This window comes from Aeromonas sp. 602200 (assembly GCF_049173895.1).
Classification (GTDB): domain Bacteria; phylum Pseudomonadota; class Gammaproteobacteria; order Enterobacterales; family Aeromonadaceae; genus Aeromonas; species Aeromonas veronii_A.
In genome coordinates, this window is record NZ_JAAKSL010000006.1 from 112,151 (window position 1) to 211,483 (window position 99,333).

The 99,333-nt window shown below is 58.1% G+C and carries 94 protein-coding genes, 1 tRNA gene and 1 rRNA gene (1 of these 96 running past the window's edge); 64 read left to right on the top strand and 32 right to left on the bottom strand.

Features of this window, described 5'->3' with window-relative positions:
- Both nhaR and G5221_RS09725 read left to right on the top strand, forming a co-directional pair.
- Positions 1–843 carry the 3' portion of a transcriptional activator NhaR gene (nhaR, locus tag G5221_RS09720; protein WP_005340434.1) on the top strand. The gene continues 90 nt to the left of window position 1, outside the view, so 843 of the gene's 933 nt are visible here — the last part of the coding sequence; its start codon lies off the left edge, out of view; the stop codon is at positions 841–843.
- Between the two features lie 51 nt (positions 844–894).
- The gene (locus G5221_RS09725; RefSeq protein ID WP_100646798.1) at positions 895–1,197 is read left to right on the top strand and encodes an ArsR/SmtB family transcription factor; all 303 of its coding nucleotides are present in this window, start codon (positions 895–897) and stop codon (positions 1,195–1,197) included.
- A gap of 49 nt (positions 1,198–1,246) precedes the next feature.
- On the opposite strand, the gene rpsT is transcribed toward G5221_RS09725, so the two are convergent.
- Complete coding sequence (gene rpsT, locus G5221_RS09730; protein ID WP_005308808.1) at positions 1,247–1,510, bottom strand: 30S ribosomal protein S20; 264 nt, start codon at positions 1,508–1,510, stop codon at positions 1,247–1,249.
- Positions 1,511–1,701: 191 nt separating this feature from the next.
- Here rpsT and murJ point away from each other — a divergent pair, with 191 nt between their 5' ends.
- The 12 genes from murJ to tppA all read left to right on the top strand — a co-directional run bounded on the left by murJ (position 1,702) and on the right by tppA (position 15,643).
- Positions 1,702–3,264 carry a murein biosynthesis integral membrane protein MurJ gene (gene murJ, locus G5221_RS09735; RefSeq protein WP_005348927.1) on the top strand — a complete coding sequence of 521 codons (1,563 nt, stop codon included), beginning with the start codon at positions 1,702–1,704 and terminating at the stop codon, positions 3,262–3,264.
- 154 nt (positions 3,265–3,418) lie between these two features.
- Positions 3,419–4,393 (top strand): bifunctional riboflavin kinase/FAD synthetase, encoded by a 975-nt coding sequence (gene ribF / locus G5221_RS09740; protein ID WP_266134785.1) that lies wholly within the window; start codon positions 3,419–3,421, stop codon positions 4,391–4,393.
- Complete coding sequence (gene ileS, locus G5221_RS09745) at positions 4,393–7,254, top strand: isoleucine--tRNA ligase (RefSeq protein ID WP_421263169.1); 2,862 nt, start codon at positions 4,393–4,395, stop codon at positions 7,252–7,254. The genes ribF and ileS overlap by 1 nt, the downstream gene beginning before the upstream one ends.
- Positions 7,254–7,751, top strand: coding sequence for a signal peptidase II (gene lspA, locus G5221_RS09750; RefSeq protein WP_005340447.1), 498 nt, complete (start codon positions 7,254–7,256; stop codon positions 7,749–7,751). Before ileS ends, lspA begins: the two co-directional genes overlap by 1 nt.
- The gene (fkpB, locus tag G5221_RS09755; RefSeq protein ID WP_005341354.1) at positions 7,748–8,200 is read left to right on the top strand and encodes an FKBP-type peptidyl-prolyl cis-trans isomerase; all 453 of its coding nucleotides are present in this window, start codon (positions 7,748–7,750) and stop codon (positions 8,198–8,200) included. Before lspA ends, fkpB begins: the two co-directional genes overlap by 4 nt.
- Positions 8,200–9,135: a 4-hydroxy-3-methylbut-2-enyl diphosphate reductase gene (gene ispH / locus G5221_RS09760; protein WP_227341909.1), complete on the top strand. Its 936-nt coding sequence runs from the start codon at positions 8,200–8,202 to the stop codon at positions 9,133–9,135. Before fkpB ends, ispH begins: the two co-directional genes overlap by 1 nt.
- 253 nt (positions 9,136–9,388) lie before the next feature.
- Positions 9,389–9,892 (top strand): type IVa pilus pseudopilin TppE, encoded by a 504-nt coding sequence (gene tppE / locus G5221_RS09765; RefSeq protein WP_100646794.1) that lies wholly within the window; start codon positions 9,389–9,391, stop codon positions 9,890–9,892.
- Complete coding sequence (gene pilV, locus G5221_RS09770; RefSeq protein WP_100654571.1) at positions 9,889–10,302, top strand: type IV pilus modification protein PilV; 414 nt, start codon at positions 9,889–9,891, stop codon at positions 10,300–10,302. The genes tppE and pilV overlap by 4 nt, the downstream gene beginning before the upstream one ends.
- Entirely contained in the window at positions 10,299–11,399 is a 1,101-nt protein-coding gene (locus G5221_RS09775) for a PilW family protein (RefSeq protein WP_123173791.1), read from the top strand. The genes pilV and G5221_RS09775 overlap by 4 nt, the downstream gene beginning before the upstream one ends.
- An 11-nt stretch (positions 11,400–11,410) precedes the next feature.
- A complete protein-coding gene (locus G5221_RS09780) occupies positions 11,411–11,887 on the top strand; it encodes a pilus assembly PilX family protein (protein ID WP_123173790.1) in 477 nt (158 codons plus the stop codon).
- Between the two features lie 10 nt (positions 11,888–11,897).
- Positions 11,898–15,233: a pilus assembly protein gene (locus G5221_RS09785; RefSeq protein WP_421263170.1), complete on the top strand. Its 3,336-nt coding sequence runs from the start codon at positions 11,898–11,900 to the stop codon at positions 15,231–15,233.
- Positions 15,234–15,241: 8 nt separating this feature from the next.
- Positions 15,242–15,643: a type IVa pilus pseudopilin TppA gene (gene tppA / locus G5221_RS09790; RefSeq protein WP_421263171.1), complete on the top strand. Its 402-nt coding sequence runs from the start codon at positions 15,242–15,244 to the stop codon at positions 15,641–15,643.
- A 3-nt stretch (positions 15,644–15,646) separates the two neighbouring features.
- Here tppA and G5221_RS09795 read toward each other — a convergent pair whose 3' ends face one another.
- A complete protein-coding gene (locus G5221_RS09795; RefSeq protein ID WP_100654566.1) occupies positions 15,647–16,036 on the bottom strand; it encodes a type IV pilin protein in 390 nt (129 codons plus the stop codon).
- Positions 16,037–16,131: 95 nt separating this feature from the next.
- On the opposite strand from G5221_RS09795, the gene G5221_RS09800 reads away from it, so the two are divergent.
- The 8 genes from G5221_RS09800 to luxS all read left to right on the top strand — a co-directional run bounded on the left by G5221_RS09800 (position 16,132) and on the right by luxS (position 23,744).
- Positions 16,132–16,683, top strand: a complete 552-nt coding sequence (locus G5221_RS09800; protein WP_421263172.1) for a pilus assembly FimT family protein — start codon at positions 16,132–16,134, stop codon at positions 16,681–16,683.
- Between the two features lie 20 nt (positions 16,684–16,703).
- The gene (locus G5221_RS09805; protein ID WP_216954532.1) at positions 16,704–17,291 is read left to right on the top strand and encodes a PilW family protein; all 588 of its coding nucleotides are present in this window, start codon (positions 16,704–16,706) and stop codon (positions 17,289–17,291) included.
- A 4-nt stretch (positions 17,292–17,295) separates the two neighbouring features.
- Positions 17,296–18,402, top strand: a complete 1,107-nt coding sequence (locus G5221_RS09810; RefSeq protein ID WP_216952861.1) for a PilX N-terminal domain-containing pilus assembly protein — start codon at positions 17,296–17,298, stop codon at positions 18,400–18,402.
- 8 nt (positions 18,403–18,410) lie between these two features.
- Entirely contained in the window at positions 18,411–20,519 is a 2,109-nt protein-coding gene (locus G5221_RS09815) for a type IV pilus modification PilV family protein (RefSeq protein ID WP_216952862.1), read from the top strand.
- 73 nt (positions 20,520–20,592) lie between these two features.
- A complete protein-coding gene (locus tag G5221_RS09820; RefSeq protein ID WP_421263173.1) occupies positions 20,593–22,215 on the top strand; it encodes an NAD+ synthase in 1,623 nt (540 codons plus the stop codon).
- Between the two features lie 9 nt (positions 22,216–22,224).
- Positions 22,225–22,563 carry a nitrogen regulatory protein P-II gene (gene glnB, locus G5221_RS09825; protein WP_005308848.1) on the top strand — a complete coding sequence of 113 codons (339 nt, stop codon included), beginning with the start codon at positions 22,225–22,227 and terminating at the stop codon, positions 22,561–22,563.
- Positions 22,564–22,613: 50 nt separating this feature from the next.
- A complete protein-coding gene (locus G5221_RS09830) occupies positions 22,614–23,216 on the top strand; it encodes a hypothetical protein (RefSeq protein ID WP_216980094.1) in 603 nt (200 codons plus the stop codon).
- A gap of 18 nt (positions 23,217–23,234) precedes the next feature.
- Entirely contained in the window at positions 23,235–23,744 is a 510-nt protein-coding gene (luxS, locus tag G5221_RS09835; protein ID WP_266134754.1) for an S-ribosylhomocysteine lyase, read from the top strand.
- Between the two features lie 327 nt (positions 23,745–24,071).
- Here the strand turns inward: luxS and G5221_RS09840 are convergent, their stop codons facing one another.
- Positions 24,072–24,704 carry a type II secretion system protein gene (locus G5221_RS09840; protein ID WP_266134755.1) on the bottom strand — a complete coding sequence of 211 codons (633 nt, stop codon included), beginning with the start codon at positions 24,702–24,704 and terminating at the stop codon, positions 24,072–24,074.
- A gap of 41 nt (positions 24,705–24,745) precedes the next feature.
- On the opposite strand from G5221_RS09840, the gene G5221_RS09845 reads away from it, so the two are divergent.
- The 7 genes from G5221_RS09845 (at position 24,746) to deoD (ending at position 31,967) form a co-directional block, all read left to right on the top strand.
- A complete protein-coding gene (locus G5221_RS09845; protein ID WP_421263174.1) occupies positions 24,746–25,519 on the top strand; it encodes a TatD family hydrolase in 774 nt (257 codons plus the stop codon).
- 222 nt (positions 25,520–25,741) lie between these two features.
- Positions 25,742–27,016, top strand: a complete 1,275-nt coding sequence (locus tag G5221_RS09850) for a NupC/NupG family nucleoside CNT transporter (protein ID WP_019445565.1) — start codon at positions 25,742–25,744, stop codon at positions 27,014–27,016.
- 125 nt (positions 27,017–27,141) lie between these two features.
- Complete coding sequence (locus G5221_RS09855) at positions 27,142–27,312, top strand: XapX domain-containing protein (RefSeq protein ID WP_005340467.1); 171 nt, start codon at positions 27,142–27,144, stop codon at positions 27,310–27,312.
- 424 nt (positions 27,313–27,736) lie between these two features.
- Positions 27,737–28,510 (top strand): deoxyribose-phosphate aldolase, encoded by a 774-nt coding sequence (gene deoC / locus G5221_RS09860; RefSeq protein WP_005340468.1) that lies wholly within the window; start codon positions 27,737–27,739, stop codon positions 28,508–28,510.
- Between the two features lie 109 nt (positions 28,511–28,619).
- Positions 28,620–29,951, top strand: coding sequence for a thymidine phosphorylase (deoA, locus tag G5221_RS09865; RefSeq protein ID WP_005358033.1), 1,332 nt, complete (start codon positions 28,620–28,622; stop codon positions 29,949–29,951).
- Positions 29,952–29,965: 14 nt separating this feature from the next.
- Positions 29,966–31,174, top strand: a complete 1,209-nt coding sequence (locus G5221_RS09870) for a phosphopentomutase (RefSeq protein ID WP_021230981.1) — start codon at positions 29,966–29,968, stop codon at positions 31,172–31,174.
- 76 nt (positions 31,175–31,250) lie between these two features.
- Positions 31,251–31,967, top strand: a complete 717-nt coding sequence (gene deoD, locus G5221_RS09875) for a purine-nucleoside phosphorylase (RefSeq protein WP_040096807.1) — start codon at positions 31,251–31,253, stop codon at positions 31,965–31,967.
- 60 nt (positions 31,968–32,027) lie between these two features.
- Here deoD and G5221_RS09880 read toward each other — a convergent pair whose 3' ends face one another.
- Entirely contained in the window at positions 32,028–32,663 is a 636-nt protein-coding gene (locus G5221_RS09880) for an AhpA/YtjB family protein (RefSeq protein WP_266134757.1), read from the bottom strand.
- Between the two features lie 119 nt (positions 32,664–32,782).
- Between G5221_RS09880 and serB the strand changes: the two genes are divergently transcribed.
- Positions 32,783–33,793 carry a phosphoserine phosphatase SerB gene (serB, locus tag G5221_RS09885; protein ID WP_266134758.1) on the top strand — a complete coding sequence of 337 codons (1,011 nt, stop codon included), beginning with the start codon at positions 32,783–32,785 and terminating at the stop codon, positions 33,791–33,793.
- A gap of 28 nt (positions 33,794–33,821) precedes the next feature.
- Positions 33,822–34,727, top strand: a complete 906-nt coding sequence (locus G5221_RS09890; protein WP_266134759.1) for an alpha/beta fold hydrolase — start codon at positions 33,822–33,824, stop codon at positions 34,725–34,727.
- Between the two features lie 38 nt (positions 34,728–34,765).
- On the opposite strand, the gene G5221_RS09895 is transcribed toward G5221_RS09890, so the two are convergent.
- Positions 34,766–37,147 carry a PilZ domain-containing protein gene (locus G5221_RS09895; RefSeq protein ID WP_266134760.1) on the bottom strand — a complete coding sequence of 794 codons (2,382 nt, stop codon included), beginning with the start codon at positions 37,145–37,147 and terminating at the stop codon, positions 34,766–34,768.
- Positions 37,148–37,247: 100 nt separating this feature from the next.
- Here G5221_RS09895 and radA point away from each other — a divergent pair, with 100 nt between their 5' ends.
- The gene (gene radA / locus G5221_RS09900; protein ID WP_005341318.1) at positions 37,248–38,615 is read left to right on the top strand and encodes a DNA repair protein RadA; all 1,368 of its coding nucleotides are present in this window, start codon (positions 37,248–37,250) and stop codon (positions 38,613–38,615) included.
- A gap of 81 nt (positions 38,616–38,696) precedes the next feature.
- Here the strand turns inward: radA and G5221_RS09905 are convergent, their stop codons facing one another.
- On the bottom strand, positions 38,697–39,077 hold the full coding sequence (locus G5221_RS09905; protein WP_266134761.1) for a PilZ domain-containing protein: 381 nt from the start codon (positions 39,075–39,077) through the stop codon (positions 38,697–38,699).
- 101 nt (positions 39,078–39,178) lie between these two features.
- Positions 39,179–39,661: a sigma D regulator gene (gene rsd / locus G5221_RS09910; RefSeq protein WP_216952872.1), complete on the bottom strand. Its 483-nt coding sequence runs from the start codon at positions 39,659–39,661 to the stop codon at positions 39,179–39,181.
- A gap of 337 nt (positions 39,662–39,998) precedes the next feature.
- Here rsd and G5221_RS09915 point away from each other — a divergent pair, with 337 nt between their 5' ends.
- A complete protein-coding gene (locus tag G5221_RS09915) occupies positions 39,999–40,271 on the top strand; it encodes an HU family DNA-binding protein (protein WP_266134762.1) in 273 nt (90 codons plus the stop codon).
- Positions 40,272–40,398: 127 nt separating this feature from the next.
- Here G5221_RS09915 and G5221_RS09920 read toward each other — a convergent pair whose 3' ends face one another.
- The 3 genes from G5221_RS09920 to G5221_RS09930 form a co-directional block, all read right to left on the bottom strand.
- A complete protein-coding gene (locus tag G5221_RS09920; RefSeq protein ID WP_005358045.1) occupies positions 40,399–40,842 on the bottom strand; it encodes a PACE efflux transporter in 444 nt (147 codons plus the stop codon).
- A gap of 164 nt (positions 40,843–41,006) precedes the next feature.
- A complete protein-coding gene (locus G5221_RS09925) occupies positions 41,007–41,864 on the bottom strand; it encodes a hypothetical protein (RefSeq protein WP_266134763.1) in 858 nt (285 codons plus the stop codon).
- 111 nt (positions 41,865–41,975) lie between these two features.
- Positions 41,976–43,199, bottom strand: a complete 1,224-nt coding sequence (locus tag G5221_RS09930; RefSeq protein ID WP_266134764.1) for an Nramp family divalent metal transporter — start codon at positions 43,197–43,199, stop codon at positions 41,976–41,978.
- Between the two features lie 237 nt (positions 43,200–43,436).
- On the opposite strand from G5221_RS09930, the gene rpsF reads away from it, so the two are divergent.
- The 4 genes from rpsF to G5221_RS09950 all read left to right on the top strand — a co-directional run bounded on the left by rpsF (position 43,437) and on the right by G5221_RS09950 (position 45,425).
- Positions 43,437–43,823 (top strand): 30S ribosomal protein S6, encoded by a 387-nt coding sequence (rpsF, locus tag G5221_RS09935; protein ID WP_005308887.1) that lies wholly within the window; start codon positions 43,437–43,439, stop codon positions 43,821–43,823.
- 30 nt (positions 43,824–43,853) lie between these two features.
- Positions 43,854–44,084, top strand: coding sequence for a 30S ribosomal protein S18 (rpsR, locus tag G5221_RS09940; protein ID WP_005308890.1), 231 nt, complete (start codon positions 43,854–43,856; stop codon positions 44,082–44,084).
- Between the two features lie 52 nt (positions 44,085–44,136).
- Positions 44,137–44,583, top strand: coding sequence for a 50S ribosomal protein L9 (gene rplI / locus G5221_RS09945; protein WP_005340490.1), 447 nt, complete (start codon positions 44,137–44,139; stop codon positions 44,581–44,583).
- Between the two features lie 101 nt (positions 44,584–44,684).
- Positions 44,685–45,425 (top strand): ferredoxin--NADP reductase, encoded by a 741-nt coding sequence (locus G5221_RS09950; RefSeq protein ID WP_201953778.1) that lies wholly within the window; start codon positions 44,685–44,687, stop codon positions 45,423–45,425.
- 50 nt (positions 45,426–45,475) lie between these two features.
- Here G5221_RS09950 and G5221_RS09955 read toward each other — a convergent pair whose 3' ends face one another.
- The gene (locus tag G5221_RS09955) at positions 45,476–45,826 is read right to left on the bottom strand and encodes a hypothetical protein (protein ID WP_042053367.1); all 351 of its coding nucleotides are present in this window, start codon (positions 45,824–45,826) and stop codon (positions 45,476–45,478) included.
- Between the two features lie 19 nt (positions 45,827–45,845).
- A complete protein-coding gene (locus G5221_RS09960; RefSeq protein ID WP_139494910.1) occupies positions 45,846–46,142 on the bottom strand; it encodes a hypothetical protein in 297 nt (98 codons plus the stop codon).
- Positions 46,143–46,397: 255 nt separating this feature from the next.
- On the opposite strand from G5221_RS09960, the gene G5221_RS09965 reads away from it, so the two are divergent.
- Positions 46,398–47,408: a Preprotein translocase subunit SecY gene (locus G5221_RS09965; RefSeq protein WP_257696330.1), complete on the top strand. Its 1,011-nt coding sequence runs from the start codon at positions 46,398–46,400 to the stop codon at positions 47,406–47,408.
- A 54-nt stretch (positions 47,409–47,462) separates the two neighbouring features.
- On the opposite strand, the gene G5221_RS09970 is transcribed toward G5221_RS09965, so the two are convergent.
- Positions 47,463–47,630 (bottom strand): hypothetical protein, encoded by a 168-nt coding sequence (locus G5221_RS09970; RefSeq protein WP_005308905.1) that lies wholly within the window; start codon positions 47,628–47,630, stop codon positions 47,463–47,465.
- Positions 47,631–47,686: 56 nt separating this feature from the next.
- On the opposite strand from G5221_RS09970, the gene G5221_RS09975 reads away from it, so the two are divergent.
- The 4 genes from G5221_RS09975 (at position 47,687) to gshA (ending at position 53,599) form a co-directional block, all read left to right on the top strand.
- On the top strand, positions 47,687–48,664 hold the full coding sequence (locus tag G5221_RS09975; protein WP_257696329.1) for an NADP-dependent oxidoreductase: 978 nt from the start codon (positions 47,687–47,689) through the stop codon (positions 48,662–48,664).
- Positions 48,661–49,098, top strand: a complete 438-nt coding sequence (locus tag G5221_RS09980) for a YqaA family protein (protein ID WP_257696328.1) — start codon at positions 48,661–48,663, stop codon at positions 49,096–49,098. The genes G5221_RS09975 and G5221_RS09980 overlap by 4 nt, the downstream gene beginning before the upstream one ends.
- A gap of 27 nt (positions 49,099–49,125) precedes the next feature.
- Positions 49,126–51,939, top strand: coding sequence for a M16 family metallopeptidase (locus G5221_RS09985; protein WP_421263175.1), 2,814 nt, complete (start codon positions 49,126–49,128; stop codon positions 51,937–51,939).
- 61 nt (positions 51,940–52,000) lie between these two features.
- Positions 52,001–53,599, top strand: coding sequence for a glutamate--cysteine ligase (gshA, locus tag G5221_RS09990; protein ID WP_421206100.1), 1,599 nt, complete (start codon positions 52,001–52,003; stop codon positions 53,597–53,599).
- An 81-nt stretch (positions 53,600–53,680) separates the two neighbouring features.
- Here gshA and G5221_RS09995 read toward each other — a convergent pair whose 3' ends face one another.
- On the bottom strand, positions 53,681–55,471 hold the full coding sequence (locus tag G5221_RS09995) for a long-chain fatty acid--CoA ligase (RefSeq protein ID WP_368225354.1): 1,791 nt from the start codon (positions 55,469–55,471) through the stop codon (positions 53,681–53,683).
- Between the two features lie 228 nt (positions 55,472–55,699).
- Here G5221_RS09995 and G5221_RS10000 point away from each other — a divergent pair, with 228 nt between their 5' ends.
- Positions 55,700–56,200, top strand: a complete 501-nt coding sequence (locus tag G5221_RS10000) for a hypothetical protein (protein WP_406596058.1) — start codon at positions 55,700–55,702, stop codon at positions 56,198–56,200.
- A 7-nt stretch (positions 56,201–56,207) separates the two neighbouring features.
- Here G5221_RS10000 and rimI read toward each other — a convergent pair whose 3' ends face one another.
- Both rimI and G5221_RS10010 read right to left on the bottom strand, forming a co-directional pair.
- A complete protein-coding gene (rimI, locus tag G5221_RS10005; RefSeq protein WP_216952883.1) occupies positions 56,208–56,657 on the bottom strand; it encodes a ribosomal protein S18-alanine N-acetyltransferase in 450 nt (149 codons plus the stop codon).
- 102 nt (positions 56,658–56,759) lie between these two features.
- A complete protein-coding gene (locus G5221_RS10010) occupies positions 56,760–57,194 on the bottom strand; it encodes a DNA polymerase III subunit psi (RefSeq protein WP_257696323.1) in 435 nt (144 codons plus the stop codon).
- Positions 57,195–57,507: 313 nt separating this feature from the next.
- On the opposite strand from G5221_RS10010, the gene G5221_RS10015 reads away from it, so the two are divergent.
- The 5 genes from G5221_RS10015 to G5221_RS10035 all read left to right on the top strand — a co-directional run bounded on the left by G5221_RS10015 (position 57,508) and on the right by G5221_RS10035 (position 64,968).
- Complete coding sequence (locus G5221_RS10015) at positions 57,508–59,121, top strand: ATPase RavA domain-containing protein (protein ID WP_227341929.1); 1,614 nt, start codon at positions 57,508–57,510, stop codon at positions 59,119–59,121.
- Between the two features lie 9 nt (positions 59,122–59,130).
- Positions 59,131–60,585, top strand: coding sequence for an ATPase RavA stimulator ViaA (gene viaA, locus G5221_RS10020; RefSeq protein WP_216952886.1), 1,455 nt, complete (start codon positions 59,131–59,133; stop codon positions 60,583–60,585).
- A 195-nt stretch (positions 60,586–60,780) separates the two neighbouring features.
- A complete protein-coding gene (locus G5221_RS10025; RefSeq protein ID WP_266134771.1) occupies positions 60,781–62,628 on the top strand; it encodes a diguanylate cyclase in 1,848 nt (615 codons plus the stop codon).
- 219 nt (positions 62,629–62,847) lie between these two features.
- Positions 62,848–64,434 (top strand): peptide chain release factor 3, encoded by a 1,587-nt coding sequence (gene prfC, locus G5221_RS10030; protein WP_005340517.1) that lies wholly within the window; start codon positions 62,848–62,850, stop codon positions 64,432–64,434.
- A 57-nt stretch (positions 64,435–64,491) separates the two neighbouring features.
- Positions 64,492–64,968, top strand: coding sequence for an ASCH domain-containing protein (locus G5221_RS10035; protein WP_266134772.1), 477 nt, complete (start codon positions 64,492–64,494; stop codon positions 64,966–64,968).
- A 43-nt stretch (positions 64,969–65,011) separates the two neighbouring features.
- Here G5221_RS10035 and G5221_RS10040 read toward each other — a convergent pair whose 3' ends face one another.
- Positions 65,012–65,926 (bottom strand): bifunctional helix-turn-helix transcriptional regulator/GNAT family N-acetyltransferase, encoded by a 915-nt coding sequence (locus G5221_RS10040; protein ID WP_266134773.1) that lies wholly within the window; start codon positions 65,924–65,926, stop codon positions 65,012–65,014.
- 138 nt (positions 65,927–66,064) lie between these two features.
- The gene (mdtH, locus tag G5221_RS10045) at positions 66,065–67,261 is read right to left on the bottom strand and encodes a multidrug efflux MFS transporter MdtH (protein ID WP_421263176.1); all 1,197 of its coding nucleotides are present in this window, start codon (positions 67,259–67,261) and stop codon (positions 66,065–66,067) included.
- Between the two features lie 92 nt (positions 67,262–67,353).
- Here mdtH and G5221_RS10050 point away from each other — a divergent pair, with 92 nt between their 5' ends.
- Positions 67,354–68,247: a LysR family transcriptional regulator gene (locus G5221_RS10050; protein ID WP_005349020.1), complete on the top strand. Its 894-nt coding sequence runs from the start codon at positions 67,354–67,356 to the stop codon at positions 68,245–68,247.
- Positions 68,248–68,279: 32 nt separating this feature from the next.
- Here G5221_RS10050 and G5221_RS10055 read toward each other — a convergent pair whose 3' ends face one another.
- Complete coding sequence (locus G5221_RS10055; protein WP_266134775.1) at positions 68,280–70,055, bottom strand: M4 family metallopeptidase; 1,776 nt, start codon at positions 70,053–70,055, stop codon at positions 68,280–68,282.
- A 347-nt stretch (positions 70,056–70,402) separates the two neighbouring features.
- Here G5221_RS10055 and G5221_RS10060 point away from each other — a divergent pair, with 347 nt between their 5' ends.
- Positions 70,403–70,957: a GNAT family N-acetyltransferase gene (locus G5221_RS10060; RefSeq protein WP_033112982.1), complete on the top strand. Its 555-nt coding sequence runs from the start codon at positions 70,403–70,405 to the stop codon at positions 70,955–70,957.
- Complete coding sequence (rimJ, locus tag G5221_RS10065) at positions 70,957–71,508, top strand: ribosomal protein S5-alanine N-acetyltransferase (RefSeq protein ID WP_124242200.1); 552 nt, start codon at positions 70,957–70,959, stop codon at positions 71,506–71,508. Before G5221_RS10060 ends, rimJ begins: the two co-directional genes overlap by 1 nt.
- Positions 71,509–71,561: 53 nt before the next feature.
- Here the strand turns inward: rimJ and G5221_RS10070 are convergent, their stop codons facing one another.
- The 3 genes from G5221_RS10070 to G5221_RS10080 form a co-directional block, all read right to left on the bottom strand.
- Entirely contained in the window at positions 71,562–71,810 is a 249-nt protein-coding gene (locus G5221_RS10070) for a hypothetical protein (protein WP_042030661.1), read from the bottom strand.
- A 308-nt stretch (positions 71,811–72,118) separates the two neighbouring features.
- Positions 72,119–73,180: an oxidoreductase gene (locus tag G5221_RS10075; protein ID WP_421263177.1), complete on the bottom strand. Its 1,062-nt coding sequence runs from the start codon at positions 73,178–73,180 to the stop codon at positions 72,119–72,121.
- Between the two features lie 77 nt (positions 73,181–73,257).
- Positions 73,258–74,421 carry a multidrug effflux MFS transporter gene (locus G5221_RS10080; RefSeq protein ID WP_421263178.1) on the bottom strand — a complete coding sequence of 388 codons (1,164 nt, stop codon included), beginning with the start codon at positions 74,419–74,421 and terminating at the stop codon, positions 73,258–73,260.
- Positions 74,422–74,659: 238 nt separating this feature from the next.
- Here G5221_RS10080 and rdgB point away from each other — a divergent pair, with 238 nt between their 5' ends.
- Together rdgB and hemW are read left to right on the top strand one after the other, a co-directional pair.
- Positions 74,660–75,256 (top strand): RdgB/HAM1 family non-canonical purine NTP pyrophosphatase, encoded by a 597-nt coding sequence (rdgB, locus tag G5221_RS10085; protein WP_005340539.1) that lies wholly within the window; start codon positions 74,660–74,662, stop codon positions 75,254–75,256.
- A gap of 90 nt (positions 75,257–75,346) precedes the next feature.
- On the top strand, positions 75,347–76,492 hold the full coding sequence (hemW, locus tag G5221_RS10090; protein ID WP_266134776.1) for a radical SAM family heme chaperone HemW: 1,146 nt from the start codon (positions 75,347–75,349) through the stop codon (positions 76,490–76,492).
- A gap of 104 nt (positions 76,493–76,596) precedes the next feature.
- On the opposite strand, the gene G5221_RS10095 is transcribed toward hemW, so the two are convergent.
- A complete protein-coding gene (locus G5221_RS10095; RefSeq protein WP_127006876.1) occupies positions 76,597–76,836 on the bottom strand; it encodes an alternative ribosome-rescue factor A in 240 nt (79 codons plus the stop codon).
- A gap of 214 nt (positions 76,837–77,050) precedes the next feature.
- Complete coding sequence (gene zntR, locus G5221_RS10100; protein WP_129504718.1) at positions 77,051–77,506, bottom strand: Zn(2+)-responsive transcriptional regulator; 456 nt, start codon at positions 77,504–77,506, stop codon at positions 77,051–77,053.
- A 415-nt stretch (positions 77,507–77,921) separates the two neighbouring features.
- On the opposite strand from zntR, the gene purH reads away from it, so the two are divergent.
- The 4 genes from purH (at position 77,922) to G5221_RS10120 (ending at position 82,096) form a co-directional block, all read left to right on the top strand.
- Positions 77,922–79,514 (top strand): bifunctional phosphoribosylaminoimidazolecarboxamide formyltransferase/IMP cyclohydrolase, encoded by a 1,593-nt coding sequence (gene purH / locus G5221_RS10105; RefSeq protein WP_266134777.1) that lies wholly within the window; start codon positions 77,922–77,924, stop codon positions 79,512–79,514.
- A 114-nt stretch (positions 79,515–79,628) separates the two neighbouring features.
- Positions 79,629–80,915 (top strand): phosphoribosylamine--glycine ligase, encoded by a 1,287-nt coding sequence (gene purD / locus G5221_RS10110; protein WP_005341242.1) that lies wholly within the window; start codon positions 79,629–79,631, stop codon positions 80,913–80,915.
- Between the two features lie 277 nt (positions 80,916–81,192).
- On the top strand, positions 81,193–81,567 hold the full coding sequence (locus G5221_RS10115) for a cytochrome b562 (protein ID WP_005349056.1): 375 nt from the start codon (positions 81,193–81,195) through the stop codon (positions 81,565–81,567).
- Positions 81,548–82,096 carry a cytochrome b/b6 domain-containing protein gene (locus G5221_RS10120; RefSeq protein WP_040067545.1) on the top strand — a complete coding sequence of 183 codons (549 nt, stop codon included), beginning with the start codon at positions 81,548–81,550 and terminating at the stop codon, positions 82,094–82,096. Before G5221_RS10115 ends, G5221_RS10120 begins: the two co-directional genes overlap by 20 nt.
- Positions 82,097–82,266: 170 nt before the next feature.
- Here the strand turns inward: G5221_RS10120 and G5221_RS10125 are convergent.
- The 5 genes from G5221_RS10125 to rpsU all read right to left on the bottom strand — a co-directional run bounded on the left by G5221_RS10125 (position 82,267) and on the right by rpsU (position 87,160).
- Positions 82,267–82,343 (bottom strand) — tRNA-Ile (locus tag G5221_RS10125).
- 187 nt (positions 82,344–82,530) lie between these two features.
- The gene (gene rpoD / locus G5221_RS10130; protein ID WP_263718854.1) at positions 82,531–84,426 is read right to left on the bottom strand and encodes an RNA polymerase sigma factor RpoD; all 1,896 of its coding nucleotides are present in this window, start codon (positions 84,424–84,426) and stop codon (positions 82,531–82,533) included.
- A 183-nt stretch (positions 84,427–84,609) separates the two neighbouring features.
- Entirely contained in the window at positions 84,610–86,397 is a 1,788-nt protein-coding gene (gene dnaG / locus G5221_RS10135) for a DNA primase (RefSeq protein ID WP_266134778.1), read from the bottom strand.
- A gap of 88 nt (positions 86,398–86,485) precedes the next feature.
- Positions 86,486–86,929 (bottom strand): GatB/YqeY domain-containing protein, encoded by a 444-nt coding sequence (locus G5221_RS10140; RefSeq protein WP_005341238.1) that lies wholly within the window; start codon positions 86,927–86,929, stop codon positions 86,486–86,488.
- 15 nt (positions 86,930–86,944) lie between these two features.
- The gene (gene rpsU, locus G5221_RS10145; RefSeq protein WP_005309452.1) at positions 86,945–87,160 is read right to left on the bottom strand and encodes a 30S ribosomal protein S21; all 216 of its coding nucleotides are present in this window, start codon (positions 87,158–87,160) and stop codon (positions 86,945–86,947) included.
- Positions 87,161–87,339: 179 nt separating this feature from the next.
- Here rpsU and tsaD point away from each other — a divergent pair, with 179 nt between their 5' ends.
- Positions 87,340–88,353, top strand: coding sequence for a tRNA (adenosine(37)-N6)-threonylcarbamoyltransferase complex transferase subunit TsaD (gene tsaD, locus G5221_RS10150; protein ID WP_266134779.1), 1,014 nt, complete (start codon positions 87,340–87,342; stop codon positions 88,351–88,353).
- A 248-nt stretch (positions 88,354–88,601) separates the two neighbouring features.
- On the opposite strand, the gene G5221_RS10155 is transcribed toward tsaD, so the two are convergent.
- Positions 88,602–89,921, bottom strand: a complete 1,320-nt coding sequence (locus G5221_RS10155) for an anaerobic C4-dicarboxylate transporter (RefSeq protein ID WP_021229055.1) — start codon at positions 89,919–89,921, stop codon at positions 88,602–88,604.
- Positions 89,922–90,047: 126 nt separating this feature from the next.
- Entirely contained in the window at positions 90,048–91,490 is a 1,443-nt protein-coding gene (aspA, locus tag G5221_RS10160; RefSeq protein WP_005341227.1) for an aspartate ammonia-lyase, read from the bottom strand.
- A gap of 442 nt (positions 91,491–91,932) precedes the next feature.
- Between aspA and G5221_RS10165 the strand changes: the two genes are divergently transcribed.
- Positions 91,933–92,409: an FxsA family protein gene (locus tag G5221_RS10165; protein ID WP_266134780.1), complete on the top strand. Its 477-nt coding sequence runs from the start codon at positions 91,933–91,935 to the stop codon at positions 92,407–92,409.
- Between the two features lie 47 nt (positions 92,410–92,456).
- On the opposite strand, the gene G5221_RS10170 is transcribed toward G5221_RS10165, so the two are convergent.
- The gene (locus tag G5221_RS10170) at positions 92,457–93,791 is read right to left on the bottom strand and encodes an MATE family efflux transporter (protein ID WP_266134786.1); all 1,335 of its coding nucleotides are present in this window, start codon (positions 93,789–93,791) and stop codon (positions 92,457–92,459) included.
- A gap of 260 nt (positions 93,792–94,051) precedes the next feature.
- Here G5221_RS10170 and G5221_RS10175 point away from each other — a divergent pair, with 260 nt between their 5' ends.
- From G5221_RS10175 to G5221_RS10195, 5 genes are all read left to right on the top strand, one after another.
- A complete protein-coding gene (locus G5221_RS10175) occupies positions 94,052–94,345 on the top strand; it encodes a co-chaperone GroES (protein WP_005340573.1) in 294 nt (97 codons plus the stop codon).
- Between the two features lie 44 nt (positions 94,346–94,389).
- A complete protein-coding gene (gene groL, locus G5221_RS10180; protein WP_005341224.1) occupies positions 94,390–96,024 on the top strand; it encodes a chaperonin GroEL in 1,635 nt (544 codons plus the stop codon).
- 104 nt (positions 96,025–96,128) lie between these two features.
- Positions 96,129–96,629 carry a molybdopterin-binding oxidoreductase gene (locus G5221_RS10185; RefSeq protein ID WP_216952894.1) on the top strand — a complete coding sequence of 167 codons (501 nt, stop codon included), beginning with the start codon at positions 96,129–96,131 and terminating at the stop codon, positions 96,627–96,629.
- 23 nt (positions 96,630–96,652) lie between these two features.
- Positions 96,653–98,584, top strand: coding sequence for a putative bifunctional diguanylate cyclase/phosphodiesterase (locus G5221_RS10190; RefSeq protein WP_266134781.1), 1,932 nt, complete (start codon positions 96,653–96,655; stop codon positions 98,582–98,584).
- Between the two features lie 438 nt (positions 98,585–99,022).
- Positions 99,023–99,333, top strand: a 16S ribosomal RNA gene (locus G5221_RS10195); the annotation flags it as partial.

Sequence of the window (99,333 nt, forward strand, 5' to 3'; positions counted from 1 at the left end):
ACCCCGCAAACCGTCACCGGTCAGATTAAGCTGCTGGAGCAGCGCCTCGGGGGCAAGCTGCTCAAACGCAAGGGGCGCTCTCTTGAGGCGACCGAGCTGGGCCAGCTGGTGTTTCGCTATGCCGACAAGATGTTCAGCCTCTCCTACGAGATGCTCGATATCGTCAACTACCGCAAGGAGAGCCAGATCCTGTTCGACGTCGGCATCGCCGATGCCCTCTCCAAGCGCCTTGCCAGCCGCGTGCTGCTCTCTGTCATTCCCAATGATGGTTCCATCCATCTGCGCTGTTTTGAATCGACCCACGAACTGCTGCTGGAGCAGCTGAGCGAGCACAAGCTCGATATGATCCTCTCCGACTGTCCAGTGGACTCCAGCCAGCATGCGGGGCTGCTCTCCAAGCGGTTGGGCGGCTGTGGCGTCAGCTTCTTCTGCAAGGCTCCATTGCCCGAAAAGCCCTTTCCCGCCTGTCTGGAAGAGCGCAAGCTACTGATCCCCGGTCGCCGTACTGCCATGGGGCGTCAGCTGACCCAGTGGTTCGAGCAGCAGGGGGTTTCTCCCAGCATTCTTGGCGAGTTTGATGATGCCGCCTTGATGAAGGCGTTTGGCTTCTTCAATCAGGGGATTTTCATGGCCCCGACTATCTATCGGGAGGAGATCCTCGAGGGGGAGGGGGTGATGCTGATCGGGGAAACCCAGGATCTGATGGAGGAGTATTACGTCATCTTCGCCGAGCGGATGATCCAGCATCCGGCGGTGAAGCGGGTCTGCGAGAGCGATTTTACCTTTCTCTTTTCCGGCCAGGAGAACTTCTCCGCCATCCAGCCGGCCACCCTGTCGTTTTAAAACGACCCGTCACCACGTATCATCGGCGATGAGTGGTAGAGGAGAGATGTGATGCAACTTGAAGAGATGGAAGCCAATGCGAGTAAAGCGGTGGCCTTGCTCAAGGCGCTGGCCAACGAACGGCGGCTGTTTATTCTGTGCCAGTTGCTGGAGCGCGAACTGTCAGTGGGGGAGCTCAACGAGCGATTGGGATTGAGTCAGTCGGCCTTGTCACAGCATCTTGCGCTGCTGCGGCGGGATGAGCTGGTGATGACTCGCAAAGAGGCCCAGACGGTCTACTATTCGCTGCGCAGCCATGAGGTGCGTGAAATGATCAGTTTGCTGCATCGACTTTATTGCAGCGCAGATAAATAAAAAACCGGCACTAAGGCCGGTTTTTTCAGCTTTGATCAGCAGAAGCTGATTAAGCCATAGCTTTGATCTGTGCAGACAGGCGGCTCTTGTGACGAGCAGCTTTGTTCTTGTGGATCAGGCCTTTGGTCGCCATACGATCCATGATCGGCTGAGCAACAGCGAAAGCGGCAGTCGCAGCAGCTTTGTCGCCAGAGGCGATAGCAGCAATGACTTTCTTCAGGTAGGTACGGGTCATGGAACGACGGCTGGCGTTGTGCTGACGGCGTTTTTCTGACTGAAGAGCGCGCTTCTTAGCAGATTTGATGTTAGCCAAGGTAAAACTCCTAAAACTGTCTTAGCGAGTGTATTGAAAAGGCCCGGAAATATGCCCTTCCAACCACATATTGTCAAATGATTTGTGCAAATAAACACCGCCTCCCGGTGGTGTGTCAGTAGGGAGACGGTTAAACTGTCGGCCGATTCTAGCAGCATTCTTTTCATTCTGACAGTTCCAGAGGCCTCGTCTTGAGTAAGAAATTGATCAAATCCGGCATGATAGTGTCCGGAATGACGCTGGCATCCCGCGTAATGGGCTTGGTTCGCGATGTGGTCATCGCAAATCTGCTTGGTGCCGGGGTGGCCGCCGACGTCTTCTTTTTTGCCAATCGCATTCCCAACTTTCTGCGTCGTCTGTTCGCCGAAGGTGCCTTCAACCAGGCCTTTGTTCCCGTGATGACGGAGTACAAGAAAAATGGCGACGAGGGGGAAGTGCGTGAATTGCTGGCTGCAGTGGCGGGCACGCTGGGGGGGATAGTGACGGTAGTCACCCTGCTCGGGGTGCTGGGGTCGGGTGTGCTGACCGCGCTGTTTGGCTGGGGCTGGTTCTGGGACTGGCTGCACGGCGGCCCTGCGGCCGAGAAGTTCGAGCTCGCCAGTCTGATGCTCAAAATCACCTTCCCCTACCTCTGGTTTATCACTTTTACCGCCATGGCGGGGGCCATCCTCAACACCTTCGGCCGCTTTGCTGTCTCGTCGTTTACGCCGGTGTTTCTCAACATCACAATGATTGCCGCGGCCTGGTGGATTGCACCGCTGATGGACAAACCTGAGATCTCGCTGGCGATTGGTGTCTTTTTGGGCGGTTTGGTGCAGTTTTTGTTCCAATACCCCTTTTTGCGCCAAATCAACATGCTGGTATGGCCCAAGTGGGGATGGAATCACCCTGGGGTAGTGAAGATCCGCACACTGATGATCCCGGCCCTGTTCGGGGTCTCGGTCAGCCAGATCAACCTGCTGGTCAACACCATGCTGGCTTCCTTCCTGGCGACTGGTGCCATCAGCTATCTCTACTACTCGGATCGCCTGCTGGAGTTCCCCCTCGGGCTGTTTGCGGTGGCCATCAGTACCGTGATCCTGCCAGCGCTGGCCAAGAAGCATGTGGATGCCGATCCGGCGGACTTCTCCCGCACCATGGATTGGGGGGTGCGGATGGTGATGCTGCTCGGCCTGCCCGCCATGATAGGCATTGCGGTGATGCGCGAGCCCATTTTGCGGGTGCTGTTCATGCGCGGCGAGTTCGGCCTGCATGAAGTGAGCATGTCGAGCGCCAGCCTGCTGGCCTCCACTACCGGTCTGCTCTCCCTGATGCTGATCAAGGTGCTGGCGCCCGGTTACTACGCCCGTCAGGACACCAAAACGCCGGTGCGGATCGGGGTGATGTCGATGATTGCGAACATGGTCTGCAACCTCATCTTCATCTACCCGCTCGGTTACGTGGGGTTGGCGCTCTCGACCGCCTGCTCTGGTACTCTGAATGCGGCTTTGCTGTTCAAGGGGTTGTACCAGCAGAGCGTCTATCGTCCCTCCCGCCATACCGGCGTGTTCTGCCTCAAGCTGCTGGTCGCCAGCGTGCTGATGGGGGGCGTGCTCGCCTATCTGTCGCCGGATCTGGCTCAGTGGGGTGCATGGAGCATGGGCAAGGCCAGTTTGCAGCTGACCATGCTGCTGTCGCTGGGGGCTGCGGTCTATGCCGTGGTGTTGCTGCTGCTGGGCATTCGGCCGCGTCACCTTAAATCGGGGCAGCAGTAGCCGTGATCCTGCGGCGCCATGGGGATAGTGCCTCATGGCGCCGCAGGGGGCGTGATTGGGCCCGGATAGTTGAAATCAGGCTATGAGGGCTGACCCTGCCTGCTGCCTGATATATAATCCGCCGATTTCCATGGCAGCAACGCACAAGGCACTGATGGAGCTTATTCGCGGCATTCACAATCTCAAGCCCCGTCACTGGGGATGTGTATTAACCATTGGCAACTTTGATGGGGTTCATCAGGGTCACCATGCGGTATTGGCACGTCTCAAGGAGAAAGCGGCCCAGCTGGGATTGCCCGCCTGCGTCATGCTGTTTGAGCCGCAGCCGCTGGAGCTGTTTGCCGGTAGCGAGGCGCCGGCGCGCCTGAGCCGCTTGCGCGAGAAGTATGAAGCGCTGCAGGGGCTGCATATCGATCGCATGCTCTGCGTGCGCTTCAGCCACCGCTTTGCCGAGCAGGCGGCCTCGACCTTCATCGAGCAGTTGCTGGTGGAGAAGCTCGGGGTGCGCTATCTGGTGGTCGGCGATGATTTTCGCTTCGGCAAGGGGCGGGAAGGGGACTTCCACCTGCTGGAGGAGGCGGGCCATCGCTTCGGCTTTGAGGTGATCAGTACCCAGAGCTTCCAGCTCGAACGGCAGCGGGTCAGCAGCACGCTGGTGCGTGAAGCACTTAAGGCGGGCCGGATGGCGGAGGTGGAGCTGATGCTTGGCCGCCCCTACACCATCAGCGGCCGGGTGGCCCACGGCGACAAGCTGGGGCGCACCATAGGTTTTCCCACCGCCAATCTGGCCCTCAAGCGTCAGGTGATCCCGGTCGGTGGCGTGTTTGCGGTGGAAGTGATATGTTCCGGCAAGACCTTCCCCGGTGTAGCCAATGTGGGTGTACGGCCGACCTTGAGCGGTACACAAGCCAGATTGGAAGTACATCTATTTGATTTTTCTGGTGATCTATATGGTCAGCAGGTCAAGGTGCTGCTTCGCCACAAGCTGCGCGAAGAGCAGAAGTTTGCCTCTTTCACTGCCTTGAAAGAGCAGATCGAACGAGATGCCCTGGCGGCCCGAGCCTGGTTCGGGCTGCCACAATTCAATTTACCCAGCACTCTTTTAGAAAAGAAGGGAACCCAGGACTGATGAGCGACTATAAACACACCCTGAATCTTCCGGAAACCGAGTTTCCGATGCGTGGCGATCTGGCCAAGCGCGAACCCAACATGCTGAAGCGTTGGTATGATCAGGATCTCTACGGCGCTATTCGCCGCGCCAAAGCGGGCAAGCCTTCTTTCATTCTGCATGATGGCCCCCCCTATGCGAACGGCAACATTCACATCGGTCACTCGGTCAACAAGATCCTCAAAGACATCATCATCAAGTCCAAGGGCCTCTCCGGTTTCGATTCCCCCTATGTGCCGGGTTGGGATTGCCACGGTCTGCCTATCGAACTGAAAGTGGAAGGCATGGTCGGCAAGCCGGGCGAGAAGGTTTCCGCTGCCGAATTCCGCGCCGAGTGCCGCAAATACGCCAAGACCCAGATCGAAGCGCAGAAGACCGACTTCATCCGTCTGGGTGTGCTGGGCGACTGGGAACATCCCTACCTGACCATGGATTTTGGCACCGAAGCCAACATCATCCGCTCCATGGCCAAGATCGTTGAAAACGGCCACCTGCACAAAGGTTCCAAACCGGTGCACTGGTGTACCGATTGTGGCTCCGCACTGGCTGAAGCCGAGGTGGAGTACTACGACAAGAACTCCCCCTCCATCGATGTGCGCTTCAAGGCCGTTGACGAGGCAACCGTTGCCGCCAAGTTTGACTGCGCCGAAGGCCACACTGGCAAGGGCCCGATCTCTGCGGTGATCTGGACCACTACTCCGTGGACCCTGCCAGCCAACCGCGCCATCGCCATGCATGCCGATCTGGACTACGCACTGGTGCAGGTTGAAGGTGAGCATCCCGAGCGTCTGATCCTGGCCGCCGAGCTGGTCAAGGATGTGATGGATCGCGCCGGTATCGAGAAGTTCCACAATCTGGGTTACGCCAAGGGCGCCGCGCTCGAGCTGCTGCGCTTCAACCACCCTTTCTACAGCTTCGACGTGCCTGTGGTACTGGGCGATCACGTGACTCTGGATGCCGGTACCGGCGCCGTACACACCGCCCCTGGCCACGGTCAGGAAGACTTCGTGGTCGGCCAGAAATACGGTCTGGAAGTGGCCAACCCGGTTGGCAGCAATGGCGTTTACCTGCCTGATACCGAACTGTTTGCCGGTCAGCATGTGTTCAAGGCCAATGCCTCCGTGATCGAAGTGCTGACCGAACGCGGCGCCCTGCTGCATCACAAGGTGTTCAACCACTCCTATCCGCACTGCTGGCGTCACAAGACCCCGATCATCTTCCGTGCTACCCCGCAGTGGTTCATCAGCATGGAGCAGAAGGGTCTGCGCAAGCGCGCGCTGGAAGAGATCGAGCGCATCGAGAAGGACGGTATTGCCCAGCAAGGCCAGAGCGGCTGGGTACCGGCTTGGGGTAAAAACCGTATTCAGGCGATGGTCGAGAACCGTCCTGACTGGTGTATCTCCCGTCAGCGCACATGGGGTGTGCCCATCTCCCTGTTCGTCCACAAAGAGACCCAGGAACTGCACCCGGAATCCGTGCGCCTGATGCACGAAGTCGCCAAGCTGGTCGAGCAGTCCGGCATTCAGGCATGGTGGGATCTGGACAAGGCGGAGCTGCTGGGTGCCGATGCCGACATGTACGACAAGGTGCCTGACACCCTCGACGTCTGGTTTGACTCCGGTTCTACCCACGCTTCCGTGGTTGATGCCCGTCCCGAGTTCAACGGCAAGCCGGCCGACATGTATCTGGAAGGTTCTGACCAGCACCGTGGCTGGTTCATGTCCTCCCTGATGATCGGTGTGGCCATGAAAGACAAGGCTCCCTATAACCAGGTGCTGACTCACGGCTTCACTGTGGATGGTCAGGGTCGCAAGATGTCCAAGTCCATCGGCAACGTGGTGAGCCCGCAAGACGTAATGAACAAGCTGGGTGCCGACATCCTGCGTCTGTGGGTAGCGAGCACTGACTACACCGGCGAGATGACTGTCTCCGATGAGATCCTCAAGCGCTCTGCCGATGCTTATCGCCGTATTCGCAATACAGCCCGCTTCCTGCTGGCCAACCTGAACGGCTTCAATCCGGCGACCGACATGGTGGCACCTGCCGACATGGTGGTGGTGGATCGCTGGGCTGTGGGTCGTGCCAAAGCGGTACAGGCCGAGATCATGGCGGCATTCGACGAGTACAACTTCCACGGTGTAACCCAGAAGCTGATGCAGTTCTGCTCCATCGAGATGGGCTCCTTCTATCTGGATGTCATCAAGGATCGTCAGTACACCGCCAAGGCTGACAGCCTGGCCCGTCGCTCCTGCCAGACAGCCCTCTATCACATCGCCGAGGCCATGGTGCGCTGGATGGCGCCGATCATGAGCTTCACCGCCGATGAAATCTGGGCACTGCTGCCGGGTGAGCGCGGCGAGTTCGTCTTCACCGAAGAGTGGTACGACGGCCTGTTCGGGCTGGAAGCGGGTGAAACCCTCAACGACGATTTCTGGGCCGAGATCCTCACCGTGCGTGGTGAAGTGAACAAGGCGCTGGAAGTGGCCCGTGGCGAGAAGCGTATCGGCGGCTCCCTGCAGGCCGAGCTGACCCTGTTCGCCAAGCCGGAACTGGCTGCACGCCTGAATGCCCTGGCTGATGAGCTGCGCTTCGTGCTGCTCACCTCCAAAGCCAATGTGGTTGAGGCTGACACTGCGCCGGAAGGCTCTGTGGCGACCGAGCGTGATGACCTGTGGCTGAGCGTGGCCCAGTCTGCTGCCGCCAAGTGCGACCGCTGCTGGCACCATGTAGAAGATGTGGGCACCATAGCCGGTCACGAAGAGATCTGTGGTCGCTGCGTCACCAACGTTGAGGGTGACGGCGAAACTCGTCAATTTGCCTGATGAACATGACTCAACATAAAAGCGGCCTGCGTTGGCTGTGGCTGGCAGTGCTGGCCTTTGTTCTGGACCAGGCGAGCAAGCTCGCCGTGGTCAAGTTGCTGCCATTTGGTTACCCGGGGGTGGAGATCACCCCCTTCTTCAATCTGGTTCACGTCTACAACAAGGGCGCCGCATTCAGCTTTCTGGCTGATCAGGGGGGCTGGCAGCGCTGGTTCTTCGCGGTGCTGGCTTTTGCCATCTGTGGATTGCTGATCCACTGGCTGCGCAAGCAGTCGGTGACCCAGCGTTGGAGCGGTATCGCCTATTCACTCATCATCGGCGGCGCCCTCGGCAACGTCTTTGATCGACTGGTGTTGGGCCATGTGGTCGATTTTCTCGACTTCTACTGGCAGCGTGCGCATTGGCCGGCATTTAATCTGGCCGACAGCTTTATCTTTATCGGGGCCGCCATGATCGTGCTGGACGGTTTCCGTGGTGAGAAAAAGGAGCAGGCATGAGCCAGCAGATCACCGCTAACAGCAGCGTGCTGTTCCACTTCTCCATCAAGCTGGAAGATGGCTCGGTTGCCGACAGCACGGCGCTGCACGGCAAACCTGCCCGCCTGCGGATGGGCGATGGCAGCCTGACCCCCACCTTCGAGCAGTGCCTGTTGGGGCTGAGTGAAGGGGAGAGCAAGAGTTTTACTCTGGCGCCGGAAGAGGCCTTTGGTCTCTCCAATCCCGACAACATCTACCATCTCGACCGTGCCAAATTTGGCGCCGATGTGGAGCCAAAAGTCGGCACCATCATCCTGTTCGATCAGCCCAATGGCAGCGAGCTGCCGGGCATTATCCGGGCGGTAGCCGGGATGTCGGTGACGGTCGATTTCAACCACCCGCTGGCCGGTCATACCGTCACCTTCGAGGTGGAGATCCTGGGCGTTGATGATGAGGAGAAGGTGCATTAATGGATATTCTGCTCGCTAACCCTCGCGGTTTTTGCGCCGGTGTCGATCGCGCCATCAGTATTGTCGAGAGCGCGTTGGAGAAGTTCGGTGCCCCCATCTATGTCCGCCACGAAGTGGTGCATAACCGGTATGTGGTGAACAAGTTGAAAGAGGCGGGCGCTGTCTTCGTCGAGGAGCTGGACGAGGTGCCTGACGACAGCATCGTCATCTTTTCTGCTCACGGCGTGGCCAAGACAGTGCGCGAGATGGCCAAATCCCGCGCCCTCAAGGTATTCGATGCCACCTGTCCGCTGGTGACCAAGGTGCACATGGAGGTTCATCGCGCCAGCCGCAAGGGCTCCGAGGCTGTGCTCATCGGCCACGCCGGTCACCCCGAGGTGATCGGGACCATGGGGCAGTACGAGAATCGCGAAGGCGGCATGTATCTGGTGGAGACGCCTGAAGATGTGGCCAAGCTCAAGGTGAAGAACCCGGATGACCTCTGCTTTGTCACCCAGACCACCCTGAGCGTGGATGAGACCTCTGACGTCATCGATGCGTTGCGCAAGCACTTCCCCAAGATCCAGGGGCCGCGCAAGGACGATATCTGCTACGCCACCCAGAACCGTCAGGATGCGGTGCGGGAGATGGCAGGGCTGGTGGACGCCATGCTGGTGGTGGGGTCTCGCAACTCCTCCAATTCCAACCGTCTGCGCGAGCTGGCCGAGAAGGTGGGCGCCAGAGCCTATCTTATCGACGATGCGTCGATGATTGAGGCGAGCTGGCTGGAAGGGGTGAAGGCGATAGGCGTCACTGCCGGCGCATCCGCCCCCGAGGTGCTGGTGCAGTCCGTGATTGCCCGCTTGCGGGAGCTGGGAGGCAAGGTGGTCGCCGAGCATCCTGGCCGTGAAGAGAACGTGGTGTTTGAAGTGCCGCCAGAGCTGCGGATCCTCTGATCCCTCTCATCTCGCTGGATGTCGGTTTATTGCCAGAGCCACCTCGTTGAGGTGGCTTTGTTTTTTGGCTCTAACGAGTCCTCTTTGCATGTTCGCAACTAGATTGCAGCAAAAATTGATGATGCAGCTCGAACTTTTGCATTGCCGGGATTGAAACACCAAGTGCCCGGCATAGACTGCCATCAAGCCCTTACTCTGGCTTAGCACACATGGAGTGTGTCTGTCCTCCTGGAACAAATCAGAGCGAAACAGGATGTTTTTGCGTTCAGGTTTTAGCCTTATCGAGCTTATGGTCACCATAGCGCTCGTCTCTTTGTTACTCACGTTGGGGGTTCCTTCCTTCAACGCTTTGCTGCGCACTATTTCTCTCAATACTCAGGCTAACAACTTTGTTGCGGCCATCAACCTTGCCCGCTCAGAAGCCATTCGCCGCAACACGGTAGTGACCCTCTCCGCCTCTGCCGATAACCTGACCCAGCATCACTGGGAGGCTGGCTGGCAGATCTGGGTCGATGGCAACGGTAACGGCATACTGGATAATGGTGAGTTGTTGCGAGGCTTTCCCGACATGGGGGGCGGGGTATTGAGCAGCAATACCTCCCTGCTGCGTTTTAATAGCGAGGGTTTTCTTGATGGCCGCACTCCGTTGGCACGGGTATTTTCCCTGCGTCCTGATGAGTGTCGGAATGAGCCCTCCCGTGATATCAACATCACAGTGGCTGGTCGCCCTTCCATTACCGAGGCTAGCTGCCCATGATGCGAGAACGGGGTTTGTCACTGCTTGAAATCATGATCTCGGTACTGGTGCTCTCCATCGGTATTCTGGGCATGGCGACTCTGCAACTGCAGGCTCTCAAGAGTAACCAGTCGGCGCTGACGCGTACCGAGGCGACCCAGTATGCATACATGATCAACGACATGATGCGGGCTAATCGCAGCGCGGCTCTGAACGGGCAATACAATATCGACTTGGGCGAAACTGTCTCGGGTAGCTCTATGGCGGTTCAGGATCTGCAACACTGGAAGCGGGTCGTAGCCGAGCTACCAGGTGGCGATGGCGCCGTATCGGTCAGTGCCGGAAGGGCCACCATCACTATTCAGTGGGATAGCAGTCGGCTGTCGACTGATCCTGCGTCGCGCAGCATGATCCTGAGGACGGACCTATGAGCAGGAGCGGTTTGCCGCTACACCAGCACGGGATCGGCTTGGTCGAGGTGATGATCGCCTTGGTGCTCTCGCTGATAACGGTGGGGGTCATGATTCAGGTGTTTCTCGGCAATCACAAAACCTATCTCACTGGCGAGGCCATTGCCCGGGTGCGGGAAGATAGCGGATTTGCCACCAATCTGCTGCAAAAAGAGCTGCGTATGGTGGGCTATCAGGGGTGTCTCAGCAAACAGGGGGTCAATATCACCAATACCCTCAATAACAGTACGGCACTGCCCTACAACTTCACCACCTTTTTGCGTGGTTACGACAATGTGACGTCCACTTTGCCAGCCGAGCTGTCTGCTCTGTTCAGCGGTTCCGAGCCCAGACCCATGCCGGGTAGCGATATCCTGTTGGTTCAGGGGCCGGTTGGGGTTGGGGTTCCGCTCAGTCGTGATAATCATAACAGTGCCGCCCAGCTCTTTGTGCAGCAGCTATCCAGCAAGGCCGACTATTGTGGTTCCGGCGCACAGGGTTATAGCGATCTGTGCGAGGGAGATATTGTCATGGTCTCCGACTGTCAGAAGGCCAGAATATTTCAGGTCACCAAAGTACAGGGCGTGGCAGGGGGGCGTGAGGTCAATATCGTCCACTCCAATGACAACAAATATACGCCAGGCAATGCCAGCAGTTCCTGGGGGGGGGCCAGCAGCCCACCCGAGGAGCGATTCGGTCTTGGCTCGGTCGTGAACAGGGTGGAAACCCGTCTCTACTATATCGCCCGCCCCTCTGCCAGCAGCCCCTACGCGCTTTATCGCAAGAACGGGGTGGCTGCAGGTATGCCCCTTATCGAAGGGGTGGCCAATATGCAACTTACATTCGGCGAGGATCAGAACCGGGATCGGGCGGCAGATCGCTATGTGAGCGCCGCCAGCAATCCAAACTGGAACAATGTACTGGGGATTGGAGTACAGCTTCTTATGCGCAGTAACCAAGGCAATGTGGTGTCGTCTCCGCAGGCCCTTAGCTTTGCCGGAGCCACCTTCCGGGCGACCGATCGCAACTGGTACTGGGTCGCCGAAACCACAGTTGCGCTGCGCAACCGGCTACCTTGAGGAGCCCAGTCATGATGGATCGACAGCAGGGGATGGCGCTGGTGATCAGCCTGATTTTTCTGGTCATGGTGAGCCTGCTGGGTATGGCCAGTATGCGTGGGGCGCAGTTGCAAGAGAAGATGGCGGGTAACCAGAAAGAGGCGCTGCAGGCATTGCAGGCGGCAGAAGCGGGCCTGCGCGCTGCCGAGCGCTATATCGAGGCTGGCAACTCGGGCCCCTATGACAACAGCGCGGGCCTGTATGAATTTATCGACACCGCGGTGGATCCTGCCTCCCCTTCGACCGCTTGGCGTACCTATACCAACAGTGGTCTGGCGGGGCGCGCTCCCGAATACTTTATCGAACGGTTGCCCTATACCCAGGGGGGGAGCGAGGATCTGGCAGTCGATGAGCCCATCAGTGAGCGTCGTCTATATCGTATTACTGCAAGGGGATTTGGTCTCTCTGACGAGAGCCGGGTGCTGTTGCAATCGACCTATAGTCGCTAGGAGGCGGTGTATGGGCAAACTTGGTTTTGGCCTTTCGGTGATGCTCTGCTGTGCTTCGGCACAGGCGGCGCTCGATATTGCCCAGGTTCCCCTCTATCTCGGCACCCGGGCCGATCCCAATATCATGTTTACCCTGGATGATTCGGGTTCGATGCATTTCGAAATCATGCCAGAATCACTCATAGAGAATGAAGCGCGTTATGTTTATCCAAGGGCTAATAAAATATATGGCAATGAGGATTATAATAACTACACGGTAACCTTTGATAGTAATAATGATCGTAATGCTTATATCCGTTCTAACTATAATAATAAATTATATTATAATCCTCAGGTCACGTATCTGCGTTGGGTAAACGCTGATGGTTCCTTGATGGAAAAAGCTAAACCGAAATGCGCTTGGCATAATCCATCCAAGCCCTATATGGGTTGCAGAGATCTTACTCGGGAAAACAACGAGGAAAAACTGCGTTATTATTTCGGTCCGAAAGAACGAGATTATGTGACAGAGGAGATATATTGGCCAGCCGTTTACTTTGACTATAAGGGAAGCGGTAATGTTAAAAATAGCAGTAACTACACTCGGGTGGAAATTCGGCCTGGTAAGACTTACCTTAATCGCCCAACTCGCAGCGATTGTGTCAGTAAACCGGTCTGTAGCTATGAGGAAGAAATTCAAAATTTTGCTAACTGGTACACCTATTATCGCTCGCGGATCTTGGCGGCACGAGCTGGCATTGGGCGTGCCTTTGCCAGCCAGGGGCAAGCGCTGCGAGTCGGTTTTGCCACCATCAATGCCAGCGGTAGTGTGATCCGCGATGTGGCCGCTTTTTCGGGTACTAATCGCAGTGACTTTTTCAACGATCTCTATAGCCGCGATATTCCAGCTGCCGGTACTCCACTGCGGACCAGCCTCCAGCATGTGGGAAACTACTTTTCCAAGACGGGTGGCGATGGCCCCTGGGCCGCCAGTGCCGGTAGCACGCTTCCTCATCTTACCTGTCGCCAGAGTTATAACATTCTGATGACCGATGGTTACTGGAGTGAGGGGCGAGCTTATAATCCTGACCCTGCGGTCGGTGACCAAGACAATGATGGAACCGCTGATACCTTGGCTGATGTGGCTTACCATTACTGGAAAACGGATCTGCGTCCCGATCTCGCAAACAAGGTTCCGACCAGCACGGAGGATCCCGCTAATTGGCAGCATCTGGTCAACTTCACGGTCGGATTGGGGGTCAACGGCACCTTGAACCCTGCCAGCGGGAAGCCTGTGAGTTGGCCCAGCCCCTACGGCTCCGATGCAAAGAAAATCGATGATCTGTGGCATGCGGCCGTCAACAGCAAAGGGAATTTCTTCAGCGCGGCAGATCCCGATACCTTCGCCGCAGCCCTGAGCAGTACGCTGGCACAGATTGCCGCCCGTAACAGCTCAGCCAGTTCAGTGACCGCCAACGCAACCCGGCTGGACAGCAATACCCACATCTACCAGGCCCGCTACAACAGCGGCGACTGGTCGGGGCAACTGGTCTCGATCCCGCTGAACAGCGATGGCACCCTTGGGGAGATCGCTTGGGATGCCGCTACCTTGATCCCCGAGCCTTCGGCACGCAATATCTTCACCCGGCAAGATGGTGTCGGCATCCCCTTTCGTTGGGATACGCTGAATGTGACCAACCGGGCTCTATTCAATGTCGCTGGTGACAACCAGGGAGAAAGCCGTGTCGCCTATCTGCGCGGTGATCGCAGTGGTGAGCAGCGCAATGGTGGTGCGTTTCGTAATCGTAGTGATCTGCTCGGCGACATCATCAATTCTGATCCCGTCTACGTGGGCAAGCGTGATTACGGTTACAGCAGTGCAGCCGGTCTGACCCAGACCGAGCGGGAGGGTTACCAGGCTTTTCTAAGCTCGACGGCGATTACCCGCCGCCCACCCATGCTCTATGTCGGTGCCAATGACGGTATGCTGCACGGATTTCGAGTCGCCGACGGTGTCGAGCGACTGGCCTATATCCCGTCCAGCCTGCTGGGCGAGCTGAATCAGTTGACCAGACCGAATTACAGCCATCGCTACTATGTGGATGGGACGCCCAAGGTGGGCGATGCCTATCTGGGCAGTCGCTGGAAGAGCATCTTGCTGGGATCCACCGGTGCCGGTGGCAAGGCGGTATTTGCCATAGATGTGACGGCCCCGGATAACTTCACCGCCGACAAGATGCTGTGGGAGTTCACCGATAGCGAAATGGGGGTTGCACTGGCGGCACCCACTCTGGTGCGGGTCAAAGCCGACAACAAATGGGTTGCTCTTGTTGCGAATGGTTACAACAGCACCAGTCAGACTGCGAGGCTGTTTGTGCTGGATCTGGCGACTGGCGCCATCATCAAAGAGATCGATACCGAGGTAGGGTCTTCCAGCGAGCCCAACGGTCTATCTTCCCCCTTGCCGGTAGATCAAGACGGGGACAGGGTTGTCGACTATGTCTATGCCGGTGACCTGCACGGCAATTTGTGGAAATTCGATCTGACTGACAAAAACAGTGCCCAGTGGGGAAGTGCTTTGAAAACGGGCAACAAGCCCAAGCCGCTGTTCCAGGCCTGTAATGGCAGCTGCAGTGCCGGTACGCGTCAGCCGATCACCATGCGTCCTTTGGCTATTCGGCACCCTAAAGGGGGGGTTATGGTGATGATGGGGACTGGCAGTTATTTTACCAATGATGACAAACTGGTTCCCGCCACGCCGAGGCTGGAAGCGGTGTACGGTATCTGGGATACGGGGGCTACCGTGCTCAGTAGCCAGCTGTTGCAGCAGAGCATCACCCATGAGTTTGTGGCCAACGGCACCACTATTAAGTTCAACGTGAGGGTTGTCTCCAACCGGAATATCAATTACACCAGCCAAAAGGGTTGGTATCTGCTATTGAAATCGCCAAGCTTGAGCAAGGGGGTCGGTGAGCGGGCCGTCTCAGAGATGCTCTATCGACATAAGCGACTGATCTTCAATACCTTGATCCCGTCGGCGGATGCCTGTGACTTTGGTGGCCGCTCCTGGCTGATGGAGCTGGATCCCATCTCGGGGGCCAGACTCACCTACTCGGTGTTTGACGTTAACGGCGACGGGGCTGTCAACGATGATGATTACGTCGCGATCGAGGATGAAGCCGGCAATGACATCAAGGTGCCGGTCAGCGGCAAGCAATTTGATGAGCTCACCACGACGCCAAGCGTAGTGGAAGATGCCGAGATGGAGCGCAAATATATCAGCGGCTCCAGCGGAAATATCTCGGTCACGCTGGAAGAGGGGGCAGGCGATCTGGGTGGCCGCCAGTCCTGGTTGCAACTGGAGTAGAGGTTGGCATGGAACGTGGTTTTACCCTGATTGAGTTGATGATAGTGGTCGCAGTGGTCGCCATTCTGGCCGCGATCGCGTATCCCAGTTACAATAACTACATGGCGGCTGCCAAGCGGGCCGAAGCCAGGGCAGTGTTGCTGGAAGCGGCGCAATATCTGGAGCGGGAGTTTACTGCCAATGGCAATTACGACGCCGGTAACCTAGCCTCTGCCGGCTTGGCGACCCTGCCGAGGGATGGGGGGGCTGCGTATTACAATGTAGCGCTCAATGCCAGTGGGGCCCGTTATACCCTGACCGCCATTCCGACAGGTGTGATGAATGGCGATCCCTGTGGATTGTTGACTCTCGATCAGAGCGGACTGCAGGGGGTATCACGAGCCACCATGACAGCCACCGAATGCTGGTAGCGTTCAGTTCCAGCACTCGGCAGGCGTCTTGATGTCGGCCTTGTTGATAGTCAGGGTATCACAGGCCGTATTGCCGGCCTTGTCGCCGACCTGGGCCCCCTTGCTGGTGGCCACCAGTGTGTAGGCGGTGGCGCTGGCGCCAGAAATGCTAAAGGTGTAGTAATCGCTGGTTGGGTTGCCCACACTGGCTATCGCACTGCTGTAACTGGCATTGGAGATGCGAAATTCTTCTTGTTTGAGCTGCATGGTCAGCAAGCCCTTGATGGCATCGGCTCGACGAGATTTACGCAGACCGTCAGTAAAGCTCGGGTAGGCGACAGCGGCAATGATGGCAACGATGGCAACGACCACCATCAATTCCAGCAGGGTGATTCCGGATTGTTTGATTCTCATGGGCGCGGCAGGGTTCGTTAAACAGATAGATACTATAGGATAGTACTGACATCATACTCTACTGGCATGTGCGAAAAGAAAGGAGTCTTTAGCCAATGGAATTCGCAGAGGGGCGCTCAGCAGGTTTTACCATGATTGAATTGATGATCGCCATGGCTCTGGTCGCCCTGCTGCTAACCGTAGCCATCCCCAGTTATCAGTCATTGCGCCAGGAGCAGATGGTCAAGGCGGCTACCCAAGCCGTTTACACGGATATAATGCTGCTCAAGTCTGAGGCTATCAAACGTAATAAACCGATAATCTTCAAGATATTCAATGCGGGGCAGGCCAATTGGTGCTATCGCATCGCTCTTGATTCGGCATGTAATAGCTGCTCGGATTCATGTTCTGCTATTGAAGGTCGCAAGGGCGTTGATGCCAGCGAGTTTAACGGCATTACTCTGACGACAAACTATGAATTATCCGGTTCTGAAAATGCTCTTGAAATCAATAACCGTAGAGGCTCATTCAAAGATCTTCACGGCAGTGGCGGTTTGGGCAATGGTTCTATTTGTCTGAAGAACGGGACCTCTGAGCACAGGGTTATTATTGCCACAAATGGGCGAGTGAGAACCGAGCCAGTCACGGGGAGCTCTCCATGCGATTAGGTCTGGCACGAGGCTTTAACATCGTCGAGTTAATGGTGGCCATGGTCGCAGGTCTGTTTTTGGTTGCAGCCGTAACATCCTTGTTCGCCACTATTCTCAAGGCCAATCAAACATCGATGCAGGTAAGTCGTCTAAATCAGGAGTTGCAAAGTATCACGGACATGATTGCCCGTGATGTACAGCGAACTGGTTACGATCAGGGAGCTACTGTGTTTCTCAATGCTGCATCAGGCTCCAGATCCCCCTTCTATTTTGATACTGGCAGCGACCTGATGAATGAGACGATCACTGGTTCCAAGATTTATCGCTGTATCCGGCTGAAATACGATGATGATAACAATGGAACCCTCGGTGCCAATGAGATCTTTATTTACAGCTACGACAGTACCGACAAAGGGGTGCAGCTCGGTACCAGTTGCAGCACGGGGAATTTACTCAGTACCGATGACACCATTGAGGTGACTGACCTCACTTTTTCGCTGCTTGGAAGCAGTGCGTCGGCTGGCGCGAGAACGGTGCGCTTGGCCATATCGGGTCAGTTAAAGGCAAATAGTGCACTTAAACTCACCTTGCAGCGTGATATCAAGCTGCGTAACGACGGGTATTGATGCCATGAAACGTTATCTTGGCTTTACCACATTCACTATTACGCTGCTGCTTATTGTGATCCTGCTTGGCATCTCTTTGCTGGTGGGCAAGCTGATGGTTGCTGACCGTCGTGTCAGTCTTAATGAAGTACAGTACCGGCAGGCGTTGGCACTGGCCGAGCTGGGTCTCTCGGATGGGGTCGGACGGCTTGCGCAGGATGCAGCTTGGCGCACCCCCAGTAGCGGTATATCTATCACTGTTTCGGCTGGCAATTATACTCTGTGGGCTCTGGATGAACCGACCGTGATTGTCGGTGGGGCGAACGTAGTTCCGGTTAAAGTGCGCACTATGGCAACCCTGGTGGACAGTACCGCCAATGCAGAGGTTGAGGTGAAGGCCATCAAGATAAGCGTGTTGGCCGGCACTCCCGCAGCCCCCCTGACAGTTGCCGGTGGTATGGCAGTATCCGGCAACTTCACTGTGGTGGCCAACCCTAACGGTGGGGGGCCAGGGGTTCCGTTATCTGTCTGGACGAATGGCAATGTGGATTTGACCAATGGTTCTGGTCAGACTTGCCACCAGGGAGACTACAGCGGCGGGTGCAGTACCTACATTAGCCAGAAGGGTGATAAGCAGTCGGACATCAAAGATAATGATACGGCATTCCCCACAGACCTGGTCTGGTATCTGTTTAACGAGAATGATGACGCTACGGGGTGGGCCAATCTGGAGTCACGAGCAGTACAACGGTTGAATAATTGCGACTCGCTCTCGACCGCCTCAAGCGGCCTTATTATCGTCGATGGAGACTGCAAACCGGGTGGGTCTATCGGCTCGGTTGCTGCGCCCGTGGTACTCATCGTTCGCAATGGCAATCTGATGGTCAATGGGAGCGCTACCCTCTATGGGCTGGTGTTTGCCTATTCATCCACGCCTGCTACGGCGACTACTGATATCAGCTTGAAGGGGGGGGCTATCGTCAACGGTGCCGTGGTGGCCAACTATCAACTGGGCAAAACGGCTAACGGTACCTTTGATGCCAAGTATGATCAGGCGGTGTTGAGCAATATCGAAAATGGGGCTGCGTTTCAGAGCATCAATCTGGTGCCTGGTAGTTGGCGCGACTGGTAGGAGCATGTATGAAACCGCACAAGGGATTTGGGCTGTTAGAGATTTTGATCACTCTGGTTCTGCTGGGAGTGGGGGTCGCAGGATTGGTGGCTATGTCTCGTTCGTTGCTCAATACCTCCCAGGATAGCCGCCGTTATGAGGTAGCCATGCGTCTGGCGGAGTCAAAACTGGATGCGTTTCGTACCTTCAATGGAGTGGTAAGCGCGGTTTCACCGCTTACTGCTTATAACAGTATCGCGGCAGGTTCCAGTTCGGCGACACCTCCTGATGGCGGTGGGACTTATGCCCTTAGTTGGACCGTCAGCAATCAGTACTGGAATGGTTCTGGCTGGCAAACGGCTATCCCGGCGGGTTATTTGCATGCCTATTCTGGCCGAAAGGTGGTCAATGTCACTGTCAGTTGGAGCGACAGCGTCGGGCAGTCCCATTCCTTGTTGCTTTCCGGTGCGGTATCGCCTGTTGAGTCATTAACCCAGAATCAGTTTAACGGGGGGTTGGATACCAGTCGTGAACCGCCCCATGTGGTTTATACCCCCGGGGTCGCGCCCGATGTCATTTCCATCCAGATTGACCAGGAAGGGCGCAAGCAAGAGACCAGCAAGCCATTGCCCACCGTGACCTCCAAGGATGGTTCTGTTGGCAAACTGGTGCAATTCGAGACTGTTACCTATAAGCCAGACAATGGTGGCAATACTCAACAGGTGCTGCAGGATCTGGCATCGGTCTCCTGTTCCTGCAGTTATGGCTCGAGTGTCAATGCCTACCTGCCCGGTAAGGCCATTTTGACCAGCAGCAACCTGTTGTACTGGAATGTGGGCTCCCAGGTTACCAAGCAGACCGGGGTACTCAACAGCAGTGTCAGAGATCAGCCGAGTCTCTGCACCAGTTGCTGCAAGGATCATTTCGATGGCAGCGGCAGCAGTTTCGAACAGTTTTACGCTCCACTCAATACCAGTCGACTGCGTTACAACAGTGGCCTCTCATCGGTCAATAGTGGCGATTATGTGGATGCCTGCCGCTTTGTCAGACTTGATGGTTACTATCGCCCGCTGCCTGACTGGAACCTGATCAAAGTTGTCGTGACCAGCGCTGATTTTCTTGCCAAGCCCGCAAACCAGACCAGCTATCAGAACTACATCAAGTACGTAGTTACTACCTACATCACCTGGCAGAAAAACACCCTCAACTGGACCGCAAACCCCACGGCCACGCCGCCGACGATCACCGAATTTGCGGATTGGTTGCCTGCCAATGCTGCGACAGGGGGAGATACCAGCACCAAGATCACCATGAATACGGGGACCGCCCAGTTGATTGCTAGAGGTATCTACGTGGATCTGCTCTCGCCGGACAGTCTCTCGAAGCTCGATCTGACCTCTCAGGATCTGTTGGCCAAGGTTCCGTTTCAGGATATCAATCTGACCATGCTGGCGGAGTGGAGCTTGGTGCCATTGAGTGGCCAGTTGACTGGCAGTGCCTCTGACTATGTCGGTGTGACCAACGAGCCTGTCAAGACAGTCGTTGATCTTGGCAGCTATTATTTTGGTAGCTACAGCCGTGGTTATTTGTCCGCCAAGAAGAGCACCAAGGATGCATCCAACGTGTTGCAAAGTGCATCGATCAAGGTGACGGCCTACCAAGGTAACTCGGGGATCACAGCTTCACTTATCTCACCGGTAGATCGAAGTGAGGCCAAGGTCGCCACCATGCCTATCTCGATCGATACCAGCTCCCAGACTGTGCCAACTCTCACGGTATCGGGACGGATCGAGTGTCTTGAGCAGGGGAATGGCAACAATACTGCGCCAGTATCTTGCAGCAAAAATACCTTCGGTGGCTTGAATGTCAGTACCACAACTACGGGGGCTACTTGCCGTATTGATAAACCCCAGGCTAACAACCAGCCGGCTACCTATGTCTGTACGGCAGCGCAAAATAGTAGCTTGGTGGTGAACTTCTCCTACAGTGCACAGGGAAATAAAACTTACTTGTTGAAACCAGCTTCCCTCAGCATCGCCATGACGCCACCCGCCAACGGTCAGGTGATTAGTGGTCCTTGTGCCCTGCTGGTGGATAATGGTGTAACCAATGCGGCCAATCTAAGTTGTACCCCTTGAATCCGGGGCGCTGGCACAGCCAGCGCCTTTTCTTTATCATTCCCCATCATTTTCGAATACAAGATGCATCGCCATGGCAAAAGCCCTCTCTCTGATGCTTGCCCAGTTGAATCTGACGGTAGGCGCCATCGAAGATAACACTGACAAAGTGCTCGCTGCGGCGGCTCAGGCCGAACAGCAAGGTGCCGATCTGCTGGTCTGTTCCGAGCTGGCTCTGACCGGCTATCCACCGGAAGATCTGCTGCTGCGCGCCGACCTGATGATGCGGGTCGAAGCCGCGTTGGCTCGTGTTGCCGAATGGCAGGGCAACTGTGCCATTTTGGTGGGTCACCCTTGGCGTGAAGGAGAGGCGCTCTACAACGCGGCTTCCCTCTATGAGCAGGGCCAGCTGATTGCCCGTTACTTCAAGCAGGATTTGCCCAACTACGGCGTGTTTGATGAGAAGCGCTACTTTACCGCTGCAAGCGAGACCTGCGTGGTGCCGTTCCGGGGTCACCAGCTGGGGCTGCTCATCTGTGAAGATCTGTGGCAGCCGGGTCCGGCGCTGGCCGCCAAGGCGGCAGGGGCCGAACTGCTGCTCACCATCAACGCCTCGCCCTATGATCAGGAAAAACCTTGGATCCGCCGCGAGCTGATGGCCGAGCGCTGCGATCAGACCGGTCTGCCGCTGGTCTACCTCAATCAGGTGTGCGGTCAGGACGAGCTGATTTTCGACGGCTGCTCCAAGGTGTTCAGCAGCCAGGGTGAGTTGACCCACAAGCTGGCCCCGTTTGCCGAAGAGCTGGCGCTGGTACGTTTTGCTGATGGTCAGCCGGTGAAGGAGCGGGAACCCGCTGCGCCGCTCGAGCCGTTGGCCGAGACCTATCAGGCGCTGGTGCTGGCAGTGCGCGACTACGTTACCAAGAACGGCTTCCACGGCGCTGTGCTGGGCCTATCTGGCGGCATCGACTCGGCGCTGACGCTGGCCATTGCGGCCGATGCCATCGGGGCCGACAAGGTGCAGGCAGTGATGATGCCGTTCCGCTACACCGCCCAGATGAGCGTGGAGGATGCCAAGGAGCAGGCTGAGCGGATGGGGGTGGAGTTCAACATCATCTCCATCGAGCCGATGTTCGAAGGGTTTATGACCCAGCTGGCGCCGTTGTTTGAAGGCACCGCCCGCGATACCACCGAAGAGAACCTGCAGGCCCGCTGCCGCGGCGTTCTGCTGATGGCGCTCTCCAACAAGCGTCGTCGCATCGTGCTGACCACCGGCAACAAGAGCGAAATGGCGGTCGGCTATGCCACGTTGTACGGTGACATGGCGGGCGGTTTTGACGTGCTGAAAGATGTGCCAAAGACGCTGGTGTTCAAGTTGTGCGAATATCGCAACTCGGTCGATTACGTGATCCCGCAGCGGGTCATCGACCGCCCCCCTTCAGCGGAGCTGGCGCCGGATCAGGTGGATCAGGACAGTCTGCCCCCCTACGACATCCTCGATGCGATCCTCAAGCGTTATGTGGAAGAGGATGCCTCGGTCGCCGATATGGTGGCAGAAGGCTTCGAGGAAGCGGTGGTGCGCAAGGTGATCCGGCTGGTGGATCTCAACGAATACAAGCGCCGTCAGGCGGCGGTCGGGCCCCGCATCACGGCTCGCAACTTTGGTAAGGATCGCCGTTACCCCATTACTTCCGGGTTCGGTAAACAGAACTGGTAAGGAGTCACCATGAAGAAGATTGAAGCCATCATCAAACCGTTCAAGCTGGACGATGTGCGCGAAGCCCTGGCCGAGATCGGCATCAACGGCATGACCGTCTCCGAAGTCAAAGGCTTCGGTCGCCAGAAGGGTCACACCGAGCTCTATCGCGGTGCCGAATATATGGTCGACTTTCTGCCCAAAGTGAAAGTGGAGCTGGTGGTACAGGACGAGGATCTCGATGCCTGTCTGGAAGCGATCCAGAATACCGCCCGCACTGGCAAGATTGGTGACGGCAAGATCTTCGTCTGCGAGGTGGAGCGCGTCATTCGTATCCGTACCGGCGAAGAGAACGAAGACGCTATCTGATGTCGTTTTTGCCTCGTTATGTTCAGGAGAGCAAAACAAGTTCTGCTCTGATGTCCCGAAAGCGCATCGTGGCGGTGGCAGGCTTGCTGTCAGTACTCACTGCGTGCAGTACCCGCCCGCCGGCGCAGCCGGAAAATCTGTGCCAGATCTTTCGCGAGAAGCCGGAGTGGCACAAGGCTGCGCTCAAGATGAACGAGAAGTGGGGGACGCCGATTCATGTGGTGATGGCCATGATGTATCAGGAGTCCTCGTACGTACATGATGCCCAGCCGCCGATGCAGTATTTCCTCTTCATCCCGACCGGGCGGGCCAGTTCGGCTTATGGTTATGCTCAGGTCAAAGATGAAACTTGGGCGGATTACCAGCGGGAAACCGGTAACAGCTGGAGTGACCGCGATGACTTTGCCGACGCCATCGATTTTATGGGTTGGTACACTAACAAGGCCCAGCGGCTCAATGGCACCTCCAAGTGGGATGCCTATGGCCAGTACCTCAACTATCACGAAGGGTGGGGTGGCTACCGGCGTGGCAGCTATCGAAGCAAGGGGTGGTTGATGAAGACCTCTCGCAAGGTGGAAGCTCGCGCCCAGCGCTACGGCGCCCAGTACCGTCAATGCAAGGATCAGCTCTCCCGTGGGGGCTGGTTCTGGTAACCAAATCAGGAGTCAGAAATGCCGTTATTGGATAGTTTTACTGTTGACCACACTCGTATGGAAGCGCCAGCGGTGCGTGTGGCCAAGACCATGCAGACCCCGAACAAGGACACCATTACTGTGTTCGACCTGCGTTTCTGCGTACCGAATCAGGAGATCCTTTCCGAGCGCGGTATCCATACGCTGGAGCACCTGTTCGCTGGATTTATGCGTGATCACCTGAATGGCAACGGCGTGGAGATCATCGATATCTCCCCCATGGGTTGCCGTACCGGCTTCTACATGAGCCTGATCGGTGCGCCGGACGAGGCCAGGGTTGGTGCCGCTTGGCAAGCTGCCATGAGCGACGTGCTGACCGTGCAGGATCAGACCAAGATCCCCGAGCTGAACGAGTATCAGTGCGGCACCTACAGCATGCACTCGCTGGAAGAGGCGCACGCCATCGCCCGTCATGTGCTGGAGCGCGGTATCGGCGTCAACCACAACGACGAGCTGGCCCTGCCGGAAGAGAAGCTGAAGAGTCTGTGAGGCTGATGAGCTGTCGCTCATCGGGTAACCTCTCTTCGGGGAATGTTAAAAGAGCCGGTCAGCCATGCTGACCGGCTCTTTTTTATTCCGCCCGATCGCGGTTATGGGGATGACTTGCTCCCCTTGCCAACTCTGATTAGGATGGTTTTTGACCTGAACCTGTTGGCGGAGGTGTGACGATGAAAGGGATATTGCTGCGTTGGCTGGCCCGTTACGATGCATGGTGCGAGGAGTGGGGGCTCACTCAGGAGAACCGGCGCTGCTGCACGCCGGTTCGTTATGATGATGATTCAAGCAAAGAGCGAGCTTGCGCAGAAGAGGCTGAGCTCAATCAAAATTGCGGGTCACGGCGCCGGTAACGCTGTTGTAGTCGAAGCCGAGGCCGTTTAGATAATCCGAGTTGATCTGGAAGCGGTTGATTGAGTCGCGCAGGATATAGCGGCAGTTAAGATGCTCTTCGCCATTCGCATCAATCGCTCCTGTGGAGACAACATCAGTTAAGTAATCCGCTTTACTATCAATCACCGGGCCAAAATTTACCGCTTCTACGCTGTAGTCGCTATCCATCATGTCTTCAAACAGAAAGCGGCAATCAGCTCCGCTGCTAACGGATATGTAATCGGACTGGCCTGTTATATACATTTCATCCAGTCCTTTTTGACCTTGGTCTTCATCAGAACCAACAGGCCAGCCATACATATTGATATCCATATTTTTCACGCCAAAGCTGCTCAGATTGTAGAGCGCGATCGCTTGTCCCTGAACTTTGACAGCCCAGCCTGCATGAGCCAGCTGAACTGCACTGGCAAAGCTGCCTGCGGTCGCCGAGACCGTGCTTTTCAGGGCATCATCCTTGATATTGATAAAGCGGGGCAGGGCGGTGACGGCCAGGATCCCCAGCACTATGATCACCAGCACCAGTTCAATCAGGGTAAAGCCGTTGTTTCTGTTGTTCATCATGTTCAATGACCCATTAAATACCGCAAACAGGTGTGAGTGATATGCAGCTGATAGATACCCATTGCCATTTCGACTTTCCGGTGTTCGACCAGGACAGGGAGGCGCTGCTGGCCCGTTGTCGGGCATTAGGGGTGACGGAGTATATCATTCCTGCCATCGCAGAAGATAACTGGACTCGTGTGATGGCACTGGCAGAGCAACATGACGGCCTCTTTTATGGTCTGGGCGTTCATCCCTGGTATGCCGGTGAACAGCGGGAGGGGGTGATGGATCGGCTGCGAATGCTGGTAATGAGCCAGCCTGGCGGGCTGGTGGCCATAGGCGAGTGTGGGCTGGACCTCCGTTCTCACGTGCCGCAGGAGGGGCAGCTTGCGCTGTTTGAGGCTCAGATCCGGCTGGCTGCCGATGTCGGGCTTCCCCTGATGATCCACTCGGTGCGTGCCAATGACACTGTGGCCAAGCTGTTGCGCCGCTTCAAGCCGCCTCGTGGCGGGGTGATCCATGCTTTCAGCGGTTCGTTGCAGCAGGCGGAGGCTTTCTGGCAACTGGGCTTTCGACTCGGGGTGGGCGGGGTGATCAGTTTTGAACGGGCTAACAAGACGCGAGAGGTATTTCGGGCCATGCCGCTCAAGGCTCTGGTGCTGGAAACCGATTCGCCCGATATGCCCTTACAAGGTGAGCAAGGCACCCGGAATACCCCGGAAGCGCTGCCGAAAATAGCGGAAATATTGATGACCTTGCGGGATGAACCATCGGCAGATGTTGCCAAGGTGTTATTTGAAACTGCCCGACATATTTTCCATCACGACCAATAGCTATGAAACAAATTCGCAACACCTGATTTAGTTGTCAGGAAAAAAAATGAGCGTAAAAATCGTTTGCTGTCTAATTTTGTGACACTTGGACATTTTGATAACGATAAAATGTGACCAGCATTCTATTTTATCGGACTTTAATTAGTATAATGCGCTCCCCTTGATTAGTTGGGTTTAATAACAACTCGCTAACAAGCTAGGTGCTACTAGAGGAAGATAATAATGAATTTGTTCATGGGTCTGGTAGGGATGGCGACGCTCGTCCTTATCGCGGTGCTGTTCTCCAGCAATCGCAAGGCAATCAACGTCCGTACCGTTGTCGGTGCGTTCGCAATTCAAGCCGGTCTGGGGGCGTTTGTTCTCTATGTTCCGGTTGGTCGCGATATCCTGGTCGGCGTGTCCGACGCGGTATCCAGCGTGATCAGCTACGGCCAGAACGGGATCGACTTCCTGTTTGGCGGTCTGGTCAGCAACAAGATGTTTGAAGTGTTCGGTGGCGGCGGCTTTGTCTTTGCCTTCCGTGTTCTGCCGGTCATCATCTTCTTCTCCTCCCTGATTGCAGTGCTCTACTACCTGGGCATCATGCAGATGGTCATCAAGTTGCTGGGCGGCGGTCTGCAGAAAGTACTGGGTACTTCCCGCACCGAATCCCTCTCTGCAACTGCCAACATCTTCGTCGGTCAGACCGAAGCGCCGCTGGTGGTTCGTCCCTACATCTCCAAGATGACTGACTCCGAGCTGTTCGCCGTCATGTGTGGTGGTCTGGCTTCCGTTGCCGGTTCCGTACTGGCCGGTTACGCCTCCATGGGCGTGAAGATGGAGTACCTGATTGCTGCCTCCTTCATGGCTGCACCGGGTGGTCTGCTGTTCGCCAAGCTGCTGGTTCCCGAGACCGAGACCCCGAACTACGACGAAAGCTCTGCCGATGCCGAGCTGGATGACAAGCCTGCCAACGTCATTGACGCTGCTGCTGCTGGCGCTTCTGCCGGTATGCAACTGGCCCTGAACGTCGGCGCCATGCTGCTGGCCTTCATCGGTCTGATCGCCATGATCAACGGCATCTTCTCCGGTGTGGGTGGCTGGTTCGGTTATCCGCAACTCTCTCTGGAACTGCTGCTGGGCTGGATCTTCTCCCCGCTGGCCTTCCTGATCGGTGTGCCTTGGAATGAAGCAGTGGTTGCTGGTTCCTTCATCGGTCAGAAGCTGGTAGTGAACGAGTTCGTGGCTTACCTGAACTTCGCTCCGTACCTGAAAGACGAAGTGCTGATCAACGGTGTGGCCATGTCCGATCACACCAAGGCGATCATCTCCTTCGCGCTGTGTGGTTTTGCCAACCTCTCCTCTGTTGCCATCCTGCTGGGTGGTCTGGGGTCCATGGCGCCGAACCGCCGCGGTACCATTGCACGCTTTGGTCTGAAAGCCGTACTGGCTGGCTCTCTGTCCAACCTGATGTCTGCCACTATCGCAGGCTTCTTCCTGGCACTGTCCGGCATGTAATCGCCGCCTGACTGACAGGGTATAAACACGAACGCCACGGCATCTGCCGTGGCGTTCGCGTATGGAGCGGTGACAACCGTTTTCCTATCTAAACTAATAATAAAATGAGTCAAATCGGAGGTTATATGAATGAAGTGCTACTGGCGATGGTGGCCGGCTTTATAGTTGGTTTGTTGTTTTCTTTCCTCAAATTGCCGATCCCGGCGCCTCCCGTTTTATCCGGGGTAATGGGGATCGTCGGGGTCTATCTGGGGGGATTGGCCTACTCATGGATCCTGACCCGTTTCTTTTCGTAAGGCTTTTTTAGACCTGGATTTGTCAGATGTGAGGTACCTCTGAAATTGGCAAATCCGGCTTGCAAACAGGGGGTATCTCGGCTGAAATAGGCGTTGCCAGCAGGGTGCTGGCAATGACTAATACTCGATGAAATCGGGTGTTGGCGGTCAAATGGAATTGATTGGGAAGTCGGGTCAGATGTTGTCGGCCTTTCTCAAGTCTTCATGGAACCAAGTCCGCACTTTTGTAAGAAAGTGACAGGGCTCTTGCCTTATTTACAGTCGCAGTGCCTGCAGGGTGTTTTGAATAGCATCCCGATAGTGCCGGTGCCTTCGCACTGTAATTCCATTCCCGTATAGCTGGGGATTACTGCCTGTGCATCCATCGCTGGATGGTATGGTGGTGCCCGGTTATCTGGATTAAATCGAGACTTTGGAGAACAGAATGACTGATCTGAAAGTGGCCGCTCAGCGCGCCCTGAATCTGATGGACCTGACCACCCTGAACGATGACGACACCGATCAGAAGGTGATCGACCTGTGCCATAAGGCCAAGTCACCGGCTGGCCTGACCGCCGCCGTCTGCATCTACCCCCGTTTTATCCCTATCGCTCGCAAGACACTGCGTGAGATCGGCGCTGCCGACGTACGCATTGCGACCGTGACCAACTTCCCGCACGGCAACGACGACATCGAGATCGCCGTGGCCGAAACCCGTGCCGCTGTCGCCTACGGTGCTGATGAAGTGGACGTGGTGTTCCCGTATCGCGCCTTCATGGCCGGTAATGAACAGATCGGTTTTGATCTGGTCAAAGCCTGTAAAGAGGCCTGCGGTGCCAACGTGCTGCTGAAAGTGATCATCGAAACCGGCGAGCTGAAAGAAGAGGCGCTGATCCGTCGCGCTTCCGAAATCTGTATCGATGCCGGTGCCGACTTCATCAAGACCTCCACCGGCAAGGTGCCGGTCAATGCGACCCCAGAAGCGGCGCGGATCATGATGGAAGTGATCAAAGCCAAGAATCCGAAAGTCGGCTTCAAGCCAGCTGGTGGCGTGAAAGATGCCGCCGTGGCCGGTCAGTACCTGGCCATGGCCGAAGAGATCCTCGGCAACGACTGGGTATCCGCCCGTACCTTCCGCTTTGGTGCATCCAGCCTGCTGGCCAGTCTGCTGGCCACTCTGGGGCATGGCGACAAGCCAGCCAACACCAGCGGTTACTAATAGGTTGATGAGAGGGCGGACGGCTGTCCGCCCTGTTAGCCCCCACCATGCGGTGTGCGGGCAAAGATTCAGGCTTGTGTAACGCCAGCAATGGCGGAGGGAATGAAAGATGTTTTTGCCTCAAGAAATTATTCGCAAGAAGCGCAACGGTGAAGCGCTCAGTACCCAAGAAATTCAATTCTTCGTCCAGGGCATTACCAATAACACCATCGGCGAGGGGCAGATCGCTGCACTGGCGATGGCGGTCTACTTCAAAGACATGACCATGGATGAGCGGGTCGCCCTGACCTGCGCCATGCGCGACTCCGGCATGGTGCTAACCTGGGATCACCTCAATCTGGGTGGCCCGATTGTCGACAAACACTCCACCGGCGGTGTGGGTGATGTGGTCTCTCTGATGCTTGGCCCGATGGTCGCTGCCTGTGGCGGTTTCGTGCCGATGATCTCCGGTCGTGGTCTGGGCCATACCGGCGGTACCCTCGACAAGCTGGATGCCATTCCCGGCTACCAGACCTCGGTCGACAACGACCGTTTCCTGAAAGTGGTGAAAGAGGCGGGCGTGGCCATCATCGGCCAGACCGGCGATCTTGCACCCGCTGACAAGCGTATCTATGCAGTACGTGACATTACTGCAACCGTCGAATCCATCGCCATGATCACCGGCTCCATCCTCTCCAAGAAGCTCGCCTCCGGGCTCGAAGCGCTGGTGATGGATGTGAAAGTGGGCTCCGGCGCCTTTATGCCAACCTTCGAAGCCTCCGAAGAGCTGGCCAAGAGCATTGTGGCCGTGGCCAACGGTGCCGGTTGCCGCACCTCTGCGCTCTTGACCGATATGAACCAGGTGCTGGCCTCCAGCGCCGGTAACGCGGTGGAAGTACGTGAAGCGGTGCGTTACCTGACAGGTGAATACCGCAACCCGCGGATCCACGAAGTGACCATGGCGCTGTGCGCCGAGATGCTGATCTCCGCCGGTCTTGCCAGCGACGAGCGCGATGCCCGCACCAAGCTGCAGGCGGTGCTGGATAACGGCAAGGCAGCCGAGATCTTCGGTCGCATGGTGACTGGTCTCGGTGGCCCGGCCGATTTTATGGAGCGTTATGACGCTTACCTGCCCAAGGCTGCCATCGTGCGCCCGGTCTTCGCGGCCAACAGCGGTTTCGTGACCGCCATGGATACACGCGAGCTGGGTCTGGCCGTGGTGGCGATGGGCGGTGGTCGCCGCGCTGCCGGTGACAAACTTGATTATGCGGTCGGTCTGACCGACTTTATCCGCCTGGGTCAAAGTGTTGATGCTGACAAGCCGATCGCGATGATCCACGCTCAGACTGAAGAGCAATATGCTCAGGCTGCCAGCATGGTGCAGGCGGCTGTTCGGATTGGTGGCGAGCGGCCGGAAGCACTGCCTGAAGTGTACCGCCGTATCACCTTGGCCGATTTGTAACAAGGGGAAGACCCATGAAACGTACCTTTATTCTGATGATGGACTCTTTCGGTATTGGCGCTGCTGCCGACGCCGACAAGTTCGGAGATGTGGGCGCCAACACCCTTGGCCATATCGCCAAGGCGTGTGCGGCAGGTGAAATTGAAGGCCGTGGCGCCCTCAATCTGCCGAACCTCAACAAGCTGGGTCTGGGCCACGCCTGCGAGCAGGCCTCCGGCTACTTCCCGGAAGGGCTGAAGAAAGATATCGAGGTGGTCGGTGCCTACGGCTTTGCTCAGGAGCTCTCCTCCGGCAAGGATACCCCGTCCGGTCACTGGGAGATCGCCGGCGTGCCCGTGCTGTTCGAGTGGGGCTACTTCAAGGATCACCACAACAGCTTCCCGCAGGAGCTGCTGGACGCCATCGTCGAGAAGGCTGGTCTGCCGGGCTATCTGGGCAACTGCCACGCTTCTGGTACCCAGGTGCTGGACGATCTGGGCGAAGAGCACATGAAGACCGGCAAGCCGATCCTCTACACCTCTGCCGACTCCGTGTTCCAGATTGCCTGCCACGAAGAGACCTACGGCCTCGAGAAGCTCTATGAGCTGTGCCACATCGTGCGCGAGCTGCTGGAGCCCTACAACATCGGCCGCGTGATTGCGCGTCCGTTTGTGGGCACTGGCAAGGGCAACTTCAAGCGTACCGGCAACCGTCACGACTACTCAGTGCTGCCGCCGGCGCCGACCGTGCTGGATTACATGAAAGATGCGGGTGGTCAGGTGGTCTCCATCGGCAAGATCGCCGACATCTATGCCCAGCAGGGCATCACCAAGCAGGTGAAAGGGACCGGTCTGACCGAGCTGTGGGATCGCACGCTGGAAGAGGTGAAAGCGGCCGGTGACAACACCATCGTCTTCACCAACTTTGTGGACTTCGACTCCTCCTACGGCCACCGCCGTGATGTTGCCGGTTATGCCGGTGCGCTGGAGTATTTCGATTCCCGCCTGCCGGAGCTGTTTGAGCTGCTGCAAGATGGCGACGTGGTGGTGCTGACTGCCGACCACGGCTGCGACCCGACCTGGGGTGGTACCGACCACACCCGCGAATACATTCCGGTGCTGTTCTTCGGCAAGCCGGTCAAGGCTGGCTCTGTCGGTCGTCGCGAGACCTTTGCCGATATCGGCCAGAGCATCGCGGCTTACCACGGCCTGCCGAAACTGGCGTACGGTACCAGCTTCCTGTAATTTACCCGCCCGCCACTTCGGCGGCGGGCAATTTATAAAACAATAAAACTCAACCTAGTGTGAAGGAATCAAGAGAATGGCAACTCCTCATATCAATGCGAAAGATGGCGCCTTTGCTGATACCGTGCTGATGCCGGGCGACCCCCTGCGCGCCAAGTACATCGCTGAAACTTTCCTGGAGAACGTCGAGCAGATCTGCGACGTGCGCAACATGTTCGGCTTTACCGGTACCTACAAGGGCCGTCGTATCTCCGTAATGGGCCACGGCATGGGTATCCCCTCCTGCTCCATCTACGCAAAAGAGCTGATCACCGATTACGGTGTGAAGACCCTGATCCGTGTGGGCTCCTGTGGTGCCGTGCGTGAAGACGTGAAACTGCGTGACGTGGTGATCGGTATGGGTGCCTGCACCGACTCCAAAGTAAACCGTCTGCGCTTCAAGGATCACGACTTCGCTGCCATCGCTGACTTCGACCTGGTTGCCAATGCCGTGCAGGCCGCCAAGAACAAGGGCGTTGCCGTGCGCGTCGGTAACATCTTCTCCGCCGACCTGTTCTACACCCCGGACCCCTCCATGTTCGACGTCATGGAAAAATACGGCATCCTGGGTGTCGAGATGGAAGCCGCTGGTATCTACGGCGTGGCCGCAGAGTACGGTGCCAAGGCGCTGACCATCTGCACCGTCTCCGACCATATCCGTACCGGTGAGCAGACCACCTCTGAAGAGCGTCAGCTGACCTTCAACGATATGATCGAAATCGCGCTGGATTCCGTCCTGTTGGGCGACAACTAATCCCGCAGCCTCTGGAACCATGCAAAAACGGCGACCTCTGGTCGCCGTTTCTTTATCCGTTTACTGCGCCGCATCATTGTTGGTTGGCGGCGGGGAGGGTGGAGGACTTCGTTTTTTGTGCTTGCGCACTCGCATATAGTTGCGACGAATGCCATAGGAGATAAGCAGACCTGCCAGCAGCGCAATCAGCAATATCAGCCGCTGTTTCTCCTGAATCGTTTTGAGTCTGGTGTCCTTGTCCGCCAGCATCTGCTGCTCTTCCAGGGTGATGCGCAGGTAGCCCAGTGTCTGATCGCCATCCAGGACCTCCTGTACGAACTGGATCCGCCCCTTGCCTTGTTCCGGCATCGATTTGTTATTGTCACCGATGGGTAGCAGGCTCTCCAGCGGTACGGCCTGTTCCGACTGGGCGAGGGGAATGCCGCGTCCATCATAGAGTGTGACATCGAGGATCTCCGGCTCGGTCGCCAGATCCCGCGCCAGCCGTTCCAGCTCACTGCTGTTCTCCTCCTTGAGCCAGCGCTTCATGTCGCGGGCAGCATAGGCGACCAGTGCCTGGGCGCGGTTGCGTGCTTCGGTGTGCAGCGCAGCCTGGCTCTCTCCCTGCATATGAAGGAGAACAACCAGTACCCAGCAGCCGAGCAGCAGGCCGGCTACCAGACTGAGTACACGTTTGATGGGAAGATGACGCTGCAAGCGCGAGACCTCATGCTGACAATGAGTGCCGGATCTTGGCGCTTGCCTGCGCAAAAAGCAATACGCTACTCTGGGTCAGCATTGTTAACCCCCTGATCACCAAGGAAGGCGTATCTCTTATGTTGTTGTCCCGGCTCCCCCCTCTGTTATCCGATTGGCCTGCGTTGTTGTCCGGCTCACCCTGTTGGCAGCTCAACGCCGATGCGTTGCAACCGACAGAGACCCCGCAGGCGGGCGGCTGGTTGGTACTGTTTGGCAAGGGGCTGGGCGCCTCCCATCTGACGCATCTGTCACCACTGTTGGCTGCGCAGGGGCTGGTGGCCACCCTCTATCCTCCCACCGAGGTGACGGAGGTGCCGCTGCTGCTGCTTGGCTGCGATCGCTTCTCTTCCGAGTTGGTGGCCGAGCTCAAGAGCGGTGAGTGGGAGATCGATCTCTGCCACCTGCCGGCACTACCCACCCTGAGCGAACCCGGCCTGTTGGTGATGGACATGGATTCCACCGCGATCCGTATCGAGTGCATCGACGAGATCGCGCGGCTGGCGGGGGTCGGCGATCAGGTGGCGGCGGTAACAGCTGCTGCCATGCAGGGCAAACTGGAGTTCTCCGACAGTCTGCGCAACCGGGTGGCCCTGCTGGCTGGAGCGCCGGTCACCATTCTCGACGAGGTGGCCGCCAACATGCCGTGGATGCCCGGCTTGCAACTGATGGTCGATACCCTCAAAGAGGCTGGCTGGAAGGTGGCCATCGCCTCCGGCGGTTTTACCCGTTTTGCCGGCGAGTTGCAGCAGGCGCTGGGGCTCGATGCTATCTTCGCCAACGAGCTGGCGGTGGAAGGGGGTCAGCTGACTGGCAAGGTGAGCGGGCGCATCGTTGATGCCAGCGTCAAGGCCGAGGTGTTACAGCAGCTTGCTCAGGAGTACGGCATTGCTGCCGCCCAGACCGTGGCCATCGGCGATGGTGCTAACGATCTCAAGATGATGGGCGTGGCAGGTCTTGGGGTTGCTATTCATGCCAAGCCGCTGGTGCGGGCGCAGGCTGCGGCCACCCTCAATCATCACGATCTGGAGGGGGTGATCTGCCTGCTGGCGGCGCGGGCCTGCAGCGAACAACGCTGGGACAAGCGCTGACTGTGTTTCAAGGAGGAAACCAATAAAAATGGAATTGTTGCAGCAGTCTCTGTTTATCCCCTGTGGCGCCCATCAACTGCATGTTCGCCACATCAAACCCCGGGTCGCCGTGCATGGCGAGCCGATCCTGATGGTGCACGGCGCCATCGAGAACGGCCGCATCTTTTACACCGAATCGGGCAAGGGGCTGGCCTGTTTTTTGGCCCGCCACGGCTATCAGGTCTATGTGGCTGATTTGCGGGGACGGGGGCTCAGCACTCCGGCCATCGCCGAGCTGGCGGAGCACGGCCAGCACGAGCTAATCACCGAGGACTTGCCCGCCCTGCATCGCTGGATTGCCGAGTGCCATCATGGCTTCAAGGTGCACTGGGTGGCCCACTCCTGGGGCGGTGTCATCATGGCCTCGACCCTGGTGCGCTTCCCCGAGCTGGCGGATCAGGTGGCCAGTCTGCTGTTTTTTGGCACCAAGCGCGGTGTGTCGGTGCACAATCCCGAGCGCTGGCTGAAGGTGGATCTGGTCTGGAATCGGCTGGCCCCCTGGCTGGCTCGCCGCCGTGGTTTTCTGGCGGCTCGTACTCTGAAGATCGGTGCTGACGACGAGCCGCTGCGCTATCTGCAGGAGACCATCCCCTGGGTCAAGTGTGGCCCCTGGCGGGATCCTCACGACGGTTTTGCCTATGACGAGGGGGCGGCACGGGTCAACTGGCCGCCACTCTGGATGATCTCTGCCAGAGCCGACAAGGTATTGGGCCATCCGACCGATGTGCGCCGTTTCAGCGACGAGATAGGCTCGGCTGCTCGTCACACCCGCCTGGGGCGTGATAATGGCAACCGGCTTGACTATGACCACATCAATATGCTGACCGCCCCGCAGGCGCAGGAGGATCACTTTCCCCGGATCCTGGAATGGCTGCTCAATCCGCAGGCAGCATGACAAAAAACAGGGCACATAGTGCGCCCGTGTCGATGGGATCAGCGGGGCGGCTGCGTGATGCCGAACCGGAACAGAGTTGCCTGGGTGGTGTCGGTCAGCTCGCCAACCCCCACGACACTCCACAACTCCTCTTCCAGCCGCTTTGCCTTGTGAATGGCGAACTTGGCGATGTAGTCCAGCTCATTGGCAATGAAGTTGGTGTCGGGGCGTCCGGTGCGGGAGATGCCGACCAGCACCGAGTAGAATTCTCCCTGCTGCAGTGCCAGCTCGATGAACTGGCGCTTCTCTTTTAGGTTGCTAAAGCTGCTGGCGAGGCGGCTGGTGAAGATGGGGAGGCCCGCCTTGGTCTGGATGCTGGCAATATAGACCTCATCTTCACGCGGTTTGTCCTCCCGCTCGATGGCTCGCAACGGATTCATCAGCAGCTCCTTGAACAACTCCCCCTGAAACAGCGGATAGAGGTTCTCCTGCTCAGGTTGCTCGGCACAGGCGGTTAACAGTTGTTGCAGGCTGCGCGGAGTGAGTGACTTGCCGATGGCGGCTGGCTTGGGGGCACCCTTCAGTTTGTTGATATAGACCGGTGAGTTGAACAGGTGGTGGGTGTAAATATTGCGCAGGGCTCGCGCCAGTCCGCGATAACGGCGCTGCTCCTGCGCCGCCTTGAGCTTGTTCTGGTTGCTCTCGATCAGCAGGCTGAAGAACTGACGACCGGTATGACGATCGGAATCCCCGTCGATACAGAGGTGCAGCACGGTGCGAGTCATGTTGAGACTAACCAGCCGGTAGGAGAGATGCTGCAGATCCATGCTCTTGGATAACTCCTGCAGACGGGGCAGGGCGATGGTCACCACATCGTTTTTCTCGCCGATAAAGGCATCTTCCAGCTCGACCTGCAGGCCATGGGCAGAAATATCTCGGGTCCAGCCAAGCCATGACTTGCCATTGTGATGGATGGCAACGGCTGTTTTGTGGATATAGCGCAGCTCCTTGCGCAACTGGACATAGTGCAGGGATTCAATCTCGAAGGGGGCAACGCCCACCTCGTGACCAAAACGTTGCAATTCATTGGCATTATTGCCCAGCTCGCCCTCCGGGCGGAACTCCTCCCGTTGGGACTCCAGACTGATCTCCTGCAGCAGGCCGCAATACCCAATCAGTTTGAGACGTTCGAGTAACAGAATATCCTGCAGTTGCGAATTTTCGACCCCCTGCAACTGCCCTACATCTGCCTCCAGCGATTCACACGCCTCCAGTGAAAACTTGTAGACACGCCAGCTGGGACGTCGGGAGCCCACCTGGAAGAAGAGGGCGGTGAGACCACTCTGGCGCAGCTCTTCAGCAGTGGCAGAGAAGAAATAGATATGGCTGCGTACCGTGTGGGTGAAGCAGTAGATGAGGGTTTCGGTCGTGGTGCCGGGAGCAGGGCAGAGGCGTTTCATCCGTTTTGCTGAGAAGAGTCCCGCCAGGGCATCGCGGTTTTTCTCGTCGCGCCAATACTCCAGCAGGTGCTGGTTGTTCTCGGTGCGCAGTGCTATCTCGAGTGAGGGACAGTCTCCTGTGCTGAAGAAGAGCGGCATGCCGGTCATCCGTGGCAGGTAGAACTGCTCATATCCCTTGATGATGGCGGCGGAGAGCAGATAGTCGACGCTGACCCGATAGCGGATCTTGTTGGCTTCGATAAAGTCGCTGAGGAAGGCATCGAAGGCGGGCTGCTCACCGGAGCGTACCAGCCTCAGCCAATACTTCCCTTCCTTGCTCTCTTCACCGAGGATCTGGTAACCGACCGGCTGATGCAGCACCGGATTGGGGTGATCCCGCTCCAGCCCGGTAAAGAAGACCTCGACCTGAGCGCCGGTCTGGTAATTGGGCAAATAGGGGACCGAGACTCTCATGCCGCCGAGGGAAAGATCGGAACTTTTGGCGAACAACTTCTCCCCGTCATGAAGTTTGATGAGCAAGGGCGAGCTAAAGTGCATCCGCTCTTGTCGTCGCCCGTAGTAACTGGCAAAGACGATGGTGTTGACGTCGTATTGCCGGAAGGGGCTGACAGGGGGTTGCAGCAGGCCATCCACCCGGGCGTGGTGATGGTTCTTTTGCCATTGTTGCAGCGCTTCGTAAACGCCAAGGGTATAGGCGTCACGGTAGAGATAGCACTGGGACTGAAACAGTCCGATGGCCTCGGCCGGCATAAAGTGGGTGATACCGTCGAACTCGTGCACCAGGCACTCGTCCTCCAGTTCATCGCGCATGTCGATAACCCTGCGGCAAGGGGAGCATTTGCGATTGAGCTCCATCTTGATCAGAAAACGGCCGTTACTGTTTTCGTCCTGGGTCAGACGGTTGAAGATCTCTTCGAAATCTTTCTCCCGCAGCAGGGGTACAAGTTGTTCAATCAGATGTTGTTGGTGTACTGAATCCATGTGTTCCTGCCACGGAAAGTCACTTTTCCGATTCTGGGTTTGATCTGTCGGTCGCAAACAAGTATATCAAGCAGGAATTCATCCTGTCCCCGAGTTATCAATGGCTAAAAATAAAACTGCTTATGTTTGTTCCGAATGTGGTGCCGACTTCACACGCTGGCAAGGTCAATGCAGCGAGTGCAAGGAGTGGAATACCATCACCGAGGTACGCCTTGGCTCCGTCACTCCCGCAGGCAAGAGTGCCCGTTACACCGGTTATGCCGGCGCGGTCGGCAGTCAGGTACAGACACTGGCAGAGATCGCCACCACCGAAATCCCCCGTTTTACTTCCGGTTTCAAGGAGTTGGATCGGGTGCTTGGTGGCGGTGTGGTGCCCGGCTCGGCGATTCTGATCGGTGGTAACCCGGGGGCGGGCAAGTCGACCCTGCTGCTGCAGACCATGTGTGGTCTGGCAGAGCGGATGAAAACTCTCTATGTCACCGGTGAGGAGTCGCTCCAGCAGGTGGCAATGCGGGCCAACCGCCTTGGTTTGCCTACCGACAAGCTACGGATGCTCTCCGAGACCAGCGTTGAGCAGATCTGCCTGATTGCCCAGCAGGAGCAGCCGCAGATCATGGTGATCGACTCCATTCAGGTGATGCATGTGGCGGATGTCCAATCTTCTCCCGGTTCGGTCTCACAGGTGCGTGAGGCAGCAGCGTTACTGACCCGTTACGCCAAGCAGAACCATGTGGCCATCTTCATGGTGGGTCATGTGACCAAGGATGGCAGTCTGGCTGGCCCCAAGGTACTGGAACACTGCATCGACTGCTCTGTGCTGCTTGACGGTGGCCATGACTCCCGTTTTCGGACTCTGCGCTCTCACAAGAACCGCTTCGGTGCGGTCAACGAGCTGGGGGTCTTTGCCATGACTGAACAGGGGATGCGCGAGGTGAGCAATCCCTCCGCCATCTTCCTCAGTCGGGGGCAGGAGCAGGCGCCCGGTTCCATCGTCATGGTGATCTGGGAGGGCACCCGGCCGCTGCTGGTGGAGTTGCAGGCGCTGGTGGATTACTCCCAGCTCTCCAACCCGCGTCGGGTAGCGGTGGGGATGGATCACAACCGGCTCGCCATGTTGCTGGCGGTGCTGCACCGTCACGGCGGGCTGCAGATGGCGGATCAGGATGTCTTCATCAACGTGGTTGGCGGGGTCAAGGTCGAGGAGACCAGTGCGGATCTGGCGCTGCTACTGGCGATGGTCTCCAGTTTCCGGGATCAGGCGCTGCCCAAGGATCTGGTGGTCTTTGGCGAAGTGGGTCTTTCCGGTGAAATTCGCCCGGTGCCGTCCGGCCAGGAGCGTTTGCAGGAGGCGGCCAAGCACGGTTTCCGCCGTGCCATCGTGCCGCACGCCAATGCCCCCAAGCATCCCATCGAAGGGATGGAAGTGGTGCCGGTCAAGAAGCTGTCTGAGGCACTCGAGGCGCTGTAATCCCTCAGCATTGCAATCGATACAACAGCACAACGGAAAAAGAGCGCCTCGGCGCTCTTTTTTATGGGCTGGAACCTGCCATCAGGGCTGGCTATGTTCCAGATGTTCGCTCAGCAGTTGTTCCAGCTCGCGGTGGAGCAGCTCTTCGTCACCGACGTTAAGCTCGATCATCCGCTTGAGGTGGGTGGCACTGTCGATGTCGATGTGGTGGCAGTAGAACCCCAGCTTCTTGCTGGCTTCATGGGTTAGCTCGACCTGCATCTTGATCTCGATGTCGCTGCCACTCAGGACAAAACTGAGCTGGTACTCCTTGTTGTCACGGCTCTCCCAATCATCCGGTCGGATTAACAGGGCGCCCTGCAGGGATATGTCGACAAGCTGAGTCTGCCACTTGTGCTCCCCCTGGGTGAGTTCGGCCGTGGTCAAATAGAGGATCCGTGCAAAACGGCGGCGCTCAGACATGCTCATCTCCTAGTTTGGAATCAGCTGGACACAGGGAATCATTGCTCTGAGTGTAATGCACCTTGGCTGCCAGTATCTTGAACTTGCTCCGAAAATAGCAATCAGGCTTGCTGGGCACTGAGGAACTCCACCACATGGAGTGCCTTGACCAGGCGATCTTCCTGTTTGAAGCGATCCTCCAGTACCGGGCCCAATTCGTTGAGGTCATCATCGAGCAGTAGCAGTTGGGCCTCGTCGGCATCACTGTATTTGTCGTTGAATTCGAGGGCAAACTCGGTAGTGGCACGAATATGGGGATAAATGCGCTTGGCCAGCTCCAGTGTTTCGCCGCTGGCTTGCTCGAAGGCGGTGACGACGTGGTGGTAGATCTCGAAATGGCCCGCGCTGACATAGTCGACTAGACGGTCGCAAAACTGATGCAGCTCTTCTGTTTTGGGCAGGCTGCGTTGCTTGGTCCGCGCCGGAGTAAGGCCTGCCAGCTGCATGTATCCAACCAGCAACGCTTGCCTTGCATCCAGCCAGTCGTCGATAGCTTTATGCTTGCCTGCCAGCGCCTGCTTGGTCTGTTCCAGTTTCGTCAACATAATCCCTATCCCTCCGTGGGGCAAAGGCTGGCCGATTGTTCGGTATTCCGAGCCGTTTGAGCAGTGACACAACCTATAACTAGGGAAAATCTGGGCAAGCGTCAATAGCCATGGGGGGATAATGTTAAGTGGCGAAGAAATAGTCAGCGGATTGTGTCTGCGTGCTAGCAGGTTTCAGGCCTGCTCACGGTTTTTCGCGTGTGGAATGTGACTATTTCCGCAGATCTTGATGAAAACCCCAGCGTTTGACGCGTTCGGCTCGATAAAGGCTTTGCCTGTGCGTTTTTTTTTGCATAGAGTGACCCAGCGCTAAATGCCCGATCATAAAGGAAATGTTATGAACAAAGCTCAACTTGTCGATGCGATTGCCGCCAAAGCAGATCTGAGCAAAGCTCAGGCCAAAGTGGCTCTGGAAGAGATCATCAATGGTATTACCCAGAGCTTGAAAGAAGGCGATGCTGTGCAACTGGTCGGTTTTGGCACCTTCAAGGTCACCCACCGCGCAGGCCGCCCCGGTCGTAACCCGCAAACTGGTAAAGAGATCCAGATTGCTGCTGCCAACGTGCCTTCATTCGTGGCTGGCAAGGCTCTGAAAGACGCCGTCAAGTAAGTCCGAAAGTCTGTTTTGTCCAATGCCAGTCAGCTTGCTGACTGGCATTGTTTTTATGGGATTCTCCCATCCTTCCTATTAGTCCTTCCTGACTTTTCCTTCTGTCGGCCTCGTTGCGGCTGAGGCCTTATGCCGTTTGCGGGTTGGATGGCAGCGGCCAGATCCGCTCATAGGCCCAGGTAAAGACCATGATGTAGACGAGGTAGAAGGCGACGAAGCCGAGATCCAGCATCAGGGCGTCCCACACTCCCAAATCGAGCCAGAACATGACGCAGGGGAGGGAGAGCATCATAAAGCTCGCCTCATAGCCAAACGCGTGCAGGAAGCGGTCCAGTGGTCGCTTGTTGGTGCGTCCGCAAAGTTTGAGCAACCCCTTGTCGAACAACAGGTTCCAGCCGTAGGTCCAGGCAGTGGCGACGATGGAGAAGAAGATGGCCAGCGAACCGACCTCGGCGACGCCCTGACCGAACAGCTGGCTGATCAGCGGTGCGACCAGTGCCAGCCCGATGCCTTCGTAGAGAACCAGATAACGAAGTCGATCCGGGGTGGTGCGTAGTTGGGTACTACTCATGGGTGATGTGCCTCCTGTGGGAGGCGCATTCTAATCAGGGAGTGGTTAAAAGAGAAGCATCGGCCCGTCATGACTGGCGTTGAGAGGCATGATGATGCCCCCTCATTTGCGATACTTCTCTATTGCCAATTTGGGCGTTAGCCCTGAGTGGTCAAGTTTGCGACTCAGGCCTCGGTTGGCGTGACCCGGGTCAGCATGGCAAAGCCCTCTTCCACTTGAGTGAGCTGTACCTTGACCTCCCCCAACTCGGCGAGCGAGGCAACATGGGTGCCGCCACAGGGAATGGTGATCTCCTGGCCTTCCAGCATGCAGTGCCAGTAACGGGAATCGATGATCGCCTCGCCAGCGCGGCTGCGGCGGATCTCGCCTTCGGCTGCGATCCAGTCGGCCAGTTGCTGGTTGACCTGCACTTCAATCAGCGCCAGATCTGCCAGCAGCGCCTCGCTGTTGACCCCCTTCTTGCGCAGGCTCTTGCCGATGCGGTACTGCTCCCGCGATCCACAAGGCTCGACCCGAGAGCTTTGAATAGCCAGGCGGTCGAAGTCGGGCTGGCCCAGTGCATCGCGCTCGCTTACCTCCTTGCGCCAGTAGGGAGTCAGTACTCGATTGAGCGCCAACGCCGCCAGATGGCAGCCACTATGGCCCAGACTCAACGCGTGGCGGGCAGCCCTATCTACTTGCAATTCGACCTGGTTGCCAACGGCTAGTGCGTGGTCTCCGGTCAGTGGATGGACCACCACGAAACTCCACCCCTCTGCGCCCCGTTTGACCGGAATCGCAGTATCGACAAACAGCTCGCCATCCGGGCTGATGGCCCCCATCCGGCAAGGGCCAATGGCGGCTTCGCCCCCTTCCCAGCGAGCATGGCCCACATCCCCCGGCTGATCGGGCCAGAGGTGGCTCTGGGGATGAAAGGGGGTGAGGTCGGTGACCAGCAGTGTGGTGTCGCCACGCTGACAGCAGACCACGCTGGCTTGCTCCTGATGATGGCCCAGCACGAAGCTGACTCGGGTATGTTCCATGGCAAGGCTCCCGCAACGATAAATGAGAAGAGAAAGCGGCAGCATACGCCAAAGTGCGAAGAGGCTCATTAACCAGAGTTAATGAGCCTCTCTTCTCGGTTTTACGGTTCGCTAGATCATGGCGACCAGCAGATAGGTATTGAGCCCGATCACCAGCGCAACGATAAGGCGGCCGACGGCTTGTGTGACCGGATGGTTGCGATGTTGCCCCATCAGCGCCCGATCGCCGGTCAGCATCAACAGCGGGATCAGGGCCAGCGCGATGCCAAAGCTCAGGATCACCTGACTCAACACCAGAATTTCGGTGGTGTTGAGCCCCATAGCGATTACCACGAAGGCGGGAGCCATGGTGATGGCGCGACGCAGCCAGAGCGGGATGGTAAAGCGGACAAAACCCTGCATTACCACTTGCCCGGCCAAGGTCCCTACCACGGTAGAGCTGATGCCGGAGGCGACCAGCGAGAGGCCAAACAGGGTGGCGGCAGCCTGACCCAGTAGTGGAGTGAGGGTCTGGTAGGCGGATTCCAGCTCCGCCACCTGCTGGTGGCCCGAGCTGTGGAACGCGGCGGCCGCCATCGCCATCATCGCCAGATTGACGAAGCCGGCGATGGTCATGGCAATCGCCACATCGACCCGGGTGGTGTGCAGCCGCTGGCTGACTGAACCCTGATCCTGCGTGTGCTGGGTCAGTGCCGAGTGCAGATAGATAACGTGGGGCATCACGGTGGCACCGAGCACACCGGCGGCCAGATAGACGGCATCGCTATTGGGCAGACCGGGGAAGAGGGCGCCCTCCAGCAGGCTGGGCAGATGGGGGCGGGAGAAGATCAGCTCTACGATGTAGGCCGCCGCGACAAATAGCAACAGGCCACCGACCACGAACTCCAGCGGTTTCTGACCACGGGATTGCAACATCAGGATCCCCCAGGTTACCACGGCGGTGATACAGGCTCCTTCAAGCAAGGTCACGCCAAGCAGCAGCTTGAAGCCGACTGCGGCGCCGATAAATTCGGCGAGATCGGTGGCCATGGCGATGATCTCTGCCTGCACCCAGTAGGCCCAGACCGCCGGTTTCGGCAGTCGGTCGCGGATGTGCTCCGCCAGATTTTTTCCGGTGACGATGCCGAGCTTGGCCGAGAGGGTTTGCACCAGCATGGCCATCAAGTTGGCCCATACCACCACCCAGAGCAACTGGTAGCCAAAGGTAGAGCCCGCCTGAATATTGGTGGCGAAGTTGCCCGGGTCGATATAGCCGATGGCGGCGATAAAGGCAGGCCCGAGCAGGGTCAGTTTGAATTTGCGGGCTGGAATCGTAGTCGTCAGTGCGGGTTGCATGGCATCACCCTCCATAAGGATATGGAGAAAGAATAGATCTAAATGATAATTATTATCAATTGTTGTTTCTGATGATTTCCATCGGGAAAAACATTTAAGGCAGTCAGTTGCAGTGAGGGATGTGATTTCGTACAATACGCCGCCCTAGAAAAGCAGCGACTAAACACCTTTATGTTCCTTGCCTCCGAGGTCTGGCTGCACCTGGGCGGAGGCTGAATTAATCCGTAAGGAGCTAAAATGCGTCATTACGAAATCGTCTTCATGGTTCATCCGGACCAGAGCGAGCAAGTTCCCGGCATGATCGAGCGTTACACCGGCGCCATCACCACCTCCGGTGGTACCATTCATCGCCTGGAAGATTGGGGCCGTCGTCAGCTGGCTTACCCGATCGACAAACTGCACAAAGCCCACTACGTTCTGATGAACGTAGAAGCAGAGCAAGCCGTTATCGATGAGCTGGAAACCAACTTCCGCTTCAACGATGCCGTTATCCGCAACATGATCATGCGCACCAAGCACGCCGTGACTGAAGTTTCTCCGATGGCCAAGGCCAAAGAAGAGCGCTTCACCCGTCGTGACGACGAGCGCCGCGAAGAAGCTACTGAAGCTGCTTCCGAAGAGTAATTCTGGATCACTGACTAGAGGATAAAGGCCATGGCACGTTATTTCCGTCGTCGTAAGTTCTGCCGCTTCACCGCCGAGAACGTTACCGAGATCGACTACAAAGATATCGTTACTCTGAAAAACTACATCACTGAATCTGGCAAGATCGTACCGAGCCGTATCACCGGTACCCGCGCCAAGTATCAGCGTCAGCTGGCACGCGCCATCAAGCGTGCTCGTTACCTGGCTCTGCTGCCGTACACCGATCTGCACAACAAGTAAGAATCGGCCCGGCACTTAAGCCTAACTCAACGAAATTTATAGAGGAAAGGTAATGCAAGTTATCCTGCTCGACAAAATCGCCAAACTGGGCGGTCTGGGTGACCAAGTTTCTGTGAAATCTGGTTATGCCCGTAACTACCTGATCCCGCAAGGCAAAGCTGTTATGGCCACCAAGGCCAACATCGAAGCTTTCGGTGCTCGTCGCGCTGAGCTGGAAGCCAAACTGGCTGCCAACAAAGCTGCTGCTGAAGAGCGTGCTGCCAAGCTGGCCGAACTGGCTACTGTGGTTATCGCTTCCAAGTCTGGCGACGAAGGCAAGCTGTTCGGTTCCATCGGTACCCGTGACGTGGCTGAAGCCATCACTGCTGCCGGCGTAGCCGTTGCCAAGAGCGAAGTCCGCATGGGCAACGTTCTGCGTAACACCGGTGACTACGAAGTTGCTGTTCAGCTGCACGCTGACGTTAAAGCAACCGTACAGATCCAGGTTGTTGCCCTGTAATAGCGATTCGCTTTTGCAGAAAAAACCCGCGCTCTTGCGCGGGTTTTTTATTTTCCGGCCCGGGGGTAGAGTGAAGGTCTGTTCCACTGGAGGAGATCATTATGGCTTGGGTAGAAGGTCGCGTCATCGAACGCATCGAATGGACACCCACCCTGTTCTCCCTGCGGGTAGCGGCCGAGCTGGTCCCCTACAAGGCAGGCCAATTCACCAAGCTGGCCCTCGAGCAGGGCGATCGCCGCATTCAGCGCGCCTACTCCTTCGTCAATCCCCCCTCTGCGCCATACCACGAGTTCTATCTGGTCGAGATCCCGAGCGGTGAGCTGACTCCGTCCCTTGGCTTGCTGCAAGCGGGCGATACATTGCTGGTGCAATCCCAGGCCACCGGCTTCCTGACGCTGGATGAGGTGCCCGCCGGGCGCGATCTCTGGCTGCTCTCGACTGGCACTGCCATCGGCCCCTTCCTCTCCATGTTGGCAGATGGGGAAGCCTTCAACCGTTTCGAGAATCTGGTGCTGGTGCACGGGGTGCGCAAAGGCGAAGAGCTGAGCTATCAGGATTTGATCGCCAGCTTTGCCGAGCAATATGGCGAGCGTTTTTGCTATGTCCCCTTTGTCAGCCGCGAGCCTTGGCCCGATGCAATGGCAGGGCGGATCCCGGCGGCTATCGCCAATGGTCAGCTGCAGGCTAGAGTGGGGTTGGAGTTCTCACCCGAGCTGAGCCAAGTGCTGATCTGCGGCAATCCGGAGATGGTGAAAGAGACCCAGCAAACCTTGCTGGCGCTGGGGTTGGCCAAGAATCTGCGGCGGGCACCGGGCAATATCAGTGCGGAGAATTATTGGTAAAACAATCAGCACAGGGGCGCCAGGCCCCTGCTGGATAAGGAAAGGGGGGGTCAGTTTTTCTTGCCGTTACCCTTGTTTTTATCCTTCTGTTTGTCGTGACCCTGTCCCGGGTTATTGCCGCTGTGGATGCTGCGGTTGTAGTGATCCCGGTACTTGCCATCCATCTTGTCGCAGTTGAGTTTGATCCGGCTGTCGCCAATGCCAAGATCCAGACAGTTGTCTTGCCACCAGTCGTACTCCTTGTCATCCCAGTCGAGATTGATCTTGATGTCATCACCGGAGATCTTGATGCCATCGCTATTTTTGCTTGGCGGTGCCGCAACCGCGATGCCGTGCGCCATGAGCAGGGAAAGCAGCAGGGCGCCGCGTCGGATAACGGGGTTGTGTTTAGCTTGGGTCATCGCAAGGGTACTCCTGTTGTTACTGGTCGCTCTGCGAGTTGGCAGGGACCTGGTTGGTTTTCGGTGGCTGGTTGCGATTCTCTTCATCTTCCAGATTGAATTTGACCGCCTTGCAGTCGACGGTGGAGGTCTCCCCGATATCCAGAGTGAGGCAGTCGTTCTGGGTCCAGCCGAACTGTTTGTCATCCCAGTCCAGATTGAATTTAAGCTCATCGACGGAAAATTCGGTGCCACCGCTCTCTGGATATTGCTGTGTCGCAGCGGCGCCGCCGGTAACCAGAAGAAGGGAGAGTAGCAAGGTGGTCGTACTGTTCATGATGGCCTCGGATAATTGCAACGGTGGATGAGTGTACGGATCTGGGCTGAACCCGGGCGGAATCGCACCTCATCTCACCACATGATCAAGTCAGGGAGGAATTGTATCGCTTTTCTGCTGCCGATTTGTCCGTTTTGGTCGCACTCTGGGCAGCTGGTTGCCAATCTGAAGGAATTCAGTCATTTGCCCTTCTCTGTGCGAGTCTGGCGACTATAATCGGCAGCCAACTTTTCCTGCACAGCACACCCCTTCATCATGACCACACAGGACTCCTCCACACAGCGCTACCCCAAGGGGTGGTTCGCTCTGACGACGGTATACAGTTTCACCGGATTGGCCATTCTGGCCTCCATTATCTTCTCCCTGCTGCTGTTCCTCTCCATCGATGACAACCCGCTGATGAAGTGGCTGTTCGGCGGCTTGGCCATCATCTTCGAGCTGGGCAAGTTTTACGTCTGGTACGAGTACGGCGAGCGCAAGGCGCGGCGGGATCTGAGTGGTGCTCTCTGGTCGCTGCTGTTTTACAGCGTGCTTGCGGCCATCTCCATCGGCGGCAGTATTGGTGGCATCAACAGCGCCACCAATACGGTGTTGAGCCAGCAGGCGCGCCACGAGCGGGAGCTGGCCCGTTTCGACGAGCAGATCGCCAGCATCGAGCGGCAGATCCAGCTCAACGAAGAGGCGGCCCGCAAATACATCGAGCTGGAGCGCATCTCCAGTGGCGTCTCCTCGTTGCAGCACGCCAACACCAAGCTGCGCTTGCAGCAGGATGAGCTGCGCCAGCAGCGCGATGCCAAGCCGGTCAACGAACAATCCTCCATGTTGGGGCTGATGAGCAGTCTGGCGGACGGGGTGGGAATGAGCATCAGTCAGGTGCAGTTCCTGCTGGTCTGCTTCCTCTCGGTGCTGCTCGACGTGTTCGGTGCCTTTTTCGTCAGCCTGATCGGCGAGGAGAACCGCTTTCGCCGGATGTGGCGCTGGCAGCAGGAGCAAGCTCGCAAAGAGGCGCAGGCAGCGTTGGCGATGGCGACACAACCCGAGCCCACAATGCCCCCCGAGCCGGCCCCCGAAGTGCTGGCGCAGGTGCGCGGTGCGCTGGTGAGCGGTGAGCTCAAGTGCAGCAAGCGCTCGGTGGCGCAAGCGCTGTCACTCTCGCTGGAGGAGGTGGATCGGGTGTTCCACCATCTGCTGTCGCAAGGGGTGTTGGGGCAGGGGAGCAATCGCCACTACTACCTCAATCCGGCGCTGGAGCAGCAAGCTGGATAATAAGAAGGCCACCGGAACGCGGTGGCCTTTTTCATTATCGAGTGGCTGTGGCACTCAGTGAGTCAGCACCATCATCAGGCTGAGGAAGGCGGCCAGTCCGCCACCGATGCCGATGATCCAGTAAAACCCCTTGGCTCCCTGTTTGAGCGGGATGCGGAAGTAGAGCAGAAACGCCCACCACCCCAGTGCCAGCAACAGAGGAATAAGAAACATTCGAGCCATGGTGTCCTCGCTGTTATTCTGTTGACCCTTGATCAATCAACAGGATGGATTGTGCAATGACGCAACTACAGATTACCGCATTCGGTGACCCCTCGGTACTCAAGCTCAACCCTTCCCTCGATAAGGTGCCAGCCGATGGCGAAGTGCGGGTGCGCATCTGCTTTGCGGGGGTCAATCCCATCGATGCCAAAACTCGCGCCGGTCTTGGCTGGGCGGCTGCCCAGAACAAGGACAAGCTGCCCTGGACACCGGGTTATGACATCTCCGGCGTGGTAGAGAAGGTTGGCCCCGGCGTGACCTCGCTGGTCGAGGGGGATCGGGTGTGCGGCATGGTCGGTTTTCCCCTCACCGCCGGTGGCTACGGGGAGTCTGTGGTGGCAAGCGAGAGCGAGCTGGTCAAACTCGACGGGGTGAGCCTGCAGCAGGGGGCGGCGCTGCCGCTGGCCGGTCTCACCGCCTGGCAGGGGCTGCTTGAGCACGGCGGCCTCCAAAGCGGTCAGCGGGTATTGATCCTCGCCGGTGCCGGTGGTGTCGGCCATCTTGCGGTGCAGTTTGCCAGCGCCTATGGCGCCGAGGTGGTGGCTACCGCCAGCCCCGACAACCATGGCTTCCTCCATGCTTTGGGGGCGCGCTGGATGGTGGATTACCATGATGCTAACTGGCCAGCACGGGTGGTGGCAGAGGCCGGCCAGGTCGATCTGGTGCTGGATCTGGTAGGCGGCGAGAGCGGCAAGGCGGCGCTCGCCTGCGTCAAGCTGGGTGGCCGTCTGGTGACTGTGCCCACCATTACCGCCCAGCAGATCAAGGATGCAGGGGCTGCGGCGGGTATCGAGGTGGTCGGCATGCTGGTTCACCCCGACCAGAAGCAGCTGGGTCAGATGTTGATGCTGCTGCGTCAGGGGGAGGTGAAGGTCACCCTCGCCGGTGAATTCCCCCTGGCCGAGGGGGCGCTGGCCCATCAGGCCATCGAAGGGGGCCATGTGCGCGGCAAGCTGCTGCTGCGGATGCCTGCGGCCGACGGCTATCCCGGATGAGCGAGATGATGGAGATGGGGCTGGGGTGGCTCTTTTTAAGCGCCTTTACCTCAGCCACCCTGTTGCCCGGCAGCTCGGAAGTGCTGCTGGGAGCCATGGCGGCCAAGGGGGAGTGGAGCATGGCGAGCCTGCTGCTGTGGGCGACGCTGGGCAATACCCTCGGCTCCATGACCACCTGGTGGCTCGGCTGGCTCGCCACCTTCAAGAAAAAACCGGACGATTTTCAAGGCCGTGGGGAACAAAAAGCCTTAGGCTGGCTCAAACAACATGGTCACTGGTGTCTGCTGCTTGCCTGGACGCCGGTGGTCGGTGATGGTCTCTGTCTGTTGGCCGGTTGGCTGCGCCTCTCCTTCTGGCGCTCTCTCATTTTGATCGGGCTCGGCAAATTGTTCCGTTATGCCCTGGTTTTTCTGCTGGCCAGTCACATTTTCTAGCCTGTTTTTGTCACTCACGAGGTTACCGTGAACAAAGTCATACCTTTAACGATTCTGCTGGGCTTCACCCTGCCGGTGCTGGCGGCACCGACCCTGATTGCCGAACAGGGCAAGGAGGAGGGCAAGCTCGCCATCCCCTACCAGATGTACAAGCTGGACAACGGCCTGACCGTGATCCTGGCTCCCGACCGCTCCGATCCGCTGGTGCACCTCGATGTGACCTATCACGTCGGTTCATCCCGCGAGACGGTCGGCAAGTCCGGTTTCGCCCACTTCTTCGAGCACATGATGTTCCAGGGCTCCAAGCACGTCGGTGATCAGGAGCATATGCGGATCATCAACGAGGCCGGTGGTGACATGAACGGCACCACCAACAAGGACCGCACCAACTACTACGAAACTGTGCCTGCCAACCAGCTGGAAAAAGTGCTCTGGCTGGAGGCGGATCGGATGGGCTTCCTGCTCGATGCGGTGAGCCAGAAGAAGTTCGAGATCCAGCGCGCCACCGTCAAGAACGAACGGGCCCAGCGGGTCGACAACCAGCCGTACGGGCTGGTGAGCGAGAAGGTGGGGGAGGCGCTCTATCCGCGCACTCACCCCTACTCTTGGCAGCCTATCGGTTACGTGGAAGATCTCGACCGGGTCGATGTGAACGACCTCAAGCAGTTCTTCCTGCGCTGGTATGGCCCCAACAACGCCACCCTGACTCTGGGCGGCGACTTTGACAGCAAGCAGGCTCTCGAGTGGATCGAGAAGTACTTCGGCTCCATCCCGCGCGGCCCGGATGTGGCCGAGCCGACGCCAAAGCCGGTGACCCTGCCCGAGACCCGCTACGTGACGCTGCAGGACAAGGTGCACCTGCCGCTGCTCTATATCAGCTACCCCACCGTCTCCCTTGGTGATCCGCAGGAGCCGGCACTCGACATGTTTGCCGACGTGCTGGGCGGTTCCGCCAGCTCCATGCTCTACCAGTCGCTGGTGAAAACCGGCAAGGCGATCGATGTGGGGGCGTCCCACTACTGCGAAGAGCTGGCCTGTACCCTGACCGTCTACGCCTACCCCAATCCATCGCAGGATGGCAGCCTCAAGACCCTCAAGGGGGAGGTGGACAAGGTGATCGGCGAGTTCGCCCAGCGCGGCCTCAAGCCGGAAGATCTGGAGAAGGCGATCGCCAAGTACCGTGCCTCCGCCATCTGGGGTCTGGATAGCGTCTCCGGCAAGGTGAGCCAGCTCGCCATGGGTCAGGTGTTTGCCCAGGATCCCAACTACGTCTTCAAGACCCTCGACGCCATCGGCAAGGTGACCTCGGAGCAGGTGAAGGCTGCCTACGACAAGTTCATCGCCGGCAAGCCGGCGGTGGTGCTGAGCGTGGTGCCCAAGGGCAAGACAGAGTGGCAGGTTGCCACCCCGAACTTTACCCCCGCCAAGCGCGAGCTGCCGGATTACAGCAAGCATGACGAGGCGCTGGCCGAACGACCGGTAAAAGACAATTTCGATCGCAGCGTGCAGCCCAAGGCGAGCGAGGCGGTGAGCGTCAAGGTGCCCGCCATCTGGCACGGCAAGCTCGACAAGAACATCGAGATCATTGGCACCAAGAGTGACGAGATCCCCGCGGTCTCCATCATGATCGCCCTGCCGGGCGGCATTCGTGCCGAAGATAAGGGGCAACTGGGGCTGGCCAATCTGACCGCCGCTATGATGGGGCAGGGCACGGTGCGCCTGACCGAGGCTCAGCTGAGCGATGAGCTGCAAAAGCTGGGCTCAAGCATCGATGTCTCCAGCGCCCAGTACAACAACCTCATCACCGTCAGCTCGCTGGCGGACAAGTTGCCCCAGACCCTGGCGCTGGTGCGCGAGGTGCTGGAGCGTCCGGGCATGCGGGAGGCGGACTTCGAGCGGGTCAAGGCGCAGCTGCTGCAAGGGATGCAACAGGCCCAGCAGCAGCCCGAGTGGCTGGCCGGGCAGGCGTTCCGCGAGCTGGTCTACGGCAAGCAGAACCGCCTCGGTCAACCTACCGACGGGGTTGCGGCCGATGTGGCCAAGCTGACCCTGGCGGACGTGAAGCACTTCTATCAGGCCTACTACAACCCCACCAACGCCAAAGTGGTGGTGGTCGGTGATGTGGACCAGAAGCAGATCGAGGAGCAACTTGGCTTCCTGACCGACTGGAAAGGGGCAACGCCGACCCTGGGGGATCTCAAGCTCAAGGGTGAGCAGGCCAAGCCGGGCATCTATCTGGTCGACAAGCCGGGAGCGCCCCAGTCGGTGATCCGTATCGGCCGTCGCGCCATGCCGTTCGATACCACGGGGGATTACTTCACCGCCGGGCTGATGAACTTCAACCTGGGTGGCAACTTCAACAGCCGCATCAACCTCAACCTGCGGGAAGACAAGGGCTACACCTACGGCGCCAGCTCGGGTTTCTCCGCCAACCGCGAGGTGGGCACCTTCGCCACCGGCGCCAATGTGCGGGCCGATGCAACCGTCGATGCCATCCGCCAGTTCCTCAAGGAGATGGACAACTACCGCAAGAGCGGCCCGACCCCGGTCGAGCTGGCCTATATGCGCAGCGCGGTCTCCCAGCAGGATGCCCTCTCTTACGAGACCTTGGGCCAGAAGGCGGGCTTCCTGCTGCAGATGGTGATGTATGACCTGAAACCGGACTATGTGCAGGCCCAGAACAACCTGATCAAAACGGTGTCGCCCGAGGCGCTGAAGGCCAGTGCCGCCCGTTGGCTCAATCCGGCCGACATGGTGATCGTGGTGGTGGGAGACAAGCAAAAGCTTGAAAAACCCCTGAAGGAGCTTCATCTTCCCATCTATCCGCTGCAGTTGCCGTAACTGACGCTTTATAAAAATCAAGAGCCGCCCCGGATGGGGCGGCCTCACATGAGCCGTGAATATGACTACAACAAGCTTGTCGCTCACCGAGTTGCTGAATGCGTTGGGATCACCGGAGCGCCTCACCGCGCTCAAGGGGATCCGGCGCGGGATCGAACGTGAATGCCTGCGCATCACGCCGGATGGCCGACTCGCCCAGAGTGACCATCCCCGGGCGCTGGGCTCGGCCCTGACCCATCCCAATATCACCACCGACTACTCGGAGAGCCTGCTGGAGTTCATCACCCCGGCCACCGACTCCATCGACAGCCTGATGGAGCAGCTCGGCGACATCCATCACCATGTGATTCAACATCTGGGTGACGAGCGGATCTGGCCACTCTCCATGCCCTGCTTTGTTGGCGGTGAGGAGAGCATCCGGCTGGCCCAGTACGGCAGCTCCAACATCGGCAAAATGAAGACCCTCTACCGGCAGGGGTTGAAGAATCGCTACGGCAGCCTGATGCAGGTGATCGCCGGGGTGCACTTCAACTTCTCCATGCCCGACAGCTTCTGGAGCGAGTGGCAGGAACTGGAGTGCGTCGGTTGTTGCAGCCAGCGCTTTATCTCCGACAAGTACATGGGGCTTATTCGCAACGTCTACCGTTTCGGTTGGTTGGTGCCCTATCTGTTTGGCGCCTCTCCGGCCATCTGCGAATCCTTCCTCAAAGGGCGCAAGAGCAACCTGCCGTTCGAGAAGACCGGCAAGGGTACCCTCTATCTGCCTTACGCTACCGCGCTGCGTCTCTCCGATCTGGGCTATACCAACAGCGCCCAGGCTGGGCTCAAGATCAGCCACGACAGCCTGCCGGCCTATGTCAGCAGCCTGCGCCGGGCGATCAATACCCACAATCCCGACTTTGCCAAGATCGGGGTCAAGGTGGATGGGGAGTATCGTCAGCTCAATGACAACGTGTTGCAGCTGGAGAACGAGCTCTACGCCCCGATCCGTCCCAAGCGCACCCCGCGCAGCGGCGAGAAGCCCTCGGATGCGCTGGATCAGCGCGGCATCGAATACATCGAGCTGCGCACCGTGGACGTCAACCCCTTCACCCCGCTCGGTATCGATGCCGACCAGATCCGCTTCTTCGATCTGTTCCTGGTCTGGTGCCTGCTGCGCCCCTCTCCGGTGCTGAGTGACGAGGAGATTGCCCGCAACCGCCGCAACCAGAACAAGGTGGTGCTGGAGGGACGTCGTCCCGGCCTCGAGCTGGAGGACGAGCAGGGTCATGCCATTGGCCTCAAAGAGTACGGCCTCAAGCTGTTCGACGAGCTGGCTCAGGTGGCCGAATTGCTGGATCGCTGCTGCGGCCGTAACCACTATCGCAAAACGCTGGCGATGCACCGTGAGAAGCTGCTCAATCCGGATTTGACCTACTCCGCCCGCATGCTCAAGGAGCTGCTGGAGAGTGGCAAGGATAACGGCTGTTACGGCGACAAGCTGGCGACCCGCTATCGCGAGGAGCTGCTGGCAGGGGAGCTGCAGTACTGGGATGAGGCCTACTTTGCCGGTGAGGCGAAGGATTCCCTGGCCAAGCAACGGGAGCGCGAGCGCAGCGACAGCCTGTCATTCGATGACTTCCTGGCCGACTACTTCGGTACCAGTACCACCACGGCCTGAAGGCGGGTTCGTACCAACCAAAGTGCCAACAAAAAGCCGCTCGAGTGAGCGGCTTTTTTATTTCTCTGAACCTGAGCGATATCAGACGTGGTTATACATCGCCTCGATTTCGCTCTGGTACTTGGCTTCGATGATCTTGCGGCGCAACTTCATGGTGGGGGTCAGCTCACCCAGCTCCATGGAGAAGGCGCTCGGCAGCAGGGTGAACTTCTTCACCTGCTCGAACTTGGCCAGCTCTTTTTGCAAGTCGGCGATGCGGGCTTCGAAGAACTCCATCACCCGGGAGTGGCGCAGCAGCTCGGTCTTGCACTGGTACTGCAGGTTGATGGAGCGGGCGTACTCCTCCAGCGACTCGAAGCAGGGGACGATCAGCGCAGAGACGAAGTGACGGGCATCGGCGACGATGGCGATCTGCTCGATAAAGCGATCCTTGCCGATGGTCCCTTCCACCAGTTGCGGTGCTACGTACTTGCCGTTGGAGGTCTTCATCAGCTCCTTGAGACGTTCGGTGAAGTAGATATTGCCCTGGCTGTCGAGCTCACCGGCATCGCCAGTACGCAGGAAGCCATCCTCGGTCATCACCTCGGCGGTCGCTTCCGGCTTGTTGTAGTAGCCGCGCATTACGGTGGGGGAGCGCACCAGCAGTTCGTTGTTCTCACCCAGCTTCACCTCGATGCCGTTCAGTGCCGTGCCGATGGAGCCCAACTTGAACTGGCTATCCTCGTAGCAGCAGACGGTGGCGGTGGTCTCGGTCATGCCGTAGCCGTACTTGAGATTGAGCCCCATCGCCTGGAAGAAGAGGTTCACATCGTCGGCCAGACGGGCGCCCGCCACCGGCAGGAAGCGGGTACGACCGCCAAAACGGGCGCGCAGCTTGCGAAACACCAGTCGCTCGGCGAGCCAGAGCTGGCCGTAGAGCAGGGGGGAGGCGGACTTGCCCGCCTGACGGGTGGCAACCATCTGCTTGCCGACCTTGGTCGCCCAGCCAAACAGGGCGCGGCGCAGAGCCGGAGCCTGAGCGACTTTGGCCTGGATCATGGCGTAGGCCTTCTCGTAGAGGCGCGGCACGGCGCACATCACGGTCGGCTGCACCTCGCCAATCACATCCATCACCTTCTGCGGATCGCGGATATAGACGTTCTCGGCGCCGCAATAGAGCACGTAGTAGCTCCATGCCCGCTCGAACACGTGGCTGAGCGGCAGCATGCAGAGCGACACATCCTGCTCGTTCAGGTCGAGGCGGCTGTTGTGCATCTCGAAACAGGCGGCGATGTTGCTGAAGTCGAGCATGACCCCCTTGGGCTCGCCGGTGGTGCCGGAGGTGTAGATCAGGGTCAGCAGATCATCCATCCGGTACTGGGTTTCCCGTACTCGCAGTTCCTGCTCGCTGGGCTGATGGTTGCCGGAGACCAGAAATGTCTGGAAGTGGCTCGCCTGCTCGCAGCCGCGCAAGTTGACGCTGCCGTCGAGGGCGATGAGCTGGCGGATCTCGCCGCTTTCAATCAGTTGCAGCGCCTGATCGAACTGAGGTTGTTCGCCAACGAACAGCACCTTGATGCCGGCATCTTTGACGATGTAGCGCAGCTGATCGAGCGTGCTGGTGGGGTAGATAGGGACGCTGACGCCGCGGGCGGCAAGGATGCCGAGATCGGCCTGGGTCCACTCCGGCATGTTGCGGGCATAGATGCCGACCATTTCGGTTGGCTGGTGGCCGGCACGGATCAGCGCCTGTGCGCAGTAGTCCATGGCCTGGCCCAGAGTACGCCAGCCGATGGCGCGCCACTGGCCATCTTGCTGAACCCGCAGGGCAGCCTTGTTGCCAAGCTGGGCAATACGTTCACGCATCAGTCGAACCAGATGAAGCTTCGGCATCAGTTAAACATCCTTTAATTACAGTTGTACGCCCGCGAGGGCACTAAAAAATCGGGCTAGAGTTTAAACTCCAAGATTACAGCTTACAAGTGTTCGCTGTTTGTCTTGGATCACAAAGAGTGCAAATAGCTCTTCCTTTGTGCAGAGTGGCCGATACTGCAAAGGAGCAAAGGGAGAGTTAACGATATGAATCTATGGATGAAAGGGGCATTGGCCGTGATCGGGCTCATGATGGTGGGGGGCGGGGCGGCCTGGTACTTTCTGGGCAAGACACAGCAGCCTGCGAATCCCTGGTATGAAGGGGCGGAGGGATACCAGCAGGCCCAACAGCAGGCATTGGCGCTGGGCTATCCGCTGCTCTATGTGCTGGAGACCCCCAAGTGCCGTCGCTGCAAGGCATTGAACGAACGCTTCTGGCGCAGTGAAGAGATGAGAGTGCCGTTGAGCCGATTGGTCAAGGTGCGGCTCAATCCGGGCAAGGGGGATGGTAGTGAACAGATCCTGCGCCGTTTTCCCAAGGTGGCCACACCGCCCGGCATCTATATCCAGCAGCCGGGTCAACCCCTCAAACCGATCAAGATAGTGGTGGATATACAGCAGATCTGGATGCCGGGGAAAACCTGGCTGCGGGGCTTCTATATGCCGCTTTCCGCCGCCGGATTCGAGGCGGTGGTTCACACCACTCTCTCCTTGCAGGATCCGGCGATGGACAATGCCCCCCTCGATTGAGGCGGGATCAGCTGAAGTCGAACAGGCGGGACATCAGTACCGCATCTTCCCGATCATTGCCGGTGCCGTAGTAGTCGGCGCGGCGGCAATACTCGGCAAAGCCGGCGCTCTCGTAGAGGTTGATGGCGGTCTGGTTGCCTGCCCGCACCTCGAGAAACCAGGCCTCTGCCCCGGCTTGTTTGCTGCGAGTCAGGTAGGCTTGCAGCAGTGTCCGTCCCAACCCCTTGCCCTGAAATTCGGGGTGGACACAGATATTCATCAGCGAGCTGTCTCCGGCCACCAGATCCGAGATATAGAAGCCGGCCGGGCGACCATCGACCAGCATCAAGCCGTTGAGATAGCGAGGACCGAAGCAGGATAGCAGGTTGGCCTGGCTCCAGGGCTCCTTGTGGGCGGCCTGCTCTATGGGATAGACAAGGTCGAAATCGGCTTCGAGCAGGGGACGAAACTCAGGCATGTTGACTCCGGGTGACTGGGTGGAGGATGTCGGGGTTGGCAAAGACGACTTTTGTAAAATCAGGTAAAAAGAGCGGCTTCCAAGAGGGCGTTGAAGGCATGATCATGCCGTACTGTTCGCCAGGTGTCGGCGTAGTTGTTGCCACAGGGCGCGCTTTTGTGCGGCACTGGGGGCCAGCGGACAGATCAACGCATCGGGTCGTTCCGGGTTGGCCTCCGTCAGCCAGAGCAGCGGTGAGGCATCCGCCGTTTGCAGATCGGCAGGCGGCAGCTCGCTGAGCAGTGAGACCTCGTCGGGGGTCATGCCGAGCAGCTGGCAGATATCCGCCAGCAGCGTGGTGGCAGGCAGCTGAGGCGCCAGCAACCAGAGTTTGCCGCTGGGCAGCGGAGCGCGGGTGGCCGGTGCTGTCTGGTCGGGCTGCACGGCATCTTGCGCAAGCTCGGGTACGAGATCTGCACCCAGCAATGCCGGACGACGCAGTTGCCAGCTTTGAATGCCCATGCGGGCCAACATGCTCTGACGAACGGGATCTTGCATCTGGGGCGACTCACTCTTGATCTGCGTTGGGGAAAATTGTGTTGCGCAGGGTACACTCGAACCGCTTTTGCTGCACCCTTTGCAACGCATCATCTGGCGCATGCGGGCATGGTGCCATCACGACACTGGCTATGCATGGGCGCAGCACGCTGCCGATACGGTATCGCACTGCCTTTGCGTTTTTTCCTGCCAGAGGCGGGTATTGTGCGGCAAGAGATACCAGAATAAACATCATAACAAGACAAAACCCAAGGTCGAGCAAATGGATATCGCGCCTTGGGGCTAACATCATCCCAGCTTCGGAACACTCTCTATGTCGTCTTTAGCTCAAGCCCAGAACCCTGCGCGTCTTATTCCCATCCAGGAGCGCCTGCCCCGGCTGCTGGCAGCCCTCGGTGAGGGGCTTTATGAACGGCAGGATGCCCTGCGCCTCGGTCTGCTGGCAGCCCTCAGTGGCGAGAGTGTCTTCTTGCTGGGGCCACCCGGTATCGCCAAGAGTCTGATTGCCCGTCGCCTCAAGCTGGCCTTTCACGACGCCCGCCACTTTGAATATCTGATGACCCGTTTTAGCACACCGGAGGAGGTATTTGGCCCCCTCTCCATTCAGGCGCTGAAAGAGGATGGCAAATACCTGCGCCTCACTGCCGGCTATCTGCCGGAGGCTGAGGTGGTGTTCCTCGACGAGATCTGGAAGGCGGGTCCCGCCATTCTCAACACCCTGCTCACCGCCATCAACGAACGGCAGTTCCGCAATGGTGATAGCCAGCATCCCATCCCCATGCGGCTGCTGGTGACCGCCTCCAACGAGCTGCCGGCGCCGGACAGCGGGCTGGAAGCGCTCTACGACCGGATGCTGGTGCGGATCTGGATGGACCGGGTGCAGGAGAAAGCCAACTTTCAATCCATGCTGGCCAGCGACGGTCACGCCCACCAGAATCTGCCGGAATCCCTGCAGATCCGGGGGGATGAGTACGAGCAGTGGCAGAGCCAGATTGAGCAGGTGCGCCTGCCGGATGCCTGTTTCGAACTTATCTATCAGCTGCGCCAGCAGCTAGACAGCCAGCTGGCCCATCGCTGTTATGTGTCGGATCGCCGCTGGAAGAAGGCGGTACGGCTCATCAAGGCGAGCGCCTTCTTCAATGGCCGCGATGAGGTCGCACCGGTGGATCTGCTGCTGTTCAAGGATTGTCTCTGGCATGACGAGGAGTCCCGCACCGCCCTGCTGGAGATGATGACCGAGTTCTCCCGTCTCTACGGTTATCAGCAACTGGCCTTGACCCGCCAGCTGCTTGCCCTGCGGGATCAATTCAAACAGCTCAAACAGGGCGTGGCACAACGTCTCTGCTGCAAGGCGCGCAAGCGCAAGCAGTGGTTTGGCCGACGGGCGAGGGGGATCGAGATCCCCCTCGCCAACGCCAGACCCTTTGGCAAGCAGGTGCACTTCCATCTGCTCACCCCGGCACCGCTGGATGGCAGCGATCCCGAGCGTCTCACCAGCACCCTGGTGTTCGATCGTACCCTGCTTTCCCATTGGCATCCGACCGGCGAGGCGCTGGTGGGTTATCAATATGGCAACCCGAAAGAGGGACACTACGAGCTGGTACTTGACGATGAGCTGCGCCTGCAGGTGCTCGATATCCAGCGCCAGCAGATCCCGCTGGTATTGATGGAGCGCAACGCCATCCCCGAGGTGGTGCTGGCGCCCTGGCTGCAAGCGCTTGATGAGCTGCTTGCCCAGGTTGGCAAGGTGGTACTGGAGCTTAAACAGCAGCGTACTCTGTTCGATCGTCATCGGCAGCACCTCTTTATTGCCCAGCGCTGGCTGCAACAGGTGGAGGACAGCTTCTTCGTGCTGAGCCGGGATCTTGAACTGCTGCGCGGCGAGCTGACACAGTGGCGCGAGCGGTTGCCAAGGCTGGACGAGTAAGGAGCGCTCATGCTTGAGATTGGCATGTTGGATCTGGGGCTCCTGATCGGTGAAGGGGAGCTGGCAGGGGAGGTGGCACTTTTGCTTGCTGCGTCGCCTAAGATCTCCGAATTTATCAAACGCTCTCCGCTGCAGGGCAAGCTGCTGAAAAAGCGCCTGCAGAGCTGGGGTGAGCAGCTTGGCGAGGAGATCCGTCACAAGCCGGTGCCGGTGGCGCTGGAGCAGGAGTACCTGCTCTATCAGGCGCACCGGCAGTTGCCGATGACCGAGCTGATTGGTCGCCTGCCCGCCCTGCTGGAGTCGCTGGATCACTACAGCCCCTTTGCCGGTGAGGCCCGTTCGCTGGTTCGCCAGCTGATGGCTCACCCCACCGAGGGGCTGCGCCAGCTCTTTATCGACAAGTGGCGTGCCAGTCTGGTGGGGAGCCTGCTGCAACTGCAGCAGCAGATCGCCGAGGCGGAGCGGGAGAAGCAGCGTCAGGAGATTGAAGATCAGCTGCTGGCGAGCCGCACCCTGGCCGATGCCCTCGATCCGAACCAGATCTCAGCCGGTGGTCTTTGGGATCTGGCGCAGGGGCACTGGCACAAACGCAGTCTGGTGCTGGTCAAGCAATACGCCCGTATGTTGCAGCGCGAGCCCTTGCTGGCGGAGATTGCCGCTCTTCTCGGGCGCAGCGAGCGGGATCGCCGGGCGCAGGAGCAGCCGGTGCCACCGGTTCAGGTGCTGGAGCTGGAGCCCGCCCCCAGCGACGATGTGCCGGACGACCTGGTGGGCATCCACCAGGCGAGCGACCTGATGCGGCTACTGCCAAGCGAGGCGGTGATGCTGGGGCTGCCGGAGCTGGAGCTGGAGTTCTACCGCCGCTATCTGGAGCGGCGCCTGCTCAGTTACCAGTCACGCGGCACCTTGCCGCGCCAGCGCATCATGCTGCGCACCCCGGAGCAGGGGGGGCAGCAGTTGCAGCAGCGGGGCCCCTTTATCGTCTGTGTCGATACCTCCGGCTCCATGGGGGGCTATCCCGAGGAGTGTGCCAAGGCACTCTTTCTTGCGCTGCTCAAGGTGGCGATGGATGAGAAGCGCGGTTGCTACCTGATGCTCTTCTCTACCGAGGTGGCGACCCTTGAGATCACCGCCGATACCGGACTGGACAAGGCGGAGCGCTTCCTCTCCATGAGCTTTCACGGTGGTACCGATCTGGTGCCTTGTCTGGAGAAGGCGCTGGTCAAACTCGATGAGCCCGCTTTTGCCAAGGCGGATGTGCTGGTTATCTCGGACTTTATCGCTCAGAGTCTGCCCCATGCCTTGCTCGAGCAGATGAACCGCTATCGCCAGCGCCAGACCCGCTTTCACGCAGTGGCCATGTCCCGGCACGCCAAACCGGCACTGTTGCGGGTCTTTGACAACAGCTGGCTGCTCGATTGCGGTCTGCGCGGCCGGCTACTGCGGCGCTGGCAGCATCATTAGTTACCGGGAGGGAGCCAGCCCCCTCTTTCGCTCTGTATCCCCCTCCTCATTCCAACGTTATGATATTGCTGTAAAATGTGAGATGAAACCCATTCAAGTCCTCTCTCCTTGCGGTAGCCTTTACAGCCGTTGTTACAGGGTGATTTTCCGGTATCGGGTCGCCTGCTGCTCTTTCCCCATTCATCCGGAGTGTTTATGAGCCGACTTGCCTTGCTGCTGTTGCTGGCGGTATTCGGGCTGGCAGCCAGACCCTTGTCCCCCGAGCAGTTGGAAAATGAACTGGAGGAGATGGAGCAGGTCCATCAGCCTATCGAGTTGCTGCGGGAACGCGTTGCTCGCTTGCTGCGGGATGGCAGCGACTATCCACCGTCCCAGCTGATGCGGATCAGTCGTCTGGCTTGCTGGGCCCAATCTGCCGATGACATCCAGGCGTCTCGCCGTGCGATTGCGTATGCCGACAGCCAACTGGTGCTGGCTCAACAACGGGGAGATGACGCAGCCATTGCCGAGTTGCTCATCTGTCGTGGCTGGTTCAATCAGCTGCTCGGCGAGGTGGCACAGGCCCGTCGGGATTATGATGAGGGGCTGCGGTTGGCAGGGGAGGCCGCTGTGCTCAAGCTGGAGGCGCTGGCGCTGTCCCACCGGGGAGCCATGTTGTCGTTTCAGGGGGCGTCAGGGCAGGGGCTGGTGGATCTCACTAGGGCGCACGACATCTACGAACGGTTGGGATTGACCACCTGGTATAACCGGGCGCAGCTCGAGATTGCCGCCGCGTTTCGCCGCATGGGTCTCTATGCCGAGTCTCTCACTACCCTGAACCGGTTGCATGAACACTTTGCCCACAACCATGACGGGTTCGGTTTGGCCAGGATGAGAGAGCAGCTGGCTCTGGTCTATCTGGAGACGGGGCGCTATCAGGAAGCGCAGCAGGAGCTCGAACGTAGTCTCGCCTTTTTGCAACAACCCGAGTACCGGATTGAACATGCGGATCGTCAAGTGATGCTGGCGGAGGCTCTGCTCGGTCTGGCGCGCCTGGAGCAGGCCGGACGCTTGCTGGCGCAGGCAGCAGGCGTGCTCACCCCTGAAGTTGATCCTATCCTCCACGCCCATCTCGAGCTGGTAATGGCCAAACTGCAGGTGAAAATGCGGGATCCGGTCCCGGCCTTGAGCGCACTGGCGAAGATTGAACCGATCCTGAAGGCTGAGGGGCACACTCGTTACCTGATGGATCTCTACGCAGTGCGCAGCGAAGCATTCGAGCTGCAAGGGGACTATCCGGCTGCGCTGGCGGCCTTGCGGGATCATTTGGTGCAAGAGCAGCGCCTCGACCAGATGCAGCGAGAGCAGAGTACAGCCTGGGTGCGCGGCCAGTTTGAACTGACTCGCCAGGCGGAAGAGAACAAGCGGTTGCGGGTCGAGCAGCAGTTGCAGCGGCAGGAGCTGGCGCAGATCAAGGAGCGTCGCTTCTGGTTGCTGGTGGTGATGGTGCTCTGCGGTGGAGTGGCTCTGCTGACGATGAGGTGGTTGCTGGAGCGCAATCGTCGGATGCATCGGTTGGCCTTTACCGATGAGCTGACCGGCATCGATAACCGGCGTCGGGTGCTGGTGGATGGGCGCGAGCACTTTGAGCTGGCCCGCAGGCAGCGAATGCCCTTTTCTCTGCTGCTTTTTGATATCGATCACTTCAAGCGGATCAACGATTCGCTGGGTCATCATCAGGGAGATCGGGTACTGCAGTGGGTATCCAGAATGGTGGCAAGAGAGTTGCGGCAGCAGGATCTGCTGGGCCGTACCGGTGGAGAGGAGTTTTTGGCACTGCTGCCGGAGACGGGGCTGGAGGAGGCGTCCCGTTTGGCTGAGCGGATCCGCGCCAGGGTCGGCCAACGGGCGTTGCCCGGTTTGTCCCATCCGGTGACCATCAGCATCGGGTGTGCCTGCCAGCGCGATGATGATCAGGATCTGGCCGCGTTGATCCGGCGTGCGGATGAGGCTCTCTACCGGGCAAAAGGGGCCGGGCGCAACCGGGTGGAAACAGACGACTGACGGACTGGGTATTTTTCACTCGCGCGGGTATAATGTCGCGCAATTTTGCTTTGACTCAGGCGAGAAGACCCATGTAACGCAACCCTCCTCCCTCTCTCCACCAGGTTGGCAAAACGCCAGCTGGCGTGGCTTTCGTTGCGTATACATGTGCCGTGAGCGGCATTCCGGATTTATTCCCACGGTGGCCGATGCCACCGCTCAATAGAAGAACGTTGAATTATGTCAGCTGAATTTCTGAGTGAAGTCTCCAAGAGACGCACTTTTGCGATCATTTCGCACCCGGATGCGGGTAAAACCACCATCACCGAGAAAGTCCTGCTGTTCGGACAGGCCATTCAGCGCGCCGGTACCGTCAAGGGCCGTGGCTCGGGCCAGCACGCCAAATCCGACTGGATGGAGATGGAGAAGCAGCGTGGTATCTCCATCACTACCTCGGTGATGCAGTTCCCCTATGCCGATTGTCTGGTCAACCTGCTCGATACCCCGGGTCACGAGGACTTCTCTGAAGATACCTACCGTACCCTGACGGCGGTCGACTGCTGCCTGATGGTCATCGACGCCGCCAAGGGTGTTGAAGACCGGACCCGCAAGCTGATGGAAGTCACCCGTCTGCGTGATACCCCCATCCTCACCTTCATGAACAAGCTGGACCGCGAAGTGCGCGATCCGATGGAAGTGATGGATGAAGTCGAGCGCGAGCTGAAGATCATGTGCGCCCCGATCACCTGGCCTATCGGCTGCGGCAAATCCTTCAAGGGTGTCTATCACCTCTACAAGGATGAGACATATCTCTATCAGAGCGGTCAGGGCCACACCATCCAGGAGAAGCGGGTGGTCAAGGGACTGAACAACCCGGATCTGGATGCCGCCGTCGGCGAAGATCTGGCCCAGCAGCTGCGTGACGAGCTGGAACTGGTGCAGGGCGCCTCTCCCGAGTTCGATCACGATGCCTTTATCGCTGGCGAGATGACCCCGGTCTTCTTCGGTACCGCACTGGGTAACTTCGGTGTTGACCACATGCTGGATGGCCTGACCGACTGGGCGCCGTCTCCCATGCCGCGCAAGGCCGAGAGCCGCGAAGTGGTGGCGACCGAGGAGAAGTTCTCCGGTTTCGTGTTCAAGATCCAGGCAAACATGGATCCGAAACACCGCGACCGTATCGCTTTTATGCGTATCGTGTCAGGCACCTATTCCAAGGGCATGAAGATGCGCCACGTGCGTATCGGTAAGGATGTGAACATCTCCGACGCCGTGACCTTTATGGCCGGTGACCGTGAGCAGGCGGAAGACGCCTTCGCCGGTGACATCATCGGTCTGCACAACCACGGTACCATCCAGATCGGCGACACCTTCACCCAGGGTGAGGATCTCAAGTTCACCGGTATCCCGAACTTCGCACCGGAACTGTTCCGCCGCATTCGCCTGCGCGATCCGCTCAAGCAGAAGCAGCTGCTCAAGGGGTTGGTCCAGCTCTCCGAAGAGGGGGCGGTACAGGTGTTCCGTCCGCTGATCAGCAACGATCTCATCGTCGGTGCGGTCGGTGTGCTGCAGTTTGACGTGGTGGTTTCTCGTCTGAAGAGCGAGTACAACGTCGAGGCCATCTACGAGGCGGTCAACGTCTCCACCGCCCGCTGGGTGGAAGGGACCGACGTCAAGAAGTTCGAAGAGTTTAAGCGCAAGAACGAGGTCAACCTGGCCCTCGATGGCGGTGACAACCTCACCTATATCGCACCGACCATGGTCAACCTGCGCCTGGCCCAGGAGCGCCACCCGGACGTCGAGTTCCGCCAGACTCGCGAGCACTGATACTGCTTACCAAATCCCGCCAGATGGCGGGATTTTTTTATGCATCAAGGAGAGGTGATGGTTGAATCGATGAATCCTGCCTGCTCGGCTCTGGCTGAGAGTTATCTGTTATCCCTGCCGGTGGCAGCACGGGCTCGTCATGTCTCAGCGGACTACTTCTGTGCTGATGCACACAATGCCAACCTCTGTGCCGCGCTGGTAGCAGCAGGCCGCAAGCGAGCAACCTGTAGCCTCGCTTACTGGTATCTGGAGAAGGGCGAGCGGATGCCGGAACAGGGGGACCTACTGGTGGTAACCGACTGGAGTGGTCTGCCCAAGGCTCTGGTTGAACTGGTGTCAGTCACCTTGTGTCCATTCGATGAGATTGATGCTGCGTTTGCCGCCGAGGAAGGGGAGGGAGATGGCTCTTTGGCTTGGTGGCACGAGGCGCACAAGGCTTTCTTCGAACGCGAGATGAAGGCGGAAGGGAGAGAATTTGATGAGCACGCCACGCTGGTGCTGGAGCGATTCCGGGTAGTGGCGTTGCCGCAGTAAACGAAGCGGCAAGCAGGGGAGACTCCTGCTTGCCGCTATCACTTTAGAGCGCTAGGTCTAACACCATGCAGATCTCACAATCCCCGTGGCCGGTGCAGCCAAGGGGGCCGGGCAGGTGTTCAAAGCCCAGTGATTCATAGAGGCTGGTGGCTTCGCGCAGTACCTCAGTGGTCTCCAGATAGCAGCGGCGATAGCCCAAACCACGAGCGGCATCCAGTGCCTGCAACACCAGCCGCTTGCCAAGGCCCAGTCCGCGCAGGGCGGGCATAAAGTACATCTTCTGCAACTCGCAGACTCCCTCTTCTCCTGCCAATGGCGCGATACCACCACCGCCGAGGATGGAACCGTCCGGCCCTTCGATAACCCAGTAGCGGCTCTTCTCCCCCTGATAGCTCTGGGAGAGGGTGTCGAGATTGGGATCCGAGACCCCATACCCTTTGTCGGCGGTGAGGCCATATTCGGCCGAGACGGCGCGGATCACCAAGACGATCTGGGCATTGTCCGCCGCCGTGATGGGGCGGATCTGGTAACCCCGCTGGCGACGGGCGCGGGAGAGGGCGCTGCGATAGAGACGTAACCCTTGCCACAACTGTTCCCGCTCGGGCAGGCTCAACTGCGCCAGCATCTCTTCCATCGCCCCGTCCATCTCCCGGTGCAACTCCAGCAGCATCCCCTGACCGTTGACGGTGAGGCGGGCCTCCTTGCTGCGGCCGTCGGAGGGGTGCGGGTGCCAGCTGATGAGCTCCCGCTCGGCGAGGCGTGCCAGCGGACGGCTGGCGTTGGATTTGTCGATGTGCAGCTTTTCTGCCAGCTGCTGATTGGTGGCCGGGGCGTTTTCCAGCTCGATCAGCAGGTGAGCCTCGATGGGGGTGAGGGCCAGATTGCCGCACTGCTGGGAGAGCATGCCGAGTTCGCGAACCAGATCGCGCGACAGGGCGCGCAGGGGACGGGGATCCATATCGTGGTTTCCTTTTTAGTTGTGCATGACAACTAAAATAGCGTAAAAGTTGTAATTCGCAACCTTTTGCTGTGATGGCTTGCAGAATATGGGGTAAGCGGCAGCACCGTTGGCGGGGCTGCCGTAGGCAGGGGGGCGTCAGGCGGCGGCTCTGATGGTCAGCTCCGGGCGGCGGGAGAAGCAGCGGACGAGCAGCAACATGGTGGCGACGCCTATGGTGCCCAGCACCAGCCAGGGGAGGGCAGGTTGTCCCTGTTGCAGCGAGAAGTCATAGAGGGAGCCGCCGCCCACGTAGCCGGTCATGCCCCCCAGCGCCAGCCCGAGGCGGCTGAAGCCCATGTAGCTGCCGCGGGCTGTGGGGTTGGCAAGCCGGGTCATCAGGGTCTCCCGGGCCGGTTCGCAGATGATGATCCCCAGATAGAAGCAGGCCAGCAGCACGAAGATGCCGGAGAGGGTGTTGACGAAAGCGACCAGCCCGATCCCCACCGTCATCAGCAGGATACCCGCCATCAGCCTGCTCTCCAGCCGATAGCGCCGCTCGCTGAAACGGGCGATAGGGTAGAGCAGCGCCAGTGACAGCGCCGTTTCCAGGCTGTACATCCAGCCCACTGCCGTGGTGGTGCCAGAGAGCTGCTTGACCAGAATGGGGAAAATCAGCATCACCTGTACCCACAGCATGTAGTAGCCGCTCAGGATCAGCACCAGTCGGCAGAAGGCGCGATCCGCCAGCACCTGCCCCAACCCTTCCCGCATCGGAGTCGGTTTGACCGAGAGGCGGTAGGCGGGCAACAGGGTCCAGTTGCACAGGGCCGCCAGAGTGAAGAGCCCGGCACCCAGCAGGCAGACATAGGTGAAGTCAAAGCGCAGCAGCCAGCTGCCTAGCAGGGCACCGGTGACGGCTCCCGCGCTCTCCAGCATCATCAGCAGGGAGATAAAGCGGCCCCGTTCATGGGGACGGGTAAATTTGATCACCAGTGCGGCCCGTGGCGGGTCAAACAGGCAACCGCCCAGTCCGGAGAGGAAGCAGGAGAAGATCAGCATGGCACCGCTGTCGGCCCAGGCCAGGGTGGCAAAGCCGACGGCGCGCAACAGCATGCCGGTGACGATGAGCGGGCGGGCGCCAAAGCGGTCAGCGAGGGAGCCGCCGAAGATCCCCAGTCCCTGCTGGGTCAGCTGGCGCAGGCCGAGGGCCAGCCCCACCAGACCGGCCGCCCAGCCGAGTTGATCGACGAAGCGCAGGCTGATCATCGGCATCACCACAAAGAAACCCAGGATCACCAGTGTGGTATCCAGCGCCAGAAACCAACGCCCCCAAAACCTCGCCCTATCGACCATAACGCCCTCTCATTCACAGATACCTTCATTCTGGAGAGGGTTTAGATATAGTGGTAGACGACAACTACCTATATTTCATATCAGGATTATTTATGTCTATGGATCTGGACGATCTGCAACTGCTGCTGGATGTGGCCGAGCTGGGCAGCTTCAGTCAGGCGGCGGCCATTCGTGGCTGGTCACAGCCGCTCGTGAGCCAGCGGATTGCCCAGCTGGAGGAGAGCCTCGGGGCGCCGCTGTTTCAGCGTCATCGGCGCGGGGTGACGCCGACCCGTGCCTGCGAGGAGTTTCTGCCATCGGCCCGCTCTGCGCTGGCGATCCTGAGCGAAGGGCGGCTGGCACTGCAGGGGGCGCCTGCGCTGCCTTGTATCCGTCTCTCCAGCCTGCCATCCCTCACTTCGGTGGTGTTTGGCTCGCTATTGATGGAGCTGGTGGACGAGCCGTTCGAAATCCGCTGCACCACGGATCACTCCGGCGAGATCATGCAGTCGCTGCTGACCGGGGAGGCCGATATCGGCTTTGTACTCAAGCGCCCGCCGGTTGCTGGCCTGCAGATGGAGCTGCTCTGCTGCTCCCCCATTATCGCTATCGCCTCGCCATTGCATCCGCTGGCCGGTTGTCACGGCCTCACCCTGGAGGATATTGCCGACCAGCGGCTGGCGCCTCAGGTATGGGGGCCGGGGTGTGACGTCTTTATCCAGCAGTTGCGGCGGCTGCGGCGGGCCGCCAGCCCCCTGCATGCGGTGCAGCCCGCCAGTGCGGCGCGGGATCTGGCGCTGGAACACGGGTTTATCACCCTGATGCCGGAGCTGGCCATCAAGCGGGATCTGGAGGTGGGGCGGCTGGTCAGGCTCGATGTGCGCAATCTGCCGCAAGAGCATTGGGATGTGATGATGGCTTGGCGAGGTGGCAAGCGGCCCAACCCGGCCCGGGAAACCGTGTTGGCCACCGCCCGCACGCTGGCGAAACGGTGGCGCAATGAGTAGAGCGATGCGGGACAAGGCCCGCACCGGGTGGATCAGTAGCTGGCCTTGAGGGTCACGCCACTGAACGCTGCAAACCCTGACAGCTGCACATGCCAGGTGCCCGCCTTGGGATTGGTGAACGAGCAGCTTTCGTTATTGCCCCCCTTGTAGGGGCGGCAGTCGTAACTGCTGCTGGTGGGGGCGCTGCCAAAGCGGACGTAGAGATCGGCATCACCGGTACCGCCGCTGCTGCTGATCTGCAGCGACCTGGTGCCCGCCGGTACGTTCAGGGTGTAGTTGAGTTTGCCACCCTTGCTGGCGGCGAGGTTGCTCACCGGCACGCCGTTTTGCAGCACGTTGTCGCTCGGTGGCGGCGTGCTGCCGCAGCTGGCATCGACCCCGACGGTCTGGAAGGCCCGTGCCACATCCGCCTGACTGTAACCCAGATCGGCGGTCGCCCGGCTGACGCCGCAGGCCCCTTGCTGATAGTTGGTGTTGGCGCCCCAGTAGAGGCGGTTGGCCAGCAAGAAGACTTCAAATGCCTTGCGGGTGTTCCAGCCACTGCTGGTGGCGAGCAGGTAGAAGGCGCGGTTATAGACCCCGGAGCTGTGGTGTACATCCATCCCCTCCTGATAATCCGCCGCATGGCCGATGGACCTGCCATCCCGGGTCGGATCCTCGAAGTAGCGCAGGGAGCCGTTGCCCTTGAAGATCTGGGCGCCGACCAGCCAGTCGTTGCTCCCCTTCATGTAGAACTCGGCCGCTTCACCCGCCATATCGGAGAAGGCCTCGTTGATGCCGCCGGATTGTCCTGAATAGATCAGCCCGGAGTTCTGTTCGGTAAAGCCGTGGCTCACCTCGTGAGCCGCCACATCAAGGCTCACCAGCGGGTGGAAGGTGGTAGCGCCGTCACCGAAGGTCATCTGGCTGCCATCCCAGAAGGCGTTCTCGTAATTCTTGCTGTAGTGAACCCGCATCTTCAGTTTGAAGGTGAGGGGCGCCGTGTTGTACCAGTTGCGGTACATGTCGAACACCACGTTGCCGAAGTAGTGGGCGTCGTTGAGGGGCGAATAGGCGCCGTTGATCTCCTTGACCCGGTTCTCCGGGCAGGTGAACTGGTGGATGGCACCGCCTGAGGTGGCGTGGTTGAGGTTGATGGTATCGACGTTGGGGCTGGTCATCCGGCAGTTGTCATCCACGATGAGCGGGCCAAAGTCGGTGCCGTAGACGTATTTGCCGGTCTTGATGTTGCCCCCCGGGCCGCTGGCGTCCTTGTGGTTGATCCCCTCCCAGCGTTTGAGCTCCTCACCGCTCTGGGCATCAAGAATGACGAAGGGGCGGCTCGGCTTGTCACCTTCGGCGATGAAGGAGACCTGATAAACCAGCCGGGCCAGCCCGTTCTCATCCTGCATCACGTAGAGTTTGACCTGCTCGTTGCTCCCCTTGCTGCCCGCCTTGGCCTTGCTGGCGGCATCCTGTGGCGAGAGGGTGGCGACCGGGCTTGCCACATCCTGATCGATCTGGCGCAGCATGCGCCCGCTGGCCTGTTGCAGCTGGCCGTTCAGGCTCTTGTCAGCTACCACCACCTGACCCATTACCGGGATGCCGTTCCAGACCTGCTCGTAGCGGATCCGCTGCTGGCCATTGGGCAGCTTGACCACCCGCACCTGACGAAACTCGCCATCTTCCAGCTGCAAGGTACCACTCGCGGCACTGAGGCCTGTCATGGCCCGGATGCCGTTTGCCGTTACGTTGATCTCTACCTCTTGCGCCGCCAGTGCGGCGCTTCCCCAGCAGGCCAGCGCAACGGCCAGATAAATTTTATTCATCTCTTCTTTCCTTAAATCGATGAGGTTGATAAACCGACCGAAGGTCGGGCGTTTTGAAGCTAGTGCCGGTGGGGGAAAGTGCCCCCTGTCAAAAGTGACAGCGCAGCACAAAGGGGTAGCAGGATCTGCCAAAGTGCCGTTTGGGGGGCATTTATCGGCGTCATGTGGAGAGCATTATCCGGTTTCAGACTCCCACCCTCCTCTTTTGAGGGAGGAGAGTACGTGCGCTGTCACCCTCTGCGAAGCCTGCCGGAGGGGGGCCGTAAAAGTGGCTGGCGCGGCCAGTGGCGATTGGCTACATTGGGTGCTGATTCGCTATTTGATCACTGATTTGAAAGGAGAATCCCATGTTTTCATGGCAGTTGGACGACGAGCTTGCGCTGCTCTTCTTGCAGCCAGACATGGCGAGCGAGCTGTTTGCCCTCTGCAATGACAACCGGGAGTACCTTTCCCAATGGCTGCCCTGGCCCCCTTTCATTTTGCGTCCAGCCGACAGCGCAACTTTTATCCGTCATGCCATCGAGAAGTTTGCCCGTGGCGAGGGGCTGACCACCGCCATCGAGTATCAGGGGGAGGTGGTTGGGGTCATTGGCTACAACAGCATCGATCACGATCTGGGCAAGGTGGTCATCGGCTACTGGCTGGCGGAGCGCTGGCAGGGCAACGGCATCATTACCCGGGCTTGTCATGCGCTGATCCATCACGCCTTTGAGGAGATGGGGATGGAGAAGGTGGAGATCACTGCCGCGACCGACAATGAGCCCAGCAGAGCCGTCTGCGAGCGGCTCGGGATGCAGCAGGAGGGGATTACCCGGCGCGCGGAGCGGCTGGGTTCCCGGGTCGTGGATCATGTTCACTACAGCCTGCTGCGCGACGAATGGCTTGGGCAGAGAGACTCCTGATGGCGCTACCCCATATCAAAACCCCGCGAGCCCACCTGACGCTGCTGACCCCCGATCAGGCCCCTATGATCCTCGACTTTTACCGGCGCAATCGCGACCACCTTACCCCGTGGGAGCCGCTGCGCGACGACCATTTCTACACCCTTTCTTACTGGCATAACCGGCTGCAGGATAGCTACAGCCAGTTTTTCAACGGTACCGGCGTCAATCTGGTGGCGCTCGATCCGTCTGGTGAGCGGGTGATCGCCACCTGCAACTTCAGCAACATCATGATGGGGATCTTCAAGGCGTGTCACCTCGGCTATGCCATCGACCGGCAGCATGAGGGGCAGGGGCTGATGCAGGAGATCCTGACTGCCGCCATCGACTATCTGTTTCGCGAGCAGGGACTGCATCGCATCATGGCCTGCTACATGCCCGCCAACCTGCGTAGCGGCGCCTTGCTGGAGCGACTCGGATTCGAGCGGGAGGGGTATGCGCGGGAGTATCTGATGATCAATGGCCGCTGGGAGGATCACATCCTCACCTCGCTGATTAATCCGGCGCCCTGATTGTCAGATAAAAAAACGGGCCCATGGGGCCCGTCTTTCAATGAGGTGCAGGCTTAGTTGGCCTTGGCATCGCTCACTGCAGCTTCAACCTTGGTAGCCGCTTCGTCAGCAGCTTTTTCAACGGTTGCAGTCGCTTCGGAGGTGGCTTTCTCTACAGTAGAGGTGGCTTCGCTAGCGGCTTTTTCTACAGTTGCAGCAACTTCGGCGGCCGGAGCAGCAGCAGGCGCGGCAGCTTTTTCTTCTTTCTGACCGCAAGCAGTCAACATCAGACCCAGGATACCGGCTACCAGTACTTTGTTCATGTGCATTCCCTCAAAAAAAGATGGAGAGATGGTCGAAACAACCATCACTGCGCCCACCGTGACCCGGAATAAAACAAGAGGCCGGGACTCAGGGAGGCGGGCGCAATATAGCCCCATTGGTTACCGATGAAAACGGATATCACAATGACATTTTTTCGTGCAGTGGATAAAAAGCTCCACTGCAACGACTGATATCAATACAAGATGCCGCTTATTTGTGGTTGATGCACAATAAACCACCAAGTTATTGATGTTGATTGGCAGTTTAAACGGTATCCATATCTGTCAGAGCGGCAAGCTGCACCGCGTTAGTCAGACAGCTTCTGACAGCTCAGCCGTTGCCCCAAGCGGTTGCTCTCGCGGGCAAGGTCCAGCAGTGCCATCACCGCCAACGCTTCCGCAGCCGGTACCGGGTTATCTCCCTCACCTCTGATGGCGGCACAGACACCGCGGTAGTAGGCGCCGTAATCCCCCGCTGCGCCGGTCAGGCTCTGTTGCTGCAATTGGCCATCCACGATACGACTGAGTTGACCGGGTTCGCTATCCAGCCCCCAATCCGCTGCCGGTGGCCGCTTGCCCAGCTTGAGCTGATCTTCCTGCACATCCATACCGAATTTGACGAACGAGCCCTGACTGCCGTGAATGACAAAGCGGGGCATGGTGGCCGATACCAGACAGCTGCCATGCAGGATCACTCGCATCTCGCCAGACCGTTCACCATAGCCCAGCACCACATGGAAGTAGTCATCAGCCAGGGCGCCGGGGCGCTGTCCGGCAAGGTCTGCCTGTAGCCAGTCCGGTTGGCCGAAGAGCTGTAGCGCCTGATCCAGCACATGGGGGCCGAGATCGAACCAGAGGCCGGAACCCGGGCCACCCGCTTCGCGCCAGCGCTGGCGAACCTCGGGGCGATAGCGATCGAAGTGCGACTCGAACTGGGCGATCTGCCCCAGCGTCCCCTCGGCAATCAAACGGCGCACGGTGAGAAAATCCCCGTCCCAACGGCGGTTGTGGAAGATGCTGAGCAGTCGCTGCTGCTTTTCGGCCAGCTCGACCAGCTCTGCCGCTTCGGCCAGATCCAGTGCAAACGGCTTGTCGATCACCACATGTTTGCCTGCCAGCAGCGCCTGACGGGCGAGGGGGGCATGGGTATCGTTGGGGGTGGCGATCACTACCAGATCGACCGAGCCATCGGCCAGCACCTGTTCCAGCGAACCGACCCGGCAGCCGGGCAGATCGGCTTGCACCTTGGCAGCATCGCGGCTCACCACCCAGCTCAGGGACAGACCGGGCGTGGTGGAGAGGAAGGGGGCGTGGAAGGTTTTGCCTGCAAAGCCATAGCCCACCAGGGCGGCGTTGAGAGAGTGGCTCATCGGGGTTCTCCGCTGACGTCGAGTGACAAACAAGAAGGGGGCCGATGGCCCCCGGAGTGTGCATCAGAGCACAGGATTTATTGCAAACACAAGCGGCGTCCGCGGCGTGTCATCAGCATCACCAGCGGTGGCAACAGCAGCCACATATGCAGTGCCAGCTGGCTGAGCGGGTCGTGCATCAGGGCGCCGGTCAGGCCGACCAGAGCACCAGAGCCGCTCATCTGGAACAGGCCGAGCAGGGCGGCGGCGGTACCGGCGCAGTGGCCGAATGGTGCCAGTGCCATCCCGGCGGCCGAACCTAGGATCATGGCAAAGCCGATGCTGGAGAGGAATACCGGTCCCATCATTGCCAGCGGATGTTCGATGTGCATCGCCAGAGTGAGGCTTATGGCCGAGAGCATCAATACCAGCAGGCCGATACGCAGGGTGCGTCTTGGCCCCACTTTGGCAATAAAGCGTGGGGCCATGAAACAGGCCAGAATGTTGAGCGCGGCGTTGGCGGTAAACCAGTAGCTAAAGCCGCTCATATCCAGTCCCAGCTTCACCATCAGTTGTACCGGCGCAGCGGTGACATAGGCGAGGATCACCGCCATCGCCAGCATGCACAGCGCCGCGTTGAACAGGAAGCCGGGGGAGCGTAGTACCGGGCTGTAGCGCGACCAGCTGATGAGGGCCCCTTCGCTGCGGGTCTCCTCAGGGCGGGTTTCCGGCATCCGCCACAGCAGCCAGCTGCCGACGATGAGCGCATAACCGGCCATAAACCAGAAGTTGGCCGACCAGCCCGCCTTGGCGGTGAGCCAGCCACCGAGCAGGGGGGCGAGGGCCGGGATAAAGCAGATGGCGCCATTGAGATAGGAGATCATCTGGCCGCTCTTTTTCGGGCCATAGCTGTCACGCACCACCGAGAAGGCGGCGACCGATGTGGCGCAGGCGCCAAAGCCCTGCAGTACTCGCGCCAGCATCAACTCGCCGAGGCTGGCGGCAAACCCTGCGCCCAGCGCGCTCAGACCGTAGAGCAGTACGCCGCCCAGAGCAACCGGTTTGCGGCCATAACGGTCGGCCAGCGGACCGACCAACAGTTGTCCCAGCCCCATGCTGAACAGGAACCAGGTGATGGTGCCCTGCATCAGGGTCACTTCCGCCCCGAGCTGTTCAGCCATCTGCGGAATGGCGGGCAGGTAGATGTCGATGGCCAACGGGCTGAACAGCACCAGTAGTACGAGTAAAAGTATCAATGGCATCTGTCACCTCTTTAGTCAGCCAGGTTAATGAATTGGGGCGCGAGTCTACTGACTCACAGTAATGAATAGAAATGGTATTTAATCACTTTGGTTATTCCATTATGGAAACATGTATTAAAAAGCTGGTTATTCGATGGCGGCAAATCCCCCGCAACCCCATCACAGCGGGTGTAATTGACGCTTTTACTAAACGCTTGCGCCGCATAGAATGCGCAGATTATTTTTGCGGAGGTGCTCGATGAACAAGCTTGTCCTGGCAACAGGTAACCAGAAAAAGGTGAAGGAATTGGCCGCCATGCTGGCCGATATGAAGATCCAGGTGATCCCACAGAGCGAGTTTGCGGTCTCCGATGCCGATGAGACCGGCACCACCTTCGTCGAGAATGCCATCATCAAGGCCCGCCACGCCGCCCGCATTACCGGTCTGCCCGCCGTGGCCGATGACTCCGGACTGGAAGTCGATCTGCTGCAAGGGCGCCCCGGCGTCTACTCCGCCCGCTTTGCCGGTGTGGGTGCCGGTGACAAGGCCAACATCGAGAAGCTGCTCGGCGAGCTACAAGGTGCCCCTGAGTACCTGAAAAGTGCCCGCTTCTGGTGTGTGCTGGTCTATATGCGCCACGCCGACGATCCCACCCCCATCATCTGTCAGGCGAGCTGGGAAGGGATGATCATCGACGAGCCGCGCGGTCAACATGGCTTTGGCTATGACCCGGTATTCTTCGTGCCGGATCACGACTGCACCGCCGCCCAGATGCCCGCCGAGCTGAAAAACCAGCTCAGTCATCGTGGTCAGGCGCTGGCCAAGCTCAAAGCGGCGCTGGCTGCGGCGCACTGAGTCACTTCGTCACCTTGTCGGTTACACACGGTCAATTACACATAGTCATCTACAATGGGGGCCTTGAGCCCCCGTTTTATTGGAAGCCCCATGCTGCAACTGCCGCCGCTCTCTCTCTATATTCATGTGCCCTGGTGCGTCCAGAAGTGCCCTTACTGTGACTTCAACTCCCATGCCCAGAAGGGGGAGTTGCCTCACCTAGAATATGTCGCCGCCCTGCTGGAGGATCTGGATCAGGATCTGAAGTGGGCGCAAGGGCGGCCGCTCTCCTCCATCTTTATCGGCGGCGGCACCCCCAGCCTGCTGACGGTGGAGGCGATGCAAACCTTGCTGGACGGGGTGCGGGCCCGCATTCCGCTCTCCGCTGATTGCGAGATCACCATGGAGGCCAACCCGGGCACGGTGGAGGCGGACAAGTTCGCCGGTTTCCAGCGCGCCGGCATCAACCGTATCTCCATCGGGGTGCAGAGCTTTCAGCAGGAGAAACTGACCCGCCTCGGCCGCATTCACGGCCCGGAAGAGGCGCGCAAAGCCGCCGCACTGGCCCACGCCATCAAGTTGCCTACCTTCAATCTGGATCTGATGCACGGTCTGCCGGATCAGAGTCTGGATGACGCCCTTTATGACCTGCAGCAGGCGATCGACTGCGCCCCGCCGCACCTCTCCTGGTATCAGCTCACCATAGAGCCGAACACGGCGTTTGCCTCCAAGCCGCCCACACTGCCGGAAGATGACACCCTGTGGGACATCTATGAGCAGGGCCACGCCATGCTCACCGCCAGCGGTTATCGCCAGTACGAGATCTCGGCTTATGCCAAAGAGGACTACCAGTGCCATCACAACCTCAACTACTGGCGCTTTGGCGACTATCTGGGGATCGGCTGTGGCGCCCATGGCAAGGTGACTGATCTCGCGAACCAACAGATCCTGCGCACCGCCAAGGTGAAGCATCCGAAAGGGTATCTGGACAAGAGTCGCCCCTATCTGGACGAGCAGTGGCAGGTGACGGCAGACGATCTGCCGCTCGAATACTTTATGAACCGCTTCCGCCTGTTTGAACCGGCCCCCAAGGCGGAGTTCGAGGCCTATACCGGCCTGCCGCTGGAAAGGGTAGAGACAGTGCTCGCCATCGCCCAAAGCAAGGAGCTGATCGAGGAGCTGGGGGATAGCTGGCAGCTCACTTCTCTCGGCCATCGCTATCTCAACGTGTTGCTCGAACTCTTTATGGATGAGTGAGCGGCCTGTTGAGGCTGTGAGTTGGCGTTGCCAAATCGCTTCTTCTGTCAAAACAATCAGGGCGCCAATGGCGCCCTGATTGTTTATGGTCGGTAGAAACCCGCTCAGCAGCAGACGCGGATCATCTGCTGTTGGCCGGGCTCCCACCGCTTGCCGAATTTGGCCTTGCGCTGGTAACTCCCCTTGCCCTTCTTGTTGCGCTCGACCCGGCTGCGAAACAGGGGATCACAGAGCAGGGCGTGCAGATGGTTATCCTTTATTTCGCCGCGCTGATGGGCATAGTTGCCCCCTTGCGCATTTTCCTCACGGGGGAGGGCGGGTTGGTCGACCCGAATTTTGGCCATGATGGCTCCTCTTCTTTTCTCTTGGTGTGTTGATTCTTGTGTCTGGATGGCTGTTTTCGCTGCGGGCGTCTGTTCAGGCTAGCGCCCGGCAACCGGATGCACTTGCACCGGTTAAAAACGCGGCGATTTTGTCACCAAATCGCCGCCGGAGCAATGCGTCTGGCGCGCCGAGTCAGTCACTCTGAGCCAGGCACGCTCAGTCAGGCATACCATGTCAGCCATGAACCGGGTCATGCTGGTCGTGGCTGTGATGCTCGTGATGGGCCGGGGTGCCAGATTCCAGCGTCTCGAGGATGGCGCAGTGCTCCGCCGAGCGGGGGCCGCCGCAGCAGATATTGGAGAGCTCGCGCAGGTTGTCGCGAAAGCGGGTCAGTTCGATGATCTTCTGCTCCACCTGGGCCAGCTTGGTGTCGGCCACCGCTTTCACCTCCTGACAGGTGACTTTGGCCTTGTTGGTATCGAGGTCGAGCAGCTCGCCGATATCGGCCAGCGAGAATCCCACCGACTTGGCGCGAATGATGAACTCCAGCCGCCGCTTGTCCTGTTCACTGTAGAGGCGGTAGCCGGATTCGTTGCGGATCCCCGGTGAGATAAGCCCATTCTTCTCGTAAAAACGCAGGGTATCTGCCTTGACCCCGCACGCCTTGGCCAGTTCACCGATCCGATACATGCTCTCTCTCCCCTTGAATGTATGCCGCAACAAAAACAGGAATCCACTATCACCCCTTTGCCCATGGATTGCCAGCCAAGGGCATAAAAGGGGCAGATAAACATCTCCTGGCGACCCTTTTTCCCATAAAACACTGAAAGTGCAAACGTTTCGATAAAATCAAGTGGAAAACGTTTAATGCCGCGCCAAATAAGGCTTTGCTGTTTCAAAAAATCCACCACAGGTCACATTTTTTGTGTAGAATACGCGCCCATAACAGAGCGCCGCACCAAGCGGGCATTTCCTAAAACGCTTTTGCCGGATGTCGGGGCGAGAGTGGTTTGCGAAATCCCCCACTTCCATTTATTTGGGGACTCTCTGTGTTGAGCCTCGCCTCCCATGGAACGGTCCCCGTTATGTTGAGGACGATAGTGTGATGGAACAAGCTCGACCCATTCGCCGTGCACTGCTGAGTGTGTCTGACAAAACTGGCATTCTGGAATTTGCCAAGGCACTCAACGAGCGTGGTGTTGCCCTGCTCTCCACGGGCGGTACCGCCAAGCTGCTTGGCGAGGCGGGTCTGCCGGTGACCGAGGTCTCCGACTACACGGGTTTCCCTGAAATGATGGATGGCCGGGTCAAGACCCTGCATCCCAAGGTTCATGGCGGCATCCTCGGTCGTCGGGATCAGGATGGCGCCATCATGGCTCAGCACGCTATCTCCCCCATCGACATGGTCGTCGTCAACCTTTACCCCTTCGCCGCCACCGTGGCCAAAGTAGGCTGCACCCTGGCCGATGCGGTCGAGAACATCGACATCGGCGGCCCGACCATGGTGCGATCTGCCGCCAAAAACCATAAAGATGTCGCTATCGTCGTCAAAGCTGCCGACTATGATCGGGTTATTCGCGAAATGGATGCCAACGGCAACAGCCTGAAACTGGCGACCCGTTTCGATCTGGCCATCGCCGCCTTCGAGCACACCGCCGCCTACGATGGCATGATCGCCAACTACTTCGGCACCATGGTTCCTTCCTACGGTGACAACAAGGAGGGTGACGAGGAGTCCCGCTTCCCGCGCACCTTCAACAGCCAGTTCATCAAGAAGCAGGACATGCGTTACGGCGAAAACAGCCATCAGGCTGCAGCTTTCTATGCCGAGGAGCATGCCGCGCCGGGTTCTGTCTCCAGCGCTACCCAGTTGCAGGGCAAGGCGCTCTCCTACAACAACATCGCTGATACCGATGCTGCGCTGGAGTGTGTGAAGGAGTTCGACGAGCCAGCCTGCGTCATCGTCAAGCATGCCAACCCCTGCGGTGTGGCCATCGGTAACGACCTGCTGAGTGCCTACGATCGCGCTTACCAGACCGACCCCACCTCTGCCTTCGGCGGCATCATCGCCTTTAACCGTGAGCTGGATGGCGCCACTGCCGCTGCCATCGTTGCCCGCCAGTTTGTCGAAGTGATCATCGCCCCGAGCGTCAGCCAGGAGGCCCGCGATGCGGTCGCCGCCAAGCAGAACGTGCGTCTGCTCGAATGCGGTCAGTGGACGGCTCCGGCGCAAGGGTTTGACCTCAAGCGCGTCAACGGGGGCCTGCTGGTACAGGAGCGGGATCTCGGCATGGTGACTTTGGGTGACCTGACCGTGGTCAGCAAGCGTCAGCCGACCGAGGCCGAGCTGCAAGATCTGCTGTTCTGCTGGAAAGTGGCCAAGTTCGTCAAATCCAACGCCATCGTCTACGCCAAAGATGGCCAGACCATCGGCGTCGGCGCAGGCCAGATGAGCCGTGTTTATTCGGCCAAAATCGCCGGTATCAAGGCTGCGGACGAAGGGCTGACCGTGGCGGGCTCCGTGATGGCCTCCGATGCCTTCTTCCCGTTCCGCGACGGTATCGATGCTGCCGCGCAGGCCGGTATCTCCTGCGTGATCCAGCCGGGTGGCTCGATGCGCGATCAGGAGGTGATCGATGCCGCCGACGAGCACGGCATGTGCATGGTGTTCACCAACATGCGCCATTTCCGTCATTGATGGGTCAGGGGCTGCCGATGGCGGCCCTTCTGTTGTCTCTTTTCAACTGACTATTTCCACAGACTGACGGCCAGAGAGGCCGTCCAGTGACCACAAATAGAAGCGAGCGATACGATGAAAGTACTGATCATTGGCAACGGTGGCCGCGAACACGCTCTGGCTTGGAAGGCCAAACACTCCCCACTGGTACGTCACGTTTTTGTGGCGCCGGGCAACGCAGGCACCCAGCTTGAGCCGGGGGTCGAGAACGTCGCCATCGAGGCGACCGATATCGAAGGGCTGCTGGCCTTTGCCAAAGAGAAGCAGGTCGGCCTCACCATCGTCGGGCCGGAAGCGCCGCTGGTGAAAGGGGTGGTGGATGCCTTCCGCGCCGCCGGTCAGCCGATCTTTGGCCCGACCGCTGCCGCTGCCCAGCTGGAAGGCTCCAAGGCTTTCACCAAGGATTTCCTGGCCCGTCACGCCATTCCGACCGCCGAGTACCAGAACTTCACCGAAGTGGAGCCTGCGCTCGCCTACTTGCGCGAGAAGGGTGCCCCCATCGTCATCAAGGCCGATGGTCTGGCGGCAGGCAAGGGGGTGATTGTCGCCATGACCTTGCAGGAAGCGGAAGACGCGGTGCGCGACATGCTCTCCGGCAATGCCTTTGGCGAAGCGGGCTCCCGTGTGGTGATTGAGGAGTTTCTGGAGGGGGAAGAGGCGAGCTTCATCGTCATGGTCGATGGCGAGCACGTGCTGCCGATGGCCACCAGTCAGGATCACAAGCGGGTTGGCGACGGTGATACCGGCCTCAACACCGGCGGCATGGGGGCTTACTCCCCGGCGCCGGTAGTGACCGCCGAGGTACATCGACGCGTGATGGAGCAGGTGATCATGCCGACTGTGCGAGGCATGGCGGCCGAGGGCAACGTCTACACCGGTTTCCTCTACGCCGGTCTGATGATCGACGGTGCAGGCAATCCCAAGGTGATCGAGTTCAACTGCCGCTTTGGCGATCCCGAGACCCAGCCCATCATGCTGCGGATGCAATCCGATCTGGTGGAGCTCTGCCTGGCCGCTTGCGCAGGCAAGCTGGATCAGAAAGAGGCCATCTATGATCCCCGCGCCGCCATCGGCGTGGTGTTGGCGGCGGGAGGCTATCCCGGCGATTACAGTACCAATCACCCCATCAGCGGCTTGCCGGTGGATGAAGTGGCGGGTGAGAAGGTGTTCCATGCCGGTACCCGCCTGGAGGGCGATACCAGCCTGACTGCTGGCGGTCGTGTACTGTGCGCCACCGCCCTCGGCCACACCGTTGCAGAAGCCCAGCAGCGTGCCTATCAGCTCGCTGGCCGCATCAAGTGGGATGGCGTCTTCTACCGCAAGGATATCGGCTGGCGCGCCATTGCTCGCGAACAGGAGTAACTGACGCAAGCCATTGGCCAGCTGATTCAGACCCCGCTACGGCGGGGTTTTTTGTCGCTGTTTACCGCTTTCAACCATCCCCATGGTGCGTGTCACCTGCGTTCAATCAGTTACCAAGCGCAAACAAGCGCGGCATATCCGCCACTATTTGCCACAAAAAACAGCATTTTTCACAAACGTTTCACCATGAGTCATGGCATCATGCTGGTGATGAATTCTTGTTTGGATTCATAAGTACCCCTAACAATTCGAGCATGTCGTTATATAAGGAAATCCCATGTTGAAAACCGTCCGCCCCCTGCTGCTGCCCCTGATGTTTGGCCTGATGACCCTGCCTGCAGTGGCGGGTGATCTGGAACAGCCAATGAAGAAGATTGGCTTCAACTACAAGCAGGCCGTCAAGGCTGATGATGCAGCCACCATGGAGAAGCACATCAACGAGATGAAGGCCCAGCTGGATGTGGCCAAGCAGAAGAACATGCCGGCTGCCAAGAAAGAGAAATTCCTTGAAGGAATGAACGAGGTACAGACCGAGCTGGACGCCAGCCTGGCCGCACTCAAGGCGGGTGATGAGGCCAAGGCGCGCGAACATCTGGCCAAGGTCAACGACCTGAAGAAGGAGTACCACAAATATGCCAAGCAAAAAGGGTGAGCCCTTTCGCTGGGATCCGCTGGTTCGTCTGACCCATTGGGGTTTGGCGGCAGTCTGCATCGGCAACCTCTGGGTTAACGAAGCGGGCGAGGAGTGGCACGAGTGGCTGGGTTACGGTGCCATTGGGCTGGTCTCCTTGCGTCTGCTCTGGGGGCTCACTTTCGCCCGTGGCTACGCTCGCCTTGGTGCCCTCATCCCCAGTGGTGAGGATTTTCGCCAGCAAGCGCGCGAGATGCGTGAGCGGCAGCCTCCGGCACCGGGTCATCACGGCAGCGGCAAGCTGGCCGTGTGGGCGCTCTGGCTGGTTGTGCTGGCCACTGCTGGCAGCGGCTGGTTTCAAAATACCGAGACGGGATTTGAACTGGGGGCTGACGAGTGGCATGAGTGGTGCGTGGTGGCGCTGCAGGGACTGATTGGTCTGCACCTGCTGGCCATCGTCTTCACCTCCTGGCGTCAGCGCAGCAATCTGGTTACCCGGATGCTACCCGCCGGGCGTCGCTCATCCATCCAGAGCGGCAGCAACGAGTAAACCTGAGGCTCAGCATTAGGCTCCTTGTCTCTGAGTGAGGCGCCTGATCCGGACCCTGCCCAGACCCGCCCATGGCGGGTCTTTTCTATGACCTCCTCGAGCTTATCACGGGACATTGCCCGATCAGCAGATGCAAAAAGGCCGCTCATGATGAGCGGCCTTTTCTAATTTGGTGGCCCCTGGGGGACTTGAACCCACGACCAATCGATTATGAGTCGACTGCTCTGACCAACTGAGCTAAGGGGCCAAATTGTGCGTTTAGCGGCGTGGATTATAGGGGAAGAGGAAAGGGCAGTCTATAGGCATATCAACCACTTGGCGACTAATTGTCCAGGTCGATAGAGGGGGCAAAGCGGGTCGCAAGGGTAAATGCCAGACAAAACAAAGCCCCGCATGGCGGGGCTTTGGCAGAGCAGTTTGACACAGGGTCAGGACTATTCGTCCAGGAAGCTGCGCAGCACTTCCGAGCGGCTCGGGTGGCGCAGTTTGCGCAGTGCCTTGGCTTCGATCTGACGAATACGCTCACGGGTAACGTCGAACTGCTTGCCCACTTCCTCTAGGGTGTGGTCAGTGTTCATGTCGATACCGAAACGCATCCGCAGCACCTTGGCTTCGCGGGCGGTCAGGCCAGCCAGCACTTCGCGGGTGGCGTTGCGCAGGCTTTCGCTGGTCGCCGCATCCGCTGGCAGAGCCAGGGTGGTATCTTCGATGAAGTCGCCCAAGTGGGAATCTTCATCATCACCGATGGGCGTCTCCATGGAGATAGGCTCTTTGGCGATCTTCAGTACCTTGCGGATCTTGTCTTCCGGCATGCCCATGCGCATGGCCAGCTCTTCCGGATTCGGTTCGCGACCCATCTCCTGCAGCATCTGACGGGAGATACGGTTGAGCTTGTTGATGGTCTCGATCATGTGTACCGGGATACGGATGGTACGGGCCTGATCCGCGATGGAGCGGGTAATGGCCTGACGGATCCACCAGGTTGCATAGGTCGAGAACTTGTAGCCACGACGGTATTCAAACTTGTCTACCGCCTTCATCAGACCGATGTTGCCTTCCTGGATGAGATCGAGGAACTGCAGACCGCGGTTGGTGTACTTCTTGGCGATAGAGATAACCAGACGCAAGTTGGCCTCAACCATCTCTTTCTTCGCACGGCGGGCTTTGGCCTCACCGATGCTCATGCGACGGTTGATATCCTTGATCTGGGCAATCGACAGACCGGTCTCTTCTTCAATCTGCTGCAGCTTGCCGATGGCGCGCTGAATATCCTCGTCCATTTCAACCAGACGGGGAGACCAGGCTTTGCCAGCCTGCTTCTGGTATTCGAACCAGGCAGTTTCACACTCGTTGTTGGTGAAGGCCGCGACGAAGGTTTTCTTCGGCATCTTGGCCTGCTCAACGCAGAGCTTCATGATGATGCGTTCCTGCACGCGGACGCGCTCCATCATTTCACGCATGTTGTTAACCAGGCGATCGAACTGCTTGGGCATCAGGCGGAATTGACGGAATACATCGGCCAGCTGGGCGATGGCGGCCTGGGTATCTTCGTGCGCGCGACCATTCTTCTGAATGGAGAGGCGGGTCACTTCATACTGGGCACGCAGTTCGCCAAACTTCTCGCGAGCGACTTCCGGATCCGGACCACCGTCACCGTCGTCGTCAGAGCTGTCGCCATCTTCGTCTTCGTCTTCTTCGTCCTCTTCATCTTCGTCGGCCAGATCGTCTTCGCCGAGCTCGGAACCGATATGCGTGGCGGTAGGCGCCATGTCTTCGGTTTCGTTCGGGTCAATAAAGCCAGAGATGATGTCAGAGAGACGCAGCTGCTCGGCTTCGTACTTGTCGTATTGTTCGAGCAGGTAAGTAATTGCTTCAGGGTACTCGGCTACGGAGCTTTGTACCTGGTTGATACCGTCTTCGATCCGCTTGGCGATGTCGATTTCGCCTTCACGGGTCAGCAGTTCGACGGTACCCATTTCCCGCATGTACATGCGGACGGGATCGGTCGTGCGACCAATCTCAGATTCAACAGATGCCAGAGCCTGGGCCGCTGCTTCGGCAGCGTCCTCATCGGCGGTACCACCTTCAGCCATGATAAGGTCATCGGCATCCGGAGCGTTTTCAACCACTTGAATGCCCATATCGTTGATCATCTGAATGATGTCTTCGATCTGGTCTGAATCGACAATGTCTTGCGGGAGGTGATCGTTCACCTCGGCATAGGTCAGGTAGCCCTGTTCTTTACCTTTGGCAACGAGGAGTTTAAGCTGAGACTGCGGGGTTTGCTCCATAGAACTCATCCGGTTGGTGTTGCTAGGTTGCGCGTACAGTGCGCTGCTGCGCAAATAGCCAATTCTAATAGAAAACCGCCAGACATGCTATGTCTGGTTGCGGCGTCGGTCATGAGAAACCCCTGCCCGCAGTATTGTCGGGGCCAGGCGGTTATAAAATTTTTGCTTTTCATCCCGTCGATTCGGGCAACGCTATCCATATTGGGACTAATCACTCAAATATCAAGCCCCACTCTCATTTCTTTTCTCAATTTGCACCTCTCTTATCAGCATCATCAGCTCTTGGGTTTCTTCGGAGCTTAGTCCTTCCTGAGCCACTTTGGCCTGCAATTCTTCGATCCGCTGTTTCAGAAACTGGTTGATGAAGCCGACGAAGGTGTCCTGCAATTCTCCCAGAATATCCGGCTCCTGATCGAGTTTGATCTCCTCGAACAGGTCGTGCATGGCCAGCTGAGCAAGGATCTCTCCCTCCTTGGTACCACGCCAGTGTTCCAGCAGGATACCGGTTGTGATACCGGGCTGTGCCAGGATCTGCTGGTGCAGTTGCAGCAGGAACTTGATGCCCTGTACGCGTAGCCCGGCCAATTCCGGCATGGGGGGAAGCTCAGCTGTTACTGTCGGATATTGCACCATCAGTGCCAGCGCACGCCGCAGTGGCGTCAGCTTGGCTGCCTTGGGTTTGTTGACCTCGGCCTTGGGCTGACTGTTGCGGGCAAAAAGCTCGGCGATGCGCTGCTTGTTCTCGCCCCAGCGCATCATGCTGGAGAGGCGGGTGATCAGCCCTTCGCGGGTAAACCCTTCCGGTACGCGGCGAATAAGCTCGGCAGCCTTGTTGGCTACTTCGAACTTGCCCGCCTCACCGGAGAGCGCCGCATCGCGACCGAGACGCTCGAACATGAAGTCGGCGAACGGTTGGGCTTCATCGAGCAGGGCTTCAAAGCCCTCCTTGCCGATCTGACGAACCAGCGAGTCGGGATCCTCGCCATCGGGCAGGAACACGAACTTAAGCTCGCGGCCATCCTGCAGATGAGGGAGGGCATTATCCAGCGCGCGCCAGGCGGCTTCACGACCGGCGTTGTCACCGTCGTAGCAGCAGACTACCTCGGCGGTGGTGCGAAACAGGGTGTGGATATGGTCGCTGGTCGTTGCAGTACCCAGTGCCGCCACCGCGTAGTCGATGTCGTACTGACCGAGTGCCACCACATCCATGTATCCTTCCACCACCAGGATCCTGCGCGGGTCCTTGTGTGCTTGCTTCACCTCGTAGAGACCGAACAGCTCCCGCCCTTTATGGAAGATGGGGGTTTCCGGCGAGTTCAGGTACTTGGGGGTGCCATCACCCAGCACCCGGCCACCGAAACCGATGACTCGGCCTCGCTTGTCGCGGATTGGGAACATGATGCGATCGCGGAAACGGTCATAGCTGCCCGGGCCATTGTCACGGGTGATCAGCATGCCGCCCGAGATAAGCAGCTGTTCGTGATCTCGGCTGGCGCCGAAGCGGCGGCGTACCTGATCCCAGTCACTTGGGGCATAACCGATGTTGAAGCGCTTGACTACTTCGCCGGTCAGACCGCGCCCTTTGAGGTACTCCACCGCGTGGGGAGCACTCTTGAGATTGTTCTCGTAGAAGCGGGCGATCTGGTTCATCAGCTCGAACAGATCCTTGCTAACAGCGGGCTGACTATTGGCCGAGCCGCCGATGCTCTGCTCGCGAGGTACCTGCATGCCCTGCATGCTGGCGAGCTCTTCGATGGCATCGGGAAATTCGAGACCGTCGTACTCCATGACAAAGCCGATGGCGTTGCCGTGGGCGCCACAACCGAAACAGTGGTAGAACTGCTTCTCCTGGCTAACGGTAAAAGAGGGGCTTTTTTCGTTATGAAAAGGGCAGCAAGCCTGGTAGTTCTTACCGGCTTTTTTCAGCCGCACTCGCGAGTCGATCAGCTCGACTATGTCTGTGCGTACGAGCAGATCGTCGATAAAGGATTGGGGGATCCTGCCTGCCATAACCGTCCTGTTTCACTGCGATAGAAAATAAAAAAGCCGCGCATTCACAAGGAAGCACGGCTTCTTCGACCAAACAAGAGTTTGCCTGTTACGCCAAGCGGGTTTTCACCTGAGCACTGACGGCGCCGACATCGGCACGCCCCTGAATTTTTGGCTTCAAGACAGCCATGACTTTACCCATGTCAGCCATGACGGCAGCACCGCTCTCGGCGATGGCTTGCTCGATCAGGGCGGCAATTTCGTCTGCGGTCAGTTGTTGTGGCAGGAACTCCTGCAGCACAACGATCTCGGCGGACTCTTTGTCGGCTAGATCCTGGCGACCGGCAGCTTCAAATTGGCTGATGGAATCGCGGCGCTGTTTGACCATCTTGGTCACGACAGCGAGGATATCCTCATCATTGAGCTCGACACGGGTATCGACTTCACGCTGCTTGATTTCTGCCATCAACAATCGGATAGCGCCCAACCGCGGCTTGTCTTTGGCAAGCATGGCGAGCTTTTGCTGATCCTTGAGTTGATCCTTCAGAGACACGGCATGATCCCTTGATTAGTACAGGCGGATACGACGTGCGTTTTCGCGAGACAGCTTCTTGGCGTGACGCTTGACAGCAGACGCTTTGGCGCGCTTACGAATGGTAGTCGGCTTCTCGTAGAACTCACGGCTACGAACTTCGGACAGGATACCGGCTTTTTCGCAAGAACGCTTGAAGCGACGCAGAGCAACGTCAAACGGCTCATTTTCACGGACTTTGATTACTGGCATGTGCCTTTCACCTCAGTGATAAATTGTTAGCTGACCTTCAATCGATCAGCATGTCTTAAAATGGTGCGAAATTATACTCTGGACAGGGAATGAAAGTAAACCCGCAGAGATCGCTCTGGTTTAAAAAACCCGCGAAGGTTACCATAGCCGTCTCATTTTAGCAGTGAAAATTTTTAGCAATGCGTGTATTGGGCATAGAGACATCCTGTGACGAAACCGGGATCGCGATCTTCGACGATCAAAAAGGGATCCTTTCCCATCAGTTATACAGCCAGGTCAAGCTGCATGCGGACTACGGTGGCGTCGTCCCCGAGCTCGCCAGCCGGGATCATGTTCGCAAGACGATCCCGTTGATCCAGGCCGCATTGCAAGAGGCGGGACTGGGCAAAGATGACATCGACGGCATCGCGTATACCGCGGGTCCTGGTCTGGTAGGCGCCATTCTGGTGGGCGCCACTATTGGTCGTTCGCTGGCGATGGCATGGAACAAGCCTGCTATCGCCGTCCACCATATGGAAGGGCACTTGCTGGCCCCCATGCTGGAAGAGAAAGCCCCCGAGTTTCCCTTCGTGGCGCTGCTGGTCTCCGGTGGTCACTCCATGCTGGTGCGGGTTGACGGCATCGGCAGCTATCAGCTGTTGGGGGAATCCATCGATGATGCCGCTGGCGAGGCGTTCGACAAGACCGCCAAGCTGATGGGGCTGGATTATCCGGGCGGCCCGCTGCTCTCCCGTCTGGCCGAGAAGGGCACCACCGGACGTTTCCACTTCCCCCGTCCCATGACTGATCGCCCAGGGCTCGACATGAGCTTCTCCGGCCTCAAGACCTTCACCGCCAACACCATCTCCGCCAATGGTGATGATGAGCAGACCCGTGCCGATATCGCTCGGGCGTTTGAAGATGCGGTGGTCGATACTCTGGCCATCAAGTGCCGTCGTGCCTTGAAAGAGACCGGTCTCACGCGTCTGGTGGTCGCCGGTGGCGTCAGTGCCAACCGTCATCTGCGTGCCCAGCTGGCGGAGCTGATGGAGAGCCTCAAGGGCGAGGTGTTCTATCCGCGCACTGAATATTGCACTGATAACGGCGCCATGATCGCTTACGCCGGTATGCAGCGCCTGAAAGCGGGCGTGTTCGAACCGCTGGTGGTCAAAGCCGTGCCGCGCTGGCCGCTGGATACCCTGGATCCGGTCTGATCCGAAGGCTCCCGCCTTCTGGCGTGGTGCTGAGTACCATGGTGGCCTATCGCTCCGGCAATCCGGCCGCGGTGGTTATAGCGCCGCTGGCACGCTGTTGTGGTGTCTGCTGTCGCCGTGGTTGAGCCATCCGGATAATACGTCAGGTCTCTCGCTGCCAGACAGCCAAGCCAAGTACAGAGTAAAGAGATAAAAAAACCCCCGCCAACTGGCGGGGATTTTTGTTTGGTCATCGGCAGGCGATAGGATTACAACAGGATGCCGCCGAAGAAGAAGCCCAGAGCCACGGCGATGGCGATGGTGGCGGTGCCCGGTACGAAGAAGGGGTGGTTGAAGACCGCTTTACCGATACGGGTGGAGCCGGTGTCGTCCATCTCTACCGCAGCCAGCAGGGTCGGGTAGGTCGGCAGTACGAACAGGGCGCTCACGGCTGCGAAAGAGGCAATCGCAGTCAGCGGGCTGACACCCAGTGCCAGTGCGGCAGGCATCAGTGCTTTGGTGGTTGCACCCTGTGAGTAGAGCAGCATGGCAGCGAAGAACAGCACCACGGCCAGCAGCCAGGAGTATTGGTTCAGCAGGTCGCCAGCGATCAGCTGGATGGTGTCCATGTTGCCTTTCACGAAGACGTTACCCAGCCAGGCCACACCCAGTACGCAGATACAGGCGGACATACCGGACTTGAAGGTCGGCATGTTGGTGACCTGGGTGGCGTCCAGTTTGCACACCAGGGTCATGATGGTGGCCGCGGCCAGCATGATGCCCATGATGGCACCGTCACGGGGGATCGGCGGGTTGGTGATCAGGCCTACTTTACCGGAGATGGCAGTGGCATAAGCCATGACAGCAACGATGGCGGCGATGAAGATCCAGACCGACAGCTTGGCGTACGGTTTGATCTCGAGCTTGGTAGTACCACGCAGTTTGATCAGGCCCTTAGCTTTACGCTCCAGATAGACTTCGTCCTGCTCCAGCGGCTTGCCCATCATGTTGGCAATGAAGGCGCCCAGGATACAGGCCAGGAAGGTAGAGGGGATGCAGATGGCCAGCAGGGTCAGATAATCAACACCAAATGGCTCGAGCATGCCGGAGAAGGCAACCACAGCGGCAGAGATCGGGGAGGCTGTGATGGCGATCTGGGAGGCGACAACTGCGATGGAGAGCGGACGGGATGGGCGGATCCCTTGCTCTTTGGCCACTTCAGCGATCACCGGCAGGGTGGAGAAGGCGGTATGACCGGTACCGGCCAGCATGGTCATCAGGTAGGTGACCACCGGGGCGGCGAAGGTGATGTATTTGGGGTTCTTGCGCAGCGCTTTTTCTGCTAGGAAGACCAGATAGTCCATCCCGCCAGCCAGTTGCATACAGGCGATGGCGCAGATGACGGACGCGATGATCATGATCACATCCCAAGGGATGTAGCTGACCAGTTGATCGCTCGGGATGGGCATGCCCAGACCCCACGTCAATACCAGTACCCCCAGACCACCGGCAAAGCCGATGCCGATGCTGCCTATCCGGGCCCCCAGATAGATAGCGGCGAGCACGACAAGTAACTCGATTCCAATCATAGCGATAACTCCATTTTTTAGTTTTTTGGTTTTTATTTGGCAAAAAGCCAATTCCCGATCGGGCTGGGGATAAAGACCAATCGGGAACTGACTTTATGGGCCGGGAAGATCCCGGCCCACACTCGCTTATACGGCAGCTTCGCGGGTGAAACGCTTGGCTTTGTATTGCGGGTTCATCAGGTTCTCGATGGAGAGAATTTCGTCCAGCTGCTCGGCGCTCAGCAGGCCGCGCTCAAGAACGACTTCGCGGACGTTCTTGCCGGTCTGGGCACAGATCTTGCCGACGATATCCCCTTCGTGGTGGCCGATGAAGGGGTTCAGGTAGGTCACGATACCGATGGAGTTCAGCACGTGATTCATGCAGATTTCCGGGTTGGCGGTGATACCTTCCACGCACTTCTCGCGCAGGGAAATACAGGCTTTTTCCATCAGGCTCAGTGATTCGAACATCGCCTGACCAATCACCGGCTCCATGACGTTCAGCTGCAGCTGACCGGCTTCGGCGGCGAAGGTGATGGTGATGTCGTTACCGAATACCTTGAAGCAGGATTGGTTGACCACTTCCGGGATAACCGGGTTGACCTTGGCCGGCATGATGGAGGAGCCCGCCTGCATTTCCGGCAGGTTGATCTCTTTCAGTGCGGTGCGCGGGCCGGAGGAGAGCAGACGTAGGTCATTACAGATCTTGGACAGCTTCATGGCCAGACGCTTGATGGCGCCGTGCAGCATGACGTAGGCGCCACAGTCAGAGGTCGCTTCGATCAGATCTTCTGCCGGCACATAGGCACGACCGGTGATCTCGGCCAGACGCTTGATGGCCAGTGCAGAGTACTCGGGCGGAGTGTTCAGACCGGTACCGATGGCGGTCGCGCCTAGGTTCACTTCCAGCAGCAGCTCCTGACAACGCTTGATGGACTTGATCTCTTCACGCAGGGTCACGGCGAATGCGTGGAACTCCTGACCCAGGGTCATCGGAACCGCATCTTGCAGTTGGGTACGGCCCATCTTCAGGATCTTCTTGAATTCTTCTGCTTTGGCATCAAAAGCGGCGATCAGTGCTTCCAGAGCATGCAGAGTCACGTCAGTGCTGTTGACCACAGCAACGCGGAAACCGGTCGGGTAAGCATCGTTGGTGGACTGGCACTTGTTGACGTGGTCGTTCGGGTTGATGACGTCGTAACGGCCTTTCTCCAGACCCATGATTTCCAAGGCGATGTTGGCCAGTACTTCGTTAGTGTTCATGTTGACGGAGGTGCCGGCACCTCCCTGGTAAACGTCGACCGGGAACTGGTCGAAGCATTTGCCTGTGTTCAGCATCAGGTCGCAGGCTTCTACGATCTTGTCAGCAATTTCAGGACGGATGGTACCGAGCTCGCCGTTTGCCAGTGCAGCAGCTTTCTTGGTCAGCACCATGCCGCGGACAAATTCCGGAACGTCAGAAATCTTCTGAGAGCTGATCTTGAAGTTCTCGACAGCGCGCAGGGTGTGCACACCGTAGTAGAGATCATTGGAAACTTCTTTGGTGCCCAGCAGGTCTTCTTCAATGCGGACGTTCTTGATGTCGCTCATTGTAATGCCTCAGAAATCAGATAAATGGAAAAATCCTCACCGAGTGGTCGCGAGTTCCTTGCGCACAGCTCATCCTGAAGCACCACACATCGAGTGGGGCGGTAGGGAGAGTGACCTCCCGAAAAACTAATCAATATACTACTCCAATTGAGGTATCGGTTATTAGAGGTGGATCACTAAATTTGCGACATTTTCAAATTACTTTGAGGAAAGTACACATATGTTATGAAGTTTTTATCGTGATGATTTTTATATATTTTTGTGACTTTTTGCTGGTTTTTTAGATTGCTGATGACGTAGGAGTCAGTTGACCAACTTGAAAAAGGGGGGACGGCCCCCATTTATTCAGGGCAGAAAGTGGTGATGACGGGGCGGCAAAATCGCCTCTGACCATCGTTGGATGGGCGCCACTTTTTCTCAATTTACCGGTGCTGGAGTGGATATGGGCAAGTTGTTTTTGTTGTTGGTGGGTCTGGTTGTGCTGGAGCTCACCGTGATGATCGAGGTCGGCTCGGTAATCGGGGCGCTGCCGACTGTCGGCTTGCTCATACTGACTGCGGTATTGGGCTCCTCGCTGGTGCGCAGTGAAGGGATCAAGACCCTGTTCAGCGCCCAGCAAAAGATGCAGATGGGCGAGATGCCGGGCCGCGAGGTGATGGGGGGCATGATGCTGGCGTTGGCGGGCCTGCTGCTGATTATCCCGGGTTTCGTGACCGACATGTTCGGTGTGCTGTTGCTGCAACCCTGGCTGCGCAACAAACTGGCTGACAAGCTGATCGGCAGCAGCCAGTTCCGGATGCAGATGGGCGGTTTCCAGCGTACTCAATCGCCGTTTGGCAACGCACCGTCCGATGATCATCTGGGGAACGCCAAGCAGGGCGGCACTACCATCGAAGGCGAATTTGAGCGCAAAGAGTGAGCGTAAAGAGTAATCGACGAAACGAAAACCCGAGGCGAGTGACTGAATCAGGGTTTACCCTGATGGCACAACGCCTCGAAGCGGTGTCGGGCATACCACCATGCGAGGGTGCCCGCCGCCAGATTGGCCAGCAAGATCCCCAGATATATCCCCTGTTCTCCCCCCAGCTTTGCCCCCAGCCAGGCTCCTGGCAACAGAAAACCAAACAGTCGCAATCCGTTGAACAAGAACGAAATACTGGATGCCCGCACGCCATTGAGTGCCGAGGCCAGCAGCATCACCATGCCCTGAAATCCGTAACCGATCGGCACTAGATGCAGATAGAGAATAATCAGGCGGATGACCTGTGGATGATCGCTGAACAGGTTAGCGATGAGTGGCGCCAGTAGCCAGGTCAGGCCATAGATGGCGAGCTGGAAAAGCAACGCAAAACTCATGCAGCTCTGCAGTGCAGCTTTGGCGCGGGCCGGATTGCCGGCGCCACAGTTTTGCGAGATGAAGGGGGCCAGTACGGAGGCGAGGGCCATCATCACAATCAGCAGCAGCGCCTCGACCCGCGATGCGGCGCCGTAAGCGGCCACCACCTCGGTACCCAGTCCTGCAAAGATCGTCATCAGCACTGCATTGGCCAGGGGGTTGAGCATATTGGTAAAAGAGGCGGGGACGGCGACATGGAGCAGCGCCCGCCAGTGGGACAGCAACCGGGCCCGCGGCGAGAGGCGCCACAGCAGCAAGCCCTCCCGATGACGCAGGATATAGAGGCTGACCAGCATCGCCATCAACCAGGAGATAGAGGTGGCGATGGCTGCCCCGCGGATCCCCCATTCGGGAAAGGGGCCGATACCGAAGATCAACAGAGGATCCAGTACCCCGTTGACCAGCCCGGCTATGGCCATCACCAGACTGGGGGTTTTGGTATCGCCGGTCGCCCGGATGGCGGCATTGCCCACCATGGGCAGCACCAGCATGGGGACGGTGAGATACCAGGTCAGCATGTAGTCATGGATGAGGGAGATAAGCTCGGCACTGGCTCCCAACAGGGTAAACAGGGGGTTGATGGTGAGAGCCCCCCCCGCGGAGAGCAGGGCTACCATGATCACCGCCAGAAACAGGCTGTCGGTGGCGAGATGGGCTGCCTCATCGTGTTTGCCCTGCCCCAGGGTATGACCGATCACCGCTGACAATCCGGCGCCCAATCCCATCGCCAGCGAGGTAACCACAAAAGTGACGGGAAAGGTAAAGCTGATGGCGGCCAGTGCTTCGGTGCCCAGCATACCGATAAAAAAGGTATCGACCAGATTGAAGGCCAGAATGGCGATGATGCCGAAGATCATGGGGCCCGTCATCTGGCGCAGTACGACCGGAATAGGGGCTGTCAGCATGGGGTTGGTGCGGGTCAAGGGCTCGTCTCTACAGCTGGCTTTGAAGGTTCTTGCATCGAAAACGGGCGGCTTGAACCGACCTTGCACCAGGGTGCAGACATGGCTGAACCATCGAAGATGTTTATAGTACGTGAAAAAATTTTTTTTGTATTTGCCCTTGAAGGGTTAGCAACTCTGCCCCACATCAGGGACATATCTAATTTGGCCTGGAACGGCCATTCCTCAAAGCAACAATGAGACTCATTTTGGGAGAGTTATCGATGAAAATTCGTCCACTGCACGACCGCGTCATCATCAAGCGCATCGAAGCTGAAGCCAAATCTGCCGGCGGTATCGTATTGACGGGTACCGCGGCCCAGAAGTCCACCCGTGGTGAAGTGCTTGCCGTGGGGACTGGTCGCATCCTGGATAATGGCGAAGTCAAAGCGCTGGCCGTGAAGGTTGGTGACAAGGTGATCTTCAACGAAGGCTACGGTGTGAAGACCGAGAAGCTGGATGGTCAGGATGTCCTGATCCTCTCCGAAACCGACATTCTGGCGATTGTCGAAGAGTAATCCATCCTCCTTTTTCCCCGAATTGATTTAAGGATTGAAGAAAAATGGCTGCTAAAGACGTTAAGTTTGGTAACGAAGCTCGCATCAAGATGCTGGAAGGCGTCAACATTCTGGCCGATGCCGTCAAGGTGACCTTGGGTCCGAAAGGCCGCAACGTGGTGCTGGACAAGTCCTTCGGCGCCCCGACCATCACTAAAGATGGTGTATCTGTTGCGCGCGAAATCGAGCTGGAAGACAAGTTCCAGAACATGGGCGCCCAGATGGTCAAGGAAGTGGCTTCCAAGGCGAACGATGCTGCGGGTGACGGTACCACTACTGCAACCGTTCTGGCTCAGGCCATCGTCAACGAAGGTCTGAAAGCCGTTGCCGCCGGTATGAACCCGATGGATCTGAAGCGCGGTATCGACAAGGCAGTGGTGGCTGCCGTTGCCGAGCTGCAGGCGCTGTCCCAGCCGTGTGCCGACAGCAATGCCATCGCTCAGGTGGGCACCATCTCCGCCAACTCCGACGAGAAAGTGGGCAAGCTGATTGCCGAAGCCATGGACAAAGTGGGTCGCGATGGCGTCATCACCGTTGAAGATGGTCAGGGTCTGGAAGATGAGCTGGCAGTTGTTGAAGGTATGCAGTTCGACCGCGGCTACCTGTCCCCCTACTTCATCAACAAGCAAGAGACCGGTTCCGTTGAACTGGACGACCCGTTCATCCTGCTGGTTGACAAGAAAGTCTCCAACATCCGCGAAATGCTGCCGGTGCTGGAAGGTGTTGCCAAAGCGGGCAAACCGCTGTTGATCGTTGCCGAAGACGTAGAAGGTGAAGCCCTGGCGACTCTGGTGGTCAACACCATGCGTGGTATCGTGAAAGTGGCAGCCGTCAAGGCGCCTGGCTTCGGTGACCGTCGCAAGGCTATGCTGCAGGATATCGCCGTACTGACTGGCGGTACCGTCATCTCTGAAGAAGTTGGCATGGAGCTGGAAAAAGCGACGCTGGAAGATCTGGGTCGTGCCAAGCGCATCGTCATCACCAAAGAGAACACCACCATCATCGATGGCGTGGGCGATGCCGGTGTGATCGAAGGTCGTGTTGCCCAGATCCGTCAGCAGATCGAAGAGACCTCTTCCGACTACGACCGTGAGAAGCTGCAAGAGCGCGTAGCCAAGCTGGCTGGCGGTGTTGCCGTGATCAAGGTTGGCGCTGCCACCGAAGTCGAGATGAAAGAGAAAAAAGCCCGTGTGGAAGATGCCCTGCACGCTACCCGTGCCGCCGTTGAAGAAGGCGTGGTTGCCGGTGGTGGTGTTGCTCTGGTTCGCGTTGCTGCCAAACTGGCTGGTCTGCGCGGTGACAACGAAGACCAGAACGTCGGTATCAAGGTTGCCCTGCGCGCCATGGAAGCCCCACTGCGTCAAATCGTCATCAACGCCGGTGAAGAAGCCTCCGTCATCGCCAACGCGGTGAAGAATGGTGAAGGCAACTTCGGTTACAACGCTTACACCGAGCAGTATGGCGACATGCTGACCATGGGTATCCTGGATCCGACCAAGGTCACCCGCTCTGCCCTGCAGTTCGCCTCTTCTATCGCCGGCCTGATGATCACCACCGAGTGCATGGTGACCGAGCTGCCGAAGAAAGATGCTCCAGCCATGCCTGATATGGGTGGCATGGGTGGCATGGGCATGATGTAATCATCATCCCGGCTCTGTTTGAGAAACGGCTCGCCTTGGCGGGCCGTTTTTTTATATCTGACTAAACTGAGTCTGTTGATAGCAGAAAAGTGTAAGGGGGAAAGATGAAGGTGCTTGGATGGATAACTCTGCTGTTTGCATTGATTGCCATGCCGCTTGTGGCTGCCGAGGCCCTCAAGGGGCCTGTGATCTTGAAAGTAAGCGGCAATATCAGCTCCCCAGATGAGGTGGACGGCAAAGTGCTTTTTGACTTGGCCACGCTGCAGGCGTTGCCGCAATATGAGATAGTCACCAGCAACCCTTGGGTTGATAAACCTCACAAGTACAGAGGGCCCAAGGTGGCGGACGTGCTGGCCGCAGTGGGGGCTAATGGCAAGAGCATAACCTTGACAGCATTGAACAGTTTTCAGATCCGCATCAATTGGGACAAAGTTGCCAAGTATAACCCTATTCTTGCTTGGGAAGATGACGGGGTAGCCATGAGGGTCCGTGACAAGGGGCCGCTCTGGTTTATGTTGCCGCTTGATCAATATCCGGAGCTGAAGCGCTCTGAATATACCGACATGATGATTTGGCAGCTGGACCTGATAGATATTCAACACTGATAAAAGAGTCACGGGAGCACGGGGTGAAAGGAAAGACCAGGGCGTGGCCACTGCTCGTCATTCTGTATGTATCCATTCTGTCGTTTACCGGGAGCACCCTTTATTGTCTGGTTCAGCTCCAGAATGCGACCAGAGCGATGGAGAAATATACCTATGATGTCTCCTGGGCGCTGATGCAGCTGCAGCTCGAGTTGGGGCGTTTCCTCAGTGCTGTAGAGGTCTACCATTATGGTGGAATAGAGCACAATGACCTGATGTTGCGCTATGACATTCTTTGGAGCAGAACTCCCATCCTGTTGAGCGGTCAGTTGCGTAAAAGCATGCAGGATAAGCAGAAAACCTTGCGCTTGGTGCAACTGATTGAAAACAACATTCGCTATATAGAGCCTGTCATTACCAAGCTGCAGAGCGGAGACTCTGTCTACCAGCAAATAATGATGCGCCTAGCCCCCTTGCAGGAGCCTTTATCCTATGCACTAGCTTCCGTTATGCAGAAGAACATCAACATCTACTCAGAGAATGATCGCCATTTTGGTCAATTGCGTGATGCTCTGCTGTTGATGGTGTCGGGGTTGGTTATCTCGGTTTTACTCCTTAGCTTGCTTCTTGTATATGAAGCTCGACGTCACTTTAGGGCAGCAAGGCGTGACCCGTTGACGGGTCTCTCCAATCGGGTGGCATTGCTGGAACGGATGGAGCTCTGTGCCACTCAGGAGGTACCTTTCGGATTGGTATTGGTCGACATCAACGACTTCAGAGATATCAACAGCAAGTTTGGTTATGATGCGGGCGATTTTTTGCTCAGTGAATTGGCCAGACGGATCAGATTGCTCTGTGAAGAAGGGGAGTGGAGTGGTCGGTTGGGTGGCGATCAATTTGCCATTATCCAGCGTGGTAGCAGCGATCTGCGTCAGGTCAGGGAGCTGGTAGCGCGACTGCTGCACGTTCTGAAGCAAGATATCGTCTATGATAACTATCCCTTCCGGCTCGAGGTGGGGATCGGGATTGCCTTCTATCCGATGGACAGCGATAAAACACAGGAGTTATTGAGTCGTGCGGAACAGGCTCTGTTCCATAGCCGCAAGACCCATGTCCCCTATGTGATTTACGATAACTCCTTGCTCAACGAGACAGCGCGGCGCAAGCATTTGGCCTCGGACATGATCATGGCGCTGGAACACAATGCGTTGGAACTCTATTACCAACCCATCGTCAATCTCGAGAGTGGCCGTTGTGAAGCTGTCGAAGCACTGCTGCGCTGGCGGCATCCGGAGCTGGGCTTTATTCCGCCAAACGAAGTGATCATGGTGGCTGAGGAGTTCCAGCTTGCCGAGCGTCTGGGCGGCTGGGTGTTGAACACCGCTTGCGAGCAGCTTTATCAGTGGCATCAGTTGGGTATGGTCGACCTGCAGATGTGCGTGAATATCTCGCCGGGCATGTACCAGCGCAATTTGCTCAAACTGGTGGCCAAGGCATTGATGGAGAACCACCTGCCAGCCAGCAGTCTGGTTTTGGAGGTCACTGAAGATACCACCATGCGCGAAGTGAAGAATTCGCTGCAACTGATGCAGGATCTCAATCAGCAGGGTGTGTTGTTGGCATTAGACGATTTTGGGACTGGTTATTCATCTTTGAGTTATCTGCAAAAGCTACCTGTGAGCAAGGTGAAGATTGACCGCTCCTTCATACAGGGCATTGATACTTCCATGGAGGCATCCGAGCTGGTCGCCAATATTTGCCGGATGGGGTCCATGCTGGGCAAGAGTCTGGTGTGTGAAGGGATTGAGACACAGGCCCAGTTGGATGTGCTGCGATCCCTGACCGATATCCACTTATATGGACAGGGCTATCTGTTCAGCCGGCCAGAACAGGCGGAGAAAATCTATCAAACCTTGCTGGAGATGGAGGAGCTTTGGCTGGCGCGTCAACAATCGGAAATGGCTTATATGAGTTGAGAAGAGGCTTGCCTGTCATCTGGCTCCATAATGTGTGATTTAGCTCGAATTTTCTTCTTGTTGTTTGTTGTTTGAACGGTTGTGCGGTTTTATCAAAAAAATATGCAAATTACCCTTGCCAGAAAGAATCGGCTCCCTATAATGCGCCTCCATCGACACGGCAAGCGGCAACGCAAACAACCGGGTCGGTAACCTCGAAAAGCCTTTGCAAATAAGGCTTGACTCGAGAAGGCGGTTGAGTAGAATTCCACTCCCGCAGCAACGAACTGTTGCGTCGCTCTTTAACAATTTGAATCAAGCAATCTGTGTGGGCACTCACAGCATCGAGCATCAAAAACAATTTTTGATTTTCAATGTCTGATGAAGTGACCAAAGCAACGAAAGTTGCAGCAGTTAATTCAGCAATTCATTGAGCCGCCTTAATTGGCAACCAAACTTAAATTGAAGAGTTTGATCATGGCTCAGATTGAACGCTGGCGGCAGGCCTAACACATGCAAGTCGAGCGGCAGCGGGAAAGTAGCTTGCTACTTTTGCCGGCGAGCGGCGGACGGGTGAGTAATGCCTGGGGATCTGCCCAGTCGAGGGGGATAACTACTGGAAACGGTAGCTAATACCGCATACGCCCTACGGGGGAAAGCAGGGGACCTTCGGGCCTTGCGCGATTGGATGAACCCAGGTGGGATTAGCTAGTTGGTGAGGTAATGGCTCACCAAGGCGACGATCCCTAGCTGGTCTGAGAGGATGATCA

Excerpts from the sequence above, each read along its gene's own strand:
- G5221_RS10175 (WP_005340573.1), top strand. The coding sequence starts at position 94,052 with ATGAAAATTCGTCCACTGCACGACCGCGTCATCATCAAGCGCATCGAA.
- G5221_RS09815 (WP_216952862.1), top strand. The coding sequence starts at position 18,411 with ATGAAACCGCACAAGGGATTTGGGCTGTTAGAGATTTTGATCACTCTG.
- mdtH (WP_421263176.1), bottom strand. The coding sequence starts at position 67,261 with ATGGTCGATAGGGCGAGGTTTTGGGGGCGTTGGTTTCTGGCGCTGGAT.
- G5221_RS10115 (WP_005349056.1), top strand. The coding sequence starts at position 81,193 with ATGTTGAAAACCGTCCGCCCCCTGCTGCTGCCCCTGATGTTTGGCCTG.
- rimJ (WP_124242200.1), top strand. The coding sequence starts at position 70,957 with ATGGCGCTACCCCATATCAAAACCCCGCGAGCCCACCTGACGCTGCTG.
- G5221_RS10060 (WP_033112982.1), top strand. The coding sequence starts at position 70,403 with ATGTTTTCATGGCAGTTGGACGACGAGCTTGCGCTGCTCTTCTTGCAG.
- G5221_RS09810 (WP_216952861.1), top strand. The coding sequence starts at position 17,296 with ATGAAACGTTATCTTGGCTTTACCACATTCACTATTACGCTGCTGCTT.
- G5221_RS09775 (WP_123173791.1), top strand. The coding sequence starts at position 10,299 with ATGAGCAGGAGCGGTTTGCCGCTACACCAGCACGGGATCGGCTTGGTC.
- rimI (WP_216952883.1), bottom strand. The coding sequence starts at position 56,657 with ATGCCTGAGTTTCGTCCCCTGCTCGAAGCCGATTTCGACCTTGTCTAT.
- G5221_RS09995 (WP_368225354.1), bottom strand. The coding sequence starts at position 55,471 with ATGCCGAAGCTTCATCTGGTTCGACTGATGCGTGAACGTATTGCCCAG.
- pilV (WP_100654571.1), top strand. The coding sequence starts at position 9,889 with ATGATGCGAGAACGGGGTTTGTCACTGCTTGAAATCATGATCTCGGTA.
- aspA (WP_005341227.1), bottom strand. The coding sequence starts at position 91,490 with ATGAGCGACATCAAGAACGTCCGCATTGAAGAAGACCTGCTGGGCACC.
- deoD (WP_040096807.1), top strand. The coding sequence starts at position 31,251 with ATGGCAACTCCTCATATCAATGCGAAAGATGGCGCCTTTGCTGATACC.
- purH (WP_266134777.1), top strand. The coding sequence starts at position 77,922 with ATGGAACAAGCTCGACCCATTCGCCGTGCACTGCTGAGTGTGTCTGAC.
- fkpB (WP_005341354.1), top strand. The coding sequence starts at position 7,748 with ATGAGCCAGCAGATCACCGCTAACAGCAGCGTGCTGTTCCACTTCTCC.
- G5221_RS10035 (WP_266134772.1), top strand. The coding sequence starts at position 64,492 with ATGGTTGAATCGATGAATCCTGCCTGCTCGGCTCTGGCTGAGAGTTAT.
- G5221_RS09820 (WP_421263173.1), top strand. The coding sequence starts at position 20,593 with ATGGCAAAAGCCCTCTCTCTGATGCTTGCCCAGTTGAATCTGACGGTA.
- G5221_RS09870 (WP_021230981.1), top strand. The coding sequence starts at position 29,966 with ATGAAACGTACCTTTATTCTGATGATGGACTCTTTCGGTATTGGCGCT.
- G5221_RS10080 (WP_421263178.1), bottom strand. The coding sequence starts at position 74,421 with ATGCCATTGATACTTTTACTCGTACTACTGGTGCTGTTCAGCCCGTTG.
- G5221_RS09855 (WP_005340467.1), top strand. The coding sequence starts at position 27,142 with ATGAATGAAGTGCTACTGGCGATGGTGGCCGGCTTTATAGTTGGTTTG.
- G5221_RS10070 (WP_042030661.1), bottom strand. The coding sequence starts at position 71,810 with ATGAACAAAGTACTGGTAGCCGGTATCCTGGGTCTGATGTTGACTGCT.
- G5221_RS09920 (WP_005358045.1), bottom strand. The coding sequence starts at position 40,842 with ATGAGTAGTACCCAACTACGCACCACCCCGGATCGACTTCGTTATCTG.
- G5221_RS09845 (WP_421263174.1), top strand. The coding sequence starts at position 24,746 with ATGCAGCTGATAGATACCCATTGCCATTTCGACTTTCCGGTGTTCGAC.
- G5221_RS10095 (WP_127006876.1), bottom strand. The coding sequence starts at position 76,836 with ATGGCCAAAATTCGGGTCGACCAACCCGCCCTCCCCCGTGAGGAAAAT.
- G5221_RS10075 (WP_421263177.1), bottom strand. The coding sequence starts at position 73,180 with ATGAGCCACTCTCTCAACGCCGCCCTGGTGGGCTATGGCTTTGCAGGC.
- purD (WP_005341242.1), top strand. The coding sequence starts at position 79,629 with ATGAAAGTACTGATCATTGGCAACGGTGGCCGCGAACACGCTCTGGCT.
- gshA (WP_421206100.1), top strand. The coding sequence starts at position 52,001 with ATGACTACAACAAGCTTGTCGCTCACCGAGTTGCTGAATGCGTTGGGA.
- G5221_RS10165 (WP_266134780.1), top strand. The coding sequence starts at position 91,933 with ATGGGCAAGTTGTTTTTGTTGTTGGTGGGTCTGGTTGTGCTGGAGCTC.
- G5221_RS09850 (WP_019445565.1), top strand. The coding sequence starts at position 25,742 with ATGAATTTGTTCATGGGTCTGGTAGGGATGGCGACGCTCGTCCTTATC.
- rplI (WP_005340490.1), top strand. The coding sequence starts at position 44,137 with ATGCAAGTTATCCTGCTCGACAAAATCGCCAAACTGGGCGGTCTGGGT.
- rpsF (WP_005308887.1), top strand. The coding sequence starts at position 43,437 with ATGCGTCATTACGAAATCGTCTTCATGGTTCATCCGGACCAGAGCGAG.
- G5221_RS09780 (WP_123173790.1), top strand. The coding sequence starts at position 11,411 with ATGATGGATCGACAGCAGGGGATGGCGCTGGTGATCAGCCTGATTTTT.
- tppE (WP_100646794.1), top strand. The coding sequence starts at position 9,389 with ATGTTTTTGCGTTCAGGTTTTAGCCTTATCGAGCTTATGGTCACCATA.
- deoA (WP_005358033.1), top strand. The coding sequence starts at position 28,620 with ATGTTTTTGCCTCAAGAAATTATTCGCAAGAAGCGCAACGGTGAAGCG.
- dnaG (WP_266134778.1), bottom strand. The coding sequence starts at position 86,397 with ATGGCAGGCAGGATCCCCCAATCCTTTATCGACGATCTGCTCGTACGC.
- G5221_RS09965 (WP_257696330.1), top strand. The coding sequence starts at position 46,398 with ATGACCACACAGGACTCCTCCACACAGCGCTACCCCAAGGGGTGGTTC.
- G5221_RS10185 (WP_216952894.1), top strand. The coding sequence starts at position 96,129 with ATGAAGGTGCTTGGATGGATAACTCTGCTGTTTGCATTGATTGCCATG.
- hemW (WP_266134776.1), top strand. The coding sequence starts at position 75,347 with ATGCTGCAACTGCCGCCGCTCTCTCTCTATATTCATGTGCCCTGGTGC.
- ribF (WP_266134785.1), top strand. The coding sequence starts at position 3,419 with ATGGAGCTTATTCGCGGCATTCACAATCTCAAGCCCCGTCACTGGGGA.
- G5221_RS09905 (WP_266134761.1), bottom strand. The coding sequence starts at position 39,077 with ATGTCTGAGCGCCGCCGTTTTGCACGGATCCTCTATTTGACCACGGCC.
- G5221_RS09950 (WP_201953778.1), top strand. The coding sequence starts at position 44,685 with ATGGCTTGGGTAGAAGGTCGCGTCATCGAACGCATCGAATGGACACCC.
- G5221_RS09960 (WP_139494910.1), bottom strand. The coding sequence starts at position 46,142 with ATGAACAGTACGACCACCTTGCTACTCTCCCTTCTTCTGGTTACCGGC.
- ileS (WP_421263169.1), top strand. The coding sequence starts at position 4,393 with ATGAGCGACTATAAACACACCCTGAATCTTCCGGAAACCGAGTTTCCG.
- rsd (WP_216952872.1), bottom strand. The coding sequence starts at position 39,661 with ATGTTGACGAAACTGGAACAGACCAAGCAGGCGCTGGCAGGCAAGCAT.
- G5221_RS09830 (WP_216980094.1), top strand. The coding sequence starts at position 22,614 with ATGTCCCGAAAGCGCATCGTGGCGGTGGCAGGCTTGCTGTCAGTACTC.
- deoC (WP_005340468.1), top strand. The coding sequence starts at position 27,737 with ATGACTGATCTGAAAGTGGCCGCTCAGCGCGCCCTGAATCTGATGGAC.
- G5221_RS09915 (WP_266134762.1), top strand. The coding sequence starts at position 39,999 with ATGAACAAAGCTCAACTTGTCGATGCGATTGCCGCCAAAGCAGATCTG.
- ispH (WP_227341909.1), top strand. The coding sequence starts at position 8,200 with ATGGATATTCTGCTCGCTAACCCTCGCGGTTTTTGCGCCGGTGTCGAT.
- rpsU (WP_005309452.1), bottom strand. The coding sequence starts at position 87,160 with ATGCCAGTAATCAAAGTCCGTGAAAATGAGCCGTTTGACGTTGCTCTG.
- G5221_RS10155 (WP_021229055.1), bottom strand. The coding sequence starts at position 89,921 with ATGATTGGAATCGAGTTACTTGTCGTGCTCGCCGCTATCTATCTGGGG.
- G5221_RS10015 (WP_227341929.1), top strand. The coding sequence starts at position 57,508 with ATGTCGTCTTTAGCTCAAGCCCAGAACCCTGCGCGTCTTATTCCCATC.
- rpsR (WP_005308890.1), top strand. The coding sequence starts at position 43,854 with ATGGCACGTTATTTCCGTCGTCGTAAGTTCTGCCGCTTCACCGCCGAG.
- serB (WP_266134758.1), top strand. The coding sequence starts at position 32,783 with ATGTTGTTGTCCCGGCTCCCCCCTCTGTTATCCGATTGGCCTGCGTTG.
- G5221_RS09925 (WP_266134763.1), bottom strand. The coding sequence starts at position 41,864 with ATGGAACATACCCGAGTCAGCTTCGTGCTGGGCCATCATCAGGAGCAA.
- groL (WP_005341224.1), top strand. The coding sequence starts at position 94,390 with ATGGCTGCTAAAGACGTTAAGTTTGGTAACGAAGCTCGCATCAAGATG.
- G5221_RS09980 (WP_257696328.1), top strand. The coding sequence starts at position 48,661 with ATGAGCGAGATGATGGAGATGGGGCTGGGGTGGCTCTTTTTAAGCGCC.
- G5221_RS09955 (WP_042053367.1), bottom strand. The coding sequence starts at position 45,826 with ATGACCCAAGCTAAACACAACCCCGTTATCCGACGCGGCGCCCTGCTG.
- G5221_RS09795 (WP_100654566.1), bottom strand. The coding sequence starts at position 16,036 with ATGAGAATCAAACAATCCGGAATCACCCTGCTGGAATTGATGGTGGTC.
- tppA (WP_421263171.1), top strand. The coding sequence starts at position 15,242 with ATGGAACGTGGTTTTACCCTGATTGAGTTGATGATAGTGGTCGCAGTG.
- G5221_RS09930 (WP_266134764.1), bottom strand. The coding sequence starts at position 43,199 with ATGCAACCCGCACTGACGACTACGATTCCAGCCCGCAAATTCAAACTG.
- G5221_RS09785 (WP_421263170.1), top strand. The coding sequence starts at position 11,898 with ATGGGCAAACTTGGTTTTGGCCTTTCGGTGATGCTCTGCTGTGCTTCG.
- G5221_RS10055 (WP_266134775.1), bottom strand. The coding sequence starts at position 70,055 with ATGAATAAAATTTATCTGGCCGTTGCGCTGGCCTGCTGGGGAAGCGCC.
- G5221_RS10040 (WP_266134773.1), bottom strand. The coding sequence starts at position 65,926 with ATGGATCCCCGTCCCCTGCGCGCCCTGTCGCGCGATCTGGTTCGCGAA.
- G5221_RS10170 (WP_266134786.1), bottom strand. The coding sequence starts at position 93,791 with ATGCTGACAGCCCCTATTCCGGTCGTACTGCGCCAGATGACGGGCCCC.
- G5221_RS09725 (WP_100646798.1), top strand. The coding sequence starts at position 895 with ATGCAACTTGAAGAGATGGAAGCCAATGCGAGTAAAGCGGTGGCCTTG.
- radA (WP_005341318.1), top strand. The coding sequence starts at position 37,248 with ATGGCTAAAAATAAAACTGCTTATGTTTGTTCCGAATGTGGTGCCGAC.
- prfC (WP_005340517.1), top strand. The coding sequence starts at position 62,848 with ATGTCAGCTGAATTTCTGAGTGAAGTCTCCAAGAGACGCACTTTTGCG.
- G5221_RS09975 (WP_257696329.1), top strand. The coding sequence starts at position 47,687 with ATGACGCAACTACAGATTACCGCATTCGGTGACCCCTCGGTACTCAAG.
- tsaD (WP_266134779.1), top strand. The coding sequence starts at position 87,340 with ATGCGTGTATTGGGCATAGAGACATCCTGTGACGAAACCGGGATCGCG.
- lspA (WP_005340447.1), top strand. The coding sequence starts at position 7,254 with ATGAACATGACTCAACATAAAAGCGGCCTGCGTTGGCTGTGGCTGGCA.
- G5221_RS09800 (WP_421263172.1), top strand. The coding sequence starts at position 16,132 with ATGGAATTCGCAGAGGGGCGCTCAGCAGGTTTTACCATGATTGAATTG.
- viaA (WP_216952886.1), top strand. The coding sequence starts at position 59,131 with ATGCTTGAGATTGGCATGTTGGATCTGGGGCTCCTGATCGGTGAAGGG.
- G5221_RS10050 (WP_005349020.1), top strand. The coding sequence starts at position 67,354 with ATGTCTATGGATCTGGACGATCTGCAACTGCTGCTGGATGTGGCCGAG.
- G5221_RS10025 (WP_266134771.1), top strand. The coding sequence starts at position 60,781 with ATGAGCCGACTTGCCTTGCTGCTGTTGCTGGCGGTATTCGGGCTGGCA.
- G5221_RS09970 (WP_005308905.1), bottom strand. The coding sequence starts at position 47,630 with ATGGCTCGAATGTTTCTTATTCCTCTGTTGCTGGCACTGGGGTGGTGG.
- G5221_RS10010 (WP_257696323.1), bottom strand. The coding sequence starts at position 57,194 with ATGCAAGATCCCGTTCGTCAGAGCATGTTGGCCCGCATGGGCATTCAA.
- luxS (WP_266134754.1), top strand. The coding sequence starts at position 23,235 with ATGCCGTTATTGGATAGTTTTACTGTTGACCACACTCGTATGGAAGCG.
- G5221_RS09840 (WP_266134755.1), bottom strand. The coding sequence starts at position 24,704 with ATGATGAACAACAGAAACAACGGCTTTACCCTGATTGAACTGGTGCTG.
- zntR (WP_129504718.1), bottom strand. The coding sequence starts at position 77,506 with ATGTATCGGATCGGTGAACTGGCCAAGGCGTGCGGGGTCAAGGCAGAT.
- rdgB (WP_005340539.1), top strand. The coding sequence starts at position 74,660 with ATGAACAAGCTTGTCCTGGCAACAGGTAACCAGAAAAAGGTGAAGGAA.
- glnB (WP_005308848.1), top strand. The coding sequence starts at position 22,225 with ATGAAGAAGATTGAAGCCATCATCAAACCGTTCAAGCTGGACGATGTG.
- G5221_RS10000 (WP_406596058.1), top strand. The coding sequence starts at position 55,700 with ATGATGGTGGGGGGCGGGGCGGCCTGGTACTTTCTGGGCAAGACACAG.
- G5221_RS09895 (WP_266134760.1), bottom strand. The coding sequence starts at position 37,147 with ATGGATTCAGTACACCAACAACATCTGATTGAACAACTTGTACCCCTG.
- G5221_RS09890 (WP_266134759.1), top strand. The coding sequence starts at position 33,822 with ATGGAATTGTTGCAGCAGTCTCTGTTTATCCCCTGTGGCGCCCATCAA.
- G5221_RS10120 (WP_040067545.1), top strand. The coding sequence starts at position 81,548 with ATGCCAAGCAAAAAGGGTGAGCCCTTTCGCTGGGATCCGCTGGTTCGT.